We start from the raw sequence: 85438 nt of genomic DNA on the forward strand, positions 1-85438 counted from the left end.
GCAAGCGAAGCCTTCTCCCGGAAGAACATCAATTGCTCCATCGCGGAATCCATCGCCCGCTTCGAGCCCGTGGTGCAGGCCGCGCGCGAAGCCGGCATCCGCGTGCGCGGCAGCATCAGCTGCGCGCTGGGCTGTCCCTATCAGGGCGAAGTGCCCGTGCAAGCCGTGGTGGACGTGGCGCAGCGCTACCTGGCCATGCAGGTCGACGAGATCGACGTGGCCGACACCATCGGCGTGGGCACGCCGCGCCGGGTGCGCGAGGTCATGAGCGCCGTCACGCAGGTCGTCGACCCCGCCCGCGTGTCGGGCCATTTCCACGACACCTACGGCCAGGCCCTGGCCAACATCCTGGCCGCGCTCGAAACCGGCATCTCCATTTTCCACACCTCGGTGGCGGGGCTGGGCGGCTGCCCCTACGCCAAGGGCGCCACGGGCAACGTCGCCACCGAAGACGTGCTCTACATGCTGCGCGGGCTGGACATCGACACCGGCGTGGACTTCGACGCGGTGGTGGACATCGGCCAATGGATCTCCGGCCACCTGAACCGCAAGGGGGCGAGCCGCGCGGGCAATGCCATTGCCGCCAAGCGGGCCGCCTGAAGCGAAACCCCGTAGAATGGCCGCGCGCGTTTCGCGTGAGCGCCGCCGCCCGGCGGCGCGCCTGCCTCTCACACGACACCCGAGCCCCGCAGCCGCATGACCTCTCCCGCCCCCGGACCCGCACCCGAATCCCACGCCGCGCTGCTGCGCGAGATCGGCCCCCTGCCGTTGTCGGGCCAGGCGTGGCCCGACTGGGTGCGCATCCTGACCTGGGTGCTGCTGGCGGTGCTGGGCGTGCAGGTCTTCACCACCGCCATCCGCGCGCCCGCGCATGCCTACGACACGGCGCTGGCCGCCCTGGTGGCGCTGTGCTTCGTGGTGCTGCTGGTCGTGTCGTGGCACATGCAGACGTCCATCACCACCATCGACGAGCGCGGCATGCGCCAGACCTGGTTCACGCGCCGCGAGGTGGCCTGGGAAGACGTGCGCGAGGCGCGCTACGTGCCCATGGTGTTTTCCAAGCGGCTGGTCGTGTTCACGCACCGCGGCCGGCCGGTCATTCTGCAGGGCGGCACGCGCGAGCTGCGCGCCGCCTTCGTCAAGATCGCGCAGCTCTACCGCCGGCGCTAGCGCCCCGGACGCTCAGCGGATCGGCAGCGCGTACATCAGGCCGCCCTGTGTCCACTGCGCGTTGAGGCCGCGCTTGATCTTGAGCGGGCTGCCCTCGCCCACGTTGCGGTCGAAGCTCTCGCCGTAGTTGCCCACCTGCTTGACGATGTTGTAGGCCCACTTTTCATCCAGCCCCAGGTTGGCGCCCGCCCCGGGCGTCACGCCCAGGATGCGCTTGATGTTGGGATTGGCGCTCTTGAGCTGTTCGTCCACGTTCTTGGACGTGATGCCGTATTCCTCGGCCTCGATCATGGCCGACAGCGACCAGCGCACGATGTTGAGCCAGGCGTCGTCGCCCTGGCGCACGAACGGCCCGAGCGGCTCCTTGGAAATGATTTCGGGCAGCACCACATAGTCGTCCGGATTCTGGAGCTTGGAAATGCGGATCGAGGCCAGGCCCGAAGCGTCGGTGCTGAACACGTCGCAGCGGCCCGAGGCGAAGGCGTTGACCACTTCGTTGAACGTCTCGATCACGACGGGCTTGTAGGTGACGCGGTTGGCGCGCGCCCAGTCGGCCAGCGTGTTCTCGTTGGACGTGCCGGTCTGCAGGCAGATGGTAGCGCCGTTGAGTTCCTTGGCGCTCTTCACGCCCAGCGACTTGGGCACCAGGAAGCCCTGGCCGTCGTAGAAGTTGATGCCCGCGTGGATAAGGCCCAGCGCCGTGTCGCGCTGCTGCGTGACGGTGGTGTTGCGGGTGAGCACGTCCACCTCGCCGGACTGCAGCGCGGTGAAACGCTGCTGCGAGTTGAGCGGCACCACCTTGATCTTGTCCGCGTCGCCGAACACGGCGGCGGCCACGGCGCGGCACAGGTCCACGTCCAGGCCCTGCCACTTGCCCTGGGCATCCGGCGCGGAGAACCCGGCAAACCCGGTGGTGGTGCCGCAGACCACGGCCCCGCGCTTGCGCACCACGTCCAGCGTGTCCGCCTGCGCGACGCCATGCGCCGCGGCGGCCAGCAGCGCCGCCCCCAACAAACCCTTTGCTATCTTCATGACCAGGACTCCTCTGTGATGCGGACGCGCAACGCGCCAAGACCGCAAGCTTATCGGCCCCGGCCCGGCGCGCCAAATAACCGGCGCTCATTAGGACCTGCGCATAGCGCCTGCCGGCGCGGTTCAGGCCGCCAGCGACACCGAGACGGGCTCGTTGGCCTCGCACGCGGTGAGCGCGCGGCCCAGCCGCACCATGCCTTCGGCGATCTGCGCCTCGTTCATGGTGGCGAAAGACATGCGCATGGCGTGCAGGTCGGCCTCGGCCGGGTTGGCGTAGAACGCCTTGCCGGGCACGTAAACCACCTCGTGCTCGATGGCGTAGGGCAACAGGCGGGTAGCATCGACATCGCCGGTAAGGCGCGCCCAGAAAAACATGCCGCCCTGCGGCTTGCTGAAGCGGATGCGGCCGTCCAGCTCGCGCGCCAGGGCCCCGGCCATGGCGTCGCAGCGCAGGCCGTAGGCGGCGCGAATGCGCGGCACGTGCTCGTCGTAGCGGCCGTTGGCCAGGTACTGGGCCACCACTTCCTGGATCCAGGCCGAGCAGGCCATGTCGTCGGCGGCCTTGGCGCCGACGCAGCGGCGGCGGATTTCGGCCGGCGCGACCAGCCAGCCGATGCGCAGCGCGGGCGCCATGGTCTTGGACATGCTGGACAGGTACACGGCCCAGTGGCGCGCCTCGCCTTCGGCCAGGGCGGCGATGGGCGGCACGGCCTCGCCGTCGAAACGCAGCTCGCTGTAGGGGTCGTCTTCGACGACCAGGAAACGGTGCCTGACGGCCAGTTCGAGCAGCCGCAGCCGGCGCTCGCGCGCCAGGGTGGCGCCGCAGGGATTGGAGAACGAGGCCACCACGCAGACCATCTTGGGCTTGACGCGCGCGGCCAGTTCGTCGAGCGCATCGAGATCGATGCCTTGCGGCCCGGACGGCACGGTGTGCACCGCGGCGCCCGTGTAGCGCAGCGCCTGCACCGAATTCGGGAAGGCCGGCGTCTCGATGACGGCGTGGTCGCCCGGCTGCAGCATGACGCGCGACAGCAGCGCCAGGGCCTGCTGCGAGCCGCCCGTGACGGCCAGCTCGGTATCGGGATTGCAGCGCAGGCCGCGCGCGGCGCTCAGCCGGGCGAGCTGCTCGCGCAGGCTGGCCTGGCCGTCGATGTTGGAATACTGCAGACAGCCGCCCAGCCGCGCCATGACCTGGGTGGACGCCACCGACAGCCCTTCGACGTCGAACAGCTCCTGGGCCGGATAGCCGCCCGCCAGCGAGATGGTGCCCGGGCGCATGGCGTAAGGCATGAGCGAGCGGATCGGCGAAGCCGGCGGATTCAGGAAAGGCGTGGCGAAAGCGTAGTCGGGCGCGATGGGGGACATGGAGACTGGGACGGGCGGTGGAAGCGGGAATCCGCGGGCGGGTGGGCTTAGATGATTGAAATATAAGCAAATCCCTGGAGATTCTAAGCCGGCCGAAATGAGGGGGTCAACGCGCGCGCGCCGCCTCTGTGGCGAAACCGCGCGTGTCGGTCCTACACTATGGCCAGTCCCGCAACCATAGAGAGACGCATGACCTCCGCCGACACCATGGCAGGGCGTATCGCCCGCATCCAGCAACGCATCGATCTGGCGTGCCAGCGCGCCGGCCGCGCGCCCGGCAGCGTGGCCCTGCTGCCGGTGAGCAAGACCTTCGGCGTGGATGCCATCCGCGAGGCCATGGCGCTGGGGCTGCGGCGCTTCGGCGAAAACAAGACGCAGGAAATCCGCCAGAAATCCGCCGAACTCGCCGGACTCGGCGTGCAATGGGTGCTGATCGGCCACCTGCAGACCAACAAGGCCAAGGACGCGGCGCGCGACGCGCACGAAGTCCAGTCGCTGGACCGCATCGAACTGGCCGAGGCATTGCATCGCCGGCTGGCCGCCGAAGGGCGCGTGCTGGACGTGCTGGTGCAGGTCAAGACCTCGTCCGAACCCACCAAGTCGGGCCTGGACCCCGCCCAGGCGCCCGAGTTTCTGCGCCGCGTGGCGGGCGACTATCCCACGCTGAAAGTGCGCGGGCTGATGACGCTGGCCGAGAACTCGCCCGACCCGCTGGCGGTGCGCGCCTGCTTCCGCCGGCTGCGCGAACTGCGCGACGCGCTGCGGGCCGCCGACATCGCGGGCGTGGAGCTGGATCGCCTGTCCATGGGCATGAGCGGCGATTTCGAGCTGGCCATCGAGGAAGGCTCCACTGAAGTACGCATCGGCACGGCCATTTTCGGGGCGCGCGCCTATCCGCAGGGCGCCTGAGGCGCCCCGGCAAGGCAGGGAAATCGCCCGTCTCCAAAGATCCGCGGGCGCGGCATAATAGCGGCGCAAATCATAAGGCGCCCCAGGCGCCGCATCCCATCACCCGCACGAGGAGACACCCCCCATGCACAAGTCCGCAAAGCGCCTGCTGGCGCTGGCCGCGCTATCGCTGGCCGCCACCGCCGCATCCGCCCAGTCCTGGCCCACCCAACCCGTCCGCTGGATCGTGCCCTACCCCGCCGGCGGCGGCACGGACGTGGTGGCGCGCACCGTGGCCAGCGGCCTGGAAAAAACGCTGGGCCAGACCATCGTGGTGGAAAACCGCCCGGGCGCGTCCACCATCATCGGCGCCACCGCCGTGGCCCAGGCCGAGCCCAACGGCTACGTCGTGGGCACGGCCGATTCCGGCACGCTGGCCTTCAACCCGTCGCTGTACGCCAAGCTTTCATACGATCCGGCCAAGTTCACGTACATCGGCGGCATCGCGAAGTTCCCGCTGCTGCTGGCCGTGAACGTGAATTCGCCCTACAAGACGGTCCAGGACGTGCTGGAAGCCGCCAAGAAAGAGCCGGGCAAGCTCACGTCCGCCTCGGCCGGTTCGGGCTCGCCGCACCATCTCGCGCTGGAGCTCTTCAAGCAGCGCACGGGCGTCAACGTGCTGCACGTCCCGTACAAGGGCGCCGCGCCCGCCATCCAGGATCTGCTGGGCGGCCAGGTGGACATGATGTTCATCGACCTGGGTTCGGGCCTGCCCAACGTCAAGGCGGGCAAGCTGCGCGTGCTGGCCGCCGCCACGCCCGAGCGGCTGTCCATCCTGCCCGACGTTCCCACCATGGCCGAACAGGGCGTGTCCGACTTCACGGCCTACGCCTGGCAGGGGCTGGTCGGCCCGGCCGGCCTGCCGGCGGACGTGGTGAAGAAGCTGTCGACGCAGCTCGACGCCACGCTCAAGACGCCGGAAGTGGCGCAGAAGATGCTGGACATGGGCGTGATTCCCATGCCGATGTCGGCGCAGGACTTCAAGACCTATGCCGAAAAAGAGCGCGCGGGCTGGGCAGGCGTCATCAAGAAGGCGGACATCCACCTCGAATAGGCGGGCGATGCCTGCGGGCACGAAAGAAAAAGGGGGGAGCGCGGCTCCCTCCTTTTTTCAGACCAGCACGCGCTCGATGCCGCCGGCGTTGGCGCGGCGCACGTAGTCTTCCATCCAGCTTTCGCCCAGGATGTGGCGCGCCATCTCGACCACGATGTAGTCGGCGTCCATGTGGGTGTCGCCCTCGTAGCGCGACAGGCCCTGCAGGCACGAGGGGCAGGAGGTCAGCACCTTCACCTCGCCGGCGTAGCCGTCCTGGCGCAGCGCGGCCTGGCCCTTCTCCAGTTCTTCCTGCTTGCGAAAGCGCACCTGCGTGGACACGTCGGGCCGCGTAACGGCCAGCGTGCCGGATTCGCCGCAGCAGCGGTCGCTCTTGATGGCGCCCTCGCCCACCAGCGAACGCACCGTCTTCATCGGATCCTGCAGCTTCATGGGCGTATGGCAGGGGTCGTGGTACATGTAGCGCACGCCCTTGGCCCCTTCGAGCTTGATGCCTTTTTCGAGCAGGTACTCGTGAATGTCGATCAGGCGGCAGCCCGGGAAGATCTTGTCGAATTCGTACCCCGAAAGCTGGTCGTAGCAGGTGCCGCAGCTCACCACGACGGTCTTGATGTCGAGGTAGTTGAGCGTGTTGGCCACGCGGTGGAACAGCACGCGGTTGTCGGTGATGATCTGCTCGGCCTTGTCGTTCATGCCGTTGCCGCGCTGGGGATAGCCGCAGCACAGGTAGCCCGGCGGCAGCACGGTCTGCACGCCCGCATGCCACAGCATGGCCTGGGTGGCCAGGCCCACCTGCGAGAACAGGCGTTCGGAACCGCAGCCCGGGAAATAGAACACCGCTTCCGTGTCCGACGAGGTGGACTTGGGGTCGCGGATGATGGGCACGTAGTTGGCGTCTTCGATGTCCAGCAGCTTGCGCGCGGTCTGCTTGGGCAGCCCGCCCGGCATCTTCTTGTTGACGAAGTGGATCACCTGCTCGCGCAGCGCCGGCTTGCCCACGGTGGCGGGCGGATGCTCGGTCTGCTTGCGCGCCAGGCCGGCCAGCAGGTCATGGGCGGCGCGCTGCACCTTGTAGCCCACGCCCACCATCGCCTTGCGGGTGGCGTTGATGGTGGCCGGATCCTTGGCGTTCAGGAAGAACATGGCGCTGGCCGTGCCGGGGTTGAACGACTTGCGGCCCATGCGACGCAGCAGCGCGCGCATGTTCATCGACACGTCGCCGAAGTCGATGTCCACCGGACAGGGCGTATAGCACTTGTGGCAGACCGTGCAGTGATCGGCCACGTCCTCGAATTCTTCCCAGTGCTTGAGGCTCACGCCGCGCCGGGTCTGCTCTTCGTAGAGGAAGGCTTCCACCAGCAGCGAGGTGGCCAGGATCTTGTTGCGCGGCGAATACAGCAGGTTGGCGCGCGGCACGTGGGTCGAGCACACGGGCTTGCACTTGCCGCAGCGCAGGCAGTCCTTGACCGAAGCCGAGATAGCGCCGATGTCGCTCTGCTGCATGATGAGCGATTCGTGGCCCATCAGGCTGAAGCTGGGCGTCCAGGCGTGGCGCAGATCGGCGCCGGGCATGAGCTTGCCGGCGTTGAAGTGGCCGTTGGGGTCTACGCGCCGCTTGTATTCCTGGAAGGGAGCCAGTTCGGCTTCGGTCAGGAACTCGTATTTCGTCAGTCCGATGCCGTGCTCGCCGGAAATCACGCCGTCCAGGTCGCGCGCGATCTGCATGATGCGGTCCACGGCCTGGTGCGCCTCGCGCAGCATGCCGTAGTCGTCCGAGTTGACCGGGATGTTCGTGTGCACGTTGCCGTCGCCCGCGTGCATGTGCAGGGCCACGAACACCCGGCTCTTGAGCACGCGGCCGTGGATGGCCACCAGTTCGTCCAGAATGGGCTTGCGGGCCGCGCCCGAGAAGATGCCCTGCAGCCCGGCCAGCACTTCGGTCTTCCAGGACACCCGCACGGTGCGGTCCTGCACCACGTCGAAGAGCCGCGCCTGCGGCTGGGCCGCCACCCGGTCGGCCAGCGCGGCCTGCAGGTGCGACAGCCCCAGGCCGTGCAGATCCGGCAGGGCCTGCGCCAGCGGCATGTCCAGGTTGTCCAGCAGCCACTGCCAGCGCCGGCGGGTGTGTTCCAGCAATTCCACCGCCTGGCGCGAGCTTTCGGCCAGCACCTCGGCGCGCGTGGCCTCGGCGTCCTCGGCGTCTTCGGCCTTGCCCAGCGGCAGCGAGCCGCTCTGCAGGAACGACTGCAGCTCGTCGAGCAGACGCAGCTTGTTGCGCGTGGACAGCTCGATGTTGATGCGCTCGATGTGATCCGTGTACTCGCCCATGCGGCTCAGCGGGATCACCACGTCTTCGTTGATCTTGAAAGCGTTGGTGTGGCGGGCGATGGCGGCGGTGCGCGAGCGGTCGAGCCAGAATTTCTTGCGCGCCTCGGCGCTCACGGCCACGAAGCCCTCGCCATGGCGGGTGTTGGCCAGGCGCACGACTTCGCTCGCGGCCGCGGCCACGGCGTTCTCGTCATCGCCCACGATGTCGCCGATCAGCACCATCTTGGGCAGCACGCCGCGCTTGCTCTTGGTGGCATAGCCCACCGCGCGCAGGTAGCGCTCGTCCAGGTGCTCCAGGCCGGCCAGGATGGCGCCGCGCGCGCGGCCCTCGCCATCGAGGTAGCTCTTCACCTCGACGATGGACGGAATGGCGTCGCGGGCCTGGCCGAAGAACTCCATGCACACCGTGCGCGTGTGGCGCGGCATGCGGTGCAGCACCCAGCGCGCCGCGGTGATGAGCCCGTCGCAGCCTTCCTTCTGCACGCCCGGCAGGCCGGCCAGGAACTTGTCGGTAACGTCCTTGCCCAGCCCTTCCTTGCGGAAGCGCCGGCCCTCGATCTCGAGCAGCTCGGTCTTGAGCAGGCGCTCGCCCGGACGCGCCGCGCCATCGAACCACTTGAGCTCGAAGCGGGCCACGTCCACGTCGTGGATCTTGCCCATGTTGTGCGCCAGGCGCGTGACTTCCAGCCAGTTGCCGTCCGGATCCACCATGCGCCACCAGGCGAGGTTGTCCAGCGCCGTGCCCCAGAGCACGGCCTTCTTGCCGCCGGCGTTCATGGCGATGTTGCCGCCGACACAGGAGGCTTCCGCCGACGTGGGATCGACCGCGAACACGAAACCGGCCTGCTCCGCCGCTTCGGCCACGCGCTTGGTGACCACCCCCGCGCCCGTGTGGATGACCGCCACCGGCTCGGACAAGCCGGGCAGGATACAGGACTCCACCTTGCCCAGGCGGTCGAATTTCTCGGTGTTGATGACGGCCGACTTCCACGTGAGCGGAATGGCGCCGCCGGTATAGCCCGTGCCGCCGCCGCGCGGGACGATGGTCAGGCCCAGCCCGATGCAGGCCCGCACCAGCGCGGCCACTTCGTCCTCGGAATCGGGCGTGAGGACCACAAAGGGATACTCCACGCGCCAGTCGGTGGCGTCGGTGACGTGCGACACGCGCGACAGGCCATCGAACTTGATGTTGTCGCGCGCGGTGATCTTGCCCAGCGTCTTCAGCGCCTGCCGGCGCAGCATGGCGGTCTGGTCGAACTCGCCCTCGAAAGCGGCGATGGCCGAGCGCGCGCGCGCCAGCAGGCTTACCACTTTCTCGTCGCGGTGCGGGTCGTGCCCGACCTCGGCTGGCGCGCCGGGCTCGCGTCGCTTGTCGATCTCGCCCAGCCGGTGGTGCAGCGCGTCGATGAGCTGCTTGCGGCGCTTGGGATTGTCCAGCAGATCGTCCTGCAGATAGGGGTTGCGGCGCACCACCCAGATATCGCCCAGCACCTCGTAGAGCATGCGGGCGGAGCGGCCGGTGCGGCGCTCGCCGCGCAGGTCGGTCAGCAGTTGCCAGGCGTCGTCGCCCAACAGCCGCCCGACGATTTCGCGATCGGAGAACGAGGTGTAGTTGTAGGGGATTTCGCGCAGGCGCGCGGGCGCGGCGGGGGGCAGCGCCCCATTCAGGATATGGCTGGCGAGGGGGGCGTTCATGGAAGCAGCAAGAGTGGGCCCTTAAAAAACCATTTTATGTCATTCGTCTGGATGACCCCGGAATAACCTCGGGGCCATGCCGGCGAGCGGGCGGAATTATATTTGCCCGGGGAAAAACCAGAGCAGCCCGGCCGTCATCACGGCATAGCGCAGGAACTTGCCGATGGCCATGTACAGCACGCAGGGCCAGAACGACAGCCGCAGCCAGCCGGCCACCGCGCACAGCGGGTCGCCCACGGCCGGCAGCCAGGAAAGCAGCAGCGCGGGAGGCCCCATGTGATGCAGCCAATCGTGCGCGCGTCGGTTCCAGCTTCCCCGCATGCGGCCGGCCTCGTCGGCGCGCGGATGCGGGTGGGGATGCTTTTCCTTCCAGCGCTGGTAGGCGCGCTCCGCCCCCAGGCCCATGGCGTAGCTGATGGCTCCGCCGGCCGTGTTGCCCAGCGTGGCCACCAGCACGGCCGGCCAGAACATGTCGGGCGCCAGCTTCACGTAGCCGAAGACGGCGGGTTCGGAACCCAGCGGCAACAAGGTCGCCGACACGAGCGAAACAGCGAAAATCGCGGACAGCCCGACCGACGGCAGCGCAAGCAGGTCCAGCAGCCAGTGGACGGCGGAGAGCAGGGATTCTTCCATGATGGCGCGAGTGTAGCCGCAGCGGCGCGCGCCCCCGCGGGCGCGGGCGCGGAAGCCGCGTATCGCTGTGGTAATCTGGCCCACGGCTTTTTACCCCTTGATCTTTGTCCCGCAGTCCATGTCCACCGATTATCTGAAACGCATCCTGACTTCCAAGGTTTACGACGTCGCGGTCGAGTCGCCGCTAGAAGCAGCCCCCCTGCTCTCGCAGCGAATTTCGAACACGATTCTGCTCAAGCGTGAAGATACCCAGGCGGTGTTCAGCTTCAAGCTGCGGGGGGCCTACAACAAGATGGCCAACCTGCCGCCGGCCGCGCGCAACCGCGGCGTGATCGCGGCCTCGGCTGGCAACCATGCCCAGGGCGTGGCCCTGGCGGCCAGGCGGCTGGGCTGCCGCGCCGTCATCGTCATGCCGACCACCAGCCCGCAGGTGAAGATCGACGCCGTGCGCCGGCTGGGCGGCGAGGTCGTGCTGGCCGGCGAAAGCTTTTCCGACGCCTACGAGCACGCGCAGAAGCTCGAAAAGAAAGAAAAGCTCACCTTCGTGCACCCCTTCGACGATCCGGACGTCATTGCCGGGCAGGGCACGGTGGGCATGGAGATCCTGCGCCAGCATCCCGGCCCCATCGACGCCATCTTCGTGGCCATCGGCGGCGGCGGCCTGATCGCCGGCGTGGCCGCCTACGTGAAGCAGCTGCGCCCCGAGATCAAGATCATCGGCGTGCAGACCGAAGACTCCGACGCCATGCTGCGCAGCGTGCGCGCCGGCCGCCGCGTGCAACTCAACGACGTGGGCCTGTTTTCCGACGGCACGGCGGTCAAGATGGTCGGCGCGGAAACCTTCAGGCTCACGCGCCAATACGTGGACGATTTCGTGGTGGTCAACACCGACGCCATCTGCGCGGCCATCAAAGACGTGTTCCAGGATACGCGCAGCGTGCTGGAGCCCGCCGGCGCCATGGCCGTGGCGGCAGCCAAGCAGTATGCCGCCGAGCACAAGCTCAAGGACAAGACGCTGGTGGCCATCGCCTGCGGCGCCAACATGAACTTCGACCGCCTGCGCTTCGTGTCCGAGCGCGCCGAGGTGGGCGAAATGCGCGAGGCCGTGTTCGCCGTGACCATGCCCGAGCAGCGCGGCAGCTTCCGCCGCTTCTGCGAACTGGTGGGCGAGCGCAGCGTCACGGAGTTCAACTACCGCATTTCCGACGCGGAGCGCGCGCACGTGTTCGTGGGCCTGCAGGTTTCCTCGCCCGCCGAGCCCGACAAGATCGCGGCCAACTTCCGCCGCCACGGCTTCGACACGCTGGATCTCACCCACGATGAAATGGCCAAGACGCACCTGCGCCACATGGTCGGCGGCCGCTCGGCGCTGGCGCGCAACGAGCTGCTTTACCGCTTCGAGTTTCCCGAGCGTCCGGGCGCGCTCATGCGCTTCCTGAACGCCATGAACCCCGAATGGAACATCAGCCTGTTCCACTACCGCAACCAGGGCGCGGACTACGGCCGCATCCTGATCGGCATCCAGGTTCCCCCGGCCGACAAGAAACAGTTCCGCAACTTCGTGGCCGAACTCGGCTATCCGCACTGGAACGAGACGGACAACCCCGCCTACAAACTCTTCCTGTAGGCCGAAAACCGGCGTCCGGAATGCGAGAGGGCCTCCTGACGGAGGCCCTTCCCTTCTCTGCGCAAAGCGCGCCCGGTCACAACCTGTAGGGGGGGTTCGCTGTCACTCGGCGGCCCACGGAGAACAGGCCGCCCTATTCAGCAAGCTGGAACCGGACGCCCCCCGGCTTAGAAACGGTGACGCACGCCCACCGCGAAAGCGGTGTCCTTGGCGTCGCGCTGGAACGCGAAGTTGTCGGCGTACGACGCATAGGCGTACAGGTTGGTACGCTTGGAGAAGTCGTAGGTGTAGCCCAGGCTGTACACGTTGAACGTGGCGTCGTCGCCGGTCAGACGGTCGTTCTTCGCGTCGGCGCGCTGCCAGGAACCGAACACGGCGTGGCGGCCCAGCGGCACGGTGGCGCCCAGCATGTACGAATTGGCGCGGAAGCCGTCGGCCAGGGAGAAGGTGCCCAGCTTGCTCATGCCGTCGGGCGTGGTGCCCATGTTCTGGCCGATGAACCAGCCGTCGAAGGTCTGGCCGAAGGCCGCGGCGATCTTCACGACTTCGAAGTCATACGTGCCGCCGACCATGTATTCCTGGATGCGGGCGCTGGACTTGCCGCCGGTCTGGCCATTGGACGGGTTGAAGCGGTCGTACGCGGCGGCCAGGTACAGCGGACCGTTCACGTACTGCGCGCCGGCGGTCAGGATGCGGTTGTTGTTGCCGGTCTGGAACTCTTTCTGCGAAGCGTCCGAAACGGTGTCATCCGCGCTGAACGAGTAGCCCACGCCGAACTTGAAGCCGCCCATGCTGGGGGTCTGGTACAGGACCATGTTGTCCAGGCGCATCGTGTTGGCGCTGCCGAACGTGGTGCCCATGTTGGCGGCGTTGTAGCTGATCGAGAACGGGTCGATGGCGCCGAAGTACTTGGAGGCCAGGTTGGTCTGGCGGCCGAATTCCAGGCGGCCCCAGCTGTCGCTGTCCAGGCCGACGGTGGCCTGGCGGCCCCAGAGGCGGCCGCCTTGCAGCGATTGGCCGTTCATCGGGCCGAAACCGCCTTCCAGATTGAACACGGCGCGCAGGCCGTCGCCCAGGTCTTCCGAACCGCGCAGGCCGAAGCGCGAGCCGCTGCTCACGCCCTGCACGCCGCCGAAGCGGCTTTGCGAGTTGCCGTCGAACTTCACTTTCTCGTAGCCGATACCGGCGTCGATCAAGCCGTACAGCGTGACAGAGTCGGCGGCTTGCGCAGCGCCGGCGAAACCGGCCAGCAGCGCGACGGCCAATAGCGTCTTTTTCATAGGTATCCCCAAAATGGCGAAATGAAAAGGCACCGCGGCGTCCGGGACGGACATTCCGCGTGCCGCTGCATGGGGCAGCGGCGATGCACTGACGCTAGTTTCCCGCCTGCAACAATTCGAAGTAACCCCGATTCCGAATAACAACTTTCCATGGGCGGAATAATCGCACCTGGATTTTCTCGCCCAAGCTCTTCCAACTCAGGCTAACGCGTTGATATCCAACGGGATTGCGCCGGCTTCGGCAGGCGCCTCCGGCAGGCTGCGGCCGCCGGGAACCGGGCCGCCGCGGGCTGCGGCTGTTGCGTTTGGGGCACAACAGGCGGCTGCGCAGGCCCGGTCCGCGGATCAGCGATCCTTGGGCGGGTAGTCGAGTTCGCCGAAGGTGTATTCGCCGCGAGCCTTGGCCTGGGCCAGTTCGGCACGGACCTGTTCGCGCGTCTTGCCGGCCGACTGGCGGGCGGGCGCGGCGGAGGTGGAGGCCACGGGCGTTTGCGCGGCCGCGCCCTGGGCGGCGGCAGCGGCGGGCGGATAGTCTTCTTCGCCGAACGTGACCTGGCCGGCGGCCTTGGCGTCCCGCAGCTCCTGCTGGACCTGCTCGCGCGTCTTGCCTTCGGCGTGGGCGGCGGACATGCCCGCCAGGGCTGCGGTAACCATGATTGCGGAAGCCAGGGCTTTCATATGAGGAAACTCCATCCTATCGGTGAACGGCGTCCGCGGCCAGGAGGGTCGACGGGACGATGACAAATTCATTTCTGGGGTCGGAGTATTCCCCGATGACGTATAAGTAAAAACCCTTATTTTGGTGAACATATTTTCAGAGACGGGATAATCGACCGGCTTGCCCGGGAAATTCCGCTCAAAATCTGGGCGGCCGCCACGCAAGCAAGGCGGCACAAGGGCTGCGCGCATTCAGGAATGCGCAAGCTAGGTAACGGAAGATGAAAGCGCCCCGCGGCACGGGATTATTCAGCGCGGATAAAGAGACATTCCCATTGGCGGAACAATAATTCCATTTATCATATGAATCTGCCAATCATGGAATTACAAGCTTCGAGGGCACCATGGACATCCAGCTGAACGACATTGCGCTTTTCGTCGAAGTCGCCAAGCGCAAAAACTTCAGCCACGCCGCCGAAGCGCTCAACATCCCCACCTCCACCCTCTCGCGCCGGGTCAGCGAGCTCGAGCGCAGCATCGGCATGCGCCTGCTCAACCGCAGCACGCGCAAGATCGATCTCACCGAGGCGGGCGCCATCTACTTCGAGCGTTGCCGGCACATCGTGGAAGAAGCGCGCATTGCGCACGACCAATTGCTCGACATGGCAGTGCAGCCCAAGGGACGGTTGCGCATTTCGCTGCCCACCAGCCTGGCGCAGCTCTTCCTGCCGGCCGTCATCCGGGAATTCCGCGAGCAGCACCCCGACATCGAGTGCGATTTCGACCTCGGCATGCGGCCCATCGACCCGATCAGCAATCCGTTCGACCTGATCCTGCGTTTCGGGCAGCAGCCGGATTCCAACCTGATCTCGCGCAAGATCGTGCTGATGGAGCACCAGCTCTACGCTTCGCCCGAATACCTGGCTCGCCATGGCGAGCCGCGCGTGCCGGCCGACCTCAGCCACCACGAATGCCTGCGCCCCACCATGCGGGAGGAGTCCTCTTTCTGGATGCTGCATTCGGGCGACAAGGTCGAGCGCGTGCAGGTCAGCGGACGCCTCTCGGCCAACAATGTCGGCATGCTGGGCCGCCTGGCGAGCCAGGGCCTGGGCATCACGCCGCTGCTGGTGTTCGACGCCATGAAACGCGCCATCGAGCAGGCCGGGCTGGTGCGGGTGCTGCCCGAATGGAGCCTGACGCCGCTGCCGCTGTTCGCGCTGCTGCCTTCGCGCATGCTGCCCGCCAAGACCAAGGCATTCCTGGACTTCATCCAGCCCCGCCTGTCCGACGCCTGAGCAGCGCCCGCAACGTCAGTCGGGGACGCCTCAGTCGGGGACGCCTCAGTCGGGGACGCCGTGGCCGGGAGCGTCCTGGCCGACCGCGCCGCTGTCGTACTGGCAGACCGTGAAGAGCGGTGTGCCGGTGGCCGCCACGCGCGCCGAACCACCCAGATCGGGCAAGTCGATGATGGCGGCCGCCTCGACGACATTGGCGCCCAGGCGCTGCAGCAGCTTGATCGCGGCCAGCATGGTGCCGCCCGTGGCGATCAGGTCGTCCACCAGCAGCACGCGCTGGCCCGTGCGCACCGAGTCGGTGTGCATCTCCACGGCCGAATTGCCGTATTCGAGGGAGTATTCCTCGGCCACCGTGCGAAAGGGCAGCTTGCCCTTCTTGCGCACCGGCACGAACCCCAGGTTGAGTTCATAGGCCAGCACGCTGCCCACGATGAAGCCGCGCGCGTCCACGCCCGCCACCAGGTCGAGGCGCTGGCGCATGTAGCGGTAGACGAACAGATCGATCAGCACCCGGAACGCGCGCGGATCCTGCAGCACAGGCGTGATGTCGCGGAAAATGACGCCGGGCTGGGGCCAGTCGGGAACGCTGCGGATGGTGCGCCGGATAAACTCGGCGTAGTCTGTCTGCATGGTGGACGATCCCGGATCAATGAAGCAAGCCGCACTATAACCGCGCCGTGCCGCTTAAGCCACCATGGCCGAAGGCAGCTCGCGCAGCACGCCGTCCCGCAATTCGCAAATGCGGTCCACCGCACCCTCGGGCAGGCTGGCGTGCGTGGCCAGCACCACGGCGCGGCCGCCGGTCGCCTGCCGCAGATCCGCCAGGAAAGCCGCCTCCGCGGCGGCGTCCAGCCCCGCCGTGGGCTCGTCCAGCACGATCACCGCCGCCGGCGAGAGCAGCGCGCGCGCCAGGCACAGCCGGCGCGCCTGGCCGGCCGACAGCAGCGAGCCGGTTTCGCCCGCCCAGGTGTCCAGGCCCTCGGGCAGGCTGCGCACGAAATCGCCCAGCCGGGCCGCGTCCAGCGCGCGCCACAGGGCCGCATCGTCGGCCCGCGGGTCGCCGATGAGCAGGTTGGTGCGCAGCGTGCCCAGGAAAACCGGCGCGTCCTGAGACAGCAGGGCAATGCGGCGGCGCCATTCGGCCTGCGCGCAATCGCGGGCATCGACGCCCGCGTAGCGCACCGCCCCCGACTGCGGGTCTTCCAGGCGCAGCAGCAGATTGAGCAGCGTGGTCTTGCCCGCGCCGCTGGGGCCGGCCACGGCCACGCGCTCGCCCGGCCGCACGCTCAGGCTGACGCCCGCCAGCACCGGCCGCGCCGGTTCGCCCGGATCGCGCGGCGGATGGGCGAAGACCACCTTGTCCAGCGCCAGGACGCCGCTGGCGGGCAGCGGCGCCGGCCGGGCCGCGTCGCGCATGTCGGGTTCGCTGTCCAGGATGTCGGAAATGCGGGCGGCGGCCGACAGCGCCGACCCCATGCGCGAGGCGCCCCGCATGATGGGCCCCGCCACTTCGAAGATGCCGATCACCGCCAGCAGCAGCCCGGCCAGCGTGGGGCCGTCCAGCCGCCCGTCCTGCAGCGCGCCCAGCCCGAACCACAGCACCGCAAGCGCCGCCACGCCCGCGCCGGCCTGCAGAAACCACTGGCCACGCGCCGCGACGCGCGCCTGGGCGCGGCGCGCTCGCGCGCTTTGCTCGCACAGCGTCTCGAAATGCGCCGCGGTCTGGGCCTGCGCCGCCAGGGCCACCATGTCCGCATGGCCCTCCACCGCGTCCAGCGTGGCGGCCCGCAGGCCGGCCGCGCTTTCCTGCGCCGCCGCGCCGGGCGCGCGCGCGGCCCGCAACAGCCAGGCGGGCACCACCACACAGACGGCCAGCAGCGCCAGCGCGACGGCCAGGGCGGCGGCGGGAATCCACCAGCCCAGCACCGCCGTGATCGCGGCGCCGGCGAGCAGGGCCGTGGCCAGCGGCGCCAGCACGAAGAGAAATACCGTATCCAGCGCATCGACGTCGCCGGTCAGGCGCGCCACCAGGTCGCCGCCGCGATAGCGGGCCAGTTGGCGCGGGGTGAGGCGGACCAGGGCGCCGAAAACCGTGCGCCGCAGGTCGGCCAGCAGGTGCAGCGTGGCGGCGTGCCCGGCCACGCGGTCCGCATAGCGCGAGGCGATGCGCACGAAAGACAGTCCGCGCACCAGCGCGGAAGGCGCAAACAGATTGAAGGCGGCGCCCGCCCCCGCCAGCGCCGCGCCGGTGAGGAACCAGCCCGAGACGCCCAGCAGGCCGACGCCGGCCGCCACGGTCAGGATGGCGCAGAGCAGCGCCAGCAGCAGTCCGCCCTTGCGGCGGCCATAGAGGGGAAGCAGCAGCAACAGCTTTCTCATGGAGACGTGACCTTGCCGGCCGCGATCCGGAACACCCGGCCGAAACGCGCGGCCACGGCGGGCGCGTGCGTCGCGACGAGCAGCGTGCGTCCCTGGCAGAACCGCAGGATTTCGTCGAGGACGCGCGCCTGCGTCGCGGCGTCGAGATGCGCCGTGGGCTCGTCGAGCAGGACCAGCCCCGGGTCGCGCAGGAAAAGCCGGGCCAGCGCCACGCGCTGCGCCTGCCCGCCCGACAGGCCATGGCCGCGGCTGCCCAGGCGCGTCTGCAGCCCTTGCGGCAGCGCCTCGGCGAAATCCAGCACACAGGCGCGCGCGGCGGCCTCGCGCACCGCGGCGTCCGGCGCATCGGGACAGCCCAGCCGGATGTTGTCCGCAATGGTTCCGGGCAGCAGGTGCGGGCGCTGGCCGATGACGGCCACGCGGCTGCGCAGGCCGGCTTCGTCCCAGTCCGCCAGCGGCTTGCCGTCGAGCAGGATGTCTCCCTGGCAGGGCCGCAGCCGGGACAGCGCCTCGATGAGCGAGGTCTTGCCGATGCCGCTGGCGCCCATGAGCGCGGCATGCTCGCCCGGCGCAAGCGCCAGCGCCGCCCCGTTGAGCACGGGTTGCGCCCGTCCGGGCGCCTCGAGCGCCAGCGCGCGCGCCTGCAACGCGGCGGCGCCGCCCGACGGAGCCGCCGCCGGCGGCGCGGCCTGTGCGTGCGGCGCGGGCTCGGGCAGGCCGTCGAAGAGCGCGGCGATCTGGCCCACCGCGGCCAGCGCGGCGGCGCGGTCGTGATAGTGCGCGGCGAACTGCCGCAGCGGCGCATAGACCTCGGGCGCCATCAGCAGGCAGAACAGTCCGGCCTGCAGCGTGAAGGGAGAAAAGCGCAGATCGAGAAAACCGAGATACGACAGGCCGATATACACCGCCACCCCGGCCACGCCCAGCGCGGCGAAGAATTCCAGCACGGCCGAAGACAGGAACGCGATGCGCAGCACCGACATGGTCCGCTGGCGCAGCACATCGCTGGCGGCGGCCACGGACTGCGCCTCGGCCTCGGCGCGCCCGTACAGTTTGAGCGTGGACAGGCCGCGCAAGCGGTCGGCGAAAAAGCCCGAGAGCCGGGCGAACGCGCGCAGGTGGCGGCGGCTCGCGCCTTGCGCGCCCCAGCCTACCAGCGCCATGAACAGCGGGATCAACGGCGCGGTCACGAGCAGCACCAGCCCCGCCACCACGTCCACCGGCAGCAGCGCCGCCGAGAACGCCACCGGCAGCAAGGCGGCCGCGCCCATGGCCGGCAGGTATTTGGAGAAAAAGCCGTCCAGCGCCTCGACCTGTTCGACGATAGCGCTGGCCAGCTCGCCCGAGGATCGGGAACGGCTCCAGTGCGGGCCCTGGGCGACGAGGCGGCCGAACAGCGCCTGGCGCACGCGCCGCTTGATGCGCTCGGCGGCGTCGGCGCCGGCGCGCTCGCCGGCCCAGCCGATACAGGCGCGCAGCAGCATCAGCGCGGCGATGGCGGCAATGCCGCCCAGCAGCGCTTCGCGCGGCGCGTGGCCGACGATGGCGGCGTCGAGCACCCGCGACAGCAGCCAGGCCTGCGCCACGAGCAGGACGCCCCCGAGCAGCGGCGCGCCGCTGGCGATCAACAGGGGCAGCCTGGCAACCCCGGCGAGCGCCCTGAGCCAGCGCGACTGTTCGCGCGTGGGCTTGTTCAGGGCCGCGGAGGGATCGTGCTCCAGGCTGCTGGCGCCGTTGCTCACGCCGCGTCGCTGTTCACGCGCGGGTCATGCGCATGGCCCTCGCGCAGCTCGAACCACATTGCGTTCAGAATGGCGAACGCGCACGCCAGGCCCAGGCCCAGAATCCACGAGAAATACCACATGGTGGAAGCTCCTTAGTACGAGTTGGGCGTGCCATCGACGGACGCATGGGTGACCTTGCCGCGCATCACGCGGTAGACCCATGCCGTGTAGGCCGTGACAATGGGCAGGAAGATGACGACGGCGATCACCATGATCCACAGCGTCATGTGGCTGGACGAGCCGTCCCAGATCGTCAGGCCGGCCCGCGGATTGGTCGAGGACGGCATGATGAACGGAAAGAGCGAGAAGCCCACCGTCAGGATGACGCCCGCGATCGACGCCGACGAGGCCAGGAACGACAACACGTTGGCGCGCAGGCTCAGGAACAGCAGCACGAGCACCGCCCCGCCCACGCCCAGCGCCGGCGCGACCCACATCCACGGCCACTTGGCGTAGTTGGCCATCCAGGCGCCGGTTTGCACGCTCACGGTCTTGAGCAGCGGGTCGGAAGGCGCGGCCATGTCGACCGGGCTGGTGATGACGTGGCCGCCGATGCCGCCCGCCACCCAGAAGCCACCCGCGACGAACAGCACGATGGTCAGCAGGGCGCACAGGCGGCCCCAGGCGCGCGCGCGCGAGGACACGGGATCGTCGGTGCGCCAGGCCAGCAGCACCGCGCCGTGCATGGCCAGCATCACCACGCTCAGCACGCCCGCCAGCAGCGCGAAGGGCGCGAAGAGCTGGTAGAAATGGCCTTCGTACATGGGCCGCAGCGTTCCGCTCTCGAAGGTGAAGGGCACGCCCAGGATGACGTTGCCCATGGCCACGCCGAACACCAGCGAGGCCACCACGCCCGAGAAACAGAGCACGGCGTCCCAGCGGCTGCGCCAGCGCGTGCCTTCCATCTTGCTGCGGTACTTGAAGCCCACCGGACGCAGGATGAGCGCGATCAGCACCAGCATCATCGCCAGGTAGAAGCCCGAGAACGAGGCGGCGTACAGCAGCGGCCAGGCGGCGAAAATGGCGCCGCCCGCGGTAATCAGCCAGACCTGGTTGCCTTCCCAGACCGGCCCCACCACGTTGATGACGATGCGGCGTTCGGTGTCGGTCCGGGCCACCACGGGCAGCAGGGCCGCCACGCCGAGGTCAAAACCGTCCATGATGGCGAAACCGATGAGCAGCGCGCCCAGCAGCACCCACCAGATCACGCGCAGTGTCGCGTAGTCCAAAGGAATAAGGGTATCCATCTGCTATCTCTCCATCAGGCGCGCACGGCGGCGTGCACGGGATCGGCCGCGGCTTCGGCCGGCGGCGGCGCATCGGACGCGGGGCCCTTGCGCACGGCATGCAGCATGACCTTCACGCCGATGATCAACAGCGCGGTGTAGAGCACCAGGAAGATCGCCAGGCTGATGGCGAGGTCCAGAATGGTCAGGCCCGACGCCGCGTAGTAGGTGGGCAGCACGCCTTCGATGACCCAGGGCTGGCGGCCGTACTCGGCCACGAACCAGCCGCATTCGATGGCGACCCAGGGCAGCGGCAGGCTCCACAGGGCGACCTTGAGCAGGCCAGGCCGGCTGTCGAGGCGGCCGCGCGAGGCCAGCCAGAACGCCACGGCGAAGAACAGGATGAGGTACATGCCCACCGCCACCATGACGCGGAAGGTCCAGAAGAGCGGCGCCACGTTGGGCACGGTGTCCCAGGCGGCCTTCTTGATGTCTTCTTCGGTGACCTTGCTCATGTCGGACTGGTAGCGCTTGACCAGCAGCGCGTAGCCCAGGTCGGGCCAGGTCTTGTCGAAGGTCATGCGCGCGTCGGTGTCCTTGGGATTGGCGCGGATCTTCTGCAGGGCCTCGTAGGCCACCATGCCGTCGCGGATGCGGTTCTCGGCGCGCAGGACCAGGTCGTCGATGCCCAGCAGCGGCGTGGTGAGCGAGCGCGTGCCGATGATCCCCATCACGTACGGGATCTGGATCGCGAAGTCGTTCTTGCGCTCCGCCTGGTTGGGAATGGCGATGAGGTTGAAGTCCGCCGGCGCCGGCTCGGTGTGCCACATGGACTCCATGGCGGCGATCTTCATCTTCTGGTGCTCGGTGGTGAGGTAGCCGCTTTCGTCGCCCAGCACCACCACCGACAGCGCCGAGGCCAGGCCGAAGCTGGCGGCGACGGCCATGGAGCGCTTGGCCAGGTCGGTATGGCGGCCGCGCAGCAGGTACCAGGCGCTGATGGACATCACGAACATGGCGCCGGCCACATAGCCCGCGCTCACCGTGTGCACGAACTTGGCCTGGGCCACGGGATTGAAGAGCACCGAAGCGAAGTCGGTCATCTCCATGCGCATGGTGTCGGGGTTGAACACCGCGCCCACCGGGTTCTGCATCCAGCCGTTGGCGATGAGGATCCACAGCGCGGACAGGTTGGTGCCGAAGGCCACCAGCCAGGTCACGACCAGGTGGCTCACCTTGGACATGCGGTTCCAGCCGAAAAAGAACAGGCCGACGAAGGTGGCTTCCAGGAAGAAGGCCATCAGCCCTTCGAGCGCGAGCGGCGCGCCGAAGATGTCGCCCACGTAGTGGCTGTAGTACGACCAGTTCATGCCGAACTGGAACTCCATGACCACGCCCGTGGCCACGCCCAGCGCGAAGTTGATGCCGAAGAGCGTGCCCCAGAACATGGTCATGCGCTTCCAGATCTGGCGGCCGGTCATGACGTACACGCTCTCCATGATGGCCAGGATGAAAGAGAGGCCGAGCGTGAGGGGAACGAAGAGAAAGTGATAAAGCGCCGTCGCGGCAAACTGGAATCGCGACAGGTTGACGACGTCGAGATCAATCATTGTTGCGCTCCCAAGGATTCGAGATGCCGCAGCAACCGGCGTGGTTCCCAGGCCGTCTCTCGCGCCATGATACGGGCGTTGGATACAACTTCATAGAGGTTTCCTGAAAAATTGGGGCGGATCAGCTCTTGCCCCGGAGTTTGCCGGCGAAACCCAGCACCTTCTGCACTTTCGAGCCGAGCTTCATCAGGCTCTGCAGGGTTTCGGGCGGCAGACGCTGAACCTCATCGAACCATCCGGTAGACAGTTCGATGAGCTCCAGCATTTCGGTCATGCGCTGTTGCGCGTAGCTATCGCCCGGCGCCTTGGCCGGCTCGAGCAGCGAATCGCGCAGCAGCGTCAGGGTGGGATCGACTTCGCGCTTGCGCTTTTCTTCCATCAGGATGCGGAAGATTTCCCACACGTCCTTGGGCGTCTCGAAATAGTCGCGGCGGTCGCCCACCTGGTGCATCAGCCGCACGAGCCGCCACGATTGCAGCTCCTTGAGGCCCAGGCTGACGTTGGAACGGGAAAAGCCCAGGGTCTCGGCGATGTCGTCCGCGTTGAGCGGTGTGGGCGACAGGAACAGCAGCGCATAGATCTGGCCGACGGTCCGGTTCACCCCCCATCGGCTGCCCATTTCGCCGAAGTGCAGGACGAAACGCTCGTTTTGAGGTGAAAGTTCCATGACCGCCTGTGCGATGGCCCCGCAGGGCCGTTCTGACAATTTTAGTTACGCTGGTTCTAGTTTTTTTTGAAATTATCGAACAAACTGTGATGAAGCGCAAATCCATTCCGCGAAAATGGGCATGCGACGGCGCGCAGTGTATCGGCCGGGCGGCGGGCCGGACCCGGCTTTACGTCCCCGATTCGCGGCTTTATTGATCTGGCGCAAGAAAAAAGCGCGCCGCCCCCGGGCAGCCTTCCGATGGCGAAAAAAAACGGGCGCCATGGCGCCCGTTTCCCGGGAAATCCGGATGCGGCCCCGCCGGCCGCCGGAATGGGGTCAACCGGCCTTGACCGACACCGCGGCCGACACCCGCTTGGCCTTGGCGCGCGCCTCGGCCACGTCGTCGGCCACCGCCAGTCCCACGCCCATGCGGCGCTTCACGTAGGATTCGGGCTTGCCGAACAGGCGGATATCGGTGCCAGGCTCGGCCAGGGCCTCGGCCACGTTGTGGAAGCCGACCGCGCCGGCATCCACGCCGCCGTAGATGACGCAGCTGGCGCCCGGCTGGCGCAGCCGGGTATCGACCGGCAGGCCCAGCAGCGCGCGCGCATGCAGCTCGAACTCGCTCTGCGCCTGGGTAATCATGGTGACCATGCCCGTATCGTGCGGACGCGGGCTGACCTCCGAGAACCACACGTCGTCGCCCGCCACGAAAAGCTCCACGCCGAAAATGCCCAGGCCGCCCAGGTTGGAAGTGACCGCCAGCGCGATCTCGCGCGCCCGCTCCAGGGCCGCGGGCGACATGGGGTGCGGCTGCCAGCTTTCGACATAATCGCCGTCCACCTGCTTGTGGCCGATGGGCTCGCAATAGCGGGTTTCGATCTGGCCGTCGGCGCCGCGGGCGCGCACGGTGAGCAGGGTGATTTCGTAGTCGAAGCGCACGAAGCCCTCAACGATGGCCCGCCCCTTGCCCACGCGGCCGCCCTCCTGGCAGTAGCGCCAGGCGGCCGGAATGTCGTCGGCGCTCTTGAGCACCGACTGGCCCTTGCCCGAGGACGACATGACCGGCTTGAGCACGCAGGGATAGCCGACGCCCCCGTCGATGGCCTCGCGCAACGCCTCCTCGGAATCGACGAACCGATAGGGCGAGGTGGGCAGGCCCAGGGTTTCGGCGGCCAGGCGGCGGATGCCTTCGCGATTCATGGTGAGATGGGCGGCGCGGGCGGTGGGCGTCACGCGCGCCGCGCCCGCGGCCTCCAGCTCGACCAGCAGGTCGGTGGCAATGGCCTCGATTTCAGGGACAATGACGTGCGGCCGCTCCTGCTCGATGATTTTGCGCAGGGCCTCGGCGTCGGTCATGGGCACCACGTGCGCGCGGTGCGCAACCTGGTGGCCGGGCGCGTCCGCGTAGCGGTCCACCGCGATGACTTCCACTCCCAGCCGCTGCAGGGCGATGGCGACCTCCTTGCCCAATTCGCCCGCGCCGAGCAGCATGACGCGGGTGGCCAGGGGAGAAAGCGGCGTACCAAGAACGGGGCTGGGAATGCGGGACATGGATCGGACCTGAACGTGTGAATTAAGACGGGCGGCAAAAGAGCCGCCAGCATGCCATACCCCCCAGGCGGGGGCAAACCCGCCGCCTGATATTAAAATCCCGCCATGACCGACCATCCCACCATAACTTCCGAAACCGCGCTGGCATCTGCGCGCAGAACGCTGCAAATCGAAAGCCAGGGCCTGCACGACCTCGCCGCCCGGCTGGACGAGCGTTTCGCCCGTGTCGTGGACATGCTGCTCGCATGCCGCGGCCGGGTGGTGGTCAGCGGCATCGGCAAGACCGGCCACATCGCGCGCAAGATCGCCGCCACGCTGGCCTCGACGGGCACGCCGGCCTTCTTCATGCACGCAGCCGAGGCGGTGCACGGCGACCTGGGCATGATTACCCGCGACGACGTGCTGATCGCCATTTCCTATTCCGGCACGGGCCAGGAACTGCTGACCGTGCTGCCCGTGGTGCGCCGCATGGGCGCCGGGCTGGTGGCCATTACCGGCAATCCGCAATCCGAGCTGGCGCGGCTGGCCGACATCCACCTGGACGCCAGCGTGGCCCAGGAGGCCTGCCCGCTGAACCTGGCCCCCACGGCCAGCACCACCGCCGCGCTGGCCCTGGGCGACGCGCTGGCCGTGGCGTGCCTCGAGGCGCGCGGCTTCAGTCCGCAGGACTTCGCCCGCTCGCATCCGGGCGGCGCGCTGGGCCGCCGGCTGCTCACGCACGTCCGCGACGTCATGCGCAAGGGCGACGCCCTGCCCATTGTCACGGCGGGCACGCCCGTTTCCCGCGCCCTGGAGGTCATGTCGGCCAAGGGCATGGGCATGACGGTGGTCACCGATCCCCGGCAGCAGCCGCTGGGCATCTTCACCGACGGCGACCTGCGCCGCCTGATCGCGCGCCACGGCGACATCCGCAGCCTGCAGGTGGACGCCGGCATGACCCGCTCTCCGCGCACCATCAACCCCGATGCGCTGGCGGTCGAAGCCGCCCAGCAAATGGACGAACAAAGGCTCAATCACATGCTCGTGGTGGACCGCGACGGCAAGCTGCTCGGCGCGCTGCACATGCACGACCTGATGGCCGCAAAGGTGGTATGACAATGAATCTCCCCCGCTCCGTGCCCCACCCCGCCGAGGCCCTGGTCCTCGCGCGGATCGCGCCCGCCGTGCGCGAACGCGCCGCGGCCGTGCGCCTGATGGTGTTCGACGTGGACGGCGTGCTGACCGACGGCAGCCTCTACTACGGCGACAACGGCGAAGTGCAGAAGCGCTTCCACGTGCTGGACGGCCACGGCCTGCGCCTGCTCCTGGAAGGCGGTTTCAAGGTCGCGCTCATGACGGGCCGATCCGGCCCCATCGTGGCGCGCCGCGCCGCCGAGCTGGGCATCGCCGAGGTGATACAGGGCGTGCGCGACAAGGGCGCGGCGCTGGCCGAACTTGCGCAGCGTTCGTCGGTCCAACTCGACCAGACCGGCTATATGGGCGATGACATCATCGACCTGCCGGCGATGCAGCGCGCGGGCTTCGCCGCCAGCGTGCCCAACGCCCCGGGCTACGTCAGCCAGGCGGCGCACTGGGTGGCCAGCCAGCCCGGCGGCAGCGGCGCGGTGCGCGAGTGCTGCGACCTGCTGCTGGCGTCGCAAGGCCGGCTGGGCGCGCTGCTGGCCGCGCCTGGCGTGCTCGGCCCGGGCGCCATCCAGTGACGCGCCCCACCGAGTTCCCCTGCCCATGAAAGACCGCCTGCCCTCCCTCATCGCGCTGTTCCTGCTGCTGGTGCTCGTCCTGTGCAGCTGGTGGGCGGCCGATTACGCCCAACGCGCCGTGCAGGTCGACCCGCCGCGCCGCATCACCCACGAAATCGACGCCTGGTCGCGCGATTTCGTCATGCTGCGCACCGACCCCACCGGCAAGCCCATCAACCGCCTGGAAGGCGTCTACGCCGAACATTTCCCGGACGACGACTCCTACCACATCACCACGCCGCGCGCGGTCGGCCAGCGCGAAGACAGCCCCATCACCGTGGCGGTCTCCAAGACCGCCGTCATGGAAGAAGGCGGCAAGCGCATCGTCATGAACGGCGACGCCCACGTGCACCGCCAGCCCGACGCCAACAACGACGTGCTGGACGTGCGCAGCCAGCAGCTCATCCTGCTGCCGGACGAAGACCTGGTCTACACCGACCTGCCCGCCCAGGTCCTGAAAGGCCGCTCGCGGATGAACGGCACCGGCATGCGCTACAACAACAAGACCCGCCAACTGCAGGTTTCCTCCTCCACCGACGTGGAGATCTCGGGCGACGAAACCCGCAAGCGCCGCGAGACCGAGATTCCCGCCCACAACACTGACCAGAAGAAACCATGACCGATCTCCGGATTGTCCTCGCCCCGACGGCGCGCCTGATGGCGGCCGCCCTGCTGACGGCGGCGGCGCTCGCGCCCGCTTGCGCCGCGGACGCCAAGAAGCCCGCCGCGCCGGCCGAGGAGCCGAGCACGCTGATCCTGTCGGACACGCTGCACTACGACGACGTCAAGCGCCAGAGCATCTTCACCGGAAACGTCCACATGACGCGCGGCCTCATGACGCTGACGTCCGACACGCTCGAGATGCACGAAGACAAGGACGGCAACCAGTACGGCACGGCGACGGCCGACAAGGGCAAGGTCGTCACCATCCGCCAGGAGCGTCCGGAGAATTTCGAACTCATCGAGGGCAAGGGCCTGCGCGCCGAATACGATGGCACCAAGAGCACGTTCGACCTGATCGGTCAGGCCGTGGTGGTGCGCTACGTCTGTGGCAAGCCGCTGGACACCATACGCGGCGAGCGGGTGCGCTACAACGAAAAAAGCGGCACCTACGAAGCGCAAGGCGGCCCCAATTCGGCGGCCGCCGGCGGCCGCGTACGCTCGCTGGCCGAGCCGCGCGCCAAGTCGGACGCCCTCGTCGCCGAATGCCGCGCCAAGCAGCAGCAAGGCAAGCAGCCGGCCCAGAACACCACCAAGAAGGGGCGTTAAGCGCGCTTTCCCAACCCCCATTTGCAGCCACGATGAACCAACCCTCCGTGCCGTCTCCCGTCACCTCCGCGCCGCTGGGCGTCAAACAAGGCAGCCTGCGCGCCACCGGACTGCGCAAGACCTACAACGGCCGCACCGTGGTGCAGGATGTGTCCCTGTCCGTCAACAGCGGCGAAGTGGTGGGATTGCTCGGGCCAAACGGCGCGGGCAAGACCACCAGCTTCTACATGATCGTCGGGCTGGTTCCCGCCGATGCCGGCCGCATCGAAATCGACGACGGCAACATCACGGCCATGCCCATCCACAAGCGGGCGCGCATGGGTCTGTCGTACCTGCCCCAGGACGCCTCGGTGTTCCGACGCCTCACGGTGGAGCAGAATATCCGCGCCGTGCTCGAACTGCAGTTCGACGCGCACGGCAAGAACCTGTCCACGGCCCGGATCAACGAACAGCTCGAATTGCTGCTGGAAGAACTGCAGATCGGCCATATCCGCAGCAATACGGCCATTTCGCTGTCGGGCGGCGAACGCCGCCGCGTGGAGATCGCGCGCGCGCTGGCCACCAGCCCGCGCTTCATCCTGCTGGACGAACCCTTCGCCGGCGTGGACCCCATCGCCGTGATCGAGATCCAGCGCATTGTGCGCTTTCTCAAGGGACGGGGCATCGGCGTGCTCATCACCGACCACAACGTGCGTGAAACCCTGGGCATCTGCGACCGCGCCTACATCATCAGCGAAGGCAAGGTGCTCACCGACGGCCATCCGGATGAAATCGTGGGCGACCCCGCCGTGCGCCGGGTCTACCTGGGCGAGCATTTCCGCATGTAACGCGCGCCCTCGCGAGGCGGCATCCGCCCCCTTCGTCACGGCCCGGGATCATCCATAAAAGTGTCATGGACTTGCGGCAGATCAGCTTGTTTTATCGGCCCGAGTCTATACACTAGTACTACACAACCCGAATCACTGAACCAAGGAGAACGCCTAACGACTTCAACGCGCGCATTGCGCACCCATTTTCCTCTTTAGAAAGGAGAGCAAGCTATGAACCTGAGCATCTGCGGTCGTCACCTCGACGTCACCCCGGCCATCCGGGAATATGTCATGAACAAACTGGCGCGAGTGTTGCGGCATTTCGATCACGTCATCGATACCCAGGTCATGCTCTCAGTTGAGCCCCTGCGGCATAAAGCCGAAATCACCATGCGTCTGAGCGGCAAGGACATCCATTGCGAAGCCACGGATGAAAATCTGTACGCCGCCATCGACTTGCTGGCAGACAAAGTCGACCGTCAGGTCATCAAGCACAAGGACAAGGTGCGTAGCCACACGGCCGAGTCCGTGAAGCGGCAAGCGGCGACACTCACGCCACCCCAGCAGTAACCGCGCTTCACGCATGCTCGACGTGCGCTGGCAATGCAGTAAGTAACATTGCTGCCTGAGTCCCGGTGTCCCGCTGACCTTCCATGTTCAGCCGGGGCATCGGCAAACCGTCTTCCTCCCTTCCTTCTTTTCTTCTTTCCCGGCCCCCTGTTCACCCGTCCCGCCCGGCTTGCGCCTGGCCCGGTTCCGGCGAATCGGCGCATGCGCCGCGCACGAACGCGCGTATCACGCCCCGATGTCCAAAGGGTTTTCCCGGATTTTCCCTCTCAACCCGCCGCGCGGCGCCCCCATGAACCCCTCCCGCCATCCACAAGCCTGCGCGAAGCGACTATGCTTCGCTCTTGCGCCACGGTCTTGTGCGGGGACAGACCCTCCGTATATTGCAGTGCGTCATATCAACCTATAATGATCCGCATGAATCATTTGTCGCGCATTCTTCCCGCCGGCAACATCGTGCTCGACATGCTTGCCACGAGCAAGAAACGGGCGTTCGAGCAGGCCGGCCTTCTTTTCGAGAACAACCATGGCCTGGCGCGCGCGCTCGTCTTCGACAGCCTGTTCGCCCGGGAACGCCTGGGGTCCACCGCGCTGGGACAGGGCGTGGCCGTGCCTCACGGCCGCGTGAAAGGGCTGGAACAGGCGCTGGCGGCGTTTATCCGCCTGGCGCAGCCCATTCCCTTCGACGCGCCCGACGGCCAGCCCGTTTCCATGCTGATGTGCCTGCTGGTGCCCGAGGCCGCCACGCAGCAGCACCTGGACATCCTGGCCGAACTCGCCCAGCTCATGTCGAACAAGGCGCTGCGCGAGGCGCTGGCCACCGAGACCGACCCCGCCGTCGTGCATCGCATGCTCACCACCGGTCAACTCTGATCCCCGCAAAGACGCTGCCATGCTCACGGTGCAGGAACTCGTCGACGACAACGCCGACAAAATCCCCTTCAACTGGATTGCCGGACAGGGCGCGGCCGACCGCGCCATTCCCGACGACGGCATGGCCGCCGCCGACCTGGTCGGCCACCTGAACCTCATCCACCCCTCGCGCATCCAGGTGTTCGGCCAGGAAGAGCTGGCCTACTACACCCGCTTCGACCTGCGCCGCCGCATGCACCACATGGACGAGCTGCTGATCGGCGGCGTGCCCGCCATCCTGCTCGCCGACGGCCTGACGCCGCCGCAAGACCTCGTCGACCAGTGCGACCAGCACCAGGTGCCCCTGCTGTCCACGCCGGTCGCGGCCGCGCAGCTCATCGACCTGCTGCGCATCTACCTGGGCAAGAAGCTCGCGCCCACCACCACGGTGCACGGCGTGTTCCTCGACGTGCTCGGCCTGGGCGTGCTGATCACGGGCGAGTCGGGCCTGGGCAAGAGCGAACTGGCGCTGGAGCTCATTTCGCGCGGACACGGCCTGGTGGCCGACGACGCGGTGGAGTTCTCGCGCACCGCGCCCAACATGATCGAAGGCCACTGCCCGCAACTGCTGCAGAACCTGCTCGAAGTGCGCGGCCTGGGCCTGCTGGACATCCGCACCATTTTCGGCGAGACCTCGGTGCGCCGGAAGATGCGGCTCAAGCTCATCGTGCACCTGGTGCGGGCCACCGCGCAGGACAAGTTCGAGCGCCTGCCCTTGCAGGACATCACCCAGGACATGCTGGGCCTGCCGGTGCGCAAGGTCATGCTGCAGGTTGCGGCCGGCCGCAACCTCGCCGTGCTCGTCGAGGCCGCCGTGCGCAACACCATTCTCAAGCTGCGCGGCATCGACACCCTGGGCGAGTTCATGGAACGCCAGGCCATGGCGATCCTGCAAAGCAGCAAGTAACCGCAGCGCCCGCTCGCGCTGCGCGGCGGGTTCGTGGAATCCTCTCCCGGCGCAAGCGCCGCGGGCCTGCCCGGCAAGCCCGGCGGGCCGCGCCCCTATCGCGTCGAAGCGTCGCGCGCCCGCTTCACTTCCAGCGGCGTCACCGCGCCGGCGGCGTTGCCCCAGCTGTTGCGGATATAGCTCACCACCATCGCGATATCGTTGTCGTCCAGCAGCTGCCCGAAGGGCGGCATGCCGTGCGGACGCGGATTGGCTGCGGTGGCCGGCGCGAAGCCGCCGTCCAGCACCATGCGGATGGCGTTGACGGGCAGCGGCGCCGTCACCGTGGGGTTGCCCGACAGCGCCGGCCAGGCCAGGCCGCTGCCGCGCCCGTCGTCCTGATGGCACTGCGCGCAATGCTGGCCGTAGAGCTTGCCGCCCAGGCTCATGACCGCGGCGGCCGGCGGCGCGGCGCGCGGCCGGTCGGCCTGCGCGGCGGGCAGCGACTTCAGGTAGACGCCCATGGCCAGCGCATCCGCGTCGTCCAGATGGCGCGTGCTGCCCAGCACCACTTCGGCCATGGGCCCGCCGGCGCTGGAATGCGCGGCCATGCCGGTCTTGAGCAGCGCCGCGATGTCCTGCGCAGTCCAGGCCGCCAGGCCCGAACCGGGCTCGTTGTTCAAGGGCGGCGCATACCAGTCCAGCACGGGGATCAGGCCGCCGGCCAGCCCCTGCGCGGCGCGGGTCGCGCCCAGCCCGTTGCGCGGGGCATGACAGGCCGCGCAATGCCCCAGCCCTTGCACCAGATACCGGCCGCGGTTCCATTGGGCCGGCCGTTCCGCGTCGGGCTCGTGCACGCCGGGCCTGAAATACAGGGCGCGCCAGAACGCCAGCAGGAAACGCTGGTTGTACGGAAACGCCAGCTCCGGCTCGCGGCTGGCCTGGCTGGCCGGCGGCACGGTGCGCAGATAGGCATAGAGCGCGTCGGCGTCGGCGCGCGTGATCCGCGTGTACTCGGTGTACGGGAACGCCGGATACAGCAGCCGGCCGTCCCGGCCCTTGCCGTTGTGCAGGGCGCGCCAGAAATCGTCGGCGCTCCAGGCGCCGATGCCGGCCTGGACGTCGGGCGTGATGTTCGGCCCGTATACGGTGCCGAACGGCGTGGGCACGGCCGTGCCGCCCGCATAGGGCAGGCCACCGCGGCTGGTGTGGCAACCGGCGCAATTGCCGGCCAGCGCCAGGTAGCGGCCGCGCTCGATGAGCGCCGCGCCCCCGGTCTGGCCGGACGCGGCGGACGGGCCGGCGGAGGCGTCTTCGCGGGTGCCCATCCAGGCCAGCGCCCCGGCCGCGAGCGCCAGGCAGGCCAGCAGGCAGAGCAGGAAACGCTTGATCCGTTTCATGCGCGCCTCCTCAACGCTGCCCCTGGCCGCCGCACTCGGCGGGCAACTGCGCCGCGCCCGCGGGCTGCGGCGCGTACGAGGCGGGCACCGGCCGGCTGGACAGCCAGGCCGCCAGCGCCGCGATGTCGGCGGGGGTGAGGCGGGCGGCCACGTCCGCCATGCAGTCCGGCGGCGCGGCGCGGCGCAGGCCGTTTTTCCAGGCCCCCACCTGCGAACCGATATAGTCGCGCGGCAAGCCCAGCAGGCCCGGGATGGCCGGCAGCATGCCTCCGAGTTCCGCGCCATGACAGGACACGCAGGCGGGCAGGCCGCGCGCGCGGTCGCCCTCCAGCGCCAGCGCCCGCCCCGCCTCCAGCACGGCGGCGGCCGCTTCCGCACGGGCCGGAGGCGGATAGGGCGCGTGCTGGCCCGAGAAATAGGCCGCGATCTCGCGCAGATAGGCGTCGGGCAGTCCGGCCAGCAGGTGCGCCATGGGGCGATACTGGCGGCGCCCGTCGCGGAAATTCAGCAGCTGGTGGTAGAGGTATTCGGCCGGCTTGCCCGCCAGCCTGGGATAGTAGCCATCGGCGCCGGCGCGGCCCTGCTCGCCATGACAGGCCGTACAGGCCGCCACCCGGGCCGCCATGGTGTCCGGCCGCAGGGGGCCGTCAGCGCGCGCGGCGCCCGGCATGGCCAGCGGCAGCAGCGCCGCAAGCAGGGGTAAAAAGGCCCGCAAACGGGGCGGTGAAACAATACGAAAGGAAAGGCGGGCTAACATCTCGTTCTGGTTCCTACCCCTCGAAGCCGTGGAGGCGAGGCGCGTGTGCGTTGCACCAGGCGCATGACAGGCGGGCGCGCCATGCGCGATCCGGCCCCAAGCATACGCCATTGCACGGCCCGGCATGGCCGGGGCCGCGGGGCGGGTGTCCGGATATCCGGCCGCGTCGACCGGCAAAGCGTGCCACAATCATGTCCATGTTGAAAGTCGTCCTAGTCACCGGCATCTCGGGCTCCGGCAAATCGGTAGCCCTGCGCATGCTCGAAGACGCGGGCTATACCTGCGTCGACAACCTCCCCGTGCGCTTTCTCACGGAGTTCATCGCGAATGCCCGCGATGACGGCATGGAGCGCGTTGCCGTCGCCATCGACGTGCGCTCGCCCGGCGAGCTGGCCGAGCTGCCGGACGTGGTCACGGCGCTGCGCGCCATGGGCACGGCCTTGCGGGTGGTGTTCCTCGATGCCAGCACCACGACGCTGGTGCAGCGGTATTCCGAGTCGCGCCGCCGGCATCCGCTCACCGACCGGCTGCAGCGCGACGGCGCCACGCCCTCGCTGGCCGAGTGCATTTCGGTGGAACGCGAACTGCTCGCGCCGCTGCGCGAGCAGGAACACGTGATCGACACCTCCGACCTCACGCCCAGCCAGTTGCGCGCCTGGATACGCGACCTGATCAAGACCGACCAGGCCCCGCTGGTGCTGACCTTCGAATCGTTCGCCTACAAGCGCGGCGTGCCGGGCGACGCCGATCTGGTGTTCGACGCGCGCTGCCTGCCCAACCCCTATTACGACCGCAACCTGCGTCCGCTCACCGGGCGCGACGAGCCCGTGGCGACCTGGCTGGCGAGCTTCGATCTGGTGGGCCAGATGATCGACGACATCGCCGCGTACCTGCGCCGCTGGCTGCCGCACTACACACAGGACACCCGCAACTACCTCACCGTGGCCATCGGCTGCACGGGCGGCCAGCACCGCTCGGTCTACGTGGTGGAACAGCTCGCGCTGCGCTTCGCCGACCACCAGCCGCTGCTGATCCGCCACCGCAACCAGCTGCCCGACGACTCCGCATGACACTGCCCCGCCCCTGCGCCCTGATCCTCACGCTGCTGCTGGCCCTCGCGATCGCCGGCTGCTCCTCCACCGGCGGACGAAAGAAAGGCGGCTACTACAAGGACGACGGCCCGGGCGACAATCCGCCGGCCAACATCGACCAGATCCCCGATGCGGAGCCGCGCATCGAGCCCTACGCCAGCGGCGCCAACCGCCCCTACGTCGTGTTCGGCCAGCGCTATGTGCCCGACACCACCGGAGCGCCCTACAAAAAGCGCGGCATCGCATCGTGGTACGGCCGCAAGTTCCACGGCAACTCCACCTCCATCGGCGAGCCCTACGACATGTACGCCATGACGGCGGCGCACACGACCCTGCCCCTTCCCAGCTATGCGCGCGTGACCAGCCTGGTCAACGGCAAGACCGTCATCGTCAGGGTGAACGACCGCGGCCCCTTCCACAGCGACCGCATCATGGATCTCTCGTACGCGGCGGCGTACAAGCTCGGCATCATCGGGCCGGGCAGCGGCGAAGTGGTGGTGGAAAGCATCCAGCCCGACGAAATCCGCCAGATGGAAGCGGCGCGGCGCAGCGGCACGGCCACCGCGTCGGCCCAGCCCGCCGGCGCATCGGTCGAGCCGGGCGCCGTCCCGGTCGCGCCTGCCGTCTCGGCGGCTCCGGTGGCGCTGGCCTCCGCGCCGCTGGCAAGCGCCACGCTGCCGGCCGCCGCCGCGGGCAGCGTCTATTTGCAGGTGGGCGCCTTCAGCCAGCCGGCCAACGCACAGTCGCTGGTCAGCCGCATCAACACGCAACTCGGCGCGGACGGCACGCCGCCCGCCATGGTCGAGCAGGCCAACAACCTCTACCGCGTTCGCATCGGCCCCTATCCCGACCGCCAGGCCGCACTGAACGCGGTGCAGCGCGTCTCGGAACGCATCGGCATCCTGCCTTCGCTGGCCGTCCAGTAGGGGGCCGCCGGGCCGTCCGGCGCGGCGCCCGCCTTCAGAGCGGCAGTTCGGCCTGGCCGTCGCAGACCCGGCGCGTGCGCGCGGTGCGCCCCCGGTAGAAGTTGCCCTCGTGCGCCAGCAACGCCTGCTTGCGCGGCAATCCGCCCCCGAAGCCGGTCAGCGAGGTATCGCTGCCGATGATGCGGTGGCACGGGATGATGATGCTGACCGGGTTGCGGCCCACCGCGCCGCCCACGGCCTGCGCGCCCTTGGGCCTGCCCACGGCGCGCGCCAGTTCGCCATAACTGGCCAGCGCGCCGAACGGCAGCTCGCACAGCGCGCGCCACACCTGCTGCTGGAACGGCGTGCCCACCGGATCCAGCGCCACCGAAAACTCGCGCCGCCGGCCCGCGAACCACGCTTCCAGCTCGCGCGCGGCCTGGGCCAGCACGGCATGGGAGGCGTCCAGCGTCCAGCCCTCGGGACTGGGCAGCAGCGGCTGGTCGTTGAACCAGGCGCCGCGCAGGCCGGCCTCGGAGGCCACCAGCCGCATGGCGCCCAGCGGCGTATCGATGTCGCAATAGGCCAGGCGCTCGCCGCCCTGGCTCACGATGGTCTTGTAAGGCATGTCAGTCCGGCTTCTTTCGGGCAAGCGCCCGGTTGTAGAGCACGTCTCGCGGCAGCCCGGTCGCCCTGGCCGCGACCCGGGCCGCGTCGCGCACGGACAGCGTTTCCAGCAGCGCGTCCAGCAGCGCATCGGCCTGCGGGTCGGCGTCGGCGCCGCCCTCTTCCTGGGGCGCGGCGTGCAGGATGAGCACGAATTCTCCCTGGGTGCGGTGCGGATCGGCTTGCAGCCAGCCGGCGGCCTCGCCCAGCGGGAACGTGGCGATTTCCTCGAAGCGCTTGGTCAGTTCGCGCGCCACCGTCAGCGGCCGCTGCGGGCCGCAGATTTCCAGCAGGTCCGCCAGCGCGGCCTGCAGCCGGTGCGGCGACTCGAACATGACCACCGGCGCGGGCAGCGCGGCCCAGGAGCGCAGCCAGCGCTGGCGCGCCGCGGCCTTGGAAGGCGGGAAACCGGCAAAGGCGTAGGCGGGGTTTTCGTCCGTGGTGACGCCGCTGCCCATCAGGGCCGCGATCACGGCGCTGGGGCCGGGCACGGGCACCACGACGTAGCCGGCTTCCCGCACGGCGCGCACGATGCGCGCGCCCGGATCGCTGACGGCCGGCGCGCCGGCGTCCGACACCAGCGCCACGCGCTGCCCTTGCGCCAGGCGTTCGCAAATGGCCTGCGCGGCCGACGCCTCGTTGTGGCGATGGGCCGCCATGAGCGGGGTATTGACGCCCCAGGCGTCCAGCAGCGTGCGGCTGGCGCGCGTGTCTTCGGCCGCGATCACGTCGGCGCGCTGCAGCGCGTGCCAGGCGCGCAGGCCCAGGTCGCCCAGGTTGCCGATGGGCGTGGCCACGACGTACAGCGCGGCCTCGGGCCAGTGCTGCCCGGCGACCCGCGCGGCGACCCGGCTCCAGGCATCCCCCGCCTGCGGCGCAGAGACATTTTGGTTCATGACTGCGTATCCATCCGGAAAATCATGTCAGTGTAGCCGCCTGTGTCCCTATCGGCAGGCGGCCCGCATGAACCCCGACGACCACGGATTGCCCTTTCTTCTTGCGCGCGAGGCTCGCCAACGCGCAGCGCGCAGACGGCGGCGGGCCCAGCCGGGGCCGCGCCGGGCGACGCCGCCCGCACGCTCGCCGGCACAGCGGGCGGGCGATGTCCACGAAGAGGCAGCCGCCCGCCTGCTCGCCGCGCGGGGCCTGCGCCTGCTGGCGCGCAACCTGCGCTGCCGCCACGGCGAAATCGATCTGGCCATGCGCGAGGGCGACACGCTGGTGCTGGTCGAGGTGCGGGCGCGGCGCAACGGCCGGTATGGCGGCGCCGCCGCCAGCATCGACGCGGCCAAGCAGGCCCGGCTGGCCCGGGCGGCGGCCTGCTGGCTGCCCAGGCTGGCCCGGGCGCACTGGGCGGGCGCGACACCCGCCGCGCGCTTCGACGCGGTCGTGTTCGAGGGCGGCCGGCCGGCCTGGCTGCGGGGCGTTTTCTGGATACCGTGAACCGCCGCCGGGATCGCCGGCCGCCGGACTGCCGGATCTGGCGAATCGCGGTTACGTCTGGTCAGATCGGCGCGCCTCCCCATGAGATAATCGCGGCCATGGATATGACCTCTCGAATGACGTCGCACTTTCGCGACGCCATGGCAGTCTTCGAACAAAGCACGGACGTCCTGGCCGAACCGCTGGCCGTGGCGGTGGACCTGCTCTTCGGCGCCCTGGCGAACAATGGCAGGATTCTGGCCTGCGGCAATGGCGGCTCGGCCGCCGACGCGCAGCATTTCGTGGCCGAGCTGGTCGGCCGCTTCGAGCGCGAGCGCCTGCCCCTGGCCGGCATCGCCCTCAATACCGACACCTCCATCCTCACGGCCGTGGGCAACGACTACGGCTTCGACGACATCTACGAGCGCCAGGTCAACGCGCTAGGGCAGCCGGGCGACGTGCTGGTGGCCATTTCCACCAGCGGCAACTCGCCCAACGTGGTCAAGGCCATGGAGGCCGCCCACGAGCGCGAAATGCATGTCATCGCCCTGACGGGCAAGGGCGGCGGCGTCATGGGGGAACTCATTACGCCCATGGACGTCCATCTCTGCGTGCCCCACGATCGCACCATGCGCATCCAGGAAGTCCATATTCTGCTGCTGCACGCCCTGTGCGACGGCATCGACGCCCTTCTGCTTGGAGACACCGAATGATTCCCGACGCCAGAACCGCTGTCCGCCCGCTGCTCATGGCCGCCCTCCTGGCCTCGGCCGGCCTGTCGCTGTCGGCGTGCGCCCCGCTCGTGGTGGGCGGCGCCGCCGCCACCACCGCCGTGGTGGTCACCGACCGGCGCACTTCCGGCGTGCAGCTCGAAGACCAGAACATCGCCTTCAAGGCCGAAAGCCAGATTTCGCAGAAGCTGGGCGAAACGGCCCGCGTCAACGCCATGGCCTACGCCGGCCGCCTCCTGCTCACGGGCGACGTGCCCAGCGAGGCCGCCAAGAGCCAGGCCACCGCCATCGCGCAGGGCATCGAGAACGTAAAAGAGGTCATCAACCAGCTCAACGTCGGCCCGATCGCCTCGTTCGGCGCGCGTTCCAACGACACCTGGCTCACCTCCAAGGTGAAGACCGCGCTGTTGAACACCAAGTACGTGCCCTCCGGCACCATCGCCGTCACCACCGACCACGGCGTGGTCTACCTGATGGGCAAGGTGACCCAGACCGAAAGCGAGTACGCCGCCAACGCGGCCGCCGAGGTGGGCGGCGTGGCCAAGGTTGTTAAACTTTTCGAGATCATCAGTCGCGAGGAAGCCATCCGGCTTTCGAACACCAGCGGTTCGCAGTCGTCGCAGTCCGGCGCCTCGGACACCCGCGCGCCCGTCGAGAACGGCGCGGGCGCCCAGGATGCGCCGGCCGGCGGCGGCGTGGAAGTCATGCCCATCAAATGAAAAAAGCCATCATCGCCCTGGCCGTCCTGGTGGCGGCCGGCATCGGCGCCTGGTTCGTGTGGCGCCCGGCCCCGGCCGCCCCCGACGTGAGCTTCACCACCCTGGAAGGCAAGACCTTCTCGCTGCAGGACCTGCGCGGCAAAGTGGTGCTGGTGAAGTTCTGGGCCACGAGCTGCGTGACCTGCGTGAAACAGATGCCGCAGACCATTTCGGCCTACAACGAATTCGCGCCCAAGGGCTACGAAGCCGTGGCGGTCGCCATGAACTACGACCCGCCCAACTACGTGCTGAATTTCGCCCAGAGCCGCAAGCTGCCGTTCCCGGTGGCCCTGGACACCAAGGGCGACATCGCGCGCGCCTTCGGCAACATCCGGCTCACGCCCACGGCTTTCCTCATCGACAAGCACGGGCGCATCATCAAGCGTTATCTGGGCGACTACGACGTCGCCGAATTCCACGCCACGGTGGAAAAGGCGCTGGCCGCCGGCTGATCCGTCCCGCAACGCCTGCCGGACTGGCGGGGCAGGAAAAGGGGGCCTTCGAGGCCCCCTTTCCATGGACGAGGACGGGACGCCGCGCCCGCTGCCGCAGCGTCAGAAGGCCGGCACCACCGCGCCCTTGTATTTTTCCTGGATGAATTTCTTCACCTCGGGCGTGTGCAGCGCCTTGACCAGCTTCTGCACGCCGGGATCGTTCCGGTTGTCGGCCCGGGTGACCACGATGTTGGCATAGGGCGAATCGGAGCCTTCGATGAAGAGGGCGTCCTTGGTGGGCACCAGTCCGGCCTCGAGCGCGTAGTTGGTATTGATGAGCGCCAGGTCCAGGTCGTCGAGCGAGCGGGGCAGCATGGCCGCTTCCAGTTCGCGGAACTTCAGCTTCTTGGGATTTTCGACCACGTCGGCCGCGGTCGACAGGATGTTCGACGGATCCTTCAGCTTGATGAGCCCCTGTTTCTGCAGCAGGATCAGCGCGCGTCCGCCATTGGACGGGTCGTTGGGAATGCCCACCGTGGCGCCCTGCTTCAGCTCGGAAATGTTCTTGATCTTCCTGGAATAGCCGCCGAAGGGCTCGACGTGCACCGCCACCACGGGCACCAGGCCGGTCTTGCGATCTTTGTTGAAGGAGTCCAGGTAGGGCTTGTGCTGGAAGAAATTGGCGTCGAGCTGCTTGTCGGCCAGCTGCAGGTTGGGCTGGACGTAATCGCTGAACACCTTGATGTCCAGTTCCACGCCTTCCTTGGCGAGCCCCGGCTTGACGACTTCCAGGATCTCCGCGTGCGGCACCTGGGTGGCGCCCACGACCAGCTTTTCGGCATGGGCGGCGCCGGCGAGAAAAACCGACGCCAGCAGGACGGAGCGGACGAAATTCAAACGCATGTGTTGCCTCTCGATCGTTGTAAAAATAAGGGCATGCGCCCCCTCGGCGCCCGGGCCGGCTGGCGGTTCCGGGCCTCCTGTTGCGAAAACGCCCCCAATTTACCTGAATGGCATTTATTTGTCGGGCATAAACGAATGGGTTTAAAGCATAAGGAACGCGCGGGTACTACAATTGGCCGTATGCTTGCGCCCGCGCGTGTCCACGCGTCCTGAGCGCAGGCATTTTTTCTAACTTTGCCGTTTCCCATTTTGCCGACTTAGCTGCCATGACCGACACCCCCGACCCTGCCGCCGTTTCGTCTCCCGCCGTCAAAGCCGCCGTGCTGTCCGAGGCGTTGCCGTATATCCGACGATTTCACGGCAAGACCATCGTGGTGAAGTACGGCGGCAACGCCATGACGGAAGAGCGGCTGCAACGCAGCTTCGCCCACGACGTGGTGCTGCTGAAGCTGGTGGGCCTGAATCCGGTGGTGGTGCATGGCGGCGGTCCGCAGATCGACGACGCGCTGCGCCGCATCGGCAAGCAGGGCACGTTCGTGCAGGGCATGCGCGTGACCGACGCCGAAACCATGGAAGTCGTCGAATGGGTGCTGGGCGGACAGGTCCAGCAGGACATCGTCATGATGATCAACGAGGTCGGCGGCAAGGCCGTGGGCCTGACCGGCAAGGACGGCGGTCTGATCCAGGCGCGCAAGAAGCTCATGGACAACAAGGAGAACCCCGCCGAGCCGCTCGACATCGGCTTCGTGGGCGACATCACCACCGTCGAGCCCGCCGTGGTGAAGGCGCTGCAGGATGACCAGTTCATCCCCGTCATTTCGCCGATCGGCTATGGCGAGGACGGCACCGCCTACAACATCAACGCCGACGTGGTCGCCGGCAAGATGGCCGAAGTGCTGGGCGCGGAAAAGCTGCTCATGCTGACCAACACCCCGGGCGTGCTGGACAAGAGCGGCAAGCTGCTGCGCAGCCTGTCGGCCCAGACCATCGACGAACTGTTCGCCGACGGCACCATCTCGGGCGGCATGCTGCCCAAGATCTCTTCGGCCCTGGACGCCGCCAAGAACGGCGTGAACTCGGTGCACATCGTCGACGGCCGCGTGCCGCACTGCCTGCTGCTCGAAATCCTCACCGACCAGGGCGTGGGCACGATGATCAGCTCGCACTGATCGTGCCGGCCCCCGAAGCACCGCATGGAGGATGGCGCATTGCGCCATAGACGGCTGATGCGGACTGAGCGCCAGCTGCAGCGGCCCGCGGCGCGCGTGCGGCGGTCCCGCCGGACCGCCACGCAGAACGACGGGCTGCTGTGGCTGTTCGACCTGGACAATACGCTGCACGACACCTCGCACGCGATCTTCCCGCGCATCGACCAGGGCATGACGCTGGCCGTGGCCGAAACGCTGGATGTGGACATCGACACGGCCAACCACCTGCGCCGCAAATACTGGATGCGCTACGGCGCCACCATGATCGGCCTGGTGCGCCACCACGGCGTGGACCCGCACGAATTCCTGCACCGCAGCCACGACTTCGACGTGAACCCGCTGGTGCGCGCCGAAAAGGCGCTGGCCCACAAGCTGCGTCGGCTGCCCGGGCGCAAGGTGCTGCTGACCAATGCGCCGCTGCACTATGCGCGCGCGGTGCTGCGCCGCCTGGGCATCCTGCGCCAGTTCGACAGCATCTGGGCCATCGAGCACATGCGCCTGCATGGCGAGTACCGGCCCAAGCCCTCGCCCGCGCTGCTGCGCCACGTGCTGGCGCGCGAAGGCGTCTCGCCGCGCAACGCAGTGCTGGTCGAGGACACGCTGGCCAATCTGCGGGGCGCGCGCCGGGCCGGGCTGCGCACGGTGCACGTCTATCATCCGGGCACGCCGTTCGGCCGCGGCCGCGCGCAGCGTCCGGGCTACGTGGACTTGCGGGTAAACTGCGTCAGTGATTTGCTGTTGCGCCGGCGTCCCCTGCGGGGATAACGGCGGGTTTTCCCCTTCCCTCTGTCTGCCTGCGTAGCAATCCCCTTCCATGGCGAGCAAACCCGGCGAGCGCAAGACCCAGATTCTGCAAACCCTGGCCGAGATGCTGGAACAGCCTCACGCCAGCCGCATCACCACGGCCGCCCTGGCCGCCCGGCTGGAAGTCTCCGAAGCGGCGCTGTACCGGCACTTCGCGAGCAAGGCCCAGATGTTCGAGGGCCTGATCGAGTTCATCGAGAACAGCATCTTCACGCTGGTCAACCAGATCGCGGCGGCCGAGCCCCATGGACTGGCGCAGGCCCGGCAGACCGTGGCCATGCTGCTCGCCTTCTCCGAACGCAACCGCGGCATGACGCGCGTGCTCACCGGCGACGCGCTGGTCACCGAAGACAACCGGCTGCAGGAACGCATCAACCACATCAATGACCGCATCGAGGCGTCGCTGCGCCAGTCGCTGCGCACCGCCGTGACGGACGGCGGGCTGCCGCCGCACGCCAACGTGTCGGCCCACGCCAGCCTGCTCACCCATCTGGTGCTGGGCCGCTGGCTGCGCTATGCCCAGAGCGGCTGGCGCGTGGCGCCCACGCTGCACCTGGACGAACAGCTGCGCCTCGCGCTGGGATAGCCGTTCCGCTTCGCACATTTTGTGCATTTCATGCAACATTTATGCGCTTGCCGTGCCGGTGGAGCCGTGCGCATAATGCAAAACACGAAATCAGGACAAGCGCAATCCGTCCTATTCCTGATATCAATCAATACGGGTTTTCCTTAATGGCGTCACCATTTTGCTGTAGTTTCGACGCGCCGTACTGATTCCCAGGCAGACCTGGTGCCGCGGCGTGTCGTCAGACTGACCCCAACCGGAGAAGCATATGACCGCGCAAGCCGCAGTCCCTGCCCCGCAAGCCCCGCAAAAAATCAAAATACCCCTCGGCCTGATCGCCGGTTTCGCCGCCCTCATCATCGTCCTGCTGCTGCCGCTGCCCGCCGACCTGCCCGTCGCCGGGCACCGCATGCTGGCCATCCTGGTGTTTGCCGTGGTGGTCTGGATTACCGAGGCCGTGTCGTACGAAGCCAGCGCCATCATGATCACCACGCTGATGGCGTTCCTGCTCGGCACGGCGCCGAAAGTCGCGGACCCCAATACGCTCTACGGCACCTCGGCGGCCATCAGCATGGCCCTGACGGGCTTTGCCAACTCGGCGCTGGCGCTGGTGGCCGGCGCCCTGTTCATCGCCGCCGCGATGACCTTCACGGGGCTGGACCGCCGCATCGCGCTGGTGACGCTGTCCAAGATCGGCACCAGCACGCGGCGCATCCTGATCGGCGCCATCGCCGTCACCATCGTCCTCAGCCTGGTGGTGCCCAGCGCCACCGCGCGCAGCGCCGCCGTGGTGCCCATCATGATGGGCGTGATCGCGGCCTTCGGCGTGGACAAGCGCTCCAACATCGCCGCCGGCATCATGATCATCGTGGCCCAGGCCACCAGCATCTGGAACGTGGGCATCCAGACGGCTGCCGCGCAGAACCTGCTGACCGTGGGCTTCATGGACAAGATGCTGGGCCAGCGCGTGGCGTGGTCCGACTGGCTGATCGCCGGCGCACCGTGGTCGCTCATCATGTCGGTCGTGCTCATCATCGTGGTGCTGAAGATGCTGCCGCCCGAGAGCGACAACATCGAAGGCGGCAAGGAAGCGGTCGAACAGGAGCTGGCCGCCCTGGGTCCCATGACGCCCGCGCAGAAGCGCCTCATGGGCGTGTCCATCCTGCTGCTGCTCTTCTGGGCAACGGAAGGCAAGCTGCACAGCTTCGATACGACTTCCACCACCTACTTCGGGCTGGTGCTGCTGCTGCTGCCGCGCTTCGGCGTGATGACGTGGAAAGACGTGCAGACCCGCATACCGTGGGGCACCGTCATCGTGTTCGGCGTGGGCATCAGCCTGGGCACGGCGCTGCTCACCACGCAGGCCGGCCAATGGCTGGGCAACCAGGTGGTGCAGCACACCGGCCTGGACCACCTCGGCCCGCTGGCCATCTTCGCGATTCTCTCGGCCTTCCTCATCGTCATCCACCTGGGCTTTGCCAGCGCCACCGCGCTCACCTCGGCCATGCTGCCCATTCTGATCTCGGTGCTGGCCACGCTGCCGGGCGACTTCAGCCGGCTGGGCATGACCATGCTGCTGGGCTTCGTGGTGAGCTACGGCTTCATCCTGCCGATCAACGCGCCGCAGAACATGGTGTGCCTGGGCACCGAAACCTTCAACGCCAAGCAGTTCGCCAAGGTCGGCATCGTGATCACCATCGTGGGCTACCTGCTGATGCTGGTCTTCGGCATGACGTACTGGCGCTGGCTGGGCTGGCTGTGAACGGAGCGCGCGCCATGAAACTGCCGATCCCCCAGGCGCTGGAGTACGGCCGCCGCGTCCTGCTGGCCCAAGGCGCGCCCGACGACATTGCCCGCGTGGTGGCCGAACACCTGGTCGAGTCGGACCGCGTGGGCTACACCAGCCACGGGCTGTCCATTCTTTCGAGCTACCGGCGCACGCTGCAAAGCGGCCAGGTACGCGCCGACGGCAGGCCCGAACGCGTGAACGACCGGGGCGCCATGCTGGCCTACGACGGCCACATGGGGCTGGGCCAATACGTGGGCAAGGTGGTGATCGAGGACGCCATCGCGCGCACCCGCGAGCACGGCCAGTGCATCGTGACCCTGCGCAACAGCCATCACCTGGGCCGCATGGGCCACTACGGGGAGCTGGTGGCGGCGCAGGGGCTCATCCTGCTCGCGTTCACCAACGTCACCAACCGCCCGCCCACCGTCGCGCCCTTCGGCGGCGCGCGGGCATGCCTCACCACCAACCCGCTGTGCTTCGCCGGCCCGCTGCCGGGCGGCAGGCCGCCGTTCATCGTGGACATGGCGACCAGCTCCATCGCCGTGAACAAGGCGCGCGTGCTGGCGGCCAGGAACGAGCCGGCGCCCGCCGGCTCGCTCATCGACGCCCGGGGAAACCCGACCACCGATCCGCAAGCGCTGTTCACCGACCCGCCCGGCGCCCTGCTGCCTTTCGGCGGCCACAAGGGCTATGCGCTGGGCCTGGTGGCCGAACTGCTGGCCGGCGTGCTGTCGGGCGGGGGCACGATACAGCCCGAGCATCCGCGCAGCGGCGTGGTCACGAACAACCTCTTTGCCATCGTGCTGGACCCGCAGGTGGACTTCAACGCCGACTGGCGCACGCATGAAGTCGCGGCCTTCGTCGACTATCTGCAGGCCTGCCCGCCCCAGCCGGGCGTGGACCGGGTGCAGTATCCGGGCGAGTACGAGGCGCGCAACCGCGAGCTGAATGCCGACGCCCTGGACTTCGATGCGCCGATCTACGAGGGAATGAAGCGCCTGGCCGCCGAGCTGGGCGTGCCTGACGCCCTGCCGTAGGGGTTAAGCGGGGGCCGGCCTCAGGTCTTTTCCGACCGGTGCCGGCTGATGCTCATCATGATCCCGAAGGCGATGCCCATGGTGAAGAGGGCCGTGCCGCCATAGCTCATGAAGGGCAGCGGCACGCCCACCACCGGCAGGATGCCGGTCACCATGCCGACGTTCACGAACACGTAGATGAACAGCATCATGGTGAGGGACCCGGCCAGCAGGCGTCCGAACTGGGACGTGGCCCGCGAGGCGATGGTCAGCCCGCGCGCCATGAGCAGGCCGTAGAGCACCAGGATGGCGATGCCGCCGTACAGCCCGAACTCCTCCGCGTACACCGCGAAGATGAAGTCGGTGGTGCGCTCGGGGATGAAATCCAGGTGGGTCTGGGTGCCCTTCATGTAGCCCTTGCCGTACACGCCTCCCGACCCCACCGCGATCATCGACTGGATGGTGTGAAAGCCCTTGCCCAGCGGATCCGAGCTCGGGTTGAGCAGGGTGCACACGCGGTGCTTCTGGTAATCGTGCAGCACCACCCAGTTGACGTCCGGCTCGCAGAGCTGGTCTTCGTAGTACACCAGCGTGCCGATGCCGATGATGCCGGCCAGCATGACAGGCACCAGCAGCTTGAACGACAGGCCCGCGAAATAGATCACGAAGAAGCCCGCGCCGAACACCAGCAGGGCGGTTCCCAGGTCGGGCTGCAGGACGATGAGCCCGAAAGGCGCGGCCAGCATGGCCGCGGCGGCCAGGAAGTCGCGGATGCGCACCGCGCCTTCGTGGCGCTGGAAGTACCAGGCCAGCATCATGGGCACGGCGATCTTCATCATTTCGGAGGGCTGGATGCGCGTCACGCCCAGGTTGAGCCAGCGCGTGGCGCCCTTGCTCGTCTCGCCGAAGAATTCCACCCCCAGCAGCAGCACCACGCCCACGATGTAGAACGGCAGGGCGAGCTTCATGAGGGTCTTGGGCGGAATCAGCGCCATCGTCCACATGGCGAAGAACGCAATCACGAAATTGCGCGCCTGCTCCGCGAAGCGCCAGTCGGTGCCGCCCACGGCCGAATGCATGACGGTCAGGCCCAGCCCCGCGAACATCAGCAGGATGGCCAGCAGCGGCCAGTCGAAGGCGGTGAATACGCGCGCCAGGATGAGGCCGATGCGCTTCATGGCTTGCTCCCTTCCTGGCGGGACGGCGCGGCCGAGGCCGCCTTGGCCGGCGGCGCGGGCGCGGCCGGCTGCGGAACCTGTCCCTGCCTGGCCAGCCAGTAATCGAACACCTTGCGCGCCACGGGCGCCGCCACGCTCGCGCCCCAGCCCGCGTTCTCGACGATGAGCGCCACGGCGATGCGCGGATGCTCGATGGGCGCGAAACCCATGAACAGGGCGTGGTCGCGCAGGCGCTCGTCGATGGCGCTGGCGCGGTAATGGCCTCCGCGCAGGCTGAACACCTGCGCCGTGCCGGTCTTGCCCGCCGCCTGGTAGGGCGCGTTGGCGAAGGCGCGCCGGGCCGTGCCCACGCGCACCACGTCGGCCATGGCGTTCTTGATCACGTCCACGTTGGCCTGCTTGAGCGGAATGCGGTAATCGGGCGCGGACTCGGTGGGCTTGACCTCGCCGCTGCGCGGATCGCGCACCGCGTGCACCAGGTGCGGGCGCCGGTACAGGCCGTTGTTGGCCAGCGTGGACGTGCCCTGCGCCAGCTGCAGCAGCGTGAAGGCGTTGTAACCCTGGCCCACCGCCACCGAAATGGTTTCGCCCGCGTACCAGCGCTGGCGGTCCTTGTCTTTATAGGCCTTGCGCTTCCACTCGGTGGAGGGCAGCACGCCGCGCCGCTCGCCTTCCAGGTCGATGCCGGTGATCTGGCCGAAGCCGAACTGCTTGGTGAAATCGTGCAGCGCGTTCACGCCGATTTCGGGCCCCAGCGAGTAGAAATACGTATCGGAAGACACGACGATGGCCTTGTGCATGTCGGTCATGCCGTAGGCGGCGCCGCCGGCGTTGCGGAACTTCTGGCCGCCGAACTCGAAGTAGCCCGGATCGGAAATACGGTCGGTGGCGCGGCGCTTGCCCAGCTCCAGCGCCGCCAGGCCCACGAAAGGCTTGTAGGTGGAGCCGATGGGATACGTGCCGTACAGCGGCCGGTTGATAAGGGGATGGTCCGGCGATTCGTTCAGCATGCGCCAGTTGTCCACGTCGATGCCGTCGACGAAAAGGTTGGGGTCGAAAGACGGCTGCGAGACGAAGGCCAGCACCTCGCCGGTATCGGGGTCGATCGCGACCAGCGCGCCGCGCTGGCCCTCGAACGCCTCCTCGGCCACCTTCTGCAGTCCCAGGTCGATGGACAGCATGATGTCCGACCCCGGAACCGGATCGATGCGCCGCAGCGTGCGCATGGGGCGGCCCCCAGCCGTCACCTCGACTTCTTCGAGGCCGGTGCGCCCGTGCAGCTGCTCTTCCCAGGTCTTTTCGATGCCCTTCTTGCCGATGACGTCGGTGCCGCGGTAGTTGCCCAACTGGCCGGCGCGCTCCAGCTCCTCGATGTCGCTGTCGGCGATGCGGCCGATATAGCCCACCACGTGCGCGGCCGAGGGCCCCTGCGGGTACTCGCGCACCCAGCGCGCGCGCAGCTCCACGCCGGGGAACTGGAAGGCGTGGGCGGCGAACCAGGCCGCTTCGGTGTCATTCAGGTTATTGCGCAACTGCAGGCTGGCGTAGCGGCTGGACTCGGCCGCGCGGCGCTTGAACCGGCGCTGGTCGGCCGGGCTGATGTACACCACCTCGGTCAGGCGCTTGAAGAGTTCGTCGAGATTGCCCGCCTGCGCGGGCACGACCTCCAGCGTATAGGTGCGGTAGTTGCGCGCCAGCACCTCGCCGTTGCGGTCGAGGATTTCGCCGCGCCGCGGCGGAATGGGCACCACGGCGATGCGGTTGCGGTCGGCCCGCTCCGACAGTCCTTCGTAGCGCTCCACCTGCAGGTACCAGAACCGGCCCACCAGCACGCCGAAGCAGGCCAGCGCGAAAATGCCGCCCACCCAGGCGCGAAGCCGGAAACGCTGCTTCTGCTGCTGGCCGGTTTTCTTGAACTCGAACATGCGCGCGGCCGCCCTCAGGCGGAGGAGGATTCGGCGTCGTCGGCGCCCCGCTGGGGCAGGTGCAGCACCCAGCCGGCCAGCGGCCAGATGACCGCGGTGAGCGCCACGCCGACCGTCCATTCCCAACCCGGCCACTTGCCGGCCAGCCAGGCGTGGATGATCTGGGTGACGAAGCGGGCCAGGAAGAACACCGGCAGCATGTGCATGGCCTGGCTCCAGAGGTCGAAGCGCTGCAGGCGCCGGTGCAGCGCCACGGCGCCGTAGGCCGCCAGGGTGTACGAAAGCGCGTGCTCGCCCAGCAGGCCGGCGTCGTGGACATCCATGAGCAGGCCGAAGCAGAACGCCGTGAACAGGCCGACCCGGCGCGGCTCATGCACGCACCAGAAGGCGATGATGAGCACCAGCACGTCGGGCGCGCCCTGCCACAACCGCCACGGCAGCAGCGACACGAGCCATACCAGCAGGATGGTGCCCCACACGAAAACGCCGTGCGCCGGCCCGGACAGGCGCTCGGGCTGCACATTGCTGGGCATGCCCAGGCGCCTGGGCTGCGCCTGCGACGGATTATTCCGATCCATTGCCTTCGGCCTCCTGGCGGTCGGTTTGCGCGCGCTCGACGTCCACCTGCAGCACGAGGAAGTGGCGGTAGCGTTCGGGGTGGGCCAGCGGCTCGCACAGGGCCCGCGCGAAACCCGACGCGGTGTCGCGCTCGACGGCTGTCACCTTGGCCACCGGCAGGCCGGCGGGAAACAGGCCGCCCACGCCGCTGGTGACGATGGTGTCGCCTTCCTTGATGTCGGCGTTGGCCGCCAGATAGCGCACTTCCATCTTGCCCGGCGAATTGCCGCCGAAGGCGATGAGCCGCAGGCCGTTGCGCAGTAGCTGCACGGGGATGGACACCTGCTCGTCGGTGACCAGGGCGGCCTCGGCCGTCATGGGCGTGACGCGCACGATCTGGCCCACCACGCCGCCTTCGTCGATGACCGGCATGCCCGGCGCCAGGCCGGCCTTGCTGCCCTTGTTGAACACCAGACGCTGGTTGAAGGCGTTGGTGGGCTCGTACAGCACCTCGACCACCACGGCCGACTGGGCCACGGTGTCGGTCACGCCCAGCAGGCGCCGCAACTGCGAGTTCTCGGCGGCAAGCTGCGCCGCGTGAGTGGCCACCTGCGCCAACTCGATGCGCTGGCGCTGCAGCGCCTCGTTCTCGGTGCGGATGAGGTTGGCGGCGTTGACCCACTCGTTGACCTGCTGGACCAGGTCGCGCGGGGCCATCACGGCGCGCTGGAACGGATAGAGGGCCACGGATATCGCCCGGCGCGCCGGCTCCAGCATGCGCCATTGGGAATCGAGGACGATGAGCGCCAGAGCCAGGACGACCAGGACGGCCAGCCTCACCTCCGCGGGTGGGCCGCGCCTGAATAGGGGGGGAGTCCCTTGTCGTTGCATGAATCTCAGCCCGGGCGCCCGCGCCCGCCGCCCCCGCCGGGGCCGCAGCCCGAAGCAGGCGGGGCTCCGTGCCGGCGGGCGGACTTAGTCGTTGATGAAGATGGCGCCCAGTTTCTCAAGATGCTCGAGCGCCTCGCCGCAGCCGCGCACCACGCAGGTGAGCGGATCGTCGGCCACCACCACCGGCAGGCCGGTTTCTTCCTGGAGCAGGCGGTCGAGGTCGCGCAGCAGCGCGCCGCCGCCGGTCAGGGCGATGCCCTTGTCGGTGATGTCGGCGCCAAGCTCGGGCGGCGTCTGTTCCAGGGCGATCTTCACGGCGGAGACGATCTGGTTCAGGGGATCGGTGAGCGATTCGAGGATCTCGTTGGAGGACACCGTGAAGCTGCGCGGCACGCCTTCGGCAAGGTTGCGGCCCTTGACCTCGATTTCGCGGACCTCCGAGCCCGGGAAGGCCGAGCCGATTTCCTTCTTGATGAGTTCGGCGGTGGGCTCGCCGATCAGCATGCCGTAGTTGCGGCGGATGTAGTTGACGATGGCCTCGTCGAACTTGTCGCCGCCGACGCGCACCGAGCCCTTGTAGACCATGCCGCCCAGCGAGATGACGGCCACCTCGGTGGTGCCGCCGCCGATATCCACCACCATGGAGCCGCTGGCGTCGGAGACGGCCAGGCCGGCGCCGATGGCGGCCGCCATGGGCTCCTCGATGAGGAACACGTGGGACGCGCCCGCGCCCAGCGCCGATTCGCGGATGGCCCGGCGCTCGACCTGGGTGGAGCCGCAGGGAACGCACACGATGATGCGCGGGCTGGGGGCCAGCATGTTGCGGGGGTGCACCATGCGGATGAACTGCTTGAGCATTTGCTCGGTAACGGTGAAGTCGGCGATGACGCCGTCTTTCATGGGCCGGATGGCCTCGATGTTGCCGGGCACGCGGCCGAGCATCTGCTTGGCTTCGTGGCCCACGGCCTGGATGATCTTCTTGCCGTGAGGCCCGCCTTCATGACGGATTGCGACCACGGAGGGCTCGTCGAGCACGATGCCCTTGCCACGGACGTAGATCAGCGTGTTGGCGGTACCGAGGTCGATCGCCATATCGCTGGAGAAATAACTGCGCAGGAATCCGAACATGGGAGCTCAGCTGAATTCTGGGGGGAACGGGAATCTGGGCCGTGGGGCGTGTGGCCCGCTTCGGAACCGGACGCCGGGCGGGCGCGCCAGGTCTTCACGGCGATTAAACCGTGAATCATAACTTATAATTTCCGAGGAAATAGCGCATAAATCCAGGCTATTCAAGCTTTGTAACGGGTTGGGCGCGTGCATACTGCCCCCTCCCGCCCTTCGGCCTTCGCTACTCGATTTGCAATCCCCATGGCGCTCAACGACACAGATGTGGCCCGCATTGCCCGGCTGGCCAGAATCGAACTGACCCCCGACCAGCGCGCAGTCGCGCAGGCCGAACTGAACGGCATCCTCCACCTCATCGAACGGCTCCAGTCCGTGGACACCCAGGGCGTGGAGCCGCTGGCCCACCCGCTCTCGGCGCACGAGGACATCGCCCTGCGCCTGCGCGAAGACGCCGTGACGGAACCCTCCTCGGAAGCGCGGCGCCAGGAGCTCCTGGCCAACGCCCCCGAAGCCCAGGACGGCCTGTTCCTGGTTCCCAAGGTGATCGAATAAGTCATGACCAAACTCGCCCTGCACACCGAATTCGGGGACATCGCCGGCCTGCGCGCCGCGCTGGCCCAACGCAAGGTCAGCGCCGTCGAGCTGGCGCAGAGCAGCCTCGCGGCCGCCGAGGCGGCGCGCGACCTGAATGCCTTCTTACATATTGATGCCGAATTGACGCTGGCCCAGGCCCGCGCCGCCGACGAGGCCCTGGCCGCCGGCAACGCCGGCCCCCTGGCGGGCATTCCCATCGCCCACAAAGACGCCTTCGTCACGCGCGGCTGGCGCACCACCGCGGGCAGCAAGATGCTCGAAGGCTACCTCAGCCCGTTCGACGCCGCCGTGGTCGAGCGCCTGCAGGCCGCCGGCGCAGTTTCCATCGGCAAGCTCAACTGCGACGAGTTCGCCATGGGCTCGGGCAACGAGAACTCCGCCTACGGCCCCGTGAAAAACCCCTGGGATCCGGCCGCCGTGCCGGGCGGCTCCTCGGGCGGCTCGGCCGCCGCCGTGGCCGCCCGCCTGGTGCCCGCGGCCACCGGCACCGACACCGGGGGCTCGGTGCGCCAGCCCGCCGCGCTGTGCGGCGTGAGCGGCATCAAGCCCACCTACGGCACCGTGTCGCGCTACGGCATCGTGGCCTTCGGCTCCAGCCTGGACCAGGCCGGCCCGCTGGCCGCCAGCAGCCGCGACCTGCTCGAAATCCTCGACCTCGTCAGCGGCTTCGATCCGCGCGACGCGACCAGCCTGACGCAATGCGACGGCCAGCCCAACGAGCCCGGCCGGGTGCGGCGCGCCTTCGACACCGCCCAGGCGGGCTTCGACGCCGCCGGCAGCCAGCCCCTCAAGGGCCTGCGCATCGGCGTGCCGGCCGAGTACTTCGGCGCCGGCCTGGCGCCCGACGTGGCCGCCGCCGTGGAGGCCGCCCTGGCGCAATTCGAGGCGCTGGGCGCCGAGCGCGTGGCGGTGTCGCTGCCCCGCACCGAGCTGGCCATTCCCGCGTACTACGTCATCGCCCCCGCCGAAGCCTCCAGCAACCTGGCGCGCTACGACGGCGTGCGCTATGGCCACCGCGCCGCCCGGTACGGCGACCTGAACGACATGATCGGCCGCTCGCGCGCCGAGGGCTTCGGCGACGAAGTCAAGCGCCGCATCCTCATCGGCACCTACGTGCTGTCCCACGGCTACTACGACGCGTACTACCTGCAGGCGCAGCGCCTGCGCCGCCTGATCGCCCAGGACTTCCAGCGCGCCTTCGCCGGCCAGTGCGACGTCATCATGGGGCCGGTCACGCCCACGGTGGCCAAGAACATCGGCGAGAACCGCGACGATCCCACGGCCGACTGGCTGGCCGACGTGTACACGCTGGGCGTGAGCCTGGCCGGCCTGCCCGCCATGTCCGTGCCTTGCGGCTTCGGCGGAGATGGACGGCCCGGCGGTGCCGGCGGCCATCAGCGCCCGGTCGGCCTGCAGATCATCGGCAACTACTTCGACGAAGGCCGCCTGCTGGCCATCGCCGACCGCTATCAACAGGTCACCGACTGGCACAAGCGCTCGCCGCGTTGACGAGGCCCGGCGGCAGGGCGGCGGCGCCCTGCCCCGGCACTCTTGATTGGAATCAGAAACAATGAACTGGGAAATCGTCATCGGCCTGGAAACGCACGCCCAGCTTTCCACCGACTCCAAGATTTTTTCGGGCAGCAGCACCCGGTTCGGCGCCGCGCCCAACACGCAGGCCAACGTGGTCGACCTGGCGCTGCCCGGCAGCCTGCCCGTGATGAACCGCGGCGCGGCCGAGCGCGCCATCCGCTTCGGCCTGGCCGTGGGCGCGGAGATCGCGCCGCGCTCGGTGTTCGCCCGCAAGAACTACTTCTACCCCGACCTGCCCAAGGGCTACCAGATCAGCCAGTACGAGCTGCCGGTGGTAGTGGGCGGCGCCATCTCCTTTTTCGTGGGCGAGGAAGAGAAAACCGTGCGCCTGACCCGCGCCCACCTGGAAGAAGACGCGGGCAAGTCGCTGCACGACGCCTTCAACCTGTCCAACGGCGCGCCGGCCAGCGGCATCGACCTCAACCGCGCCGGCACGCCGCTGCTGGAAATCGTCACCGAGCCCGAAATGCGTTCGGCCGCCGAGGCGGTGGCGTATGCGCGCGCCCTGCACAGCCTGGTGGTGTGGCTGGGCATCTGCGACGGCAACATGCAGGAAGGCTCGTTCCGCTGCGACGCCAACGTATCCGTGCGCCCGGCGGGCCAGAAGGCGTTCGGCACCCGCACCGAGATCAAGAACGTCAATTCGTTCCGCTTCCTGGAACGCGCCATCCAGTACGAGGCGCGCCGCCAGATCGAGCTCATCGAGGACGGCGGCACGGTGGTGCAGGAAACCCGCCTGTACGACGCCGACCGCGACGAAACGCGCAGCATGCGCAGCAAGGAAGACGCGCACGACTACCGCTACTTTCCCGACCCCGACCTGCCGCCGCTGGTGATTTCGCGCGAGTGGGTGGAAGAGGTGCGCGCCGCCATGCCCGAGCTGCCCGCCGCGATGCGCGCACGCTACGAATCGCAGTACGGCCTGCCGGCCTACGACGCGGCGCAGCTCACCGCCAGCCGCGACCTCGCCGCCTACTTCGAGGCGGTGGCCAATGCCCTGCCCGCCGGCCAGGCCAAGCTGGCCGCCAACTGGATCATGGGCGAAGTGGCCGCCACCCTGAACAAGGAAGAAAAGGAAATCGCCGAATCGCCGGTTCAGGCGCCCGCGCTGGCCGCCCTCATCGGCCGCATCATCGACGGCACCATTTCCAACAAGATCGCCCGCGAAGTCTTCGCCGCCATGTGGGCCGGCGAGCATGGCGGACAGCCCGACGCCATCATCGAGGCCCGCGGCCTGAAGCAGATCAGCGACAGCGGCGCCATCGGCGCCATGATCGACGAGGTGCTGGCCGCCCACCCCGCGGTGGTCGAGGAATATCGCGCCGGCAAGCAGAAGGCGTTCAACTCGCTGGTGGGCCAGATCATGAAGGCCGCTCGCGGCAAGGCCAATCCGCAACAGGTCAACGAACTGCTGAAGCAGAAGCTGGACGGCTGAGCGGGCGGGCAGCGCGTCCTTCAACGGACGCGTTCAGGCAGCATCAGACGAAGCGAAAGGCCGCGGCATCTTGCCGCGGCCTTTTGTTTGTCCAAGAATGACGTGGTCGCTTCTTGGTCGGGGCTTGGGCCATGAACTGCAAACGGCATGTTGCGCGCCGAACGCAGTCAACGCGTCTCCGAAGACCAGGTGTTCTCGTTCAACCAGCTTCTCGAACGGTCGCCCATTTTTCCAGATCCGGACGCGCCGCCGTTCGGCCGTCCGCTGCCCGCGCCGCCCTCTTGCGCGCCAGGGATGCACGCCTGTTACACCCCGTACTTCGTCCGGTAGGCCAGCACCGCGTCGCGGTGCTCGGCGAACGACGCGTCGTCCTGCAGCAGGGCCAGAATGTCAGCCAACGAGGCGATCGACACCACCGGAATGCCGTAGGTCTTGGCCACGTCCTGCACGGCGGAATGCGCCGACAGGGCGTCGTCCGGGCCCGCGCGCTCCATGCGGTCCATGGCGATCAGCACGGCGGCGGGCTCGGCGCCGGCAGCGCGGATGATCTCCACCGACTCGCGCACCGAGGTGCCCGCGGTAATGACGTCGTCGATGATGACCACCTTGCCGGCCAGCGGCGCGCCCACCAGGGTGCCGCCCTCGCCGTGGTCCTTGGCTTCCTTGCGGTTGTAGGCAAAAGGCACGTCGCTCTTGCCCTGCATGGCGGGATGGCCCGCCAGCGCGACCGCGGTGGCGGTGGCCAGCGGGATGCCCTTGTAGGCCGGGCCGAACAGCATATCGAAAGCCACGCCGGAATCCAGCAGCGCCTGGGCATAGAACCGGGCCAGCCGGCCCACCGAGCGGCCGCTGTTGAACAGGCCGGCGTTGAAGAAATACGGGCTGATGCGCCCCGACTTGACCTTGAAGCTGCCGAACCGCAACACGCCTTCATCGAGGGCGAAACGGACGAAATCGAGAGAGGTGGCGGAGTTCTGGGAGGCGGTCATGCGGCGGAGTCCGGGAGTGGCAAACCCCGGGATTTTATCGCCTCTTGCCCGCATCCGGCCTGCCTCCTCCCGGGCGCCGCGGCAGCGGGCACGCCCCCGGCCGGGCGCATGCCGGGGGCGAGTCGGTTAAATTCCTGCCATTGCACGGGGCCGGTCCGCAGGCCCCGCCGGTTTTACAGGAGTCCCGCTGTGCTGCGCATCACCTCGATCAACCTCAATGGCATACGCTCCGCGTTCCGCAAGGGCCTGCAGCCCTGGATGGCGGCCCACGCCGCCGACATTCTCTGCCTGCAGGAAATCAAGATTTCCGAATCCGACCTGACCGACGAGCTGCGCCATCCGCCCGGCTACACGGGCCACTTCCTGCACGCCGCCAAGAAAGGATACAGCGGCGTGGGCATCTACCTGCGCGACCCGGCCGAGCGCGTGCACACGGGCCTGGGCTGCGAAGAGTTCGACCCCGAAGGCCGCATCATCCGCGCCGACTGGAAGAGCCTCTCGGTCATCAGCGCCTACCTGCCGTCCGGCTCCAGCGGCGACGAGCGCCAGCAGGCCAAATACCGCTTCCTGGACCGCTTCGGCCCCTGGCTCGACAGCCTGATGGACGAGCACCGCAAGACCGGCCGCGAATTCGTCATCTGCGGCGACTGGAACATCGCCCACAAGGAAATCGACCTCAAGAACTGGAAGGGCAACATGAAGAACTCGGGCTTCCTGCCCGAGGAACGCGCCTGGCTGAGCGAGGTCTTCGACAAGCGCGGTTTCGTGGACGTGTTCCGCACACTGGACGACCGGCCCGAGCAATACACCTGGTGGAGCAACCGCGGCCAGGCCTGGGCCAAGAACGTGGGGTGGCGCATCGACTACCAGATCGCCACCCCCGGCATCGCCGCCCGGGCGCGCACCGCATCCATCTACAAGGACGAGCGTTTCTCCGACCACGCGCCTCTTACCATCGACTACGACGCCACGCTGTCGTGATCGCGAGCGTTGCGCAAGCGCCCCAATAAATAAGGGACGTAACATAAGCCCAAACACCCCACAGGGCTGGGAAAAGCGGGGACTGCCTGCCAAACCGGCAAGGGACGGCCTCGTCCCGCCCCCGTTTCACACGGCACAATTTATTGGGGACATGTCTGAAGCTGGCAATTTTGCTGGGTTTACCGAAACAGGGCCGGTAGATACGAGGGAGCCGCCATCCGTTCCACGTTAATACGACCCCATTTAAATAGCAAAATTTTTCCTTGTATATCAATGCCCTGGAGCATTTTCCTATTTTGCGCAGGGCAACATTTTGATCCTACAATTCCGCACCACGTCGGTGCGTCATCTGCACCAAAACGAATATAGGCGCCCTGATCCGGCGCATTTTTTGCCCCCATCCGGGGCATCCAAGGAGAGGATGTTGAAAGTGCAGAGCCTGGACGACTTCCTGCGTGGCGTGGCCGCGCGCGATCCGCAGCAGCCGGAATTCATGCAGGCCGTGCAGGAGGTCATGATGAGCCTCTGGCCTTTCATCGAAAAGCATCCCCACTATGCGGAGCAGGCCCTGCTGGAGCGGCTGGTCGAGCCCGAACGGGTGATCCAGTTCCGCGTCTGCTGGACCGACGACCGGGGCCAGGCCCGGGTCAACCGCGCCTTCCGCATCCAGCACAACTCCGCCATCGGCCCGTTCAAGGGCGGCATGCGCTTTCACCCCTCGGTGAACCTGTCCATCCTGAAATTCCTGGCGTTCGAGCAAACGCTGAAGAACTCCCTCACCACCCTGCCCATGGGCGGCGGCAAGGGCGGCTCGGATTTCGATCCCAAGGGCAAGTCCGACGCCGAGGTGATGCGCTTCTGCCAGGCGCTGATGATCGAGCTCTATCGCCACCTCGGTCCGGACACCGACGTGCCGGCCGGCGACATCGGCGTGGGCGCGCGCGAAGTGGGCTTCATGGCCGGCATGATGAAAAAGCTGTCCAACTCCACGGCCAGCGTATTCACCGGCAAGGGCCTGACCTTCGGCGGCAGCCTGATCCGCCCGGAAGCCACCGGCTACGGCACGGTGTACTTCGCCGAAGAAATGCTCAAGCGCGTCGGCCGTTCTTTCGACGGGCTGCGCGTATCGGTATCGGGTTCGGGCAACGTGGCCCAGTACGCCATCGAAAAGGCCATGGCGCTGGGCGCGCGCGTGGTCACCGTGTCCGACTCCGGCGGCACCGTGGTGGACGAGGCCGGCTTCACCCACGAAAAGCTGGTCGCCCTCATGCACATCAAGAACGACCTGCGCGGGCGCCTGGATACCTATGCGCGCGAGTTCGGGCTGCCCTACGAAGCGGGCAAGCGGCCCTGGCACGTGCCGGTGGACGTGGCGCTGCCCTGCGCCACGCAGAACGAGCTGGAGCTGTCCGACGCCCAGACGCTCATCAAGAACGGCGTGCTGTGCGTGGCCGAAGGCGCCAACATGCCGGCCACCCTCGAGGCCGCCAAGGCCTTCATCGCCGCGCGCGTGCTGTACGCGCCCGGCAAGGCCAGCAATGCGGGCGGCGTGGCCGTGTCGGGCCTGGAAATGAGCCAGAACGCGGCGCGCCTGTCCTGGACGCGCGAGGAAGTGGACGCGCGCCTGCACGCCATCATGCGCGACATCCACGAAAACTGCGTGCGCCACGGCCACACCGAGCGCGAATACGTGAACTACCTGGACGGCGCCAACATCGCGGGCTTCGTGAAGGTGGCCGACGCGATGCGGCAGCAAGGGCTGTACTGACGGAACCGCCCGCGGCGGGGCGGAGCCGGCTCAGTGCTTCATCCCGCCGTGGCCATGGTCCATGCCGGGCATGTGGCCCGCCGGCTTCACTTTGAACTGCACGGCCACTTCGCCGGCCCGCTCGAACTTGAGCGTGGCCGGCACGGTGCCGCCCTCGGCGAAGGGCGCCTTCAGCTTGATGAACATGACGTGGTAGCCGCCCGGGCGCAGCTTCACCTCGCCGTCGGCCGGCACGGCGATGCCGCCGTCGACCTGGCGCATCCGGGCCACCCCGTTCTCCGTCTGCACGGTGTGCAGCTCGACGCGCTCGGCCGCGCTGGAGGTCACCGACAGCAGCCGGTCGGGCGTCTTGGCATCGTTGTCGATATCCAGGTAGCCCGCGCCGTTGGTCTGGCCGGGCGCCGAGGCGCGCACCCAGAGATCGTCCACCTCGATCTGGCCCACCTTGTAGTCGCCGGCCCAGACCGATCCGGCCGCGCAAAGGCCAAACGCCGCGATGGCGGCGCAGGTGCGGAATTTCATGAGACATCCTCCTTGTGAACAGGGCCTGGGAACAGACGCTGGCGCCGCCGGACCAGGCTGCGGGCGGCTGACAGGACCGACTCGGTCAGGGCTTCCATCACCTCGGAGTTTACCCGCCAATGCTGCCAGTAGAGCGGCACATCTTCCCACGCCCGGCTCCGCAGCAGCACCAGGCGGCCCGCGTCCAGGTGTTCCTGGACCAGCGGCAGGGGATTCATGGTCCAGCCCAGCCCGCCCAGCGTGGCCTGCACGAACGCCCGCGTGGAAGGCACCCACCACACTGGCGGCTGCCAGGCTTCGCGGCCGGCGATGCGGTGCGCGAAACGGGCCTGCAGGGCGTCCTTGCGGTTGAACACCAGCACCGGCGCGCGGGCCAGCGTCGCGGCGCTCACGCCCTGCGCGAAATAGCGCGCATGGAACGCCGGCGTGCAGGTCGCCACATAGCGCATGCTGCCCAGCGCGTGGATGCGGCAGCCCTGCACCGCGTCGGCCAGCGTGGTCACCGCGCCCAGCACCGCGCCGTTGCGCAGCAACGCCGCCGTGTGGTCCTGGTCTTCGGGCCGCATGTCCAGCGTGGCGCGGGTGCGCGCCGAGAAGAGCAGCGCGGCCTCCACGAACCAGGTTTCCAGGCTGTCGTGGTTGACCGCCACCGGAATGCTGGCGTGCGGAACCTCGTCGTCGGCGACGCCCAGGCGGTTGAGCGCTTCGTGCTCCAGCAACGCGGTCTGCTCGGCCAGCTGCACCAGCACCTGGCCGTCGGCCGTGGCCGCCGCCGGCACGGTGCGCTGAACCAGCAGGCGCCCCATGCGGTCTTCGAGCGACTTGATCCGCTGCGACACGGCCGACGGCGTGACGTTCAGCGCCACGGCGGCGCGCTCGAAGCTGCCTTCGCGCACCACCGCCGCCAGCGCGCGCAGGTTGCCATGGTCGATTCTCATGCGTATGCGCTCCCGTTCCCGATGATTAGTTTTGCTTAATATAGCTAAGGAAAATTAGCTTTATTTCATATCGCACGCAAGCCACAATACTGCCAGGCCGCCGCGCAACCCGCGGCGGCCGGCATTTCCGCAGGCGCGCCGCGCCGGGTTTCGCACACACAACAGGTTGTACCCAGTCATGTTCGCCACGCTTTCCTCCCCCCTATTCGTTACCGCCTGGGCCAGCGGCACCGCCACCGGACTGGGGCTGTTCGCCGTCGTGGGCGCGCAGAGCGCGTTCATCCTGCGCCAGGGCCTCATGCGCGCCCACCTGCTGAGCGTGATGGCGGTATGCGCCCTGATCGACGCCGTATTCATCTTCGCCAGCGTGTCGGGCCTGCGGGCGCTCACCCAGTGGTTTCCCTGGCTCACGACCGCCGTGCTGTGGTTCGGCGTGGCCTTTCTCTCCTGGTACGCGCTGCAGTCGGCGTGCCGCGCCTGGCGCGCGCAGGGCGGGCTGGCCGCCGCGCGCGACGTGGTGCCGTCGCGCCGCGCAGCCATACTGGGCGCGCTGGGGTTTTCGCTGCTGAACCCGCACTTCTGGCTGGACATGGTGGTCGTGGGCTCGCTGGCCCACGGTTTCGACGACGCGCGCATGGCATTCGCGGCCGGCGCGCTGACGGCCAGCCTGCTCTGGCTGGCCGTGCTGGGCATCGGCTCGCGGCTGTTCGCCCCATTCTTTTCCAGCGCGCTGGCCTGGCGCGTGCTGGACGGCGTGATCGCCGTCGTAATGGCCTCGCTGGCCGCGAGCCTGGCGCTCAAGGGCGTCTGAAGCCGCCCGCCTGCCCGCCGCCTGCCGCGCCGAAGCGCCTCTCCCCCGGGGAGCAGGCGCTTTTTCTTTTGCGGCGCAGCAATGACAGGCATGCCGGTGTCCATTAACTAGGGATTTATACCGACAAGCGCCCCGCGGTCAGATTCGCGTAAGTGACGGAGCCGACAGTCACTGTTCGCAGCAACAGGAGGAGCGCCAACACCGCAACACGCCGCCAGGCGCCGGCATCCGGTTTTCCATGCAGTTCCACCAAGACAACGGAGACATCAATGGATTTTCGTTTGAAGCTGCTTGCAGGAACCCTGATCTTTGCCGTGTCGGCCGCGTCGCACGCCGCCGACGCCATCAAGATCGGCGTATCCGGGCCCTACACCGGGGGATCCTCGTCCATGGGCGTCAGCATGCGCGACGGCGTGCGCCTGGCCATCGAGGAAATCAACAAGAACGGCGGCGTGCTGGGTCGCAAGCTTGTGGCGGTGGAGCGCGACGACGAAGCCAAGAACGAGCGCGGCGTGCAGATCGCCCAGGAGCTGATCAACAAGGAGCAGGTGGTGGCCACGGTGGGCTACATCAACACCGGCGTGGCCCTGGCTTCGCAGCGCTTCTACCAGGACGCGAAGATCCCCGTCTTCAACAACGTGGCGACCGGCACCGTCATCACCGAACAGTTCAAGGCGCCGGAGTATCCCGAGAACTACGTCTTCCGCAATTCCGCCAAGGACAGCATCCAGGCGCCCATGATCGTCGAAGAGGCCATCACGCGGCGCGGCTACAAGAAGGTGGCCATTCTGGCGGACTCTACCAATTACGGCCAGCTGGGCCGCGAAGACCTCGAAAAGGCGCTGGCGGCCAAGGGCGTCAAGGCCCTGGCCGTGGAGAAGTTCAACATCAAGGACGTGGACATGACGGCGCAGCTCCTCAAGGCCAAGGAAGCGGGCGCGGAGGCGATCCTCACCTACGGCATCGGCCCCGAGCTGGCGCAGATCGCCAACGGCATGGCCAAGCTGGGCTGGAAGGTTCCCATGATCGGGAGCTGGACGCTGTCCATGGCCAACTACATCGACAATTCCGGCGCCAACGGCGAAGGCGCGCGCATGCCGCAGACCTTCATCCAGGAGCCCGACACGCCCAGGCGCAAGGCCTTTATCGACGCCTACCTGGCGAAGTTCAAGCCCAAGAACAACCGCATCGACTCTCCCGTGTCGGCCGCGCAGGGCTATGACTCGATCTATCTGCTGGCCGCCGCCATCAAGCAGGCCAACTCCACCGAAGGCCCGAAGATCCGCGAAGCCCTCGAAAATCTGCAGACACCCGTCGAAGGCGTGGTGATGACCTACAACAAACCGTTCACGCGCGACAACCATGACGCCATCACCGTCAAGGAAGTGGTGATCGGCGAGGTCAAGGGCGGCAGAGTGGTCAAGGCGCAGTAGGAGCCCGCCCCATGCGCCGCAGGCGGACCGGCGTAGCCGGAACCGCCCGACGACCTGGGTTCGGGGCGGCCCTGCCGGACGGTGGCGTTTCGCCTTGAAGGAAAGACGCTGCGACGGCGCAGCCGTGTGGCCGCGGTCGGACGGTCCTTCCCTTGGGCGCGGCGCACCGGCCCGGCCGATCGGGTCATGCCCGTTGCATGCAATGCAGGTGGCGCGCTGCGCCTTGGACAACTGAACACCGCGTTCCGCCCATGCAGCATGGAGCGGAATGCCGGCGTCACGAACACACACCATGATTCTTCTACAGCTCATCTATAGCGGTATCGCGCTGGGCATGATCTATGCCGTCATCGCGTTCGGGTACCAGCTCACCTTCGCCACGTCCGGCACGCTGAATTTCGGCCAGGGCGAGTCCCTCATGCTGGGCGCGCTGGTCGGCCTGACGCTCGTGGGCCTGGGCGTGAACTACTGGCTGATGATCCCGCTCGTCTGCCTGTTCGGCCTGGCGCAGGGCGCGCTGGTCGAACGCGTGGGCGTGCGCCCCGCGATCAAGACGCGTTCGGAGTTCGGCTGGATCATGGCCACCATCGCGCTGGGCATCATCTTCAAGAACGTGGCCGAGAACGTCTGGGGCCGCGACGACCTGCGGTTTCCGTCGCCGCTGCCCGAGTCTCCCATCAAGCTCTTCGGCGCCAATGTGCTGCCCATGGAACTGCTGGTGGTGTTCGGCGCGCTGGCGATGATGCTGCTGGTCGAGCTGTTCAACCGCAAGTCCATCTACGGCAAGGCCTTCGTGGCCACCTCCAACGACCGGGACGCCGCCGGCCTCATGGGCATCAACACCGGGCTGGTCATTACCTTTTCGTATGCGCTGTCCTCGCTTACCGCCGCCTTCGCCGGCGTGCTGGTGGCGCCGCTCACGCTCACGGGCGCCACCATGGGCGCGGTGCTGGGCCTGAAAGCCTTCGCGGTGGCGATCATCGGCGGCCTGTCCAGCGGGCTGGGCGTGGTCGTGGGCGGACTGATCCTGGGCATTGCCGAAACCACCACCGGCTTTTATCTCTCCACCGGCTACAAGGACGTGCCGGGGCTGGTGCTGCTGCTGCTGGTGCTGACCTTCAAGCCCGCCGGCCTGTTCGGCAAGACCGCGATCAAGAAGGTGTAAGCCATGAAATCCCTGCGTATCGCGCTTTCCGTCGCCGCCATCGCCTGCCTGGCCGCCGTGCCCCTGGGCGTCACCAACACCTATTACCTGCACCTCATCGAAACCATCATGATCTATGCGATCCTGCTGTTCGGGCTCGACATCGTGGTGGGCTATACCGGCCAGGTGTCGCTCGGCCATGCGGGGCTGTTCGGCATCGGCTCGTACGTGGCGGGCGTGCTGTTCTTCCACCTGCACCTGCCGATCTGGGTCACGCTGCCGGCGGCCATTCTCATCGCGGCCGCCTTCGGCGCGGTGCTGGCGCTGCCCGCGCTGCGCGTCACGGGACCGTACCTGGCCATGGTCACGCTGGCCTTCGGCACCATCATCCAGATCCTCATCAACGAGATGACCTTTCTTACCGAAGGTCCGCTGGGCATCAAGATCCCCAAGCCCTCCATCGCCGGCCACGTGCTCACCAAGAGCGAGTACTTCTGGCTGGTGGCCGCGTTGATGGTGCTTGCGCTCATCGTGGTGCACCGCATTCTCAAGTCGCACCTGGGACGGTCTTTCGAGGCGCTGCGCGACAGTCCCATCGCGTCGGACTGCATGGGCGTGTCGGTGTACCGGCACAAGGTCTACGCCTTCGTCATCAGCGCCGGCTTTGCCGGGCTGGCGGGCGCGCTGTACGGCTACTCGGAACAGTACATCTCGCCCAATACCTACAACTTCGAGCTCACCATCCTGTTCCTGCTCGCCATCATCATGGGCGGGCGCAAGAGCCGCACCGGCGCGCTGCTGGGCGCGTCCATCATCGTGCTGCTGCCCAAGATGCTCGACGACATCGACTCGTTCCGCCTCATCGCGCTGGGCGTGGCGATCGTGGTGGCGGCCGGCTGCGCCGTCGCGGTGGCGCGCGGCGCCGCCACGGTCCGCCGCGTGGCGGTGCCGGTGGCCGGCACCGTGCTGCTGGCCGCGTTCTCCTATTGGCTCGATACCGTGACCGACTGGCGGCTCACCATCTTCGGCGCCATGATCCTGTTCGTCGTGTACTACCTGCCCGACGGAATCGTGGGTTTCGTGCGCAACCTGCTCTTCTCCGCGCATCGCAAGGCCCTGGCCGTGGACCGGGAACTGGCGCACCGCCAGGAGGCCGTGCCCGACGCCGCCCGCGGCAGCGGCGTCCTGCTGCGCGCCAAGAGCGTACTCATGCAGTTCGGCGGCCTGAAGGCGCTCAACGACGTCAACCTGGAAGTGCGGCGCGGCACCATCCATGGACTCATCGGGCCCAACGGGTCCGGCAAGAGCACCATGATGAACGTGCTTACCGGCATCTACGTGCCCACCGCGGGCGACGTGGAGTTCTCCGGCAAGTCGCTGGTGGGCCTGGCCCCGGCCGACATCGCCGCGGTGGGCGTGGCCCGCACCTTCCAGAACGTGCAGCTCTTCGGGGAGATGACGGCGCTGGAGAACGTGCTCGTGGGGCTGCACCACACCTTCTCCACCGGCCTGGCCGGCATCGCGCTGCGCACCTCGCGCTGGAAAAAGGAAGAACGCCAGGCGCGCGCCCGCGCCATGGCGCTGCTGGAATTCGTGGGCCTGGAATCCCTGGCGGCCGAGGAGGCGCGCAACCTGCCCTACGGCAAGCAGCGCCTGCTCGAGATCGCCCGCGCCCTCGCCCTGGACCCGCAACTGCTGCTGCTGGACGAGCCGGCCGCCGGCCTCACCGCTCCCGACATCGCCGAGCTGCTCGCCATCATCCGCAAGGTGCGCGACCACGGCATCACGCTGATCCTCATCGAGCACCACATGGACGTGGTGATGGGCGTGTGCGACACCGTGTCCGTGCTCGACTTCGGGCAAAAGATCGCCGAGGGCCTGCCCGCCGAAGTGCAGGGCAACGCCAAGGTCATCGAAGCCTATCTCGGCGGCGCCGCGGCCTGAGGCAAAGAGGAAACCGACAATGCTATCGATCAAGAACCTCGAGGCCGGCTACGGCAAAGTCAAGGTGCTGCACGGCATCAGCATGGAAGTGCCCAAGGCCAGGGTGGTGACTCTCATCGGCTCCAACGGCGCGGGCAAGACCACCACCATGCGCGCCCTGTCCGGCATGATCCGGCCCACCGCGGGCGAGATCAGCTTCGGCGGCACGCGCATCGACGGCCTGGAATCGCACCGCATCGCGCGGCTCGGCCTGGCCCACTCGCCCGAAGGCCGGCGCGTGTTCCCGACCCTGTCGGTCACCGACAACCTGCTGCTGGGCGCGTTTCCGCGCCTGACGGGCAGCCGCCCCAAGGGCGACGTGCAGGCCGACCTGGATCGCGCCATGGATCTCTTTCCCCGCCTCAAGGAACGCCGCAACCAGCTCGCGGGCACGCTCTCCGGCGGCGAACAGCAGATGCTCGCCATGGCCCGCGCCATCATGCTCAACCCGGAGCTGGTGCTGCTGGACGAGCCTTCCATGGGGCTCGCGCCTATTCTGGTGGAAGAAGTCTTCCGCATCATCGGGCGGCTCAAGGAAGAAGGCGTCACCATGCTGCTGGTGGAGCAGTTCGCCGCAGCCGCGCTGAACGTGGCCGACTACGGCTACGTGCTGGAGAACGGCCGCATCTCCGTACACGGCAGCGCCGACAAGCTCAGGCACGATCCCGCCGTGGTGGCGGCGTACCTGGGCGGCTCGCACTAGGCGCGTCGACCCTCCGAAAGGCGCCTGCCGACGCCGGCCCGGTTGCGCGGGCCGGCGCGGCGGATGGCGCCGCCTCAGACGAGGGTCAGCGTCACGTCGATATTGCCGCGCGTGGCGTTGGAGTACGGGCAGACGGTGTGCGCCGCCGACACCAGCTTCTCGGCCTGCGCGCGGTCCATGCCGGGCAGCGAGATCTTCAGTTCCACCTCGATGCCGAAGCCCGTGGGGATCGGCCCGATGCCGACCACGCCCTGCACCGACGCGTCTGCCGGCATCGCGATCTTGTCGCGGCCCGCCACGAATTTCATCGCGCCCAGGAAGCAGGCGGAATAGCCCACCGCGAACAATTGCTCGGGATTGGTGCCCGGCGCGCCCGCGCCGCCCAGCTCGCGCGGCGTCGTCAGCTTGACGTCCAGCACGCCGTCGTCGCTCACGCCGCGGCCCTCGCGGCCTCCGGTGACGGTGGCGCTGGCGCGATAGAGAACTTTTTCGAGAGACATGATCGGATTCCTCAAAGAATGAAAACACGTTGGGAGACTGCTGCGCCTCGCGGGCCATTCCGCCGCGGCGCCTCTGCCGTATTGCCACACTGCGGCATTTCTTCTAATACGCTATTGAATAGCGCACTATTCATATCCCGTGCGCCCGCGGCGCGGGCGCGCCCTTCAGCCGTTTTCCGCGAGCCGTCCACGCAAGTCGTGGAGCAGTCGGGCAAGCTCCTGCGCCTGCTGCGCCGAGCATTGAGCGGCCGCGCCGATCGCCGACGGGATGCCTTCGGCCTGGGCGCGCAGCTCCCGGCCCTGCCGCGTAAGGCTGACGATGACCTGCCTTTCGTCTTCCCGCGCCCGGGTCCGCTCCAACAGCCCCGCCGCCTCCAGGCGCTTGAGCAGCGGGGTCAGCGTGGCCGAATCGAGAAACAGGCGTTCGCCGATGTCGGTAACCGTCAAGCCGTCGCCTTCCCAGAGCACCAGCATCACCAGGTACTGCGGATAGGTCAGGCCCAGCCTGCCCAGCAGCTTGCGATACGCCTTGTTCATGGCGAGCGACGTGGCGTACAGCGCAAAGCAGAGCTGGTTGTCCAGCAGCAGCGGATCGGTTTGGGGCTTGGCCTTGATTTTCATAGCGCAATATTAAATAGCGCACTATTTAACGGTCAAGCCGCGGCGGCCATGAAATTTTCCTATCGCGTTCATCAGGCCGCGGGATCCTGCCCCTGCCCCGGGCCGTAGCGTTTCAGGCCCTCCAGATCGAGCACGCGCACCGCCCCGTATTCCACCTTCAGCAGGCCGGCCTCTTCCAGCCTGCGCAGCGCCTGGTTCGCGCGCTGGCGCGAGACGCGCGCCAGGTAGCCGATTTCTTCCTGGGTGATCGCCAGGCGCATTCCCATGCCCGGATAGAGCAGCGGGTTGAAGAGCTCGCCCAGGCAGCGGGCCACCCGCGCGTCCGGGTCCAGCAGGCGGTCGTACTCCGCCTTGCCGATGAACTGCGCCACCCGCTCGTTCAACTGGTCGAGCAGGTAGCGGTTGAAGGGAATGCTGTTGTCCAGCAGCCAGTCGAAGGTGGCCGCCGGCATGCGCGCCACCACCGAATCGCGCAGCGCCACGATGTCGTACTTGCGGATCTCGCGCTTGAGCAGCGAGCCCTCGCCGATCCAGCCGCCGGCCGGCACGCCGGTAAGAGATGCCACCTTGCCCTCGGCGTTGCCGACCGAGACCTTGATCAGGCCGGCCAGCACGCCTATCCAGGCCTGTGCCGGCTCGCCTTTGCGTTCTATGATCGATCCGGCCGGCGCCTGCTGCACCGACACGTCGCGCTCGACGCGCGCCTGCTGCTCATCGCTGAGCAGGCGGAACCACGCCGCGGCGAATCGCAGGGAGTCGGATGGCTGCATCGGGAATACCCTAAAAATTCCTTGAATGTCGCGATGGTGACAGTTGGTAGCAACCCAACCTTATACCTTAACTGTTGCCGTAAATCTAAAACCAGCTGGTCAGGCACCGCAGCGCGCCACTCTCGAAGTCGCCGCGGCGGCGGGCCCAAACCGGAGGAGACAACGTGGCACACTCAACGCCCGCATCGGCAGGCACGCCGGCGGCGCTGGACACCTTTCCCGCGCTGCTGCTCGCACATGCCAGCGCAAGGGGCTCGCGGCCCGCGATGCGCGAGAAAGACCTGGGAATCTGGCAGACGCTGACCTGGTCGCAGGTGGCCGACCACGTGCGCCTGGCCGCCAACGGCCTCGCGGCCCTGGGCATCGGCCCCGGCATGCACGTCGCCGTCATCGGCGAAAACCGCCCCCGCCTGTACATGGCCATGATGGCCGCGCAGTGCCTGGGCGCCATCCCGGTTCCGCTCTACCAGGACGCCGTGGCGCAGGAAATGGTCTACGTGCTGCAGGACGCCGAAGTCGGCGTCGCCGTGGTCGAAGACCAGGAGCAGGTGGACAAGATGCTGGAAGTGCGCGGGCAGTGCCCCGCCCTGCGCCACGTGGTGTACGACGACCCGCGCGGCCTGCGCCACTATGCCGACCCCATGCTGCGTTCGTACGAGCAGCTGGAAGAGGCCGGGCGCGAGCATGCGCAACGGCATCCCGGCTTTTTCGACGCCGCCGTGGCGGCCGTGCAGCCGCACGACCCGGCCGCCATGTTCTATACCTCGGGCACCACCGGCAAGCCCAAGGGCGTGGTGCTCACGCACCACGCGCTCATCGACCGCGCGCGCGCCGTGGCCGAGATGGAAAAGCTGACCGACCGCGAAGACGTGCTGGCCTACCTGCCCCCGGCCTGGATCGGGCAGAACATGTTCTCCTACACCCAGTTGCTGGTCAGCGGGTTCACCGTCAATCACCCCGAGTCGCCCGATACGGTCGCCATCGACATGCGCGACATCGGCCCCACGTATTACTTCGCGCCGCCGCGCGTGCTGGAAGGCCTGCTCACGCACGTCATGATCCGCATGGAAGATGCGGGCTATCTCAAGCGCAAACTGTTCCACGCCTGCATGAACCTGGCGCGCCGCGTCGGCGCGCGCATCCTCGACGGCAAGTCCGTGGGCGCCTGGGACCGCCTGCGCTATGCGCTGGGCAACGTCCTGGTCTACGGTCCGCTGCGCAACGCGCTGGGCATGAGCCGCGTACGCGTGGCCTACACGGCGGGCGAGGCCATCGGCCCCGATCTGTTCGTCTTCTACCGCTCCATCGGCATCAATCTCAAGCAGCTCTACGGCTCCACGGAAACCTCGGTGTTCGTCTGCGTGCAGCCGGACGGCCAGGTGCGCGACGACACCGTGGGCCCGCCCGTGGCGGGCGTGGACATCCGCGTGGCCGGCAACGGCGAGATCCTGGTCAAGAGCCCCGGGCTCTTCAAGGAGTACTACCGCAATCCGCAGGCAACCGCCGAGGCGCGCAGCGAAGACGGATGGTTCCACACCGGCGACGCGGGCTACCTGGACACCGACGGGCAGCTCAAGATCATCGACCGCGCCAAGGACGTGGGCAAGCTGGCCGACGGCAGCCTGTTCGCGCCCAAGTACATCGAGAACAAGCTCAAGTTCTTCCCGCACATCAAGGAAGCCGTGGCCTTCGGCGCGGGACGCGACCGCGTGTGCGCCTTCATCAACATCGACCTGGAAGCCGTGGGCAACTGGGCCGAGCGGCGCGGGCTGCCCTACGCCGGCTACACCGACCTGGCCGGCAAGGACGAGGTGTACCAGCTTATCGGCGAATGCGTCGAGAAGGTCAACGCCGATCTGGCGGCCGACCCCAAGCTCTCGGCTTCGCAGGTCAGCCGGTTCCTCATCCTGCACAAGGAATTGGACCCGGACGACGACGAGCTCACGCGCACGCGCAAGGTGCGCCGGGCCTTCATCGCGCAAAAGTACGGCGTGCTGGTGGAAGCGCTCTTCAGCGACAGGCCGACGCAATTCATCGAAACCGAAGTGAAATTCGAGGACGGCCGGGTCGGCAAGATTTCCGCCGACCTGAAGATCCGCTCCGCCCGGACCTTTCCCGCCATCACCGCCCGAGCCGCATAGACATCATGAGCCATACAGACCGCGACCAGCGCATCGGCGACGTGATGCTGGACATGCAGAACATTTCCCTGTCGTTCGGCGGCGTCAAGGCGTTGACGGACATTTCCTTCAATGTGCGCGAGCACGAGATCCGCGCCATCATCGGCCCCAATGGCGCGGGCAAGAGCTCCATGCTCAACGTCATCAACGGCGTCTACACGCCGCAGCAGGGGACCATCGAGTTCCAGGGCAGGCGCTTCTCGCGCATGAACCCCCGGCGCGCGGCCGAAATGGGCATCGCCCGCACTTTCCAGAACCTCGCGCTCTTCAAGGGCATGAGCGTGCTGGACAACATCATGACGGGCCGCAACCTGCGCATGAAGTGCGGCCTGTTCGCCCAGGCCCTGCGGCTGGGGCCGGCCGAGCGCGAGGAAATCCGCCACCGCGAATTCGTCGAGAACATCATCGACTTCCTGGAGATCCAGGCGCACCGCAAGACGCCGGTCGGGCGGCTGCCCTACGGTCTGCAAAAGCGCGTGGACCTGGGCCGCGCGCTGGCCATGGAGCCGCGCCTGCTGCTGCTGGACGAGCCCATGGCCGGCATGAACATCGAGGAAAAGCAGGACATGAGCCGCTTCATCCTCGACGTGAACGACGAGTTCGGCACCACCATCGTGCTCATCGAGCACGACATGGGCGTGGTCATGGACATTTCCGACCGCGTCGTGGTGCTGGACTATGGCAAGAAGATCGGCGACGGCACGCCCGGCGAAGTGCGGACGAACGAAGACGTGATCCGCGCCTATCTGGGCGTGGAAGGCAGCGCCGCGCCGGCCAACGACGCGGTGGCGCAGGCCGGCGGGGCTCGCGACGGCGCAAGCCCGGTCTCCGCTTCGACGACCACAAGGTGACGTATGGGATTTTTTCTGGAAACCGTATTCGGCGGACTGATGAGCGGCATGCTGTACGCGCTCATCGGCCTGGGCTTCGTGCTCATCTTCAAGGCCTCGGGCGTCTTCAACTTCGCGCAGGGCGCCATGGTGCTGGTGGCCGCCCTGTCCATGGCCCGCTTCTCGGAGTGGATCCCGCAGTGGCTGGGCTTTGACAACATGCTGCTGGCCAACGTGCTGGCCTTCATCGTGAGCGCGATCCTGATGTTCCTGCTGGCCGTGGCCATCGAACGCTTCGTGCTGCGCCACCTGGTCAACCAGGAGGCCACCACGCTGCTCATGGCCACGCTGGGCATCAGCTACTTCCTGGACGGCCTGGGCCAGATCTCCTTCGGCAGCTCGGTGTATTCGGTGAACGTGGGCATGCCCAAAGACCCGGCCATCATCCTCGACTCCATCTTCGAGGGCGGGCTGCTCATCAACCTGGAAGACCTGACCGCCGCCGTCATCGCCGCCCTGCTCGTGGCCGCGCTGGCGCTTTTCTTCCAGTACACGTCCACCGGCCGCGCGCTGCGCGCCGTGGCCGACGACCACCAGGCCGCGCAATCCATCGGCATCCCGCTCAACCGCATCTGGGTCATCGTGTGGAGCGTGGCCGGGCTGGTGGCGCTGGTGGCCGGCATCATCTGGGGCTCGAAGTTCGGCGTGCAGTTCACGTTGTCCACGGCGGCCCTGCGCGCGCTGCCCGTGGTGATCCTGGGCGGCCTGACGTCCGTGCCGGGCGCCATCCTGGGCGGGCTCATCATCGGCGTGGGCGAAAAGCTCTCCGAGGTGTATCTGGGGTCGCTCGTGGGCGGCGGCATCGAAATCTGGTTCGCCTACGTGCTGGCGCTGGTGTTCCTGCTGTTCCGTCCGCAAGGGCTGTTCGGCGAGAAGATCATCGACCGCGTGTAAGCGCACGGGCCTTCTGGGAAAAAACACATGTTCTATCGCGAAAACGGCCAGTTCAAGACCAGCTACCGCGCCGACCAGCAGATCTTCCCCATCCGCCAGGACCGCGTGTTCGTGTGGGCGCTGCTGGCCGTGGCCTTCATCGTCGTGCCCGCGCTGGCCAGCGACTATCTGCTGCGCGCCATTCTCATCCCGTTCCTCATCCTGTCGCTGGCGGCGGTGGGACTGAACATCCTGGTGGGCTACTGCGGCCAGATCTCGCTGGGCACCGGCGCCTTCATGGCGGTGGGCGCCTATGCGGCGTGGAACTTCGGCGTGCGCTTCCCGGGCATGCCGCTGCTGCTGCAGATCCTGCTGGGCGGCTGCTTCGCCACGCTGGTGGGCGTGGTGTTCGGCATTCCCAGCCTGCGCATCCGCGGCCTGTACCTGGCCGTGGCCACGCTGGCCGCGCAGTTCTTCGTGGACTGGGCCTTCCTGCGTATCCCCTTCTTCACCAACTACTCGCCCTCGGGCAGCGTCTCGGTGCCGCCGCTCACGGTCTTCGGCGTGCCGGTGCAGAGCTCCACGGAGAAGTACCTGTTCGTGCTCGCCTTCGTCGCCGTGTTCAGCCTGCTGGCCAAGAACCTCGTGCGCGGCGCGATCGGACGCCAGTGGATGGCGATCCGCGACATGGACGTGGCCGCTTCGGTCATCGGCATCCGGCCCATGTACGCCAAGCTCACGGCCTTCGCGGTCAGCTCGTTCATCGTGGGCGTGGCGGGCGCGCTCTGGGGCTACATCCACCTGGGTTCGTGGGAGCCCCTGGCCTTCGACCTGGCGCGTTCGTTCCAGCTGCTCTTCATGGTCATCATCGGCGGGCTGGGGTCCATCATCGGCAGCTTCTTCGGCGCGGCGTTCATCGTGCTGGTGCCGGTGGCGCTGACCAACGTGCCGCATATGCTGGGCCTGTCGCTGTCGGTGGACACGGCGGCGCACGTGGAACACATGGTGTTCGGCGCGCTCATCGTGTTCTTCCTCATCGCCGAGCCGCACGGACTGGCGCGGCTGTGGAGCATAGGCAAGGAGAAGCTGAGGATCTGGCCGTTCCCGCACTGATGTTGCCCCCGAAAGCGCCCGCGGCGCCGGACCCCGCAGTGCCGCGAATGCAGGCAGCGCAGGAAGTGGAAGAGCAGGAGACACAAGCAAAACGTTGGGTCCGTATCGATCATTGCCGGCCGTGGCGGCACGACCTCGCGGCTCGGCATCCTGAATACCCGGCTACAGACCGGGCCAATCCCGGTGTCCCAGGGCGCGCTGCCCTTACACCACGCAGGAGGTAAATGGAGATGAAGCGTCTGAACCTGAAATTGGCGGCAGCCCTGGTCGCCGCAGCCGGCGCGGCCGGCGCCGTGTCCGCGCCGGCGATGGCGGACGAGCAGTTCGTTCCGCTCTTGGTGTACCGCACCGGCTCGTTCGCGCCGCTGGGCATACCCTGGGCCGACGGCAAACTCGACTACCTGAAGCTGGTCAACGAGCGCGACGGCGGCGTGAACGGCGTCAAGATCACTTACGAGGAATGCGAGACGGCCTATGCCACCGACCGCGGCGTGGAGTGCTACGAGCGGCTGAAGGGCAAGGGCACGGGCGCCTCGGGTTTCGACACGCAGTCCACCGGCATCACGTTCGCCGTGAGCGACAAGGCCATGGTCGACAAGGTGCCGGTGGAGACCATGGGCTACGGCCTGTCGCAATCGGTGGACGGCAGCGTGTTCGAATGGAACTTCCCGCTGCTGGGCACCTACTGGACCGCGGCCGACGTGATGATCCAGGACATCGCCAGGAAAGAAGGCGGCATGGACAAGCTCAAGGGCAAGAAGATCGCCCTGGTCTACCACGACTCCCCGTATGGCAAGGAGCCCATTCCGCTCCTGCAGAAGCGCGCCGCCAAGGAAGGCTTCGAGCTGCTGCTGTATCCGGTGACGGCGCCCGGCGTGGAGCAGAAATCCACCTGGCTGCAAATCCGCCAGCAGCGGCCCGCCTACGTGCTGCTGTGGAGCGCCGGCATCATGACGCCCACCGCCATCCGCGAGGCCCAGGCCAGCGGTTACCCGCGCGACAAGATGTACGCCATCTGGTGGGCCGGCTCCGAGGGCGACGTGAAAGACCTGGGCCAGGTCGCCAAGGGCTACAACGCCATCACCATCCACAACAGCGGCGCCGAGCACGACAAGGTGTACGACGACCTGAAGAAGTACGTCTACGACAAGGGCCAGGGCTCGGACAAGTCCGGCAATACGACCCTGGGCACCATCGCGCATACGCGCGGCATGATGATCTCCATGCTGCAGGTGGAAGCCATCCGCACCGCGCAGGAGAAGTTCGGCAAGGGCAAGGCCATGACGCCGGAACAGGTGCGCTGGGGCTTCGAGAACCTGAATCTCACCCAGGAGCGCCTGGACCAGCTCGGGTTCGGCCACATCATGCGGCCGGTGAAGACAAGCTGCGCCAATCACATGGGCGACGACTGGGCGCGCATCGTGCAGTGGGACGGCGCCAAGTTCAAGGTGGTGTCCGACTGGTACCAGGCCGACAAGAGCCTGCTGGAGCCGATGGTGAAGGAAGCCGCGGCGAAGTACGCCAAGGAGAAGAACATCACGCCCCGAGGATGCAACTGACCCCCGCAGCGCCTGCGGCGCCTCCCCACAGGGGTGCCGCAGCTTTCGTATGAACCGGCGGCCGGCGACCCGGCGGCCGGCCGCCACCACGCAGCAGGAACGATCATGACCGCAGCCACTACCGCCCACGATGCCGCCGCGCACGCCCCCAGGGTGCTGCTCGACGTGAACGGCATCGAGGTGATCTACAACCACGTCATCCTGGTGCTCAAGGGCGTGTCCCTGCAGGTGCCGGAAGGCCGCATCGTGGCCCTGCTGGGGGCCAACGGCGCGGGCAAGACCACTACCCTGCGCGCCATCTCCAACCTGCTCAAGGGCGAGCGCGGCGACGTGACCAAGGGGTATATCCAGTACCGCGACCAGCGCATCGAAAAGCTGTCGCCCGCCGAACTGGTCAAGCGCGGCGTGGTCCAGGTCATGGAGGGCCGGCATTGCTTCGCCCACCTCACCATCGAAGAGAATCTGCTCACCGGGGCCTATACGCGCAGCATGAGCCGCGCGGAGACGGCGGCCGCGCTCGACCGGGTGTACCAGTACTTTCCGCGCCTCAAGCAGCGGCGCGCCAGCCAGGCCGGCTACACCTCGGGCGGCGAGCAGCAGATGACCGCCATCGGCCGCGCGCTGATGGCCAACCCGAACATGATCCTGCTGGACGAGCCCTCCATGGGCCTGGCGCCGCAGATCGTGGAAGAGATTTTCGAGATCGTGCGCGACCTCAACCAACGCGAGCGCGTCAGCTTCCTGCTGGCCGAGCAGAACACCAACATCGCCCTGCGCTATGCCGACTACGGCTACATCCTGGAAAACGGCCGCGTGATGATGGACGGCGAGGCGTCGGACCTGGCGCGCAACGAGGACGTGAAGGAGTTCTACCTCGGCATTTCCAGCGGCGAGCGCAAGAGCTTCCGCGACCACAAGTTCTACCGCCGCCGCAAGCGGTGGCTGGCCTGAATCGGCAACGACACCGCACAACGGCACACGAGAGGGTGCGATCCCATGTCCGAGTTTTTCGATGTACTGGAAACGCGAGCGCCCGAGGCGCGCGAGCGAGACCTGATGGCCGCCCTGCCCGGCGCCATCGCCCGAGCCATCGCCCGTGCGCCGGCCATCGCGAACCAGCTGCGCGGCGTCGATCCGGCGTCGGTGACCTCGCGCGAGGCGCTGGCGCGCCTGCCGGTGCTGCGCAAACATGAGCTGCTCGAGCGGCAGCAGGAAAGCCGCGCCGACGCCGGCGCGCCCGCCGGCCCGGCCAAGGCCTTCGGCGGCTTTTCGGCCATCGGCTGGGGCGAGGCCCTGCGGGTGTTCGCTTCGCCCGGCCCCATCTACGAACCCGAAAGCGCGCGCAGCGACTACTGGCGCTTTGCCCGCGCGCTCTATGCCGCCGGTTTCCGCCCGGGCGAGCTGACCTACAACTGCTTTTCCTATCACTTCACCCCGGCGGGCTCCATGATGGAAACCGCGGCCCATGCGGTAGGCTGCACCGTGTTTCCCGGCGGCACGGGCCAGACCGAACAGCAGGTGCGGGCCATCGCCGACCTCGCGCCCAGCGGCTACACCGGCACGCCCAGCTTCCTGAAGATCATCCTGGAAAAGGCCGACGAACTGGGCGTGAAACTCGATTCCCTGCGCCGCGCCCTCGTGTCCGGCGAGGCCTTTCCGCCGTCGCTGCGGGAATGGCTGGCCGCGCGCGGCATCGACGGCTACCAGGCCTACGGCAGCGCCGACCTGGGCATGATCGCCTTCGAAACCTCGGCGCGCGAAGGGCTGGTGCTGGGCGAAGACATCATCGTGGAAATCGTGCGCCCCGGCACCGGCGAACCCGTGCCCGACGGCGAAGTCGGCGAGGTCGTGGTGACCACGCTCAACCCCGATTACCCGCTGGTGCGTTTCGGCACGGGCGATCTCTCCGCCGTGCTGCCGGGCGTCTCGCCGTGCGGCCGCACCAATACCCGCATCAAGGGCTGGATGGGCCGCGCCGACCAGACCACCAAGGTGCGGGGCCTGTTCGTGCATCCCTCGCAGGTGGCAGACGTGGTGCGCCGGCACCCCGAAATCCGCCGGGCCCGGCTGGTCGTGAGCGGCGGCATGGGATCGGACCGCATGGTGCTGAAAGTGGAATCGGACGTGCGCGACGCCGCGCTGGGCCAGCGCATCGCCGAGTCCGTGCGCGACGTGACCAAGCTGCGCGCCGACATCGAATGGGCCGACGACGGCGCCCTGCCGAACGACGGCAAGGTCATCGACGACGTGCGCAGCTACGATTGAGGCCGCCGGCGCGCGCGGCCCGTTTCAGTTGCCCAGCGGGTGCGCCAGCCACTCGCGGCCCTTGAGCATGCCGTTCCAGTAGACCCACGGCAGCAGCCTGGCCTTGAGCAGCCAGGCGCTGCGGCGCGGCACGGTGGGATCCAGCGGGAAGGTGGGCAGCAGCCTGCCGCCATAGCCGAACTCGGCCAGCACCACGCGGCCGCGCTCCACCGTGAGAGGGCACGAGCCGTAGCCGTCATAGCGCACCGGCATGGGCCGCCCCTCGCGCAGCGCAATGAGGTTCTCGGCCACGGTCACGATCTGCTTGCGCGCCGCCGCGGCCGTCTTGGCATTGCTGGCGCTGATGGCGTCGCCCGCGCCGAACACGTTGGCATAGCGCGGATGCTGCAAGGTGGCCGGGTCCACTTCGCACCAGCCCGCCGCGCCGGCCAGCGGGCTGTCGCGCAGGAAATCGTGCGGCAACTGCGGCGGCACGGCGTGCAGCATGTCGAAGGCGCGCTCCTCGCGGCGCACATTGCCGTCGGCGTCCTTCACGTCGAACCACGCCTTGCGCGCGCCGCCGTCCACCGCCGCCAGGTTGGAGTTGAACCGCAGGGCCGCGCCATAGCGCTCCACGTAGCGCATGAGGGGCGGCACGAACGTCGGCACCCCGAAAAGCGCCGCGCCGGCCAGATCGAACTCCACCTGGATGCGGTCCAGCACGCCGCCGCGACGCCAGTGGTCGCAGGCCAGGTACATGGCTTTCTGCGGCGCGCCCGCGCACTTGATGGGCATGGCGGGCTGGGTGAAGAGTGCACGGCCCGATTCGAGGCCGCGCACCAGCTCCCAGGTATAGGGCGCGAGTTCGTAGCGGTAGTTGGACGTGACGCCGTTGCGGCCCAGCGTGGCGTCCAGACCCTCGACTTTCTCCCAGGCCAGACGCAGGCCGGGGCAGACGATGAGCTGACGGTAGCCCAGCGCGCCGCCGTCGGCCAGCCGCAGGCGGTTGCGCTCCGGCTCGAAACCGGCCGCGGCGGCGCGCACCCAGACGGCGCGCCGGGGAATCACATCGGCCATGGGGCGCACGGTGCGCGTCACGTCGAAGGCCCCGCCGCCCACCAGGGTCCAGGCCGGCTGGTAGTAATGCCTGTCGCTGGGCTCGACCACGGCAATGCGCAGGTCCGGGCGGCGGCGCAGCAGGCTGGCCGTCACGCCGATGCCCGCCGAGCCGCCGCCCACCACCACGATGTCGAAGTCGCCTTGCGCGCCGCGCGCCGTTGCATCCTTGCTCATGTTGCTGTCTCCTCTGGCCCGAAGGGCGTGTCAGCCCGCCCCGGACGGCCTTTCATGTTCCTGGTTTGCGATGTTCGATGAGCGAAAACAGGCCCATGCCGGCCGCCATGGCCGCCACGAAGACCAGGGCCTGGGGCACGCCGGCCGCCGCGGCCACCAGGGCCGGGCCGGGACAGAATCCCGCCAGCCCCCATCCGGCGCCGAAAGCCAGACTGCCGGCCAGCAAGCGGAAATCGATGCGGGTCGCCGCGGGCCATTGCAGCGGTCCGCCCGCCAGGCTGGGGCCGCGCCGGCGGCGCAGCCAGCGGAAACCCAGTGCCGTCACCGCTACCGCGCCGCCCATGACGAACGCCAGCGAGGGATCCCAGGCGCCGCCCAGGTCCAGAAAGCCCAGCACCTTGGCGGGATCCGCCATGCCGGAGAGCAGCAGGCCGATGCCGAAGACCAGCCCGCACAGACACGCCGCCAGGCCCGCCATATCAGGCCCCCGTCCAGCCATGCCGCACGGCGTACACCGTGGCGAAGCCCGCCGCCATGAACACGGCGGTGGCGGCGAACGAGCGCGCCGAGCCGCGCGCCAGGCCGCATACGCCATGGCCGCTGGTGCATCCCGACGCGTAGCGCGTGCCCAGGCCGACCAGCAGGCCGGCCGCGACGAGCGTGCCCGTGCCCGCCTCCACGCGGATGGCCGGCAGGCCCGCGGCCAGGCGGTACGCCCAGGGCGAGGCCGCCAGCCCCAGCAGAAAGCCCAGGCGCCAGCCCGCGCCTCCGCGCGGCGGCAAGAGGCCGCCCACGATGCCGCTGATGCCGGCGATACGGCCCGCCCCCAGCATGAGCAGCACGGCGGCCAGGCCGATCAGCACGCCGCCGGCCAGCGCGGGCCACGGCGCGAACGCAGCCCGGTCCAGCGTCATTGCAGGGCCTCCAGCGCCCGGCCGCAGTACAGGCTGGACAGGGTTTTCATGACCTGGCTGACTTCGTAGCTGGCCATGCGGTAGTACACATACTTGCCCTGGCGGCGCGTGGCCACCAGTCCTTCGTCGCGCAGCACGCCGAGCTGCTGCGACAGGGAGGGCTGCCGGATGCCGGTCAGGGATTCCAGTTCGCTCACGTTGCGCTCGCCCTGCACGAGCTGGCACAGCAGCAGCAGGCGGTCTTCGTTGGCCAGCGCCTTGAGCAGCGTGCACGCCTGAGAGGCGGATTCGCGCAGCGCGGCGACTTCGCGCTCGGTAAGGGTGGCATTCATTTGCGGCCGGTCAATCGTTGGATGAAGTCGGATTCATTATATTGACCTATAGAATATCCAACAATATTATTTAAAAAAGTAAATTGATTGCCCCGTCCGGGGAGACATCGTGAATCCGCACATCCAGGCTTTCTTCGACCCCGCCACCGCCACCGTGACCTACGTGGTGCACGAGCCTGTGCCCGGCGGGGCCTGCGCCATCATCGACTCCGTGCTGGACTACGACCCCAAGTCCGGGCGCACCGGCACGTCCAGCGCCGACCGGGTGGCGGCCTATGTGCGCGGGCAGGGGCTGAAAACCGAGTGGCTGCTCGAAACCCATGCCCATGCCGACCACCTTTCGGCCGCGCCCTACCTGCAGCGGCGGCTGGGCGGCGTCATCGCCATCGGGCAAGATATCCGCGCCGTGCAGGGCGTTTTCAGGCAAGTGTTCAACCTGGAACCGGGCTTCGCGCTGGACGGCTCCCAGTTCGGCCATCTGTTCGCCGACGGCGAGACGTTCCGCATCGGCGCGATCGAGGCGCGGGCCATGCACGTGCCCGGCCATACGCCGGCCGACATGGCCTACCTGGTGGGCGACGCGGCCTTCGTGGGCGACACGCTCTTCATGCCCGACGTGGGCACGGCGCGCTGCGACTTCCCGGGCGGCGACGCCCATGCCCTGTACCGCTCCATCCGCCGCCTGCTGGCGCTGCCCGGCGATACGCGGCTCTTCATGTGCCACGACTACCCGCCCGAGGGCCGCGGCGCCGCATGGGAAACCACGGTCGCGGAGCAGCGCCGCGCCAACATCCACGTGCGCGACGGCGTCTCCGAAGAGGAATTCGTGGCCATGCGCACGCGGCGCGACGCCACGCTGTCCATGCCCACTCTCATCCTGCCGGCCATCCAGGTGAACATCCGCGCCGGCCACTTCCCGCCGGCCGAGGACAACGGCGTGCGCTACCTGAAGATTCCGCTGGACACGCTGTAGGAATTTCGCGCAAGATCGGCCGGTCAGACGACCGTCCGCGCGCCATGTTCGAAGAAGCCGAAGCCGACCCCTGCCTGTCCAAGGAAGAGTTCAAGCCGCTGGAAGCCCGGCTGCGCGTGGCCCTGCTCAATGCCCAGTACCAGCGGCTGCGGCAGGCCCGCAAGACGCTGCTGGTGGTGGTGGCGGGCATCGACGGGGCCGGCAAGGGCGCCACCGTCAATCTGCTCAACGAGTGGATGGACCCGCGCCACATCAAGACCCTGGCCTACGGCCCGCCCGAAGGCGAGGAACTGGAGCGGCCGCCCCTGTGGCGCTACTGGAAAGACCTGCCGCCCAAGGGCCGCACGGGCATCGTGTTCGGCTCCTGGTATGCGCCGCTGATCCGCGAAGCGGCGCGCAAGCATCCGCGCCACGACGCCATCGAGGCGCAGGCCGCCGCCATCCGCCGCTTCGAGGCCATCCTGGCCGCCGAGGGCGTGCAGATCGTGAAGCTCTGGTTCCACCTGTCGCGCCAAGCGCAGCGCGAACGCGCCGAACGGCTGCTGGCCAGCCCGGAAACCGCCTGGCAGGTCAGCCCCGCGGACCTGAAGGTCTACAAGAAATTCCACCGCATCCGCGCCGCCGGCGAGATCACGCTCAACCACACCGACAGCGGCCACGCGCCCTGGATCGTGATACCCAGCGCGGATGAGCAGATGCGTTCGGCGCGCACGGCCGAGGCGGTGCTCGCCGCGCTGCGCCAGCACGGCGTGCCGCGCATTCCCCCTTCCTTCGTGGCGCACTCCGGCCCCACGCGCGTCATCGACCGCCTCGGCCGCCTCGATTACCAGGCCCGGGAAGAAAAAGACGACTACGACTCGGAACTCGGCCTGCTCCAGGGCCGCCTGGCCGGCGCGGTGCGCTCGCGCAAGTTCCAGGACCGCTCGCTGGTGCTGGTTTTCGAAGGCCAGGATGCCGCCGGCAAGGGCGGCGCGATCCGCCGCGTCACGCACGCGCTGGACGCGCGCCAGTTCGACATCACGCCGGTTTCCGCGCCCAACAGCGACGAACTGGCGCGGCCCTACCTGTGGCGCTTCTGGCGCCAGGTGCCGCGCAAGGGCCGCATCGCCATCTTCGACCGCTCCTGGTACGGCCGGGTGCTGGTCGAGCGCGTGGAAAAGCTGACGCCCCCCGCCACCTGGCGCCGCGCCTACGCCGAGATCAACGACTTCGAGGGGCAGCTCGTGGCCAGCGGCGCGATCGTGCTGAAGTTCTGGCTGGCGATCACGCCCGACGTGCAGCTCGCGCGCTTCAAGGAACGCGAGAAATCGCCGTTCAAGCATTTCAAGATCACGCCGGACGACTGGCGCAACCGCGACAAATGGCAGGACTACGCCCGCGCCGCCAACGACATGCTGGCGCGCACCGACGTCTCGCGCGCGCCCTGGCATCTGGTGTCCGCCAACGACAAGCGGTACGCTCGTCTGCAGGTGCTGCGGCACATCGTCCAGACCCTGGAAGACCAACTCTGAATACGCCTGGAGAGCATTCCCTCATGAGTTCCCTCAGCAACGCCGACATCCGCCCTGTCGTCTCCGCCGACTTCGACGCCTGGCTTCCGCTCTGGAAAGGCTACCAGGCGTTCTATCGCGTGGACATCGACGACGCCGTCACCCGCAACACCTGGGCGCGGCTGCTCGACCCGGCCGAGCCCATGCACGCGGCCCTGGCCTACGAACGGGGCAACGCGATCGGCATGGTGCACTGGATCTACCACCGCTCCACCTGGACCGCCGGCGACTACTGTTATCTGCAAGACCTCTACGTGGCGCCCGAAACGCGCGGCGCCGGCGTGGGGCGCAAGCTCATCGAGCACGTCTATGCGCAGGCCCAGGCCGCCCACTGCGCGCGGGTGTACTGGCTGACCCACGAAACCAACGCCACCGCCATGCAGCTCTACGACCGCATCGCCGACCGTTCCGGCTTCATCCAGTACCGCAAGGTGCTTGCATGAGCGCGCGCGATCCCAACTGTCCGCTATGCCAGGAAGACGGCGGCGCGCTGCTGTGGCGCGGACCGCACCTGCGCATCGTCGAAGTGGACGACCCCGACTACCCCGGCTTCACCCGCGTCATCTGGAACGGGCACCTGGCCGAAATGACCAGCCTGTCCACCCACGGGCGCGACCTGCTGATGCGCGCCGTGTACGTGGTGGAGGAAACCCAGCAGTCGGTGCTCTCGCCCGACAAGATCAATCTGGCCTCGCTGGGCAACATGGTGCCGCATCTGCACTGGCACGTCATTCCGCGGTGGCGCGGCGACCGCCATTTTCCCGACCCGATCTGGGCGCCGGCGCGCGTGGCGGCCGGCGCCGAAAGCCCGCAATGGAAGACGCGCCAGGCCGCCACGCGCGCGCTGCTGCCGCGCTACCGCGACCGCCTGGTCGAAGCCATGAACGCCCTGCTCTGGCATTGAGGCGGGGCCGTCCCGAGGAGCCGCGCCATGAAAGCGCCCGATATCGTCGTGCAACGCGTTTATGAAGGTCTGGGACCGGAAGGCGGCTACCGTGCCCTGGTGGACCGCATGTGGCCGCGCGGCCTGAGCCGCGAGGAGCTGGGGCTGGACGTCTGGGCGCGCGACGTGGCTCCCAGCACCGAACTGCGCAAATGGTTCTGCCACAAGGTGGAGCTGTGGCCCGAATTCCGCCGGCGCTACCTCGAAGAACTCGCCGCGCCCGAAGAACAGGAACGGCTGCGGGCGCTGCTGGCCGACGCGGGCAGGCGCCCCCTGGTGCTGCTCTATGGCGCGCGCGATACCGAGCACAACCAGGCCGTGGTGCTGCGCGAGGCCCTGCAGGCCCTGGCGGACAAGCGCGCAGGGTCCGAGCCGGCGGCCAAGGCGGCAAGAACGGTGAAAGCCGCGCAGGCGGCAAAAGCGGTAAAAACCGGCAAGACGGCCAAAACCGCCAAGGCTGCCCGGTAAGCGGAGCGGCGGGCGCGCCTGTGCCAAAATCCCGCCCATGACCGCACCTGCCCAAGCATCGATGCTCCCGCCCGCCCCGGACACCCGCCTGCGTCCCGGGGCCATCGCCGCCCAGCTCGCGCGCCTGCCGGCGGCCTGGAAAGACGTTTTCGACGCCGCCCCCGTGGCGGCGGCGCTGCACGCGGTAACCGCCCATGTGGAGCGCCGCCTGGCCGAGGGCGCCGTGGTGTATCCCGCCACGCCGTTTCGCGCGCTCGACCACCTGGCGCCCGCGGAGGTGCGGGTGGTCATCCTGGGGCAGGACCCCTACCATGGGGCGGGCCAGGCGCAGGGCCTGGCGTTCTCGGTGCCGGACGGCTGCAAGCGGCCGCCCAGCCTGCGCAACATCTTCAACGAAATCGCGGCGGAGTTCCCCGAGGCGCCGCCGCCCTCGGGCAACGACCTGAGCCCCTGGGCCGAACAGGGCGTGCTGCTGCTCAACACCTCGCTCACGGTCGAGGACGGCCAGCCGGCCTCGCATGCGAAAAAGGGCTGGGAAACCGTGACCGACGCCCTCATCGCCCGGGTGGCGCGCGACCCCCGGCCCAAGGCCTTCCTGCTCTGGGGCGCGCACGCCCAGGCCAAACAGGCGTTGCTGCCGCCCCACAGCGGCCACCTGGTGCTGATGGCCAACCACCCCTCGCCCCTGTCGGCCCGCCGCCCGCCCGTGCCGTTCCTGGGCTGCGGCCACTTCCGGCGCACCAACGACTGGCTGATCGACCAAGGGAAAAACCCTATTGATTGGATCGGCGGAAAAAAATAGCTCGCCAGGCCCGGCAATCCGGGTTATGATCGCCGCACTGCACAAAAAGAGTCTGGCACCCGCCGCCATCCAGGCGGACATTCACGCAGTCATGCGGGCCCGAGCGCCCATCCGTGCCAGACGTCATCGCTTCCTGACCTCCTTTCCTTTCGCCCTGCGTTCCGAGCAGCACACGGGAACGCGCCACGCGCACGGTTGATTCGGTCGGCACGATGCTCCATCAACCGTCGCCTGGTTCCGGCAGCCCCTATCGCGGCCCGGCCCGGCACAGCGCCGCTTTTTCCGCGGCAAGGAAAGTTATGTCTTTCGAAAGCCTGGGCCTCGCGCCCGCCCTGCTCTCCGCCCTCCACGACGCCGGCTTCACGGCGCCCACCTCGGTGCAGGCCTGCGCCATTCCGCCCGCCCTGCAAGGCCATGACCTGATGGTGTCCTCGCAGACCGGCAGCGGCAAGACCGCCGCCTTCATGCTGCCCGCGCTCAACCGCATTGCCGGCATGCCGGGCAACAAGGGCGTGGGCGTGCAGGTGCTGGTGCTGACCCCCACCCGCGAACTGGCCCTGCAGGTCGCCGACGCCACGGCCGCCTACGGCCGCCACCTGCCCGGCCTGCGCACCGCCACCGTGGTGGGCGGCATGCCCTACGGCGCCCAGCTCAAGGCGCTCTCGCGCCGCGTGGACGTGCTGGTCGCCACCCCGGGCCGCCTCATCGACCACCTGAACGCCGGCCGCGTGAAACTCAATACCGTGCACACCCTGGTGCTGGACGAAGCCGACCGCATGCTCGACATGGGCTTCATCGAGGACATCGAAACCATCGTCGGCCGTCTGCCGGAAAGCCGCCAGACGCTGCTGTTCTCGGCCACGCTGGACGGCACCGTCGCCAAGCTGGCCTCGCGCATGATGCGCGAGCCGCAGCGCATCGAAATCGCCGGCCACAAGGAAAAGCACACCAACATCACCCAGAGCCTGCTCTACGCCGACGACGTCGGCCACAAGATGCAGCTCCTGGATCACGTCCTGCGCGACGCCACGCTGGACCAGGCCATCGTCTTCACCTCCACCAAGCGCGGCGCCGACGACCTGGCCGACCGCCTGGCCGACCAGGGCTTTGCCGCCGCCGCGCTGCATGGCGACATGAACCAGCGCCAGCGCACCCGCACCCTGGCCCAGCTGCAGCGCGGCCAGCTGCGCGTCCTGGTGGCCACCGACGTGGCCGCGCGCGGCATCGACGTACAGGGCATCAGCCACGCCGTGAACTTCGACCTGCCCATGCAGGCCGAAGACTACGTGCACCGCATCGGCCGCACCGGCCGCGCCGGCCGCAACGGCCTGGCGTTCACGCTGGCCACGCACGCCGAGCGCCACAAGGTGCGCCGCATCGAGCACTACATCGGCCAATCGATCACCCCCGAGGTCATCGCGGGCCTGGAGCCCAAGCGCACGCCGCGCCCGGCCGCCGGCGGCAAGCCGTTCGGCAAGGGCTACGGCCAGAAGTCCCACGGCAAGCCGCCTTACGCCAAGGGCCAGGGCAAGCCCTGGGGCCAGCGCGAAGGCTATGCCGGCGCGCGCGAGGGCGGCTTCCGCGAGGGCGGCCCCCGTGGCGAATTCAAGCCGCGCGACGACGGCTTCCAGGGCCGCCGCGAACACGGTTTCCGCGGCGATCGCGATGCGCGCCCGTCCTATGGCGACCGCCCGCAGCGCGATGCGCGCCCCTTTGCCGAGCGCGCGCCGCGTGAAGGCGGTTTCCGCGCCGAACGCGCCGGCTTCGGCGACCGTCCCCGCCGCGAGGGCGGGTTCCGGGAGGGCGGCCCGCGCGAGGGTGGATTCCGCAGCGGCCGCGAGGGCCAAGGCGGTTTTGCCGACCGCGCGCAACGCGATCCGCGTCCTTTCGCGGAGCGCACGCCGCGTGAAGGCGGCTTCCGCACC

The 85438-nt window shown here is 68.1% G+C and carries 83 protein-coding genes (1 of these 83 running past the window's edge); 49 read left to right on the forward strand and 34 right to left on the reverse strand.

Annotation, left to right across the window (positions count from 1 at the left end):
- Nucleotides 1-600 carry the 3' portion of a hydroxymethylglutaryl-CoA lyase gene (locus NGJ44_RS01295; RefSeq protein WP_053244969.1) on the forward strand. Its footprint begins 309 nt before the window's first position, so the window shows 600 of its 909 coding nt (coding positions 310-909); its start codon lies off the left edge, out of view; its stop codon occupies nt 598-600.
- Between the two features lie 96 nt (nt 601-696).
- Complete coding sequence (locus NGJ44_RS01300; RefSeq protein ID WP_053244970.1) at nt 697-1170, forward strand: hypothetical protein; 474 nt, start codon at nt 697-699, stop codon at nt 1168-1170.
- Nucleotides 1171-1182: 12 nt separating this feature from the next.
- On the opposite strand, the gene NGJ44_RS01305 is transcribed toward NGJ44_RS01300, so the two are convergent.
- Together NGJ44_RS01305 and NGJ44_RS01310 are read right to left on the reverse strand one after the other, a co-directional pair.
- On the reverse strand, nt 1183-2202 hold the full coding sequence (locus NGJ44_RS01305) for an amino acid ABC transporter substrate-binding protein (RefSeq protein ID WP_251862879.1): 1020 nt from the start codon (nt 2200-2202) through the stop codon (nt 1183-1185).
- A gap of 123 nt (nt 2203-2325) precedes the next feature.
- On the reverse strand, nt 2326-3567 hold the full coding sequence (locus NGJ44_RS01310) for an aminotransferase-like domain-containing protein (RefSeq protein ID WP_053244972.1): 1242 nt from the start codon (nt 3565-3567) through the stop codon (nt 2326-2328).
- A gap of 189 nt (nt 3568-3756) precedes the next feature.
- Between NGJ44_RS01310 and NGJ44_RS01315 the strand changes: the two genes are divergently transcribed.
- Both NGJ44_RS01315 and NGJ44_RS01320 read left to right on the forward strand, forming a co-directional pair.
- Nucleotides 3757-4476 (forward strand): YggS family pyridoxal phosphate-dependent enzyme, encoded by a 720-nt coding sequence (locus tag NGJ44_RS01315; RefSeq protein WP_053244973.1) that lies wholly within the window; start codon nt 3757-3759, stop codon nt 4474-4476.
- A gap of 124 nt (nt 4477-4600) precedes the next feature.
- Nucleotides 4601-5569, forward strand: a complete 969-nt coding sequence (locus tag NGJ44_RS01320) for a Bug family tripartite tricarboxylate transporter substrate binding protein (protein ID WP_053244974.1) — start codon at nt 4601-4603, stop codon at nt 5567-5569.
- Between the two features lie 57 nt (nt 5570-5626).
- On the opposite strand, the gene NGJ44_RS01325 is transcribed toward NGJ44_RS01320, so the two are convergent.
- On the reverse strand, nt 5627-9592 hold the full coding sequence (locus NGJ44_RS01325; protein ID WP_251862880.1) for a DUF3683 domain-containing protein: 3966 nt from the start codon (nt 9590-9592) through the stop codon (nt 5627-5629).
- Nucleotides 9593-9688: 96 nt separating this feature from the next.
- Entirely contained in the window at nt 9689-10225 is a 537-nt protein-coding gene (locus NGJ44_RS01330; RefSeq protein WP_053244980.1) for a YqaA family protein, read from the reverse strand.
- Between the two features lie 118 nt (nt 10226-10343).
- On the opposite strand from NGJ44_RS01330, the gene ilvA reads away from it, so the two are divergent.
- Nucleotides 10344-11852 carry a threonine ammonia-lyase, biosynthetic gene (ilvA, locus tag NGJ44_RS01335; protein WP_251862881.1) on the forward strand — a complete coding sequence of 503 codons (1509 nt, stop codon included), beginning with the start codon at nt 10344-10346 and terminating at the stop codon, nt 11850-11852.
- 167 nt (nt 11853-12019) lie between these two features.
- Here ilvA and NGJ44_RS01340 read toward each other — a convergent pair whose 3' ends face one another.
- Nucleotides 12020-13132 (reverse strand): porin, encoded by a 1113-nt coding sequence (locus NGJ44_RS01340; RefSeq protein ID WP_053244976.1) that lies wholly within the window; start codon nt 13130-13132, stop codon nt 12020-12022.
- Between the two features lie 345 nt (nt 13133-13477).
- On the reverse strand, nt 13478-13810 hold the full coding sequence (locus tag NGJ44_RS01345; protein ID WP_053244977.1) for a DUF4148 domain-containing protein: 333 nt from the start codon (nt 13808-13810) through the stop codon (nt 13478-13480).
- 383 nt (nt 13811-14193) lie between these two features.
- Between NGJ44_RS01345 and NGJ44_RS01350 the strand changes: the two genes are divergently transcribed.
- Nucleotides 14194-15084, forward strand: coding sequence for a LysR family transcriptional regulator (locus tag NGJ44_RS01350; protein WP_251862882.1), 891 nt, complete (start codon nt 14194-14196; stop codon nt 15082-15084).
- A 45-nt stretch (nt 15085-15129) separates the two neighbouring features.
- On the opposite strand, the gene NGJ44_RS01355 is transcribed toward NGJ44_RS01350, so the two are convergent.
- From NGJ44_RS01355 to purT, 8 genes are all read right to left on the reverse strand, one after another.
- Nucleotides 15130-15714, reverse strand: coding sequence for an adenine phosphoribosyltransferase (locus tag NGJ44_RS01355; protein WP_053244979.1), 585 nt, complete (start codon nt 15712-15714; stop codon nt 15130-15132).
- A 54-nt stretch (nt 15715-15768) separates the two neighbouring features.
- The gene (gene cydC, locus NGJ44_RS01360; RefSeq protein ID WP_251862883.1) at nt 15769-17463 is read right to left on the reverse strand and encodes a thiol reductant ABC exporter subunit CydC; all 1695 of its coding nucleotides are present in this window, start codon (nt 17461-17463) and stop codon (nt 15769-15771) included.
- Entirely contained in the window at nt 17460-19205 is a 1746-nt protein-coding gene (cydD, locus tag NGJ44_RS01365) for a thiol reductant ABC exporter subunit CydD (RefSeq protein WP_251862884.1), read from the reverse strand. Before cydD ends, cydC begins: the two co-directional genes overlap by 4 nt.
- Nucleotides 19202-19327, reverse strand: a complete 126-nt coding sequence (gene cydX / locus NGJ44_RS01370; RefSeq protein WP_053245701.1) for a cytochrome bd-I oxidase subunit CydX — start codon at nt 19325-19327, stop codon at nt 19202-19204. The genes cydD and cydX overlap by 4 nt, the downstream gene beginning before the upstream one ends.
- Before the next feature lie 12 nt (nt 19328-19339).
- Nucleotides 19340-20494, reverse strand: a complete 1155-nt coding sequence (cydB, locus tag NGJ44_RS01375; protein ID WP_053245700.1) for a cytochrome d ubiquinol oxidase subunit II — start codon at nt 20492-20494, stop codon at nt 19340-19342.
- Nucleotides 20495-20508: 14 nt separating this feature from the next.
- Nucleotides 20509-22083 carry a cytochrome ubiquinol oxidase subunit I gene (locus NGJ44_RS01380; protein ID WP_053243865.1) on the reverse strand — a complete coding sequence of 525 codons (1575 nt, stop codon included), beginning with the start codon at nt 22081-22083 and terminating at the stop codon, nt 20509-20511.
- A 121-nt stretch (nt 22084-22204) separates the two neighbouring features.
- Nucleotides 22205-22750: a GbsR/MarR family transcriptional regulator gene (locus NGJ44_RS01385; RefSeq protein WP_053243864.1), complete on the reverse strand. Its 546-nt coding sequence runs from the start codon at nt 22748-22750 to the stop codon at nt 22205-22207.
- 318 nt (nt 22751-23068) lie between these two features.
- Nucleotides 23069-24286 (reverse strand): formate-dependent phosphoribosylglycinamide formyltransferase, encoded by a 1218-nt coding sequence (gene purT / locus NGJ44_RS01390; protein WP_053245699.1) that lies wholly within the window; start codon nt 24284-24286, stop codon nt 23069-23071.
- Nucleotides 24287-24391: 105 nt separating this feature from the next.
- Here purT and NGJ44_RS01395 point away from each other — a divergent pair, with 105 nt between their 5' ends.
- The 8 genes from NGJ44_RS01395 to hprK all read left to right on the forward strand — a co-directional run bounded on the left by NGJ44_RS01395 (nt 24392) and on the right by hprK (nt 30489).
- Entirely contained in the window at nt 24392-25381 is a 990-nt protein-coding gene (locus NGJ44_RS01395) for a KpsF/GutQ family sugar-phosphate isomerase (RefSeq protein WP_053245698.1), read from the forward strand.
- On the forward strand, nt 25378-25986 hold the full coding sequence (locus tag NGJ44_RS01400; RefSeq protein WP_082308204.1) for a KdsC family phosphatase: 609 nt from the start codon (nt 25378-25380) through the stop codon (nt 25984-25986). Before NGJ44_RS01395 ends, NGJ44_RS01400 begins: the two co-directional genes overlap by 4 nt.
- A gap of 25 nt (nt 25987-26011) precedes the next feature.
- Nucleotides 26012-26644: an LPS export ABC transporter periplasmic protein LptC gene (lptC, locus tag NGJ44_RS01405; RefSeq protein ID WP_251862885.1), complete on the forward strand. Its 633-nt coding sequence runs from the start codon at nt 26012-26014 to the stop codon at nt 26642-26644.
- On the forward strand, nt 26641-27294 hold the full coding sequence (gene lptA / locus NGJ44_RS01410; RefSeq protein WP_251862886.1) for a lipopolysaccharide transport periplasmic protein LptA: 654 nt from the start codon (nt 26641-26643) through the stop codon (nt 27292-27294). Before lptC ends, lptA begins: the two co-directional genes overlap by 4 nt.
- Before the next feature lie 32 nt (nt 27295-27326).
- Nucleotides 27327-28121, forward strand: a complete 795-nt coding sequence (lptB, locus tag NGJ44_RS01415) for an LPS export ABC transporter ATP-binding protein (RefSeq protein WP_053243861.1) — start codon at nt 27327-27329, stop codon at nt 28119-28121.
- Nucleotides 28122-28334: 213 nt separating this feature from the next.
- Nucleotides 28335-28673 (forward strand): ribosome hibernation-promoting factor, HPF/YfiA family, encoded by a 339-nt coding sequence (hpf, locus tag NGJ44_RS01420; RefSeq protein WP_053245697.1) that lies wholly within the window; start codon nt 28335-28337, stop codon nt 28671-28673.
- Between the two features lie 414 nt (nt 28674-29087).
- A complete protein-coding gene (locus tag NGJ44_RS01425) occupies nt 29088-29543 on the forward strand; it encodes a PTS sugar transporter subunit IIA (RefSeq protein ID WP_053245702.1) in 456 nt (151 codons plus the stop codon).
- Nucleotides 29544-29562: 19 nt separating this feature from the next.
- Entirely contained in the window at nt 29563-30489 is a 927-nt protein-coding gene (gene hprK, locus NGJ44_RS01430) for an HPr(Ser) kinase/phosphatase (RefSeq protein ID WP_053245696.1), read from the forward strand.
- Nucleotides 30490-30584: 95 nt separating this feature from the next.
- Here hprK and NGJ44_RS01435 read toward each other — a convergent pair whose 3' ends face one another.
- Complete coding sequence (locus tag NGJ44_RS01435) at nt 30585-31868, reverse strand: cytochrome c (protein ID WP_251862887.1); 1284 nt, start codon at nt 31866-31868, stop codon at nt 30585-30587.
- Between the two features lie 10 nt (nt 31869-31878).
- Nucleotides 31879-32625 (reverse strand): c-type cytochrome, encoded by a 747-nt coding sequence (locus NGJ44_RS01440; protein WP_251862888.1) that lies wholly within the window; start codon nt 32623-32625, stop codon nt 31879-31881.
- 197 nt (nt 32626-32822) lie between these two features.
- On the opposite strand from NGJ44_RS01440, the gene rapZ reads away from it, so the two are divergent.
- Together rapZ and NGJ44_RS01450 are read left to right on the forward strand one after the other, a co-directional pair.
- Entirely contained in the window at nt 32823-33695 is an 873-nt protein-coding gene (rapZ, locus tag NGJ44_RS01445; RefSeq protein ID WP_251862919.1) for an RNase adapter RapZ, read from the forward strand.
- A complete protein-coding gene (locus NGJ44_RS01450) occupies nt 33692-34642 on the forward strand; it encodes a septal ring lytic transglycosylase RlpA family protein (RefSeq protein WP_251862889.1) in 951 nt (316 codons plus the stop codon). The genes rapZ and NGJ44_RS01450 overlap by 4 nt, the downstream gene beginning before the upstream one ends.
- Before the next feature lie 34 nt (nt 34643-34676).
- Here the strand turns inward: NGJ44_RS01450 and NGJ44_RS01455 are convergent, their stop codons facing one another.
- Together NGJ44_RS01455 and rsmI are read right to left on the reverse strand one after the other, a co-directional pair.
- The gene (locus tag NGJ44_RS01455) at nt 34677-35249 is read right to left on the reverse strand and encodes a methylated-DNA--[protein]-cysteine S-methyltransferase (protein WP_251862890.1); all 573 of its coding nucleotides are present in this window, start codon (nt 35247-35249) and stop codon (nt 34677-34679) included.
- Nucleotide 35250: 1 nt separating this feature from the next.
- Nucleotides 35251-36183: a 16S rRNA (cytidine(1402)-2'-O)-methyltransferase gene (rsmI, locus tag NGJ44_RS01460; RefSeq protein WP_251862891.1), complete on the reverse strand. Its 933-nt coding sequence runs from the start codon at nt 36181-36183 to the stop codon at nt 35251-35253.
- A 67-nt stretch (nt 36184-36250) separates the two neighbouring features.
- On the opposite strand from rsmI, the gene NGJ44_RS01465 reads away from it, so the two are divergent.
- The 4 genes from NGJ44_RS01465 (at nt 36251) to NGJ44_RS01480 (ending at nt 38650) form a co-directional block, all read left to right on the forward strand.
- Nucleotides 36251-36730, forward strand: coding sequence for a YraN family protein (locus NGJ44_RS01465; protein ID WP_251862892.1), 480 nt, complete (start codon nt 36251-36253; stop codon nt 36728-36730).
- 98 nt (nt 36731-36828) lie between these two features.
- A complete protein-coding gene (locus NGJ44_RS01470) occupies nt 36829-37422 on the forward strand; it encodes a phosphoheptose isomerase (RefSeq protein WP_053245218.1) in 594 nt (197 codons plus the stop codon).
- Nucleotides 37419-38159, forward strand: a complete 741-nt coding sequence (locus tag NGJ44_RS01475; RefSeq protein WP_053245219.1) for a BON domain-containing protein — start codon at nt 37419-37421, stop codon at nt 38157-38159. The genes NGJ44_RS01470 and NGJ44_RS01475 overlap by 4 nt, the downstream gene beginning before the upstream one ends.
- Nucleotides 38156-38650: a peroxiredoxin family protein gene (locus NGJ44_RS01480; RefSeq protein WP_053245220.1), complete on the forward strand. Its 495-nt coding sequence runs from the start codon at nt 38156-38158 to the stop codon at nt 38648-38650. Before NGJ44_RS01475 ends, NGJ44_RS01480 begins: the two co-directional genes overlap by 4 nt.
- Before the next feature lie 102 nt (nt 38651-38752).
- Here the strand turns inward: NGJ44_RS01480 and NGJ44_RS01485 are convergent, their stop codons facing one another.
- Nucleotides 38753-39535, reverse strand: coding sequence for a MetQ/NlpA family ABC transporter substrate-binding protein (locus tag NGJ44_RS01485; RefSeq protein WP_053245221.1), 783 nt, complete (start codon nt 39533-39535; stop codon nt 38753-38755).
- A 266-nt stretch (nt 39536-39801) separates the two neighbouring features.
- Between NGJ44_RS01485 and argB the strand changes: the two genes are divergently transcribed.
- The 5 genes from argB (at nt 39802) to NGJ44_RS01510 (ending at nt 44938) form a co-directional block, all read left to right on the forward strand.
- Nucleotides 39802-40704 (forward strand): acetylglutamate kinase, encoded by a 903-nt coding sequence (gene argB, locus NGJ44_RS01490; RefSeq protein ID WP_053245222.1) that lies wholly within the window; start codon nt 39802-39804, stop codon nt 40702-40704.
- Nucleotides 40705-40761: 57 nt separating this feature from the next.
- A complete protein-coding gene (locus tag NGJ44_RS01495) occupies nt 40762-41508 on the forward strand; it encodes a pyrimidine 5'-nucleotidase (protein WP_053245223.1) in 747 nt (248 codons plus the stop codon).
- A gap of 49 nt (nt 41509-41557) precedes the next feature.
- Entirely contained in the window at nt 41558-42133 is a 576-nt protein-coding gene (slmA, locus tag NGJ44_RS01500; protein WP_053245224.1) for a nucleoid occlusion factor SlmA, read from the forward strand.
- 247 nt (nt 42134-42380) lie between these two features.
- Complete coding sequence (locus tag NGJ44_RS01505; RefSeq protein ID WP_053245225.1) at nt 42381-43874, forward strand: DASS family sodium-coupled anion symporter; 1494 nt, start codon at nt 42381-42383, stop codon at nt 43872-43874.
- Between the two features lie 14 nt (nt 43875-43888).
- Nucleotides 43889-44938, forward strand: coding sequence for an Ldh family oxidoreductase (locus NGJ44_RS01510; protein ID WP_053245231.1), 1050 nt, complete (start codon nt 43889-43891; stop codon nt 44936-44938).
- A gap of 20 nt (nt 44939-44958) precedes the next feature.
- Here NGJ44_RS01510 and rodA read toward each other — a convergent pair whose 3' ends face one another.
- The 5 genes from rodA to NGJ44_RS01535 all read right to left on the reverse strand — a co-directional run bounded on the left by rodA (nt 44959) and on the right by NGJ44_RS01535 (nt 50597).
- Complete coding sequence (gene rodA, locus NGJ44_RS01515) at nt 44959-46095, reverse strand: rod shape-determining protein RodA (RefSeq protein ID WP_053245226.1); 1137 nt, start codon at nt 46093-46095, stop codon at nt 44959-44961.
- Complete coding sequence (gene mrdA, locus NGJ44_RS01520) at nt 46092-48020, reverse strand: penicillin-binding protein 2 (RefSeq protein WP_053245227.1); 1929 nt, start codon at nt 48018-48020, stop codon at nt 46092-46094. Before mrdA ends, rodA begins: the two co-directional genes overlap by 4 nt.
- Nucleotides 48021-48034: 14 nt before the next feature.
- Entirely contained in the window at nt 48035-48598 is a 564-nt protein-coding gene (mreD, locus tag NGJ44_RS01525; protein ID WP_053245228.1) for a rod shape-determining protein MreD, read from the reverse strand.
- Nucleotides 48585-49469, reverse strand: a complete 885-nt coding sequence (mreC, locus tag NGJ44_RS01530; protein WP_251862893.1) for a rod shape-determining protein MreC — start codon at nt 49467-49469, stop codon at nt 48585-48587. The genes mreD and mreC overlap by 14 nt, the downstream gene beginning before the upstream one ends.
- Before the next feature lie 84 nt (nt 49470-49553).
- Entirely contained in the window at nt 49554-50597 is a 1044-nt protein-coding gene (locus NGJ44_RS01535; RefSeq protein WP_006216320.1) for a rod shape-determining protein, read from the reverse strand.
- Nucleotides 50598-50837: 240 nt separating this feature from the next.
- Between NGJ44_RS01535 and gatC the strand changes: the two genes are divergently transcribed.
- The 3 genes from gatC to gatB all read left to right on the forward strand — a co-directional run bounded on the left by gatC (nt 50838) and on the right by gatB (nt 54216).
- On the forward strand, nt 50838-51146 hold the full coding sequence (gene gatC, locus NGJ44_RS01540) for an Asp-tRNA(Asn)/Glu-tRNA(Gln) amidotransferase subunit GatC (protein ID WP_053245230.1): 309 nt from the start codon (nt 50838-50840) through the stop codon (nt 51144-51146).
- 3 nt (nt 51147-51149) lie between these two features.
- Complete coding sequence (gene gatA / locus NGJ44_RS01545) at nt 51150-52697, forward strand: Asp-tRNA(Asn)/Glu-tRNA(Gln) amidotransferase subunit GatA (RefSeq protein ID WP_251862894.1); 1548 nt, start codon at nt 51150-51152, stop codon at nt 52695-52697.
- A gap of 61 nt (nt 52698-52758) precedes the next feature.
- Nucleotides 52759-54216, forward strand: coding sequence for an Asp-tRNA(Asn)/Glu-tRNA(Gln) amidotransferase subunit GatB (gatB, locus tag NGJ44_RS01550; protein WP_053244888.1), 1458 nt, complete (start codon nt 52759-52761; stop codon nt 54214-54216).
- Between the two features lie 305 nt (nt 54217-54521).
- Here the strand turns inward: gatB and pyrE are convergent, their stop codons facing one another.
- Nucleotides 54522-55205 (reverse strand): orotate phosphoribosyltransferase, encoded by a 684-nt coding sequence (pyrE, locus tag NGJ44_RS01555; RefSeq protein ID WP_251862895.1) that lies wholly within the window; start codon nt 55203-55205, stop codon nt 54522-54524.
- Between the two features lie 189 nt (nt 55206-55394).
- Between pyrE and NGJ44_RS01560 the strand changes: the two genes are divergently transcribed.
- Together NGJ44_RS01560 and gdhA are read left to right on the forward strand one after the other, a co-directional pair.
- On the forward strand, nt 55395-56186 hold the full coding sequence (locus NGJ44_RS01560) for an exodeoxyribonuclease III (RefSeq protein WP_053245719.1): 792 nt from the start codon (nt 55395-55397) through the stop codon (nt 56184-56186).
- Between the two features lie 421 nt (nt 56187-56607).
- Nucleotides 56608-57954 carry an NADP-specific glutamate dehydrogenase gene (gdhA, locus tag NGJ44_RS01565; RefSeq protein WP_053245718.1) on the forward strand — a complete coding sequence of 449 codons (1347 nt, stop codon included), beginning with the start codon at nt 56608-56610 and terminating at the stop codon, nt 57952-57954.
- 30 nt (nt 57955-57984) lie between these two features.
- On the opposite strand, the gene NGJ44_RS01570 is transcribed toward gdhA, so the two are convergent.
- Together NGJ44_RS01570 and NGJ44_RS01575 are read right to left on the reverse strand one after the other, a co-directional pair.
- Complete coding sequence (locus tag NGJ44_RS01570) at nt 57985-58476, reverse strand: copper chaperone PCu(A)C (protein ID WP_053245717.1); 492 nt, start codon at nt 58474-58476, stop codon at nt 57985-57987.
- Nucleotides 58473-59414, reverse strand: coding sequence for a LysR family transcriptional regulator ArgP (locus NGJ44_RS01575; RefSeq protein WP_251862896.1), 942 nt, complete (start codon nt 59412-59414; stop codon nt 58473-58475). Before NGJ44_RS01575 ends, NGJ44_RS01570 begins: the two co-directional genes overlap by 4 nt.
- 178 nt (nt 59415-59592) lie before the next feature.
- Here NGJ44_RS01575 and NGJ44_RS01580 point away from each other — a divergent pair, with 178 nt between their 5' ends.
- The 5 genes from NGJ44_RS01580 to NGJ44_RS01600 all read left to right on the forward strand — a co-directional run bounded on the left by NGJ44_RS01580 (nt 59593) and on the right by NGJ44_RS01600 (nt 65488).
- Nucleotides 59593-60225: a LysE/ArgO family amino acid transporter gene (locus NGJ44_RS01580; RefSeq protein ID WP_251862897.1), complete on the forward strand. Its 633-nt coding sequence runs from the start codon at nt 59593-59595 to the stop codon at nt 60223-60225.
- Between the two features lie 269 nt (nt 60226-60494).
- A complete protein-coding gene (locus NGJ44_RS01585) occupies nt 60495-61658 on the forward strand; it encodes an ABC transporter substrate-binding protein (RefSeq protein ID WP_053245715.1) in 1164 nt (387 codons plus the stop codon).
- Between the two features lie 292 nt (nt 61659-61950).
- Complete coding sequence (locus NGJ44_RS01590) at nt 61951-62823, forward strand: branched-chain amino acid ABC transporter permease (RefSeq protein WP_053245714.1); 873 nt, start codon at nt 61951-61953, stop codon at nt 62821-62823.
- 3 nt (nt 62824-62826) lie between these two features.
- Nucleotides 62827-64746, forward strand: coding sequence for a branched-chain amino acid ABC transporter ATP-binding protein/permease (locus tag NGJ44_RS01595; RefSeq protein ID WP_251862898.1), 1920 nt, complete (start codon nt 62827-62829; stop codon nt 64744-64746).
- Nucleotides 64747-64765: 19 nt separating this feature from the next.
- Entirely contained in the window at nt 64766-65488 is a 723-nt protein-coding gene (locus NGJ44_RS01600; protein WP_251862899.1) for an ABC transporter ATP-binding protein, read from the forward strand.
- Between the two features lie 74 nt (nt 65489-65562).
- Here the strand turns inward: NGJ44_RS01600 and NGJ44_RS01605 are convergent, their stop codons facing one another.
- The 3 genes from NGJ44_RS01605 to NGJ44_RS01615 all read right to left on the reverse strand — a co-directional run bounded on the left by NGJ44_RS01605 (nt 65563) and on the right by NGJ44_RS01615 (nt 67379).
- On the reverse strand, nt 65563-65988 hold the full coding sequence (locus NGJ44_RS01605) for an organic hydroperoxide resistance protein (protein WP_053245620.1): 426 nt from the start codon (nt 65986-65988) through the stop codon (nt 65563-65565).
- A gap of 165 nt (nt 65989-66153) precedes the next feature.
- A complete protein-coding gene (locus tag NGJ44_RS01610) occupies nt 66154-66609 on the reverse strand; it encodes a MarR family winged helix-turn-helix transcriptional regulator (protein ID WP_053245619.1) in 456 nt (151 codons plus the stop codon).
- Nucleotides 66610-66680: 71 nt separating this feature from the next.
- The gene (locus NGJ44_RS01615) at nt 66681-67379 is read right to left on the reverse strand and encodes a Crp/Fnr family transcriptional regulator (RefSeq protein ID WP_053245618.1); all 699 of its coding nucleotides are present in this window, start codon (nt 67377-67379) and stop codon (nt 66681-66683) included.
- A gap of 164 nt (nt 67380-67543) precedes the next feature.
- Here NGJ44_RS01615 and NGJ44_RS01620 point away from each other — a divergent pair, with 164 nt between their 5' ends.
- The 7 genes from NGJ44_RS01620 to NGJ44_RS01650 all read left to right on the forward strand — a co-directional run bounded on the left by NGJ44_RS01620 (nt 67544) and on the right by NGJ44_RS01650 (nt 76259).
- On the forward strand, nt 67544-69520 hold the full coding sequence (locus tag NGJ44_RS01620) for an AMP-dependent synthetase/ligase (RefSeq protein WP_251862900.1): 1977 nt from the start codon (nt 67544-67546) through the stop codon (nt 69518-69520).
- A gap of 5 nt (nt 69521-69525) precedes the next feature.
- On the forward strand, nt 69526-70410 hold the full coding sequence (locus tag NGJ44_RS01625) for an ABC transporter ATP-binding protein (RefSeq protein WP_251862901.1): 885 nt from the start codon (nt 69526-69528) through the stop codon (nt 70408-70410).
- A 3-nt stretch (nt 70411-70413) separates the two neighbouring features.
- Nucleotides 70414-71343 (forward strand): branched-chain amino acid ABC transporter permease, encoded by a 930-nt coding sequence (locus tag NGJ44_RS01630; RefSeq protein WP_053245615.1) that lies wholly within the window; start codon nt 70414-70416, stop codon nt 71341-71343.
- A 27-nt stretch (nt 71344-71370) separates the two neighbouring features.
- Nucleotides 71371-72435, forward strand: a complete 1065-nt coding sequence (locus NGJ44_RS01635) for a branched-chain amino acid ABC transporter permease (RefSeq protein ID WP_053245614.1) — start codon at nt 71371-71373, stop codon at nt 72433-72435.
- Between the two features lie 224 nt (nt 72436-72659).
- Nucleotides 72660-73994: an ABC transporter substrate-binding protein gene (locus tag NGJ44_RS01640; protein ID WP_082308412.1), complete on the forward strand. Its 1335-nt coding sequence runs from the start codon at nt 72660-72662 to the stop codon at nt 73992-73994.
- Between the two features lie 105 nt (nt 73995-74099).
- On the forward strand, nt 74100-74945 hold the full coding sequence (locus NGJ44_RS01645; RefSeq protein ID WP_053245613.1) for an ABC transporter ATP-binding protein: 846 nt from the start codon (nt 74100-74102) through the stop codon (nt 74943-74945).
- A 45-nt stretch (nt 74946-74990) separates the two neighbouring features.
- Nucleotides 74991-76259, forward strand: coding sequence for a phenylacetate--CoA ligase family protein (locus NGJ44_RS01650; protein WP_251862902.1), 1269 nt, complete (start codon nt 74991-74993; stop codon nt 76257-76259).
- 24 nt (nt 76260-76283) lie between these two features.
- Here the strand turns inward: NGJ44_RS01650 and NGJ44_RS01655 are convergent, their stop codons facing one another.
- The 4 genes from NGJ44_RS01655 to NGJ44_RS01670 are packed head-to-tail and all read right to left on the reverse strand — an operon-like array spanning nt 76284 to nt 78777.
- Nucleotides 76284-77531, reverse strand: a complete 1248-nt coding sequence (locus NGJ44_RS01655) for an NAD(P)/FAD-dependent oxidoreductase (protein WP_251862903.1) — start codon at nt 77529-77531, stop codon at nt 76284-76286.
- Nucleotides 77532-77583: 52 nt separating this feature from the next.
- Nucleotides 77584-78009, reverse strand: coding sequence for a YeeE/YedE family protein (locus NGJ44_RS01660; protein ID WP_053245622.1), 426 nt, complete (start codon nt 78007-78009; stop codon nt 77584-77586).
- Nucleotide 78010: 1 nt separating this feature from the next.
- A complete protein-coding gene (locus tag NGJ44_RS01665; protein ID WP_251862904.1) occupies nt 78011-78445 on the reverse strand; it encodes a YeeE/YedE family protein in 435 nt (144 codons plus the stop codon).
- Nucleotides 78442-78777, reverse strand: a complete 336-nt coding sequence (locus NGJ44_RS01670) for an ArsR/SmtB family transcription factor (RefSeq protein WP_053245609.1) — start codon at nt 78775-78777, stop codon at nt 78442-78444. Before NGJ44_RS01670 ends, NGJ44_RS01665 begins: the two co-directional genes overlap by 4 nt.
- Before the next feature lie 109 nt (nt 78778-78886).
- Between NGJ44_RS01670 and NGJ44_RS01675 the strand changes: the two genes are divergently transcribed.
- The 7 genes from NGJ44_RS01675 to NGJ44_RS01705 form a co-directional block, all read left to right on the forward strand.
- Nucleotides 78887-79750 carry an MBL fold metallo-hydrolase gene (locus tag NGJ44_RS01675; RefSeq protein WP_251862905.1) on the forward strand — a complete coding sequence of 288 codons (864 nt, stop codon included), beginning with the start codon at nt 78887-78889 and terminating at the stop codon, nt 79748-79750.
- A 44-nt stretch (nt 79751-79794) separates the two neighbouring features.
- Nucleotides 79795-81261 (forward strand): polyphosphate:AMP phosphotransferase, encoded by a 1467-nt coding sequence (gene pap / locus NGJ44_RS01680; protein WP_251862906.1) that lies wholly within the window; start codon nt 79795-79797, stop codon nt 81259-81261.
- A 23-nt stretch (nt 81262-81284) separates the two neighbouring features.
- Nucleotides 81285-81743 carry a GNAT family N-acetyltransferase gene (locus tag NGJ44_RS01685; RefSeq protein WP_251862907.1) on the forward strand — a complete coding sequence of 153 codons (459 nt, stop codon included), beginning with the start codon at nt 81285-81287 and terminating at the stop codon, nt 81741-81743.
- Complete coding sequence (locus NGJ44_RS01690) at nt 81740-82204, forward strand: HIT family protein (protein WP_251862908.1); 465 nt, start codon at nt 81740-81742, stop codon at nt 82202-82204. Before NGJ44_RS01685 ends, NGJ44_RS01690 begins: the two co-directional genes overlap by 4 nt.
- A 27-nt stretch (nt 82205-82231) precedes the next feature.
- Nucleotides 82232-82711 (forward strand): DUF488 domain-containing protein, encoded by a 480-nt coding sequence (locus NGJ44_RS01695; protein ID WP_502802093.1) that lies wholly within the window; start codon nt 82232-82234, stop codon nt 82709-82711.
- 61 nt (nt 82712-82772) lie between these two features.
- Entirely contained in the window at nt 82773-83513 is a 741-nt protein-coding gene (locus NGJ44_RS01700) for a uracil-DNA glycosylase (RefSeq protein ID WP_251862909.1), read from the forward strand.
- A gap of 299 nt (nt 83514-83812) precedes the next feature.
- The coding region (locus tag NGJ44_RS01705) for a DEAD/DEAH box helicase (protein WP_251862910.1) at nt 83813-85438 on the forward strand (1626 nt) is incomplete at its 3' end.

The sequence above is a fragment of the Achromobacter sp. Marseille-Q4962 genome, assembly GCF_943737005.1.
Lineage (GTDB): Bacteria > Pseudomonadota > Gammaproteobacteria > Burkholderiales > Burkholderiaceae_B > Achromobacter.

Excerpts from the sequence above, each read along its gene's own strand:
- NGJ44_RS01300 (WP_053244970.1), top strand. The coding sequence starts at position 697 with ATGACCTCTCCCGCCCCCGGACCCGCACCCGAATCCCACGCCGCGCTG.
- NGJ44_RS01305 (WP_251862879.1), bottom strand. The coding sequence starts at position 2,202 with ATGAAGATAGCAAAGGGTTTGTTGGGGGCGGCGCTGCTGGCCGCCGCG.
- NGJ44_RS01310 (WP_053244972.1), bottom strand. The coding sequence starts at position 3,567 with ATGTCCCCCATCGCGCCCGACTACGCTTTCGCCACGCCTTTCCTGAAT.
- NGJ44_RS01315 (WP_053244973.1), top strand. The coding sequence starts at position 3,757 with ATGACCTCCGCCGACACCATGGCAGGGCGTATCGCCCGCATCCAGCAA.
- NGJ44_RS01320 (WP_053244974.1), top strand. The coding sequence starts at position 4,601 with ATGCACAAGTCCGCAAAGCGCCTGCTGGCGCTGGCCGCGCTATCGCTG.
- NGJ44_RS01325 (WP_251862880.1), bottom strand. The coding sequence starts at position 9,592 with ATGAACGCCCCCCTCGCCAGCCATATCCTGAATGGGGCGCTGCCCCCC.
- NGJ44_RS01330 (WP_053244980.1), bottom strand. The coding sequence starts at position 10,225 with ATGGAAGAATCCCTGCTCTCCGCCGTCCACTGGCTGCTGGACCTGCTT.
- ilvA (WP_251862881.1), top strand. The coding sequence starts at position 10,344 with ATGTCCACCGATTATCTGAAACGCATCCTGACTTCCAAGGTTTACGAC.
- NGJ44_RS01340 (WP_053244976.1), bottom strand. The coding sequence starts at position 13,132 with ATGAAAAAGACGCTATTGGCCGTCGCGCTGCTGGCCGGTTTCGCCGGC.
- NGJ44_RS01345 (WP_053244977.1), bottom strand. The coding sequence starts at position 13,810 with ATGAAAGCCCTGGCTTCCGCAATCATGGTTACCGCAGCCCTGGCGGGC.
- NGJ44_RS01350 (WP_251862882.1), top strand. The coding sequence starts at position 14,194 with ATGGACATCCAGCTGAACGACATTGCGCTTTTCGTCGAAGTCGCCAAG.
- NGJ44_RS01355 (WP_053244979.1), bottom strand. The coding sequence starts at position 15,714 with ATGCAGACAGACTACGCCGAGTTTATCCGGCGCACCATCCGCAGCGTT.
- cydC (WP_251862883.1), bottom strand. The coding sequence starts at position 17,463 with ATGAGAAAGCTGTTGCTGCTGCTTCCCCTCTATGGCCGCCGCAAGGGC.
- cydX (WP_053245701.1), bottom strand. The coding sequence starts at position 19,327 with ATGTGGTATTTCTCGTGGATTCTGGGCCTGGGCCTGGCGTGCGCGTTC.
- cydB (WP_053245700.1), bottom strand. The coding sequence starts at position 20,494 with ATGGATACCCTTATTCCTTTGGACTACGCGACACTGCGCGTGATCTGG.
- NGJ44_RS01380 (WP_053243865.1), bottom strand. The coding sequence starts at position 22,083 with ATGATTGATCTCGACGTCGTCAACCTGTCGCGATTCCAGTTTGCCGCG.
- NGJ44_RS01385 (WP_053243864.1), bottom strand. The coding sequence starts at position 22,750 with ATGGAACTTTCACCTCAAAACGAGCGTTTCGTCCTGCACTTCGGCGAA.
- purT (WP_053245699.1), bottom strand. The coding sequence starts at position 24,286 with ATGTCCCGCATTCCCAGCCCCGTTCTTGGTACGCCGCTTTCTCCCCTG.
- NGJ44_RS01395 (WP_053245698.1), top strand. The coding sequence starts at position 24,392 with ATGACCGACCATCCCACCATAACTTCCGAAACCGCGCTGGCATCTGCG.
- NGJ44_RS01400 (WP_082308204.1), top strand. The coding sequence starts at position 25,378 with ATGACAATGAATCTCCCCCGCTCCGTGCCCCACCCCGCCGAGGCCCTG.
- lptC (WP_251862885.1), top strand. The coding sequence starts at position 26,012 with ATGAAAGACCGCCTGCCCTCCCTCATCGCGCTGTTCCTGCTGCTGGTG.
- lptA (WP_251862886.1), top strand. The coding sequence starts at position 26,641 with ATGACCGATCTCCGGATTGTCCTCGCCCCGACGGCGCGCCTGATGGCG.
- lptB (WP_053243861.1), top strand. The coding sequence starts at position 27,327 with ATGAACCAACCCTCCGTGCCGTCTCCCGTCACCTCCGCGCCGCTGGGC.
- hpf (WP_053245697.1), top strand. The coding sequence starts at position 28,335 with ATGAACCTGAGCATCTGCGGTCGTCACCTCGACGTCACCCCGGCCATC.
- NGJ44_RS01425 (WP_053245702.1), top strand. The coding sequence starts at position 29,088 with ATGAATCATTTGTCGCGCATTCTTCCCGCCGGCAACATCGTGCTCGAC.
- hprK (WP_053245696.1), top strand. The coding sequence starts at position 29,563 with ATGCTCACGGTGCAGGAACTCGTCGACGACAACGCCGACAAAATCCCC.
- NGJ44_RS01435 (WP_251862887.1), bottom strand. The coding sequence starts at position 31,868 with ATGAAACGGATCAAGCGTTTCCTGCTCTGCCTGCTGGCCTGCCTGGCG.
- NGJ44_RS01440 (WP_251862888.1), bottom strand. The coding sequence starts at position 32,625 with ATGTTAGCCCGCCTTTCCTTTCGTATTGTTTCACCGCCCCGTTTGCGG.
- rapZ (WP_251862919.1), top strand. The coding sequence starts at position 32,823 with ATGTTGAAAGTCGTCCTAGTCACCGGCATCTCGGGCTCCGGCAAATCG.
- NGJ44_RS01450 (WP_251862889.1), top strand. The coding sequence starts at position 33,692 with ATGACACTGCCCCGCCCCTGCGCCCTGATCCTCACGCTGCTGCTGGCC.
- NGJ44_RS01455 (WP_251862890.1), bottom strand. The coding sequence starts at position 35,249 with ATGCCTTACAAGACCATCGTGAGCCAGGGCGGCGAGCGCCTGGCCTAT.
- rsmI (WP_251862891.1), bottom strand. The coding sequence starts at position 36,183 with ATGAACCAAAATGTCTCTGCGCCGCAGGCGGGGGATGCCTGGAGCCGG.
- NGJ44_RS01465 (WP_251862892.1), top strand. The coding sequence starts at position 36,251 with ATGAACCCCGACGACCACGGATTGCCCTTTCTTCTTGCGCGCGAGGCT.
- NGJ44_RS01470 (WP_053245218.1), top strand. The coding sequence starts at position 36,829 with ATGGATATGACCTCTCGAATGACGTCGCACTTTCGCGACGCCATGGCA.
- NGJ44_RS01475 (WP_053245219.1), top strand. The coding sequence starts at position 37,419 with ATGATTCCCGACGCCAGAACCGCTGTCCGCCCGCTGCTCATGGCCGCC.
- NGJ44_RS01480 (WP_053245220.1), top strand. The coding sequence starts at position 38,156 with ATGAAAAAAGCCATCATCGCCCTGGCCGTCCTGGTGGCGGCCGGCATC.
- NGJ44_RS01485 (WP_053245221.1), bottom strand. The coding sequence starts at position 39,535 with ATGCGTTTGAATTTCGTCCGCTCCGTCCTGCTGGCGTCGGTTTTTCTC.
- argB (WP_053245222.1), top strand. The coding sequence starts at position 39,802 with ATGACCGACACCCCCGACCCTGCCGCCGTTTCGTCTCCCGCCGTCAAA.
- NGJ44_RS01495 (WP_053245223.1), top strand. The coding sequence starts at position 40,762 with ATGCGGACTGAGCGCCAGCTGCAGCGGCCCGCGGCGCGCGTGCGGCGG.
- slmA (WP_053245224.1), top strand. The coding sequence starts at position 41,558 with ATGGCGAGCAAACCCGGCGAGCGCAAGACCCAGATTCTGCAAACCCTG.
- NGJ44_RS01505 (WP_053245225.1), top strand. The coding sequence starts at position 42,381 with ATGACCGCGCAAGCCGCAGTCCCTGCCCCGCAAGCCCCGCAAAAAATC.
- NGJ44_RS01510 (WP_053245231.1), top strand. The coding sequence starts at position 43,889 with ATGAAACTGCCGATCCCCCAGGCGCTGGAGTACGGCCGCCGCGTCCTG.
- rodA (WP_053245226.1), bottom strand. The coding sequence starts at position 46,095 with ATGAAGCGCATCGGCCTCATCCTGGCGCGCGTATTCACCGCCTTCGAC.
- mrdA (WP_053245227.1), bottom strand. The coding sequence starts at position 48,020 with ATGTTCGAGTTCAAGAAAACCGGCCAGCAGCAGAAGCAGCGTTTCCGG.
- mreD (WP_053245228.1), bottom strand. The coding sequence starts at position 48,598 with ATGGATCGGAATAATCCGTCGCAGGCGCAGCCCAGGCGCCTGGGCATG.
- mreC (WP_251862893.1), bottom strand. The coding sequence starts at position 49,469 with ATGCAACGACAAGGGACTCCCCCCCTATTCAGGCGCGGCCCACCCGCG.
- NGJ44_RS01535 (WP_006216320.1), bottom strand. The coding sequence starts at position 50,597 with ATGTTCGGATTCCTGCGCAGTTATTTCTCCAGCGATATGGCGATCGAC.
- gatC (WP_053245230.1), top strand. The coding sequence starts at position 50,838 with ATGGCGCTCAACGACACAGATGTGGCCCGCATTGCCCGGCTGGCCAGA.
- gatA (WP_251862894.1), top strand. The coding sequence starts at position 51,150 with ATGACCAAACTCGCCCTGCACACCGAATTCGGGGACATCGCCGGCCTG.
- gatB (WP_053244888.1), top strand. The coding sequence starts at position 52,759 with ATGAACTGGGAAATCGTCATCGGCCTGGAAACGCACGCCCAGCTTTCC.
- pyrE (WP_251862895.1), bottom strand. The coding sequence starts at position 55,205 with ATGACCGCCTCCCAGAACTCCGCCACCTCTCTCGATTTCGTCCGTTTC.
- gdhA (WP_053245718.1), top strand. The coding sequence starts at position 56,608 with ATGTTGAAAGTGCAGAGCCTGGACGACTTCCTGCGTGGCGTGGCCGCG.
- NGJ44_RS01570 (WP_053245717.1), bottom strand. The coding sequence starts at position 58,476 with ATGAAATTCCGCACCTGCGCCGCCATCGCGGCGTTTGGCCTTTGCGCG.
- NGJ44_RS01575 (WP_251862896.1), bottom strand. The coding sequence starts at position 59,414 with ATGAGAATCGACCATGGCAACCTGCGCGCGCTGGCGGCGGTGGTGCGC.
- NGJ44_RS01580 (WP_251862897.1), top strand. The coding sequence starts at position 59,593 with ATGTTCGCCACGCTTTCCTCCCCCCTATTCGTTACCGCCTGGGCCAGC.
- NGJ44_RS01585 (WP_053245715.1), top strand. The coding sequence starts at position 60,495 with ATGGATTTTCGTTTGAAGCTGCTTGCAGGAACCCTGATCTTTGCCGTG.
- NGJ44_RS01590 (WP_053245714.1), top strand. The coding sequence starts at position 61,951 with ATGATTCTTCTACAGCTCATCTATAGCGGTATCGCGCTGGGCATGATC.
- NGJ44_RS01595 (WP_251862898.1), top strand. The coding sequence starts at position 62,827 with ATGAAATCCCTGCGTATCGCGCTTTCCGTCGCCGCCATCGCCTGCCTG.
- NGJ44_RS01600 (WP_251862899.1), top strand. The coding sequence starts at position 64,766 with ATGCTATCGATCAAGAACCTCGAGGCCGGCTACGGCAAAGTCAAGGTG.
- NGJ44_RS01605 (WP_053245620.1), bottom strand. The coding sequence starts at position 65,988 with ATGTCTCTCGAAAAAGTTCTCTATCGCGCCAGCGCCACCGTCACCGGA.
- NGJ44_RS01610 (WP_053245619.1), bottom strand. The coding sequence starts at position 66,609 with ATGAAAATCAAGGCCAAGCCCCAAACCGATCCGCTGCTGCTGGACAAC.
- NGJ44_RS01615 (WP_053245618.1), bottom strand. The coding sequence starts at position 67,379 with ATGCAGCCATCCGACTCCCTGCGATTCGCCGCGGCGTGGTTCCGCCTG.
- NGJ44_RS01625 (WP_251862901.1), top strand. The coding sequence starts at position 69,526 with ATGAGCCATACAGACCGCGACCAGCGCATCGGCGACGTGATGCTGGAC.
- NGJ44_RS01630 (WP_053245615.1), top strand. The coding sequence starts at position 70,414 with ATGGGATTTTTTCTGGAAACCGTATTCGGCGGACTGATGAGCGGCATG.
- NGJ44_RS01635 (WP_053245614.1), top strand. The coding sequence starts at position 71,371 with ATGTTCTATCGCGAAAACGGCCAGTTCAAGACCAGCTACCGCGCCGAC.
- NGJ44_RS01640 (WP_082308412.1), top strand. The coding sequence starts at position 72,660 with ATGGAGATGAAGCGTCTGAACCTGAAATTGGCGGCAGCCCTGGTCGCC.
- NGJ44_RS01645 (WP_053245613.1), top strand. The coding sequence starts at position 74,100 with ATGACCGCAGCCACTACCGCCCACGATGCCGCCGCGCACGCCCCCAGG.
- NGJ44_RS01650 (WP_251862902.1), top strand. The coding sequence starts at position 74,991 with ATGTCCGAGTTTTTCGATGTACTGGAAACGCGAGCGCCCGAGGCGCGC.
- NGJ44_RS01655 (WP_251862903.1), bottom strand. The coding sequence starts at position 77,531 with ATGAGCAAGGATGCAACGGCGCGCGGCGCGCAAGGCGACTTCGACATC.
- NGJ44_RS01660 (WP_053245622.1), bottom strand. The coding sequence starts at position 78,009 with ATGGCGGGCCTGGCGGCGTGTCTGTGCGGGCTGGTCTTCGGCATCGGC.
- NGJ44_RS01665 (WP_251862904.1), bottom strand. The coding sequence starts at position 78,445 with ATGACGCTGGACCGGGCTGCGTTCGCGCCGTGGCCCGCGCTGGCCGGC.
- NGJ44_RS01670 (WP_053245609.1), bottom strand. The coding sequence starts at position 78,777 with ATGAATGCCACCCTTACCGAGCGCGAAGTCGCCGCGCTGCGCGAATCC.
- pap (WP_251862906.1), top strand. The coding sequence starts at position 79,795 with ATGTTCGAAGAAGCCGAAGCCGACCCCTGCCTGTCCAAGGAAGAGTTC.
- NGJ44_RS01685 (WP_251862907.1), top strand. The coding sequence starts at position 81,285 with ATGAGTTCCCTCAGCAACGCCGACATCCGCCCTGTCGTCTCCGCCGAC.
- NGJ44_RS01690 (WP_251862908.1), top strand. The coding sequence starts at position 81,740 with ATGAGCGCGCGCGATCCCAACTGTCCGCTATGCCAGGAAGACGGCGGC.
- NGJ44_RS01695 (WP_502802093.1), top strand. The coding sequence starts at position 82,232 with ATGAAAGCGCCCGATATCGTCGTGCAACGCGTTTATGAAGGTCTGGGA.
- NGJ44_RS01700 (WP_251862909.1), top strand. The coding sequence starts at position 82,773 with ATGCTCCCGCCCGCCCCGGACACCCGCCTGCGTCCCGGGGCCATCGCC.